Raw genomic sequence first — 115,343 nt, 5'->3', positions numbered from 1 at the left:
GACCAGTCGGGGTTGCCCAGCGTCAGATCCTCGGCCACCACGTGCGGCCACGGCACCCAGGCGCGCCAGCCGCCCTCTTCCGGCTCGCGCTGCCAGATCACTGCGAGGTTGCCGTTGATGGCGAACGCGCGGTGCAGCTCCTGCGAGACTTTGGCATTGAGCGGCGGTTTGATCCGGTTCCAATCGAAGAACACGATGATCAGCACCAGCACTGCCAGTAGCAGCACCAGGGTGGCGAAGGTCCAGCCGAGAATTTTACGAGTGCGCGTCATTGCACAAAGCTCCTGAAGACGACTGCGTGCCGACAGCGCGACGCAGTTGAAACGGCGGGCCCAAGCGGCCCTTCATGAAGTCTACGACTGATAAACAGCCCGCAGGTTTAATCGGAAGACCGCCCGAGGCGGAAAAAACCGCCGCGATTCTGACCGATCGGTCGACATGTCGTTACCGGTCCCGCACTTTTGCGAGGCGCGAGTGGGTCGAAAATACCCACTGCGGTGCAAAACCGCTGGCCTGAAAGGCCCGTTCTAGAGCCCTCCCATGGAACAATCAATTCTGTTGATTATTACCATTGCGTTTATGAACTTTTATATCGACTTATCGAGAGTAGCATTGGCTTCGTACCCAATTTATCGCCCTCCCAAGGAGCAACCCATCATGAAACGCCAACTGCTGCTCAGTCTTACCCTGTCGATGCTAGCCAGCACCGCTTTCGCCCTGCCCGCTGCCGATCAGGCGACTCCACAAGTCAAAACCAGCCACTCGGTGTTCAGCCAGACTGTCGCTGCCGACGGTTCCGACCGCACCCCACAAGGCCAGACCCTGGCTGAAGACGGTTACGACAAGACTCCACAAGGTCAGACTGTCGCTGAAAACGGTCGCAATCGCCTGGAAGAAAAAGGTCTGGTCGAAGACGGCTACGACAAAACCCCACAAGGCCAGGCTGTCGCTGAAAACGGTCGCAATCGCCTGGAAGAAAAAGGTCTGGTCGAAGACGGCTACGACAAGACCCCACAAGGCCAAGCCGTTGCCGAAGGTGGTGGTGACCGTGTCATCGAACGCAACAGCGCTGTGAGTTAAGCCCATGGCGGCCTTCGAAAAAAGCCCAATCCCCGGATTGGGCTTTTGATTTTCCGCCGTCGCCATCCGCTACCCGCCTCAACCCGCTTCACCGCATCGCCTCGCCTGACCTGATCCCCACGCTGTCGTTCGACGCCGGTAAAGCCGATTTGCTAGAGTGCGGCGCTTGTCTTGTCGAAGAACACGCCCTTGCGATGCTGCCCCGCGCCGAACAGAAACAACAGACCCGAAACGCCCTGATGGACGCTGCCCGCCATCTGATGGAGAGCGGCCGAGGATTCGGCAGCCTGAGCCTGCGCGAAGTGACGAAAACCGCCGGCATCGTGCCCACCGGGTTCTACCGGCACTTCGCCGACATGGACGAGCTGGGCCTGGTGCTGGTCAGCGAAGTTGGCCAGACCTTTCGCGAAACCATCCGCCTGGTGCGCCACAATGAATTCGTCATGGGCGGCATCATCGATGCGTCGGTGCGGATCTTCCTCGATGTGGTCAGCGCCAACCGTTCGCAGTTTCTGTTTCTCGCCCGCGAGCAGTACGGCGGCTCGCTGCCAGTGCGTCAGGCCATCGGGCGCCTGCGCGAAGGCATCAGCTCCGACCTGGCGGCCGACCTTGCCCTCATGCCCAAGCTGCAGCACCTCGATCGCGACGGCCTCAGTGTGATGGCCGACCTCATCGTCAAATCGGTGTTCGCCACCCTGCCCGACATCATCGACCCGCCCGCCGAAGCCTTGCCGGCGCATCTGACGCCCCAGGCGAAGATCACCCAGCAGCTGCGCTTCATTTTTATCGGCCTCAAGCACTGGCAGGGGCTCGGCAGTACCGAGTAATTGCCGCTCTCAACTCACAAAGAATCCTGTGGGAGCGAGCCTGCTCGCGAAAGCGGTCTTCCAGTCCATTCACAACCGACTGACTCGACCCTTTCGCGAGCAGGCTCGCTCCCACATTGCTCATGCGCTGCCGCTCAGCTTTGGTGCATGTAAAAAACTTCATGCACCAAAACCTCTCATAATCCTGCAACATTTTGAAACATCCACTACGCTCCGACAGGTATTTCCTACGCTTCGCCCGATTGGCAAGCCCCTTGCTCTAGCCTGAGCATCGTTCATTGCTGGAAGCTTTCCGATGTTGGTGATTCATCGCAGAATCGACCCTCAACCCGTCTGGGCCGCCGAGTTGCACCTGACCTTCGAAGCGCGGAGCAAAAGCCGCCTGCGCTGTTTCAGTGCCGACGGCGAAGACGTCGGCCTGTTTCTGGAGCGTGGCCAGCCGCCGCTGTTCGACGGCGAGTGCCTGCAGGCCGAGGACGGGCGCATCGTTCGCGTCTGTGCCCGCGCCGAACAACTGCTGCACGTCACCTGCGCCAACGCGTTCGAGCTGACCCGTGCCGCCTATCACCTGGGCAATCGCCACGTCGCCCTGCAAGTCGGCGATGGCTGGCTGCGTCTGCTCGATGACTATGTGCTCAAGGCCATGCTCGAACAGCTCGGCGCGCAGGTCGAAGCCATCGAGGCACCGTTCCAGCCGGAGCACGGCGCCTACGGCGGTGGCCATCATCATTCGCGGCACGGCGAGGAAGACTTCAACTACGCGCCGAAGCTGCACCAGTTCGGCGTACGCCTGTGAATCCGGCCTGGGCGCTGTTGCGCCTGGCCAGCCCGCAGCTGCCGATTGGCGGCTACAGCTATTCCCAGGGCCTGGAAATGGCCGTGGAAAACGCCCGGGTGCACGACCCCGACAGCGCCCGGCGCTGGATCAGCGATCAACTGCTGCTCAACCTCGCGCGCTTCGAGGCGCCCCTGCTGCTGGCGCACTGCCGGGCCGCTGCCGACGCAAACTGGGGCGAACTGCTGCAGATCTGCGAAGCCCACCGCGCCAGCCGCGAAACCCGCGAGCTGCATCTGGAAAGCCGGCAGATGGGCTATTCGCTGCAGCAGTTGCTCAACGGCCTGCCGGAACTCGACGCGCCAGCCAGAGACTTTCTTCAGCAATGCGCCGAACCGCATCTGGCCCTGGGCTGGGCGCTGGCCGCCCGCGCCTGGGGCATCAGCCCGCAGGACGCCCTCGCCGCCTGGCTGTGGAGCTGGCTGGAAAACCAGCTCGCCGTGCTGATGAAAACCCTGCCGCTGGGCCAGCAAGCCGCCCAGCGCCTGACCAGCGAACTGCTGCCGCTGCTGCAACAGGCCCAGCAGGACGCCAGCCGCATCCCCCCCGAACACATCGGCAGCGCCACTTTCGGCCTGTCCCTGGCGTGCATGGCCCATGAACGCCAGTACAGCCGCCTGTTCCGTTCCTGAGGTCCGTCACTTTGGAGAAGCACATGAATACACAACCCCTGCGCGTCGGTATCGGCGGCCCGGTCGGTTCCGGCAAGACCGCATTGACCCTGGCCCTGTGCCTGGCCCTGCGCGAACGCTACAACCTGGCCGTGGTGACCAACGACATCTACACCCGCGAAGACGCCGACTTCCTCGTGCGCAACGAAGCGCTGGCGCCGGAACGCATCATCGGCGTGGAAACCGGCGGCTGCCCGCACACGGCGATTCGCGAGGACGCCTCGATCAACCTCGAGGCGGTGGATCAACTGAACCGACGCTTTCCGGGGCTGGACCTGATTCTGGTGGAATCTGGCGGCGACAACCTGTCGGCGACCTTCAGCCCGGAACTGTCCGACCTGACCATCTACGTGATCGATGTCTCGGCCGGCGACAAGCTGCCACGCAAGGGCGGGCCGGGCATTTGCAAGTCCGACCTGCTGGTGATCAACAAGATCGACCTGGCGCCGCTGGTCGGCGCCTCGCTGGAGATGATGGATAGCGACACCCGGCGCATGCGCAACGGCAAGCCCTTCGTGTTCAGCAACCAGAAAACCGGTCAGGGCCTGCAAGACATCATTGCCTTCATCGAACGCCAGGGCCTGCTGACCGCCGCCTGAATTCACTTATCAACAAGGAAGCTTATCCATGACACTCAAACGCATTCTTGGCGCCGTGGCGCTGCTGCTGACCCCGGCCCTGGCCTTCGCACACCCGGGCCATGGCGACAGCGGCCTGGTGGCCGGCATCAGCCACCCGATCGGCGGCCTCGACCACTTGCTGGCGATGCTCGCCGTCGGCCTCTGGGCGGCGCAGCAGCAGGGTGCCGCACGTTGGGCGCTGCCGTGCACGTTCGTCGGCACCATGCTGATCGGCGGCATGCTCGGCTTTGAAGGGTTGCAGCTGCCGGCGCTGGAAAGCGGGATTGCCGCCTCGGTGCTGGCGCTGGGTCTGGCCGTGGCCCTGGCGGTCCGTCCGCCGCTGGTGATGGCGGTGGCGGCGACGGCGTTGTTCGCCCTGTTCCATGGCGTCGCACATGGCCTGGAACTGCCGGACATGTCGAGCCCATGGGCCTACGCCGCCGGTTTCGTGGTGGCGACCGCAGCGCTGCATGCCGCCGGTTACGGCGTGGTACGCGTGTTGCCGCAAGCGGCGGCGCCGCTGGTACGGCTGGCGGGGGCTGCTTCGGCAGTGACTGGCGCCTGGCTGCTGGCAGGCTGATTGCCATCGCCTGAACCGGCCCCATCGCTGGCAAGCCAGCTCCCACAGATCTGTAGTTGACAGCAATCCCTGTGGGTACTGGCCTGCCAGCGATGACGGCCGATCAGACACCGAGACTCTTACGGCAGTCTCTCTGCTACCATGTCGCGCAATCGCCCCAGCCGTGACGACGTCCGCCAATGCCGCCTGCTTCCCGCTCCACCGCCCTGCCCGAATTGACCGCCCTGTTCAACGATGTGCAACAGCACTTTCTGAACGTGATCGTGCCGCTCTGGCAAGGCCCGGGCTGGAACGCCGACATGGCGCTGCCCTACGAAGCCCTGGACGCCACGCACCAGCCGCTGCCACCACAACGCTATCGGGCGATGGCCTGCGCACGGCAGCTGTACCTGTTTTCCAGCCTGATCGGGGTTGTGGATAACGCCGAAGTCCGCGCTGGCGCGCTGTTCCGTTCGCTGCAGCGGCACTTCCACGACGCCGAGCACGGCGGTTGGTTCTACAGTATCGACGCGCAGGGCAAACCACTGGATCAGCGCAAGGATCTCTACACCCACGCCTTCATCCTGTTCGCCTGTGCGCATTACTGGGCCAGGTGCCGCGAGCCGCTGGTGGAATCGACACTCAACGCCGCGCTGGAAGTCATCGGCCGACGCTTCGCCACCGGCGACGGTTTGTACGAAGCGTGCCTGGAACGCGACTGGACCACCCTGCAAACCGGGCCGCTGCAAAACCCGCTGATGCACCTGGCCGAAGCGTTCCTCGCCACCCTCGCCGTGCGCACCGATGCGCCGACGCAGCAAGCGCTGGTGGAGTTATGCACAGCCATGCACCACCACTTCGTCGATCCGCAGCATGGCGTACTGATGGAGAAACCGCTGGCTGCTGTGGATAACTGGTACGAACCCGGGCATCAGTTCGAATGGTATTTCCTGCTTGAGTCTTCGGCCCTGCTGCGCGGTACAAAGCTGCACGCGGCGCTGGACCGGGCCTTCGCCTTCACCGAACAGTGCGGCGTTGCACAGCCTTCAGGTGCGGTGCGGGCGATGCTCGATCTGCAACAGGAGGGTCGGCCGAAGGATTCGACTCAGCGCATCTGGGCGCAGGCCGAATACCTGCGCGCCCTGACGCTGCGCCCGGACAGCGAAGCTGCGGTGCTGCGCCAGTTGCACGCGCTGCAACAGCACTTTCTGCATGCGGGCGGTTGGCATGAGTGCCGCGACGAACAGGGTGAGGTCAGCCGCAAGGACATGCCCTCGACGACGCCTTATCACTTGGCAACTTGCTACAGCGGGCTGGCTGAATATCTGCGCTGATTGAACGGTAGCTTTCGCGAGCAAGCCCGCTCCCACATGGGAATTTCGGCGAACACAGAATCTGTGAACAGCTCGGATCTCCGTGGGAGCGGGCTTGCTCGCGAATAGCCGTTACACAGTCTCTAGTCAATCCACTTCCTGTCGCCGGTAAAGCTGATGGTCAGCCAGCGCGCCGCATCCGGCTTGCCCAACTTCGCGGAAATCTCCTCGCGCAGCACATCCAGCTGGCCGACGCTGTGCAGCCGGTAATCCGCCGGCAACACCACATGAATCTCGATGAATCGCGCCCGCCCGTGCTTCTGCACGTAGGACACGTAATCGTCGAAACCATGCTCGACCTGCGCGGCCTCCATCACCTCGCGCACCTGCTCATCCAGCGTATCCGGGGCAATACCGAGCACGTCACGCAGCGCCGGACCGAGGATCTTGAACGCCGGCGGCAACATGGTCAGCGCCAACACGATGAGAATCAGCGGGTCGACGAACTTCGCCCATTCGCCATAGCCCTGGGACTTGAGCAGCAGCGCCGCAAGGAAACTGATCAACAGGCCCACGGACAGCATCGCGTCCACCAGCCAGCTGATGTTGTCGAACTGGATCAGGCTCGACTTGAGCTGGCGATTGCGCTGGCGCACGTAGAAGAAGTAGGCGAACTCCACGACCGTAAACAGCGCCGCATAGATGATCACCAGACCCAGCTCGATTTCACGACCGCCATTGATGATGCCGAACACGCCGTTGAGAAACGCGTAGATGGCGATCAGCAACAGGAAGCTGCCCTCGATCAGCAGCACCATCGGCTCCAGATGCCAGAAACCAAACTGGAAACGCTGGTTGCTTTGCTTGGCGATCAACTTCGCCGTGATCAGCATCAGGACTTTGATGAACGTGGCAATCAGCGAAAAAAAACCATCGAACAGGATGGACTGGGAACCCGAAACAAAACCGGTGACGATCCCGGCGATCGACACGGCGAACATCAACAGGGTTGATTGCTTGAGCAGCGACTGCTCACCTCGGTTACTCACTTTGACTCCTCGAAAAACCTTGAAAACCGCAGGGCGCGGTGGGGTTGTTGAGGGATGAGTCTACCCGATTCGGGGATTTTGCCTGTTCCGGCCCCATCGCAGGCAAGCCCGCTCCCACAGGTTTCAAGGCGATCCCAAGGCTTGGGTAAACCGATTGACTTGTGGGAGCTGGCTTGCCAGCGATTAGCCGTTACGCGGTGTCAGGCCTTGTTGCGCTCGATGGCGAAACCGGCCCAGGTCTGGCTGACCGGCATCAGTTCCAGGCTGTTGATGTTGATGTGCGCCGGGGTGTTGAGCACCCAGAAAATGGTTTCGGCGATGTCTTGCGGCTGGATCGGCTCGGCACCGGCGTAAGTCGCGTTGTAGCGTTCCTGGTCGCCGGCGAAGCGCACCAGCGAGAATTCGCTTTCGCACAGCCCGGGCTCGATGTTGCTGACGCGCACGCCGGTGCCCTGCAGGTCGCAGCGCAGGTTCAGCGAGAATTGCTTCACGAACGCCTTGGTTGCGCCATAGACGTGGCTGCCCGGGTACGGATAGTTGCCGGCGATGGAGCCCAGGTTGATGATGCCCGCGCCGCGACCATGGGCAATCAGCCGTGGCAGCAACAGGCGGGTGCTGTACATCAGGCCTTTGACGTTGGTGTCGACCATGGTGTCCCAGTCGTCGAGGTCGCACTTCGGCGCCGGATCCACACCCAGCGCCAGGCCGGCATTGTTGATCAGGCCGCGCAGCGTGGCGAACGATAGCGGCAGGTTGGCGATCGCCTCTTCCATCGCCTTGCGGTCGCGAACGTCGAGGACCAGACCGTGCACTTCGGTTTGCTTGGCCAGCTCGGCGCACAGGGCATTGAGGCGTTCTTCACGACGACCGGTCAGCACCAGTTTCCAGCCGGCCTCGGCAAAACGCCGGGCGCAGGCTTCACCAAAACCGGACGTCGCGCCGGTAATAAACAGGGTGTTGGACATCGTGTTCTCCTTGCGTCGGCCGCCGCGCGGCCAGTGAAATGGACAATCAGCAGGCAGCATGCCCGCCCGCGCATTCACGGGCAACACCCACAAGCTGTACAAAAAACATCCAACCGTGCCAACACCATGGCGGGCGTGGCCTGTAGCCATGTGCACGCACGTTATCCACAACCCCTTCCACAGTTTCCGGGGGCAACTGGAAACGTGCAAAGCCGCGCCACACAAGGCTTTGCGCCAGAAATAGAAAGTTTTTCACTTGACCCTGAAGCGGCAGATGTGCCGGAGATGGCATTGTGCACGACCGACCGGTCAGCGCGGTGATTGCGCCAGGCCAGTAATTACGGCCATCAGCGCCGTCTTTCCAGAGTTTAATCACAGACTTATCCACAGGCTTGTGCACATGGACTGGCGGCGTCGGCGCGTCCCAGAAAAGGGTTGACAATAACGTCTTGCGCTTGCGCAAAAACGCCTGATCAAAAAACCACCACACCCGCGAAAGCCACGTTCCACAAGGCCTGCAGCCACATACACCCACGTTATTCACAGCCCGCTCCACAGTAACCGGGGACAAGTCAAAACTGTGGAAAAACAGCCATTTGCAGCGTCTATATGTCGCGCTTTGACAGCTTGCGGAATTTGTTTTCCACAATTGCGCGCAACACTTGAAATCACCCATCGATTCCCTGTAGGAGCTGCCTGTTTCGCAGCATTTAAAAAGCCCCGGGACTCACGTCGCCGGGGCTGTGCATAACGCTGCAAGCATCAGTGCCCGCCCAGATAGGCGTTACGCACTTCCTCATTCACCAGCAGCTCTTTACCGGTACCGGTCAGACGGATTTCGCCGTTGACCATTACATACGCGCGGTCCGACAGCTTCAGCGCATGGTTGGCATTCTGCTCGACGAGGAAGATGGTCATGCCGGTCTTCGCCAGTTCACGCAGGGTGGCGAAGATCTGTTTCACCACGATCGGCGCCAGGCCCAGGCTTGGCTCATCGAGCAACAACAGCTTTGGTCGACTCATCAGCGCACGGGCAATGGCAAGCATCTGCTGCTCGCCGCCGGACATGGTCATCGCCCGCTGGGTGCGGCGCTCCTCGAGCCGCGGGAACAGCTCGAACATGCGCTGCATGTCTTCCTTGGCGTACTTGTCGCCAATCGGGATGGTGCCCATCAGCAGGTTTTCCTCGACGGTCATGTCAGGGAACACCCGCCGCCCTTCCGGCGACTGCGCAATGCCGTTGGAGGCGATGTAGTGCGAGGACTTGTGGGTGATGTCGACGCCCTGATAGAGAATCTGCCCGCCCGCCGCGCGCGGCTGGCCGAAGATCGACATCAGCAGGGTCGACTTGCCGGCACCGTTGGAGCCGATCAGGCTGACGGTTTCGCCTTCGTTGATCTGCAGTGACACACCTTTGAGGGCCTGGATCGGGCCGTAGAACACGTCCAGTTCCCTGAGTTCGAGGATCGGTTGACTCATACCAGCTCCTCTTCGTCGGCGCCCAGGTAGGCGGCAATCACTTTCGGGTCGTTGCGGATCGCGTCAGGGCCACCCTCGGCAATGACGATGCCGTGGTCCAGCACCACGATGTGGTCGGAAATGCTCATTACCATGCCCATGTCGTGTTCGATCAGCACCACGGTCAGATCGTGCTCGTCGCGCAGCAGCCGGATCATCGCGCTCAGCGCTTCGGTTTCCTGAGGATTGAGGCCGGCGGCCGGTTCGTCGAGGCAGATGATCTGCGGCCGCGTGCACATGGCCCGGGCGATCTCCAGGCGGCGCTGCTGGCCGTAGGACAGCTCACCGGCCAGACGGTTGGCGCAGTCCACCAGGTCGACCACTTCCAGCCAGTAGAACGCGCAGTCCAGCGCATCGCTTTCAGCCTTGCGGTAGCCCTTGGTGTTGAGGATGCCGGCCAGCATGTTGCGGTTGACCCACATGTGCTGGGCCACCAGCAGGTTTTCCAGCACCGACATTTCCTTGAACAGGCGAATGTTCTGGAACGTCCGGGCCAGGCCTGCGCGGTTCACCAGATGGGTGCCACCGAACATCTTGTAATACAGGCGGCTGAGGAAGCTTTTCGGCGATACGAAGTCGGTCGGCTTGAACGACTCGCCCAGCAGCTGGATGACGTTGGTCTGCTGGCCGCGCACGTTGAGTTCGATCTTGCCGCCGGAGGCCTTGTAGAACCCGGTCAGGCAGTTGAACACCGTGGTCTTGCCGGCGCCGTTGGGGCCGATCAGGGCGAAGATCGAGTTGCGCTTGACCTTCAGGCTGACATCGCTCAAGGCCTTGATGCCACCGAAGTGCATCATCAGTTTTTCCACCGAGAGTACGACTTCACTCATGGCGCAGTCCTCTCATAGTGAATGGCACCTTTGCGTGGAGTGACCCCGGTACGGCTGATGCGGATCAGCCCGCGAGGTCGCCAGATCATCATCAGCACCATCAGGATGCCGAACAGCAGAACCCGGTATTCGGCGAAGCCGCGCAGCAGCTCCGGAGCAACGGTCAGCACGAAAGCCGCGATCACCACACCGATGGTCGACCCCATGCCACCGAGCACGACGATGGCGAGGATCAGTGCCGACTCGAAGAACGTGAACGAGGTCGGGTTGACGAATCCCTGGTAAGTGGCGAAGAACACCCCGGCCAGGCCAGCCGTCGACGCGCCGATGGTGAATGCCGAGAGCTTGACCAGCACGTGGTTGAGGCCCATCGAGCGGCAGGCGATCTCGTCCTCGCGCAAGGCTTCCCAGGCGCGGCCGACCGGCATTTTCACCAGCCGATGCTTGATGTACAGCACGGCCAGCACGACCAGGAACAATACCGCGTAGATGAAGTAGTACTTCACGTCCGGGTTGTAGGCGATACCGAAGAACTCGTGGAACGGCACCCCGCCATCCTTCGCCCGCTTGCCGAACTCCAGGCCGAAGAAGGTCGGCAGTGGTGCCGGCATGCCGTTCGGACCGCCGGTCAGCGACAGCCAATTGTTGAGGATCAGGCGGATGATTTCACCAAAGCCCAGGGTGACGATCGCCAGGTAGTCGCCGTGCAGACGCAGCACCGGGAAACCGAGGATGCAACCGGCCAGGCCGGCGGTGATCGCCGCCAGTGGCAGCACCGTCCAGAAGCCCAGCCCGAGGTACTGGTAACCGAGCGCCAGGCCGTAGGCGCCGATGGCGTAGAACGCCACATAACCGAGGTCGAGCAGACCGGCCAGGCCGACCACGATGTTCAGCCCCAGGCCCAGCAGCACGTAGATCAGCCCGAGGATGACCACGCCCAGCAGGTAGGAGTTGGACACGAACGGCACGGCCACGGCAATCACGATCAGCAGCGGGATGATCCAGCGCAGGCGCGATTTGTGATCGGCGGGCAGCACATGCACACCGGAACCGGTGCTCTCGAATCCTTCGAGAATTTTCAGGCCCTTGGGCGTCTGCAGGAACAGGCTGAGGGCAAACCGGCCAGCCATGACGATGGCGATGATCCACGCCACGCGGGTCGGTTCGAGGTTGAAGCTGTAGCCGTCGAGCACCACGCCGACAATCGGCCCGAACACGATCAGGGCAATCAGACCGGCCAGAATCGCCTCAACCAGGCTTTTTTTCACATCGATGGATTTTTCAGTGGTTGAAGACATCGCTTACACCTTCGACACAAGAGGACGGCCCAACAGGCCCTGCGGCCGGAAGACCAGAACAAGTACGAGCAGCGAGAAGCTGAACACGTCTTTGTAGTCGGAGTTGACCAGGCCCGAGAACAGCGACTCGGAGATGCCGAGGATGATCCCGCCGAGCATCGCCCCGGGCAGTGAGCCGATGCCGCCGAGCACCGCGGCGGTGAACGCCTTGATGCCGATGACGAAGCCGGCATAGAAGTCGAACGTGCCGTAGTTCATGGTGATCAGCACGCCGGCCAGGGCCGCCATCGCTGCACCGATGATGAACACATAGGAGATCACCCGGTCGGTGTTGATCCCGAGGATCGACGCCATCTTGCGGTCTTGCTGGGTGGCACGGCACATGCGGCCGAGCTTGGTGTACTTGATCACGTAGGTCAGCAGGCCCATGCCGACGAACGCGGCGACCAGGATGAAGATCTTGGTGTAGGTCAGCTGGACGAAACCCGAACCGACGTCGATACGCCAGGCCCCGGTGAGCAGCGTTGGCACACCCTGCTGGCGGGCGCCCTGGCTGATCTGGGCGTAGTTTTGCAGGATCAGCGAGATACCGATGGCACTGATCAGCGGTGCCAGGCGGGTGGAGTTGCGCAGCGGTTTGTAGGCGATGCGTTCGATGACCCAGCCATAGACGCCGGTCACGACGATGGTGAAGACCAGTGTGCCGAGCATCAGCAGGGGGAAGGATTCAATACCGAAGTACGCCAGCAGAGCCAGACTGATTGCCGCGAGGTAAGCGGAAATCATGTAAACCTCGCCGTGGGCGAAGTTGATCATGCCGATGATGCCGTAGACCATTGTGTAGCCGATGGCGATCAGGCCGTAGACCGACCCGAGGGTCAGGCCGTTGACCAGTTGCTGCAGGAAAATACCATCCATAACGCAATCTCACGCAGTGAGAACCTGCGCACCCGGGGTGCGCGGTTCTTCTAGGAAAAATACAGATGTACGTCGGAGCAATGTCAGCCACGACCAGCCCAGTCACCCATAGCCCCTGTGGGAGCTGGCTTGCCAGCGATAGCGGCGGAACATTCAACGGATAGGTTGTTCTTCCGTGCGCCATCGCGGGCAAGCCCGCTCCCACAGGGATCTGTGGAATCAGGTGATCGCGTCAGCCCTTACTTCTGTTTTTCCAACTGGTGGTATTTGCCGTCCTTGTCCCACTGGTAAACCACGTAGTCGGAGACTTTCAGGTCGCCCTTGGCGTCCCAGGTCTTCTCGCCCATCACGGTTTTCACCGGGTTGGCTTTCAGCCATTTGGCAGCGTCTTCGCCCTTGTTCGACTTGGCGCCGTTGAAACCGGCGGCCAGCGCCTGGATCGAGGCGTAAGCGTAGAGGGTGTAGCCTTCAGGCTCGGTGCCGGCCTTGCGGAACGCGTCGACGACGGTCTTGCTTTCCGGCAGCAGGCGCGGGTCGGCGCCGAAGGTCATCAGCACGCCGTCGACGTATTGCGGGCCACCGGCGGTGGTCACCAGTTCGTCGGTGACGATGCCGTCGTCAGACATGAACTTCACGTCTTTCAGGCCTTCGGTACGCAGTTGCTTGACCAGTGGACCGGCTTCCGGGTGCAGGCCGCCGAAGTAGACCACGTCGGCACCGGCCGCACGGATCTTGGTGACCACGGCGCTGAAGTCTTTCTCGCCACGGGTCAGGCCTTCGTACAGCACCGGCTTCACGCCGCGTTTTTCCAGTTGAGCCTTGGTCGCATCGGCCAGGCCCTGACCGTAGGTGTCCTTGTCGTGCAGCACGGCGACTTTCTTGCCCTTGAGCACGTCGACGATGTAGTCGCCGGCGACGATGCCCTGCTGGTCGTCACGCCCGCACATCCGGAACATGGCGCTCAGGCCGCGCTCGGTCACCTGCGGGTTGGTGGAACCCGGGGTAATGGCGATGATCCCGGCTTCGTCGTAGATCTCCGACGCCGGGATGGTGGAAGAGGAGCAGAAGTGACCGACGACGCCGGCGACTTTCTGGTTGGTGAGGTCCTTGGCGACCGTCACGGCCTGTTTCGGTTCGCAGGCGTCATCGCCCTTGACCAGTACGATTTTCTCCCCGTTGACGCCGCCCGCCGCGTTGACGGCGTCGGCCGCCGCCTGTGCACCCTTCATGTACTGCTCGCCAAATGCCGCGTTGGCGCCCGTCATCGGACCCGCTACGCCGATTTTGATGTCAGCCTGAGCAAACGCAGAAACACCCAGCGCAGTTGCAACTGCGAGGGCCAGAAAGCCTTTCTTGTAAAACGTCTGGGACATGAGGTGGTGCTCCAAGGTTTTTTTTAGTTGGCACTGCGACTTCACTTCACTGAATGCTCAGAGCAAGGGCCGTGCCATCGGTTTTTTATTCTTCAAAAAGTCGCTGCTTTCTTGTTATTTCGACTGTTTCGTTCCCATTTTCATTGGGCGTGCAACCGTCTAAACCGCGGAAGGTAAAACCATTTATTTTTTCAGGCGCAACCCGCACGCGCCATCATTGCAACCGCGGTGCCAAACGACGTGCAACCAGCCTGTAACAGCCCGCGTCACCGAACTGCACACTGCTGGTGCGGGACTGCTACAACCCGCACCATTACAGGCTAGTCGCTGCATCGAAAAGCGCCGCTTCCGGCAACATATTTCAACACTCAGATGACGATGCGCAGGCACTGGCCCGCGTGGTACAGCGAGAACCCGGCCTCGTACAGGCAACTGCGCAAGCCCACACCGGCCAGGGGCTGCATCGGTGCAAAGGGAATCGGCAGGGCCTGAGGATTTCCGTTACACAGGTAGTCGGCGAAGGCCTTGCCGACCACCGTGCCGGTGGTCACGCCACGGCCGTTGTAACCGGTCACGGCCACCAGCCCGGGGGCCGGTTCGAACAGGCGCATCAAATGATCCGGGGTAAAGGCAATGCGCCCGGTCCAGGTGCACTCCCACTCCACCGGTTTCAGGTGGGGGAAGTAATGCTGCTGCACGCGGTCGGCCCAGGCCTTGAGAAACCAGGTCGGTTTCTGGTTGCCATTGCCCAGGCTGCCGAGCAACAGCCGACCATCCTGGTCGCGGCGAATGCTACTCAGCACCTGACGGGTGTCCCACGAGCCCTGCCCGCCCGGCAGGATCGCCTGCGCGGCGTCTTCGGTCAGTGGCACCGAGGCGACCTGATAGTAATAGCCGGGAAAGAAGTTGCGCTTGAGCTCGGTCCAGTCGCCTTCGGTGTAGGCATTGGAGGCGATCACCACCTGCTCGGCGAGCACCGCGCCCTGCTCGGTCTGCACTGACCATTGCTGGCCGACGCGCTCGAGACGCGTTACCGGCGAATGGTCGAACAACTGCCCGCCCAGCCCTCTCACCGCGTTGGCCAGCCCGGTGACATAGGCCATCGGATTGAGCGTGCCGGCGCGGCGGTCGAGCAGCGCGGCAGCGATCTTCTGCGTGCCGGTGGCTTGCTCGCAGGCCTTGCCGGTCAGCAGTTCGACAGGCGCCCCGCGGCGTTTCCATTGTTCCTCGCGACTGCGCAGATCGGCCTCGCCCTTGGCGTTGTGCGCCATGTGCAGGGTGCCTTCGCGGCGCAACTGGCAATCGATGTTGTATTTGTCCACCAGGCTGAACACCAGCGCTGGCGCCGCCCCGAGCATGCGGTTGAGCTGACTGCCGACCGCTTCGCCGAAACCGGCCTCGATCTCGTCCGGCGGAATCCACATCCCGGCGTTGACCAGCCCGACGTTGCGCCCGGAGCCACCATGCCCGGCACGATGGGCTTCGAGCACGCAGACGCTCCGGCCTTTTTCCAGCAGATGCAGCGCCGCCGACAACCCGGTGAACCCGGCGCCGATCACGCAGACATCGACTTTGACTTCGCCGCGCAGCGCGGTGTTATCCGGCCTCTGCGGCGTGAGTTTTTCCCACAGACATTCTTCGCGTAACGGCATTGCCAGACTCCAACAGAAACCTAACAAACACTGCATACCCTGTGGGAGCGAGCCTGCTACGGGCGGCGTTCCGACGAAAGCGGTGTTTCAGCCAACATCTGTGTCGACTGTCCCACTGTATTCGCGAGCAGGCTCGTTCCCACAAGGAGAGTTCTCCACCTGTCAGTCGAAGGTGATGCCCTGCGCCAGCGGCAACTCCAGCGAATAGTTCACGGTGTTGGTCTGACGGCGCATGTAGGCGCGCCATGCGTCCGAACCGGACTCGCGGCCACCGCCGGTTTCCTTCTCGCCGCCAAACGCGCCGCCAATTTCGGCACCGCTCGGGCCGATATTGACGTTGGCAATGCCACAGTCGCTGCCGACCGCCGACATGAACTGCTCGGCCTCGCGTACATCGGTGGTGAAGATGCACGACGACAGGCCTTGCGGCACCGCGTTGTTCAGGCGCAGCGCTTCCTGGAAGTCGCTGTAGCCGACGACATAAAGAATCGGCGCGAAGGTTTCGCTGCAGACCACGTCGCTCTGCTCCGGCATTTCGACAATCGCCGGCGACACGTAGTAGGCATTGGGGAACATGTCTTCCAGTTGCCGCTTGCCGCCGAACACCCGGCCGCCCTCGCTCAGCGCCTGCTCCAGGGCATCCTGCATGTTGTCGAAGCTGTGCTTGTCGATCAGCGGCCCGACCAGGTTGCCTTCCAGCGGATGGCCGATGCGCACTTTGGCGTACGCTGCTTTCAGGCGGGTAACGATTTCTACCTTCACCGACTCGTGGGCGATCAGGCGACGCAGCGTGGTGCAACGCTGGCCGGCAGTGCCGACGGCGCTGAAGAGGATGGCGCGCACGGCCATGTCGAGGTCGGCGCTCGGGCCGAGGATCATCGCGTTGTTGCCACCCAGTTCGAGAATGCTGCGGGCAAACCGCGCGGCGACTTTCGGCGCCACTTCGCGGCCCATGCGGGTACTGCCGGTGGCGCTGATCAGCGCCACACGCGGATCGTCGACCAGCGCTTCGCCGGCGTCACGCCCACCGATGATCACCTGGCAAAGGTTGGCCGGAGCATCCGTGAAGTTCTTCACCACGCGGTCGAACAGCGCCTGGCAGGCCAGTGCGGTGAGCGGCGTCTTCTCCGACGGCTTCCACACCACCGGGTTGCCGCAGACCAGCGCCAGGGTGGTGTTCCACGCCCACACCGCGACCGGAAAGTTGAAGGCACTGATCACACCAACCACGCCCAGCGGGTGCCAGGTCTCGCGCATGTGGTGGCCCGGGCGCTCGGACGCGATGGTCAAACCGTACAGCTGACGCGACAGGCCGACGGCGAAATCGCAGATATCGATCATCTCCTGCACTTCGCCGAGGCCTTCCTGGGTGATCTTGCCCGCCTCCCACGACACCAGTTCGCCGAGATCGGCCTTGTACTCGCGCAGGACTTCGCCGAACTGGCGCACCAGTTCGCCGCGACGCGGGGCCGGCACCTTGCGCCATTGGTCGAACGCATGATCGGCGCGACTGATGTGCTGCTCGACTTCGGCCGGGCCTTCCCAGTTCACGGCGGCGATGCGGCTGCCGTCGATGGGCGAATGCACCGGCACTTTGCCGTTCTGGTACAGGGCCGGGTTCACACCAAGACGATCAAGCAATGCGGCAACCATGGGTCACTCCTCAAGCGGAAAACGGAATGTGTGCGGACGCATTTTCGCGTCCGGGCAGGCCTTTAGTTGTAGCGTCAGTAGGACGAGGCAACAAACGACCTTTACGCGAGATATCATTCCGTTTATTCATGCTGCGCAGCGAAAGACAAGAAAAAGGGATCGCCCATGCTCAACAAACGCCACTTGCCGTCGATCACCGCGTTGCAGTGCTTCGAGGCCGTGACCCGGCACCTCAGTTTCACCCGCGCCGCCGAGGAGCTGAACCTGACCCAGAGCGCCGTCAGCAAGCAGGTGGCGCAGCTGGAAGAACTGTTGCAGCACTTGTTGTTCCGTCGCGTGCGACGCCGTTTGCAAATGACCCCGGCCGGCGATTTGTACCTGGTGGAAGTCCGAAAAATCCTCACCCAGGTGGAGATGTCGACCCATTACCTGCGTTCCTACGGCGGTGAAACCGAAGTCCTGCGCGTGTCCACACCTTCGACCTTCGGTGCCCGCTGGCTGGTGCCGCGCCTCAAGGGCTGGCGCCTGCGTCACCCGTCGATTCATCTGGACCTGTGCAACGAGCAGGAGGCCGACGACCTGCTGCAAGGCCGCAGCGACCTGGCGTTCTATTTCGGCCAGGGTGCGCGCCCCGGCACCGAATGCCTGAAACTGTTCGGCGAGGAACTGGTGCCGGTGTGCGCCCCCGGCAGTCTGCCCGACAGGCCTTTCACCGATCCGACCCAGCTCACCGACCTGGTGCTGCTGCAGAATGCCTCGCGGCCCCAGGCCTGGCACGACTGGTTCGACAGCCAGGGCTACCACACTGAACACAGCTACCACGGCCCACGCTTCGAGACCTTTTATATGTGCATTCGCGCCGCTCAGGTCGGCTGCGGCGTGGCGTTGCTGCCCAGATTTCTGGTGGAAGAGGAATTGGCCGACGGCAAGCTGGTCATTCCCTGGCAGCATGCAATGCCCAGTTCCGACGCCTACTACCTGGCCTACCCGGAACACGCGGCGGAGGTGCCGAAGGTGCGCGATTTCGTCAAGTGGATGCTGGAGCAGATCGACAGCCCGGCTTGAAGTTTTATCCAGTCCCTGTGGGAGCGGGCTTGCCCGCGAAGACGTCGGCAAAATCAACATTGATGTTGGACCTGCTGGCCTCTTCGCGGGCAAGCCCGCTCCCACGGGGATCTCGGCGATACAAAAATCGCTGGCACAACGCCCATTGATATGCGCCACTAGCGCCATTGATTGATGCCGCGCCGTGCGCGGCCCGCCTGGAGACCCCGTTATGAGCGAGAGTGTGTTTGCCGATCGCATCGTGCAGAACCTGCTCGACACCGACTTCTACAAACTGACGATGATGCAGGCGGTGCTGCACAACTACCCCAACGTCGAAGTCGAATGGGAGTTCCGTTGCCGCAACAGCGAGGATCTGCGCCCGTACCTGGCGGAGATTCGCTACCAGATCGAGCGCCTGGCCGAGTTGAGCCTGAGCGCCGACCAGTTGAGCTTTCTCGAGCGCATCAGCTTCCTCAAGCCGGACTTCCTGCGCTTTCTCGGCCTGTTCCGCTTCAACCTGCGCTACCTGCACACCGGGATCGAGAACGGCGAACTGTTCATCCGCCTGCGCGGGCCGTGGCTGCATGTGATCCTGTTCGAAGTGCCGCTGCTGGCGATCGTCAGCGAAGTGCGCAACCGCTATCGCTACCGTGAAACCGTGCTGGAACAGGCGCGCGAGCAGTTGTACCGCAAGTTCGACTGGCTGACCGCCAACGCCTCGGCCGAGGAGCTGTCGCAATTGCAGGTCGCCGACTTCGGCACCCGCCGGCGGTTCTCGTATCGCGTGCAGGAGGAAGTGGTCAACGTGCTCAAGCACGACTTCCCCGGACGCTTCGTCGGCACCAGCAACGTGCACCTGTCGCGTGAACTGGACATGAAACCGCTGGGCACCATGGCACACGAGTGGATCATGGCGCACCAGCAACTCGGGCCTCGCCTGATCGACAGCCAGATCGCCGCCCTCGATTGCTGGGTTCGCGAATATCGCGGCCTGCTGGGCATTGCGCTCACCGACTGCATCACCACCGATGCCTTCCTCGGCGATTTCGATCTGTTCTTCGCCAAGCTGTTCGACGGCTTGCGTCACGATTCCGGGGATCCGGTGCTGTGGGGCGAAAAATGCATCGCCCACTACCACAAGCTCGGCATCGATCCGCTGAGCAAGACCCTGGTGTTCTCCGACAGCCTGACTCTGCCCAAATCGCTGGAAATCTTCCGCGCGCTGCGTGGGCGAATCAACGTCAGCTTCGGCATCGGCACCAACCTCACCTGTGACATTCCGGGTGTCGAACCGATGAGCATCGTGCTTAAAATGACCGCCTGCAACGGCCAACCGGTGGCGAAGATCTCCGACGAGCCGGGCAAGACCCACTGCAAAGATCCGAATTTCGTCGCCTATTTGCGACACGTGTTCCAGGTTCCTGCCGTTTCCAGCCTATCTAGCAAGGAGTGAATTCATGCAAGCCGTACAGCGTGAGATTGCTGAACAGCTCAAGGTCCAGCCGCCGTTCGCCGATCAGCGAGCCCTCGAGGCCGAAGTCGCCCGGCGCATCACCTTCATCCAGGATTGCCTGACCAGTTCCGGCCTCAAGACCCTGGTGCTGGGCATCAGCGGCGGTGTCGACTCGCTGACCGCCGGCCTGCTGGCGCAGCGCGCCATGCGTGAACTGCGTGAGCGCACCGGCGACGACGCCTACAAGTTCATCGCCGTGCGCCTGCCGTACGATGTGCAGTTCGATGAACATGATGCCCAGGCCAGCGTCGATTTCATCGCCCCGGACGAGCGCCACACCGTCAATATCGGCCCGGCAGTGAAATCCCTGGCCAGCGAGGTCGCGGCGTTCGAAGGCAAGCACGCGGTGTCGGTGGATTTCGTGCTCGGCAACACCAAGGCCCGCATGCGCATGGTCGCCCAGTACACCATCGCCGGCGCCGCCCACGGCCTGGTGATCGGCACCGACCATGCGGCGGAAGCGGTGATGGGCTTCTTCACCAAGTTCGGTGACGGCGCCTGCGACCTCGCGCCGCTCAGCGGCCTGGTGAAAAACCAGGTGCGCGCGATTGCCCGCAGCTTTGGCGCGCCGGAATCGCTGGTGGAAAAGGTCCCGACCGCCGACCTCGAAGACCTCTCGCCGGGCAAGCCTGACGAAGCCTCGCACGGCGTGACCTACGCCGAGATCGACGCCTTCCTGCACGGCGAGCCGGTACGCCAGGAAGCGTTCGACATCATCGTCAACACCTACAACAAGACCCATCACAAGCGCGTCATGCCGTTTGCGCCTTGATCGGCGACGCAATGAAAAAGCCCGCTGAGGAGTGATCCTCAGCGGGCTTTTTCTTGGCCAACGCATCTGTCGCTGCGCACGCCCTCTTCGCGACAGGCTCGCTCCCACCCTGTCGCGGTTGTTCACAAAATGTGTGACCGAGACCAGACCTGTAGGAGCGAGCCTGCTCGCGAAGAACGATGACGCGGTAGGCCGAATTACTTGACGGTCACAGAGCCTTTCATCATCGAGATGTGGCCCGGGAACGAGCAGAAGAAGCCGTAATCGGTGCCAGCGGTCAGTTTCGCTACGTCGATGGTCAGCGTGTCTTTCTCGCCGGCACCGATGATCTTGGTGTGGGCGATCACGCGCTCGTCGCCGTCCTTCAGATAGTTCTTGTCGATCCCGGCCGCCAGGCCGTCGGTGGCGATCGGCTGCATGTCAGCGGTTTTGCTGATCACCAGGTTATGGCCCATGACGTTTTTCGGCAGGCTGCCGGAGTGGGTCAGTTCGATGGTGAAGGTCTTGCAGCTCTTGTCGATTTCGATGGCCTTGGTGTTGAAGGACATCTGGTCGGTGGAGTCGACGGTGGTTTTGCACTCGGCAGCCATCAATTGGCTGCTGGCCAGCGCCAGCAGGGATACCGCAACAACTTTGGAAAACATGGTGAATCTCCAAGGCAGGGTTAACAAAACACGATTGGTTGGAAGACTGCCTGAAATCTTCGCAAGTTCCTATGACTTGAGTCAAAAATTGTATACAACTTTCAGGCTATGACACTCATCGAAACAATCTACCGGCCAGATGCCCGCGCCGGCCCTATGATCGGCCCATCCCCATGAAACGGAGTGCCTGTCATGATCTTTAACGGCCTGTTGTGCAGCCTGCTTGCCGCCTATGCCTGTGGTGCCAGCGGCACCTGTGAAACACCCCAGCGCGAAGTCTAGCCCTTGGAGCGAGACCTGCCAGCCGTTACCCTGTGGGGCTGATCGACCCAGGAGGAAGGCATGTCTCTGAAATCCGTTTGTGTATTTTGCGGTGCCAACGCCGGCACCGACCCGGCGTACACCGCAGCCGCCGTCGCCCTCGGCCAGGCCCTGGCCGAGCGCCGCCTGACGCTGGTCTACGGCGGTGGCGCCGTGGGCCTGATGGGCATTGTTGCCGATGCCGCCCTGGCGGCCGGTGGCGACGTCATCGGCATCATTCCGCAGAGCCTGATGGACAAGGAGATCGGCCACAAAAGCCTGACGCGCCTGGAAGTGGTCGACGGCATGCATGCACGCAAGGCACGGATGGCCGAACTCAGCGATGCGTTCATCGCGCTGCCGGGCGGCCTCGGCACTCTGGAAGAGTTGTTCGAAGTCTGGACCTGGGGCCAGCTCGGCTATCACGGTAAACCGCTGGGCCTGCTGGAAGTGAACGGTTTCTACAGCAAACTCACGGCTTTTCTCGATCACATCGTCGGCGAAGGCTTCGTTCGCGCGCCACACCGTGACATGCTGCAAGTGAGCGAATCGCCACAGACCCTGCTCGACGCCCTTGACCGCTGGCAGCCGACCGTCACGCCAAAATGGGTCGGGCAAAAACCCGGTTAACCGCCGGGCACCGATACAGGGCAGAATACGCGCCGCTCAACCTCACCTTCGACCCCAGAGGATCGCCCATGGCTAAACCCAATTACTCCTTCGCCAAACGTCAACGAGACCTGGCCAAGGAACAGAAGAAAGAGGAAAAGCTTCAGCGCAAGAAACAGATGGCTGAAGAAGCGGCACTCAACCCTGACGGTGAAGTGGCCACTGAAGACGATGATGTTGATGCACCGAAGGATCAGGCGCCTGACGCCTGAGCTGACAGCTTGATCCGGTCGCTCTGAGAGCAGACTTGTGTGGCGCGGGCGCAGTCCGCCGCCGGGCAGCGCACCTGCTGCGCAGCCCGGCGGGGCTCTGCGACCCCGCCACACTGCTCCCCCCACACCCGCCTCACTCCACCGGCATCACCGTGACCCGCACTTCCGGATCATGGCTGCCCCCGCCCAGAATCACCCCACGCAACGGCGACACATCGGAAAAATCCCGGCCCCAGGCCAGGGTGATGTGCTCCAGTGCCGGTTGCACATTGTTGGTCGGATCGAAATCCACCCAGCCCAGCACCGGGCAGAACACCGAGACCCAGGCATGCGATGCGTCAGCGCCGATCAACCGCGGCTGCCCCGGCGGTGGCCGGGTCAGCAGGTAGCCGCTGACGTAGCGCGCCGCCAGCCCACGGGAACGCACGCAGGCCAGCATCAGATGGGCGAAGTCCTGGCAGACGCCACGGCGCCGCTCCAGCACCTCGACCAGCGGCGTCGCCACCTGGGTGGCTTCGGCATCGAAGGTGAATTCGCTGAAGATCTTTTCCATCAAGGCCTGCACGCCCAATAGCAGCGGACGGCCAGCGGGAAAGCAGCTTTCGGAAAACTCGACGAAGCTGCGTTTGAGGTGCACATAGGGCGACTGAAACCGGTAGCGGCAAGCTTCCAGCAGTTCCGAGGGCAGCGGCTGGCTGCTGTAGGTCAGTGCGTTGCGCGTCAGCTCCCAGGCCGGCGACAGGTTGAAATCCAGCAGCGGCCGCGCCAGCACTTCGACCGTCAGGCGGGCGTTGACCTGCAACTCGTCGTGGGGCCGCTCGAAGGCCAGGCGCGTCAGCGGATTGCCGAAGACGTCCTGCTCATCGCGGCGCGCGGTCGGCTGCGGACTGATCAGTAACTGCTGCGCGGTGCAGCGCTGCCAGGCGCACTCGCGTGGCCACAGATGCGCCAGTTGCTGCGCCAGGGACACCGGGCTGTCGTAGTGATAACAGGTGTCGTGGAGGATCTGGTAATGCGCGCTCATCAGACGGACACCGTGCGCTGGCTGACATCATCGACATGGGCGAAATGGCGCAGGGCCAGGCGATCCGAGACCTGACCGCTGGCGTCGGCAATCTCCTGCAGCAGATCGGCCAGGCCATCGAGCGCCGCACGCACACTGGATTCGCCGAACAGCGGATTCTCCAGGCAACCGAGGTCGAAACGCCCGAGGCGCTCCACCAGTTGCGGCAACCCGGCCTCGGGCGGTACGCCAAAATCGTCGTTCAAGCGCTTGAGCGTGCGGGTCACCAGTTTTAACTGGAACAACACCGCATGCGGGTTCTGCTCGTCCAGCAGCAACAGGTCGAGCACCGGGATCAACTGTGCCACCGCCAGATAGCGCGAACGGTAGGTGATGCTGCTGTTACCCAGCTCCAGCAGCCATTCCAGCCCGGCCTGGGCGAACGCCCCGGCGCCGCGCAGGAACCCGGCCAGACTGCTGCTGAGAAATTGCAGGCGCTCGATGCGCCGGCCGATCATCAGGAAGCGCCAGCCTTCGTCGCGGGTCATGTCGTCGAGGGCGAACCCGGACAGCGCCGCCAGCGACATCACCAGGCGGTTGAGGAAATCCAGCAACTCACCGAAGTCCGGCTCGTCGGTGTCCAGCTCCATGGCCTCGCGCTGCAGCTCGACGAGTGCCTGCCAGTTTTCCCGCGAGAGCTTGCCGCGCACCTGCGAGGCGGCCCACTGCAGGCGCTGCAGGTTGCAGCGCAGGCTGAACGACCAGTCCTCGCCCAGCAGCGCCGCGAGCAGGCGCTGCGGCAACTCGCCCTCCTCCGGCAGCAACATCAGCCGCTCGCCCAGCGCCACCGCGGCCTGCAATGCCTGCGGATCGTCGCCATCGACGTAGCGCGCGAGCATGATCCGCAGCAACCGTGCGCTGTCGTCGCATCGCTCGCAATAACGGCCGAACCAGAACAGATTCTCCACCACCCGCGACGGCAGGTAGGGGTCGCGGCGCACCAGATCGTGCACGCCGATATTGCGCTGCGCCGTCCACTGCTCACCGCTGGGTGGCCGCTCGCCCAGCACCCAGGTGTCCTTGCTCGCGCCGCCGCGCTGCATCGACACCACCTCGGCATCGGCGTCGGCGGCGACCCGGGTCAGGCCGCCCGGCAACACCCGATAGCCGTCACGACTGGCCACCGCATACATGCGCATGCCGATGGCCCGGGGGTGCAACTGACCGTCCTCGGGCTGCCAGATCGGCGCCTGGGACAACTGGGCCAGTTCTTGCGCGACATAGGCATAAGGCCGCGCCTGCATGCGCGCGGCGAGTGCCTGACGCTGCTTTTCACTCAAGTCACGGCCGAATACCGGCGCGAAGCTCTGCGAGGGAAACGCCGCTTTGATCAGCAGTTCCGGTAACTTTTCCAGGGCCTGGGCCAGCACTGGCGCCTCGCCGCACCACCAGGTGGCAATCGACGGCAGCAGCAGTTCTTCGCCGAACAGGTACTGATTGATCTTCGGCAGGAAGCCCAGCAGCCCCGGCGATTCCAGCACACCACTGCCGAGGGCGTTGGCCACCAGCACCCGGCCCTGGCGCACGGCTTCGAGCAGACCGGGGACACCGAGCGCGGAATCCGTGCGCAGCTCCAGCGGGTCGCAGAAGTCATCGTCGAGACGACGCATGATCGCGTGCACCCGGCGCAGGCCGCTGAGGGTTTTCAGGTATACGGTGGCGTCGCGCACCGTCAGGTCGCCCCCCTCCACCAGCGGGTAGCCGAGCTGCCGCGCCAGGTACAGGTGTTCGAAATAGCTTTCGTTGAAACGCCCCGGTGTCAGCAACACCACCAATGGCGCCTCCGCGTCGCTCGGTGCCTGACGCGCCAGGGTTTCCTGCAGCGTGCGGAAGAAACCGGCCAGATGCTGCACCTTCAAATCACGGTACAGCTCGGGAAAGGCGCGCGACACGATGGTGCGGTTTTCCAGGGCATAACCCGCCCCGGACGGCGCCTGGGTACGATCCGCGGTCACCCACCAGCGGCCGTCCGGAGTACGCGCCAGATCCACCGCGTACAGGTGCAGAAAGATGCCATCCGGCGGCGCCAGGCCCTGGCACGGCCAGAGAAAGTTGTTGTGGCCGAACACCAGCTCCGCCGGCAGCAGGCCCTCGCGGATCAGACGCTGCGGACCATACAGGTCGGCCAGTACGGCATTGAGCAAGCGTGCGCGCTGGGCAATCCCGGCGGCCAGTTGCGGCCATTCGTCAGCGGCGATCACATGGGGCAGCAGATCCAGCTCCCACGGACGGTCGGCGCCCTTGGGGTCGGCATAGACGTTATAGGTGACGCCGTTTTCCTGAATCTGCCGCGCCAGCAACGCCTGACGCTGCGCCAGTTGCGCCGGGGTGCTGCGCTGCAACTGGTCGAACAGTCGCTGCCAGTGCGCACGCACTGCCCCGCTGCCGTCGAGCAGTTCGTGGTAGGTGCCCGCCATCAGCGGGTAGCGGTCAAGCAGGTCAGGCATGGAAAGCTCGGCAGCCAGCAGGGAACGGTCAGACTAACGCAGGCACATGACGTGCGGATATACGAAAAATCCGCATGTCGTGCAGGACTTAGAAACGTCGCAAATCGAGCGTCATCGGCAACTCGTCGGAGATTGTCAGCGTCGGCACAGGCAGTTTCCCCGGCGTATGTCCGATGCGGAAAAACCGCGCCATGCGCCGACTCTCCGCTTCGTTGGCGTTGACGGGCAGCGTCTCGTAATTGCGCCCGCCCGGGTGCGCCACGTGGTACTGGCAGCCGCCCAGCGAGCGTTGCATCCAGGTGTCGAGCAGGTCGAACACCAGTGGCGCCTGCACCGCGATGGTCGGGTGCAGGCAATTGGCCGGCTGCCACGCCCGGAAGCGCACGCCGGCGACAAACTCGCCGACGCGCCCGGTCGGTTGCAGCGGCACGGGGATGCCGTTGCAGGTCAGCAGATAACGCTGCGCCGGCAAGCCACTGAGCTTGACCTGCAAGCGCTCCAGCGATGAGTCGACATAGCGTACGGTGCCGCCGGCCGCGCCCTCTTCGCCCAGCACATGCCAGGGTTCGAGGGCCTGACGCAGCTCCAGTTCGATGCCGTTGACCGCGTAATCGCCGACCTTGGGAAAACGGAATTCCAGGTGCGCGGCGAACCAGTCGGCGCGCAGCGGATAGCCGGCATTGTTCAACTCGACGATGACGTCGGCAAAATCCTGCTCGATGAAGTGCGGCAACAGGAAGCGGTCGTGCAGCTCGGTGCCCCAGCGCGCCAGTTTCGCCGGCGCGTAGGGCTCGCGCCAGAAGCGCGCCACCAGCGCCCGCAGCAACAATTGCTGGGCAAGGCTCATGCGTGCATGCGGCGGCATCTCGAACGCCCGCAGTTCGAGCAGGCCGAGGCGCCCGGTGGCGCCGTCCGGCGAATACAACTTGTCGATACAGAATTCGGCGCGATGGGTGTTGCCCGTGACGTCGATCAGCAGGTTGCGCAACAGCCGGTCGACCAGCCAGGGCGGGCACTCTTCGCCGGGCGCAGGCATCTGCGCGAAGGCGATTTCCAGTTCGTACAAGGCGTCGTTGCGCGCCTCGTCCACGCGCGGCGCCTGCGACGTCGGGCCGATAAACAGACCGGAAAACAGGTAGGACAGCGACGGATGGTTGTGCCAGTAGCTGATCAGGCTGCGCAGCAGATCCGGGCGGCGCAGGAACGGCGAGTCCGCCGGCGTGGCACCGCCAAGCACGAAATGGTTGCCGCCACCGGTACCGGTGTGGCGGCCGTCGATCATGAATTTCTCGGTGGTCAGGCGCGTCTGCCGCGCCTGCTCGTAAAGGAATTCGGTGCGTTCGACCAACTCGTCCCAGCTCGCCGACGGCTGTACGTTGACCTCGATCACGCCAGGGTCGGGGGTGATGCGCAAGTTGCTCAGGCGTGGATCGCTCGGCGGCTCGTAGCCCTCCAGGAGCACCGGGCAATGCAACTCCTCGGCGCTGGCTTCGATTGCCGCCACCAGTTGCAGATAATCCTCGACCCGCTCCAGCGGTGGCATGAACAGGTACAGGCGCCCCTCGCGCGCCTCGGCGCACAGCGCGGTGCGGGTCAGCCAGTCGGCCGATTCGTCGATCTTCGGGGCGCGCTCGTCGGCCGCGGCCGGCGCGTCATGGTGCTGCGCGCTGTCGGGCAGGTCGGGGAACTCCTGATTCGGATCGGTGGGATGGATAAACGGATACTCGGCCGCCTTCACCCATGGCTGCGAAGCCAGCGGCAAGCGATAGCCCAGCGGCGAATCGCCGGGCACCAGGCGGCAATGTTCGTCGCGCAGGTACCAGCGCCCGCTCTGCCACTGATCGCCCTTGGCGGTGCGCGCCAGCGGCAGCACCTGGCCGATGACCTTGTCCAGACCCTGGCTGAACACCTTGCGCAGCCGGGCGCGCTCCAGCGGTTCTTGCAGTCGCGAATCCTCGGCGCTGACGTTGCTCGGCAGCGCGCCCTCGCGCCAGAGGTAATAGAAAGTGTCCTCGTAGGCCGGAAAGACAAACCGCGCCGGCAGTTTCAGGCGCTCGGCGACGCTCGCCAGGAAGCGCCCGGCCAGCGCGCCGTCGGCGCCGTAGTCCTGCTGCTCGTCGGCGATCAGCGCATTGTTGTGCCAGATCGGCACACCGTCGCGACGCCAGTAACAGTTAAGCGACCAGCGCGGCAGTTGCTCGCCCGGATACCATTTGCCCTGACCGAAATGCACCAGGCCTTTCGGCGCGTAGTGCCTGCGCAGGCGCTGGAACAGTTCGGCCGAGAGCCGGCGTTTGTCCGGGCCCAGCGCCGCGGTGTTCCATTCGGCGCCGTCCGGATCATCGATGGAGACGAACGTCGGCTCGCCGCCCATGGTCAGGCGCACGTCGCCCGCGAGCAGATCCGCATCGATCTGCCGACCGAGGGCCTGAATCGCCAGCCATTGCTCTTCGGTGTAAGGCTTGGTGACGCGGGGCGCTTCCCAGATTCGCTCCACCGACATTTCGTGGCTGAACTGGCACGCGCACGGTTCCACCAGGCCGCTGATCGGTGCCGCCGAGGAAGGATCGGGACTACAGGCCAGCGGGATATGCCCTTCACCGGCGAACAGCCCGGACGTGGCGTCGAGGCCGATCCAGCCGGCACCGGGCAGGTACACCTCGCACCAGGCGTGCAGATCGGTGAAATCCACTTCAGTGCCGGACGGCCCGTCGAGGCTCTTCACGTCGGCGGTCAGTTGAATCAGGTAGCCGGAGACAAAACGCGCGGCCAGGCCCAGGTTGCGCAGCAGTTGCACCAATAACCACGCCGAGTCGCGACACGAGCCGGAGGCGTGTTCGAGGGTGTGCTCCGGGGTCTGCACGCCCGGCTCCATGCGGATCAGGTAATTGATGTCTTCGCTGAGGCGCTGGTTGAGCGCGACGAGGAAATCCACCGCCGGCAGCGGCGTGCGGTCGATGCCGTCCAGATAGGCCTGGAATTTCGGGGTCAGCGGCAGGGTTTCCAGATACGGCGCCAGCTCCTTGCGCTCATCGGCGGCGTAGCTGAAGGGGATGTGCTCGGCGTAGGGCTCGAGAAAGAAGTCGAACGGGTTGAACACGGCCATCTCGGCCAGCAGGTCGACCTCGATGCGCAGCTCGGTGGTTTTCTCGGGGAACACCAGCCGCGCCAGGTAGTTGCCCTGGGGGTCTTGCTGCCAGTTGATGAAGTGCTGCTCGGGCGAGACTTTTAGCGCATACGAGAGAATCCGCGTGCGGCTGTGGGCAGCCGGGCGCAACCGCACGATCTGCGGGCCGAGTTCGACAGCGCGGTCGTAGCGGTAATGCGTGACGTGATGCAATGCGACATGAATCGACACGGCGTGCCTCCTGCGAGCCTAAGCGTATTCGAAAGCGCGCAAGACTTATGCCATGCAGGGGCTCGGGCGCTTTCCCGGAATGCTTACGGCAGTACAGCACCAAAATCGAGCGATGCGGGGAAATGGTTTGCCACAGTTGCACGCAAATGTTGCGAGAGTGGCCTGATGCATGAGCGTTCCCGCGCTCTTGCGTGGAAACGCAGGCCGTGACGCTCTGCGTCACTGGACGCGGAGCGTCCCTAGAGGCATTCCCACGCAGAGCGTGGGAACGATCAAGTGAGTTCCCCTTCGCTGGCAAGCCAGCTCCCACAAGGATCCCCAGCGGCCAGAGTTTTGTGAACGATCGATAAACCTGCGGCAGCTGGCTTGCCAGCTCCCACAAAGGATCCCCAGTGGCCAGAGCTTTGTGAACGATCGATAAACCTGTGGAGCTGGCTTGCCAGCTCCCACAAAGATGCCAGTGGCCAGAGTTTTGTGGACGATCGATAAATCTGTGGGAGCTGGCTTGCCAGCGATGAGGCCAGTGACGCCAGCACGCGGCCTCCTGTGGGAGCGAGCCTGCTCGCGAAGCGGCCAGCAGCTGCAACACATTTTCCAAGGCCTGAAATGCAAAACGCCAACCCGAAGGTTGGCGTTTTTTTGTTCAGCGCGGTACAACGGGCTTGCGAGCCGGTTTCGGCCCCTTGCCTTTCGCAGCGTCCTTACGCTCTTTCGCCGCCTGCTGATTGCGGGCGAACGCGGCAGCCTTGGCCTGTTCACGCTTGTCCCACGGGTTGCCACCGTCACTGGCGCGCGGCGGCAGGCCGTTGTGCTGGGTGAGGATCTTGGTGGTCTTCTCTTTCGCCACTTTATGGCTGCCGGCAGGCGTCGAGTTCTTTCGACGCGCGCTCTGGTAGCTGTCGGTGGCCGGTTGATGCAGCGGGATCAACTGGTGCTTGCCCGGCCCGATCAGGTCGGCGCGGCCCATGCGGGTCAGCGCTTCACGCAGCATCGGCCAGCCTTTCGGGTCGTGATAACGCAGGAACGCCTTGTGCAGGCGACGCTGCTCCTCGCTCTTGACGATGGTCACGCCGTCGCTCTTGTAGGTGACCTTGCGCAGCGGGTTCTTGCCCGAGTGGTACATCGCGGTGGCGGTGGCCATCGGCGACGGGTAGAACGCCTGCACCTGGTCGGCACGGAAACCGTTGCCCTTGAGCCACAGGGCCAGGTTCATCATGTCTTCGTCGGTGGTGCCGGGGTGCGCGGCGATGAAGTACGGAATCAGGTACTGCTCCTTGCCTGCTTCCTTGGTGTACTTCTCGAACATGCGCTTGAACCGGTCATACGTACCGATCCCCGGTTTCATCATCTGGTTGAGCGGACCTTCCTCGGTGTGTTCCGGGGCGATCTTCAGGTAACCGCCGACGTGGTGGGTCACCAACTCCTTGACGTACTCCGGCGACTCGACCGCGAGGTCATAGCGCAGGCCGGAGGCGATGAGGATCTTCTTCACACCCGGCAAGGCACGGGCGCTGCGGTACAGCTGAATCAGCGACGAGTGGTCGGTGTTGAGGTTCGGGCAGATGCCCGGGAACACGCAGGACGGCTTGCGGCACGCCGATTCGATTTCCGGGCTCTTGCAGGCGATGCGGTACATGTTCGCGGTCGGGCCGCCGAGGTCGGAAATCACCCCGGTGAAGCCCGGGACCTTGTCGCGGATCTCTTCGATTTCGCGAATGATCGACTCTTCCGAGCGGTTCTGGATGATCCGCCCTTCGTGCTCGGTGATCGAGCAGAAGGTGCAGCCGCCGAAGCAGCCACGCATGATGTTCACCGAGAACCGGATCATGTCGTAGGCCGGGATCTTTTCCTTGCCATACGCCGGATGCGGGACACGGGCGTAAGGCATGCCGAATACGTAGTCCATTTCTTCAGTGGTCATCGGAATCGGCGGCGGGTTGAACCAGACGTCGACCTCACCGTGTTTCTGTACCAGCGCACGGGCGTTACCCGGGTTGGTTTCCAGGTGCAGCACGCGGTTGGCGTGGGCGTACAGGACCGGGTCGTTGCGCACCTTTTCCATCGACGGCAGGCGGATCACGGTCTTGTCACGGGTCATCTTCGGGCTGGCCAGGATCTGTACGACCTTGGCTTCCTCGGGATCATCCACCGGCCCCTTCTCTTGCTCGATGGCGCAAGCCTGGGTGTCCTGGGTGTTGACGTACGGGTTGATGATCTTGTCGATCTTGCCCGGGCGGTCGATGCGCGTGGAGTCGACTTCGTACCAGCCTTGCGGGGTGTCACGACGGATGAACGCGGTGCCGCGCACGTCGGTGATGTCTTCGATCTTGTGCCCGTAGGACAGACGCTGGGCCACTTCGACAATGGCCCGCTCGGCGTTGCCGTACAGGAGGATGTCGGCGCTGGCGTCGATCAGGATCGAGTTGCGCACGCGATCCTGCCAGTAGTCGTAGTGGGCGATACGGCGCAGCGAGGCTTCGATGCCGCCGAGCACGATCGGCACGTGCTTGTAGGCTTCCTTGCAGCGCTGGCTGTAGACCAGGCTGGCGCGGTCCGGACGCTTGCCGGCCATGCCGCCCGGGGTATATGCGTCGTCGGAGCGGATTTTCTTGTCCGCGGTGTAGCGGTTGATCATCGAGTCCATGTTGCCGGCCGCGACACCGAAGAACAGGTTCGGCTCGCCGAGCTTCATGAAGTCGTCTTTGGACTGCCAGTTCGGCTGGGCGATGATCCCGACGCGGAAGCCCTGGGACTCCAGCAGCCGGCCGATGATCGCCATGCCGAACGACGGGTGATCGACGTAGGCATCACCGGTGACGATGATGATGTCGCAGGAATCCCAGCCGAGCTGATCCATCTCCTCCCTGCTCATCGGCAGGAATGGCGCCGGTCCGAAACATTCGGCCCAGTACTTCGGATAGTCAAATAACGGCTTGGCTGCTTGCATGTCGATAACCGGTGTTGGCTTTCAGTGAATTTCGCGGGCGCGGAATATAGCACAAATTTTGACCAATTCCGACGGCTGTGGTCGGAAATTACGCCACGCCTATTCGCCAGCAGGCTCGCTGCCACACAGGAACCCATTCCACAGTGGCAGCGAGCCTGCTGGCGACGGCATCAGCGCGAACGAGGCGAAAATTATTCGTCGTCGTCGAAGTTGTAACTGCCCGGCGCGAGGTTTTCGAAGCGGGTGTATTTACCGATGAACGCCAGGCGAATAAAGCCGATCGGGCCGTTCCGCTGCTTGCCGATAATGATTTCGGCGATGCCCTTGTGCTCGGTTTCCGGGTGATACACCTCGTCCCGGTACACGAACATGATGACGTCGGCGTCCTGCTCGATCGCTCCGGATTCCCGCAGGTCGGAGTTCACCGGACGCTTGTTCGGACGCTGTTCCAGGGAGCGGTTGAGCTGCGACAGCGCCACCACCGGGCAGTTGAATTCCTTGGCCAGGGCTTTCAGGGATCGCGAGATCTCGGAAATCTCGTTGGTCCGGTTGTCACCGCTGGAGCCCGGGATCTGCATCAGCTGCAGGTAGTCGATCATGATCAGGGCAATGTCGCCGTGCTCACGCACCAGGCGCCGGGTGCGGGCGCGCATTTCCGACGGGCTGATGCCGGCGGTGTCATCGATGAACAGTTTGCGGTCGTTGAGCAGGTTGACCGCCGAGGTCAGGCGCGGCCAGTCGTCGTCTTCCAGCTGACCGGAACGCACCTTGGTCTGGTCGATACGGCCGAGCGACGACAGCATACGCATGATCAGCGATTCGCCTGGCATCTCGAGGGAGTACACCAGCACGGCCTTGTCGCTGCGCAGTACGGCGTTTTCTACCAGGTTCATGGCGAAGGTGGTCTTACCCATCGACGGACGGCCGGCGACGATGATCAGGTCGGCCGGTTGCAGGCCGCTGGTCTTCTCGTCGAGGTCGGTGTAGCCGGTGGACAGGCCGGTGATGGCGTTGTCGGTGTTGAACAAGGTGTCGATACGGTCGATGGCCTTGGTCAACAGCTCGTTGACGCCAACCGGGCCGCCGGTCTTCGGCCGCGCCTCGGCGATCTGGAAGATCTGCCGTTCGGCTTCGTCGAGGATTTCCTCGGCGGTACGGCCTTCGGGGTTGAAGGCGCTGTCGGCGATCTCGGTGCTGATGCCGATCAACTGGCGCAACGTCGCCCGCTGACGGACGATCTGCGCATAGGCCTTGATGTTGGCGACGGACGGCGTGTTTTTCGCCAGCTCGCCGAGGTAACCGAGGCCGCCGACCTGGGAAGTCTGCCCTTCCTTGTCCAGCTGCTCGGCCAGGGTCACCACGTCGATCGGCGAGTTCTGGTCGGCCAGTTTGGCGATCGCGCGGAAGATCAGGCGGTGGTCATGCCGGTAGAAATCGCCGTCGGAGACTTGATCGAGCACGCGTTCCCAGGCGTTGTTGTCCAGCATCAGCCCACCGAGCACGGCCTGTTCGGCCTCGATGGAATGCGGCGGCACCTTCAGCGCGGCGGTTTGCAGATCGTATTGCTCGGGAGCGGAGATTTCGTTCATGGCCACTTGGAGTCAGGTTTGAAAACGGGAGTACCAGAAAGACAAAGGGCACGACCTGTAAACAGGATCGTGCCCGATGTTACCGGCAAGCACCCGAGGGTGCCAGCCGACAGGTGTTGCTTAAGCTGCTACCACGACAACGCGTACGGTGGCTTCAACTTCGGCGTGCAGGTGCACAGCCACGTCGAATTCACCCACGTTGCGGATGGTGCCGTTCGGCAGACGAACTTCGCTTTTCGCCACTTCAACGCCGGAGGCGGTCAGTGCGTCAGCGATGTCGTGAGTACCGATCGAACCGAACAGCTTGCCTTCGTCGCCAGCGGTGGCAGTGATGGTCACTTCCAGCTCGGCCAGTTGGGCAGCACGGCTTTCAGCCGATGCTTTACGGTCTGCGGCAGCTTTTTCCAGCTCAGCACGACGCTCTTCGAACGCAGCCAGGTTGGCAGCGGTCGCAGCGGTAGCTTTGCCGAAAGGCAGCAGGTAGTTACGGCCGTAACCGGCCTTAACGTTTACTTTGTCGCCCAGGTTGCCCAGGTTGGCGATTTTTTCCAGAAGGATCAGTTGCATGTGGAAATCCTCTTAACTTTTAACCTTCACCGTTCGCGTTATCGATGTCTTTCGACACGTGACGACCGCGAAAATCAATCAGGCTGTCGACAATGGCCAGAACCACGAGCAACGGACCGAGCAAGTGCATGAAAGGCACGAGCGTGACGTATATCCCCACCAGCCAGAAACCGGCCAGCCGTTTCTGCGCCACCAACCCGTGAACCAGGGCCAGACCGGCGAAGAACAGCGGCACACTGCACAGCGGCCACAGAATCAAGGCATGCATCCCGAAGAACGGGGCTACGCACATGACGGCCAGCAATGACAGCGCAACGCTTTTCGGCAGTCGGATGGCGCGAAACTCGCGACCGAAACCGCCGGGGTTATACAACAGCGCCTGCCAATATCGCCCAAGAATCAGGCACAGCACGCTAAAGACCTGCAACGACACCGCCGTTGAAATGATCGACAGCGGGACCGCCAATGCCGCGAGAAACGCTTTCTGGTCCGCCGAGAATTTCTCGTAGACCTCACCCATCGCCAGCGGCAAGACTTGTTCAAACGTCTGCGCCAGCGTCGCGGTGAAGGAACTGAACACAGTCCCCAGACTCACGGCAAACAGCAATCCCACGACCACGCTGCCCAGCAGCACGCGATTCCAGGAATGGCCGGCGCGTAAAACCAGCGCCAGACTGCAGGCTCCGAGCAGCACGATCAATGCCGTCGGATCCTTCAGGAAGTGCCAGCTCACCAACGCTGACAACACTCCCAGACCCAGGACGCTCAAGGCGTCCGAACCGCGCCGCAGGAGCACAAGGCAACCTGCAGCGGCACTCAACCAGAACAACAGCGGCAATGCCGCCGATCCGGCCACAACCAGCGTGGCCTGCACACGCCCCCGCATGATGAATTCAGCTAAGGCACGCATGCATTCAATCCTTTGCTACTTGTCGACTGCCCGGTCTCAGCGGCCGTGGCTGTCGGTGTAGGCCAGCAGGGCCAGGAAGCGGGCGCGCTTGATAGCGGTGGCCAGCTGACGCTGATAACGAGCTTTGGTACCGGTGATGCGGCTTGGAACGATTTTGCCGGTCTCGGATACGTAGGCTTTCAGAGTGTTGAGATCTTTGTAATCGATCTCTTTCACGTCTTCAGCGGTGAAGCGGCAGAATTTACGACGACGGAAGAAACGTGCCATTTGATAGGCTCCTTAAAAGGTCCGTGGATTACTCGTCAGCGTTATCGCTGTTGTCGCTGTCATCACCCTCAACGCCATCAGCGTCGGAGTGCTCAGGACGGTCGCGACGCTCACGGCGCTCACTGCGGTTTTCTTCAGCCTTGAGCATCTCGGATTGGCCGGTAACGGCTTCGTCGCGACGGATGACCAGGTTACGGATCACTGCATCGTTGTAGCGGAAGTTGTCTTCCAGCTCGGCCAGGGCCTTGCCGGTGCACTCAACGTTCAGCATCACGTAGTGAGCCTTGTGAACATTGTTGATTGCGTAGGCCAGTTGACGACGGCCCCAGTCTTCCAGACGGTGGATTTTGCCGCCGTCTTCTTCGATCAGCTTGGTGTAACGCTCAACCATGCCGCCGACTTGCTCGCTCTGGTCAGGGTGGACCAGAAAGATGATTTCGTAATGACGCATGAATGCTCCTTACGGGTTGTAGCCTGCCGCTCAAAAACGGTCAGACAAGGAGTGAATGACACTTATGGACTTGCTGGCGCGGGGCACATGCGTGCCTGCCGTCACAGCAAGGGGCGCAATTGTAAAGAAGGGACTGAAGAGGTGCAAGGCAAATGGTGATTATTTGAACAGTCACCCATTCTTCGCTTTCGCACAAAACACTGTGGGAGCGGGCTGGCTCGCGAATGCGTCACATCAGGCAACATTAATGTCGACTGACACTCCGTCTTCGCGGGCAAGCCCGCTCCCACAGTTTGTTTACGTACAGCCTTATTTCTTGGCTGTTGCCTTGGCCTTGGCACCGCGTTGCCGCTGCGCTTCGAACAGGCACACACCCGTCGCCACGGAGACGTTGAGGCTGCTGACGCTACCGGCCATCGGTAGCTTGACCAGGTAATCGCAGTGCTCGCGGGTCAGGCGGCGCATGCCCTTGCCTTCGGCCCCCATGATCAGGATGGTCGGGCCGGTCAGGTCCTGGTCGTACAGGCTGACTTCCGCCTCACCCGCCGTACCGACTACCCACAGCCCGCGCTGCTGGAGCTTTTCCAGCGTGCGCGCGAGATTGGTCACGGCCACCAGCGGCAGCACTTCCGCCGCACCGCAGGCGACTTTACGCACCACCGGGGTCAGGGTCGCCGACTTGTCCTTGGGCACGATCACCGCCAGTGCGCCGGCGGCATCCGCCGAACGCAGGCAGGCGCCGAGGTTGTGCGGATCGGTGACACCGTCGAGCACCAGCAGCAGCGGCGCGCCTTCGGTACGGTCGAGCAGTTCGTCGAGCATCGCCTCGCCCCAGACCTGGCTCGGACTGACGTCCGCCACCACGCCCTGGTGCACGCCTTCAACCCAGGCGTCCATTTCGCGACGCTCGGCCTGGCCGACCTGGACACGATTTTCGTTGGCCAGTTCGATCAGGGTCTGCACCCGCGGATCGCTCCGGCCTTCGGCCAGCCAGATCTGCTTGACGCGCTTGGGATGGTGACGCAGCAACGCTTCTACCGCGTGAACGCCGTAGATTTTTTCCAACTGACTCATGACTTCGCCTTCGGTTTACGCGCCCCGCCGCTTTTGGCTGGAGCGGAACCCGCTTTCGGCGGGCCCTTGCGGTGTTTGCTCGGTTTGGCTGGCTTGCCGCCGGTCGCCTTGTCAGGCGCCGACCGTCCGGTCTTTCCCCCAGACGCCGCTTTACCACCGTTTTTCGCATCGGCCAGCAACGCTTTTTTCATTTCACGGCTTTTGCGCAGCTCGGCGTTTTTCGCCACGGCATCGCTCGGGCGATAGGCCTCGACGGCTTTTTCCTTGGCCGGACGCCGGCTGGCGGTTTTCGCCGGAGCCTTTTCTTCCGCAGCCTTGGTTGCCGCTGGCGCAGCGGTCTCGGCGCCGCGCTTTTTGCGGCCGATCGGCGCGCTGATGGTTTTTTCCGCCATCTCGAAGTCGATCTTGCGCTCATCGAGATCGACGCGCATGACCCGCACTTCAACGGTGTCGCCGAGACGGAAGCTACGCCCGGTGCGCTCGCCCGCCAGGCGGTGATGCACAGGATCGAAGTGGTAGTAGTCGCCCGGCAGCGCAGTGACGTGCACCAGGCCTTCGACGTAGATGTCGGTCAGCTCGACGAACAGACCGAAGCCGGTGACCGCGGTGATCACGCCCGGGAACGACTCGCCCACGCGATCCTTCATGAACTCGCACTTGAGCCAGTTCACCACGTCGCGCGTGGCTTCGTCGGCACGCCGCTCGCTCATCGAGCACTGCTCGCCGAGCTGTTCCAGCGCCGCCTCGTCGTACGGATAGATGCGCGCCTTCGGAATGGTCATCGCCCCGGCACGGCGAACGTGCGGAGTGTCCTGTTTCGAGTGGATCACGCTGCGGATGGCGCGGTGCGTGAGCAGGTCCGGGTAACGCCGGATCGGCGAAGTGAAGTGGGTATAGGCTTCGTAATTCAGGCCGAAGTGGCCTTCGTTCTGGGCGCTGTACACCGCCTGGCTCAGCGAGCGCAGCATCACGGTCTGGATCAGGTGGAAATCCGGACGGTCCTTGATGCTCGCCAGCAGCGCCTGGTAATCCTTCGGCGACGGACCGTCCTTGCCTTTGTGCAGGGACAGGCCGAGCTCGCCGAGGAACGCGCGGAGTTTTTCCAGACGCTCCGGTGGCGGGCCGTCGTGGACGCGGTACAGCGCAGGAATTTCGTGCTTCTTGAGGAATTCGGCAGTGGCCACGTTGGCCGCCAGCATGCATTCCTCGATCAGCTTGTGCGCATCGTTACGGGTGGTCGGACGGATTTCGGCGATCTTGCGCTCGGAACCGAAGATGATCCGGGTTTCCTGAGTTTCGAAATCGATCGCGCCACGCACGTGACGGGCCGCCAGCAACACTTTGTACAGTGCGTAGAGCTGCTTGAGGTGCGGCACGACGTCGGTGTATTCACCGCGCAGCTTGCGCCCTTCAGTGGCTTTCGGGGTTTCCAGCATCGCGCTGACCTTGTTGTAGGTCAGGCGGGCGTGGGAATGAATCACCGCTTCATAGAAGCAGTAGTCGGTCATTTCGCCGGACTTGGAGATGGTCATCTCGCAAACCATGGCCAGTCGATCGACGTGCGGGTTCAGCGAGCACAGGCCGTTGGACAGCTGCTCCGGCAGCATCGGCACCACGCGTTCGGGGAAGTACACCGAGTTGCCGCGCACCTGGGCTTCGTTGTCCAGGGCCGAGCCGATCTTCACGTAGCTGGAAACGTCGGCAATCGCCACGTACAACTTCCAGCCGCCGGAGAACAGGCGCAGCTTGCCTGGCTTGGCTTCGCAGTAGACCGCGTCGTCGAAGTCGCGGGCATCTTCGCCGTCGATGGTGACGAACGGCAGGTGGCGCAGGTCGACGCGCTTCTCTTTGTCCTTTTCCTCGACTTCCGGCTTGAGCTTGCCGGCTTCCTTGAGTACGGCTTCAGGCCAGACGTGAGGAATGTCGTAGGTGCGCAGGGCGACATCGATTTCCATGCCCGGCGCCATGTAGTTGCCGACCACTTCGATCACGTCGCCTTGCGGCTGGAAGCGCGGCGTCGGCCAGTGGGTGATTTTCACCTCGACGAACTGACCGATCTGCGCGTTGGCGTTGCGGCCCGGCGTGACCAGCACTTCCTGCTGGATCTTCGGATTGTCGGCCACGACGAAGCCGATGCCGCCTTCCTCGAAGTAGCGGCCGACGATGCTTTCGTGAGCACGCGACACCACTTCAACGATCACGCCTTCACGGCGACCGCGACGATCCAGGCCGGAAACCCGCGCCAGGGCACGGTCACCGTCGAACACCAGACGCATCTGCGCCGGGCTCATGAACAGGTCGTCGGAACCGTCGTCCGGCACCAGGAAGCCAAAACCGTCACGGTGACCGCTGATGCGGCCGAGGATCAGGTCGAGCTTGTCCACCGGCGCGTAAGTACCGCGACGGGTGTAGATCAGTTGAGCGTCGCGCTCCATGGCGCGCAGGCGGCGGCGCAGGGCTTCGATCTGGTCTTCCGTGGTCAGACCAAACTCTTCGACCAGTTGCTCGCGGGCAGCAGGCGAACCCCGATCAGCAAGGTGCTGAAGGATCAGTTCGCGGCTGGGAATAGGGTTTTCATATTTTTCCGCTTCACGAGCGGCCTCGGGATCGAGGGACTGCCAATCGGCCATTAGAGAGTTTTCACCTTGTCTATATGCGGGTTAGTTTGGCATAGGCGTGTTCAAACGGGAAATTTCCGACTCTATAAGGTCTGTCTTGCGCTCTGTATCGACACCTGGAAGCCCTTTTGCACACCGCTGGTAAAAAAAATCATTTTTTTTGCTGGCGGGGGTTTACAGTTAAAAAGTCGCTCCGTATAGTGCGCGCCATCGACGACGTGCAGACGCTGTCGAGATGCCCAGGTGGTGAAATTGGTAGACACGCCAGCTTCAGGTGCTGGTGACCTTACGGTCGTGGAAGTTCGAGTCTTCTCCTGGGCACCAATTTCGAGTTTGAGACTAGATCAGTTTCAAGACTCACACAAAACCCGCGAAAGCGGGTTTTTTGCATTCTGCGCAACGCTTTTTGCAAAGCTGATTTATTAAAATCAAATCAGGGGTTTACAGATCAAAAAGCGCTCCGTATAGTGCGCCACATCAACAGCGGCAACGCTGAAGATGATTGCCCAGATGGTGAAATTGGTAGACACGCCAGCTTCAGGTGCTGGTGACCTTACGGTCGTGGAAGTTCGAGTCTTCTTCTGGGCACCAATTCAAATTCAAGGTTACGACCTTGAATTTCACAGAAACCCGCGAAAGCGGGTTTTTGCGTTTCTGGCCTCCTGAAAACCTGCGCCCCCCCCCCCAGAAGGCCGCGATCTTCTGATCGACCTTCGGCCCGAACCTCCGGCAATTCCTGCAACGGCAACGCAATCCGCCGTATCAGAGCCAGCGACGCCCCACAAGGCGCACTTGAGAAACAATATCGTTTATCATTGTTGCAAGTTTTTGCAATGCGACAGTGAGGAACCCTGCGAATGATGTTTCGAAATACCCTGCGCCGAGGCCTGACCTTCACCCTCCTCGGCCTGGCGCTCGCCACTCCCCTCACCCAGGCTGCCGATGCGGTTTCCCTGACTCTCTACAACGGCCAGCATAAGGAAGTCGGCGACGCGATCGCCAAGGCTTTCGAAGCCAAGACCGGCATCCACGTCAACGTGCGCAAGGGCAGCAGCAACCAGCTCGCCAGCCAGATCATCGAAGAGGGCGACCGCTCCCCGGCCGACGTCATCTACACCGAGGAATCCCCACCGCTGAACAACCTCGGCGAACAAGGCCTGCTGGCCAAGGCCGATGACGCCACCCTGGCGGTTCTGCCGAAAAAATACGTCGCCGGCAACGGCACCTGGATCGGCGTCACCGCGCGGGTCCGCGTAGTGGCCTTCAACCCGAAACTGATCGATGAAAAAGACCTGCCGAAATCGGTGCTGGATTTCGCCGATCCGCAGTGGCAGGGCAAGGTCGGTTTCGTCCCTACCAGCGGCGCCTTCCAGGAACAGGCCGTGGCCATCATCAAGAAACATGGCCGTGATGCCGCCGAAGAATGGCTGACCGGCCTGCGCGCTTTCGGCAAGACCTACAGCAACAACATGGTCGCCCTCAAGGCGGTGGAAAACGGCGAAGTCGCCACCGTGCTGGTCAACAACTACTACTGGTTTGCCCTGCAACGCGAGAAAGGCAAACTGGATTCCAAACTGCATTACTTCACCGGCGGCGATGTCGGCGGGCTGATCACCGTATCCAGCGCGGCCGTACTGAAATCCAGCAAACATCCCAAAGAAGCCCAGCAATTCCTCGCCTACATGGCCAGTGAAGAGGGTCAGCGCGTGATCACCCAGACCACCGCCGAGTACCCGCTGCATAACGGCATGCAATCGGATCGCGGCCTCAAGCCGTTCAGCGAGCTGGAAGCGCCGGATGTGACCCCGGCCGACCTCGGCAACGCCGAAGAAGCGCTGGATCTGGAACGCGAAGTTGGCCTGAACTGATGACCGCCACGTTATCCGCCCCCGCCGCGCGCGGGGGTTACGTGCCACGGCGCAGGCGGCCGTCGATCTGGCTGCTGCTGCCGGTGTTGCTGCTGGTGGTGCTGAGCCTGCTGCCATTGGCCTATGTCGGTCTCAAAGCCTGGCAGGCCGGCTGGTCGCAGGCGCTGCATCTGCTGTGGCGGCCGTACGTGTTCGGCCTGCTGCGCAACACCCTGGCGCTGATGGTCGGCGTGACGGTCACCTGCGGCGTGATCGGCCTGTCGCTGGCCTGGCTGCTGGAACGCAGCAATCTGCCCGGGCGGCGCCTATGGGGCGTGATCCTGTGCCTGCCGTTCGCGGTACCGGCATTTGTCAGCAGTTTCACCTGGGTCTCGTTGAGCGCGCAGTTCGAAGGCCTCGGCGGGGCGATCCTGGTGATGAGCCTGTCGAAGTACCCGCTGATCTTCCTGCCGGTGGCGGCTACCCTGCGCAACCTCGATCCATCCCTTGAAGAGTCGGCGCGCACCCTCGGGCAGAATCGCTGGGGGGTGTTTTTCCGCGTCACCCTGCCCTTGCTCTGGCCGTCATTGCTGGCCGGTTCGCTGCTGATCGCCCTGCACATGCTGGTGGAGTTCGGCGCGCTGTCGATCATCGGCCTGCAAACCTTTACCACCGCGATCTATCAGCAGTTCGAACTGGAGTTCAGCAACGCCAACGCCGCGATGCTCTCAGCGGTGTTGCTGGCGCTGTGCCTGTTACTGCTGTGGCTGGAACTGCGCGTGCGTGGCAAGGGCCGCCACGTGCGTACGGGCCAGGGCGCCGCGCGCCGGGCAGAACAAGTGCGTCTGGGCCCATGGGCCGTGGTCGGTCAGGTGTATTGCCTGCTGCTGGCGATCGTCGGTAGCGGGATTCCGCTGGGCATGCTGGCGTACTGGCTCGCCGTCGGCTCGTCGGCAGCATTCCCGGTGGCGGCGATCACCGAGGCCTTGCTGTCGTCACTGGCCCTGTCGCTGGGTGGCGCGGCGCTGTGCCTGGTACTGGCGGTGCCGGTGGGATTGCTGGTGGTGCGCTACAAGGGCCGACTGGCGATCTGGGCCGAGCGTCTGCCCTATCTGCTGCACGCTCTGCCGGGACTGGTGATCGCGCTGACCCTGGTGTATTTCGCCCTGCATTACGTGCCGGTGCTGTACCAGACCTCGACGCTGCTGCTGATCGCCTATGCCCTGCTGTTCCTGCCGCTGGCGCAGGCACCGATCCGCACCGCACTGAACAAGGCCGCGCCGCAACTGGAAGAAGCCGCGCGAACGCTCGGCGCCTCGTCGTTCACGGCGTTCTGCCGGGTGACCCTGCCGATCATCTTCCCGGCATTGGGTGCGGCGTTCGCGCTGGTGTTTCTCGATGCGATGAAGGAATTGACGGCGACGTTGCTGCTGAGTCCGACCGGGCTCAATACGCTGGCGACGGAAGTGTGGGCGCATACCGCGAATGTCGAGTTTGCGGCGGCGGCGCCTTATGCGGCGTTGTTGATTCTGGTGTCCGGACTACCGGTTTATTTGCTGACGACGCGGATGTATCTGAGCCGCTGATAGCGCTTTCGCGAGCAGGCTCGCTCCCACACTTTGACCGAGAACGCGATCCAATGTGGGAGCGAGCCTGCTCGCGAAGAGGCCCGCCCAGACAACCTCAAGCCCTGAACTGGCCCAGACTGGCCTTCAACTGCGCCGCCAGACCATCCAGCACCTTGCCACTGGCCGTGGTTTCCACCACCGCCTGAGCGGCTTTCTCGGCCTGGGCATGAATGGTTTCGACCCGCCCGCGCACCGCCTGCGCGCCTTGCGCCTGATGCGCCGCGGCCTGCGTCGCCAGACCAATCGCCGCATGCACCTGCTCGACCGACGCCTGTACCGACTGCTGCAGCCGAGCGCTGTCGCGCAATACCAGCAAGCCTTCGCTGGCCTGGCGCCCTGCCTGGCCGATGGCCTCGACCGCCTCACGGGCGCCCTGCTGCAGGGCGACGATGTGCGCCTGGATGTCGCCAGTTGAGCTCTGGGTCTTGCTCGCCAGCGCTCGCACTTCGTCGGCGACCACGGCAAACCCGCGACCGGTCTCGCCAGCACGCGCCGCTTCGATGGCCGCGTTGAGCGCCAACAGGTTGGTCTGTTCGGCGATGCCGTGAATCACGGTCAGCACCACTTCGATCTGCTCGCTCTGTTGCGCCAGCCGCTCGATGACCTTCGCCCCGGTGTCGACCTGCCCCGCCAGCGCCTCGATCAGGCTGCCGACCTTGGCCGACGTGCGGGTGTTTTCGTCGGTGGCCTGGCGAATATCGACGACCTGCTTCAAGGCGGCCTGCATGGCCTGGCTTTCCGACTGCGCTTCGTCGGCCATTTGCGACAACGCACGCAGACTTTCCGCGACTTCATCACGCTGCATCCCGGCCGCCGCATCGGCACCGGCATTGCGCAAGGTCATGGCGCCGATTTCCACGCCGGTACGCTGGGCCACATCGCCCGCCTCGCGCACGATCGGCTGCAGCTTGTCGACAAAGCGGTTGACCGCCGAGGCCATGTCGCCGATTTCGTCCTGGCTGTTGATCTGCACGCGTTTGGTCAGATCACCTTCGCCCGCCGCCAGATCATCCATCGCCGCGTTGAGCATTTTCAGGCGATTGACCACCCGATGCCCGAGCACCACCGCCAACAACAGCAGTACGCCGCAACCGACCAGCGCCAGGCCCATGCCGATGCGCCAGCGCAACGTCGCGGCAGCGTCCTGAACGGTGCTGGTGGTGTTGGCTTTCATCTCGGCAGCGGTGGCTTGCGCCGACTGCAGGCGCGCCTGCATCGCGGCGGCACTGTCCGCTGCGGCGCCCTTGAGGCTGTCGCCGACCAGTTGGTCGCTGCTGGCGATCAGCGCCGAGAAGCGCCGGTCGAGAGCCGCCAGATCGGTTTCCACCGACGCGGTGGAGACGCCCATCAGGACCTTGCCGATTTCCACGCCGTTGGGGTTGATCGACGCTTCGAGGTAATACACCGACGGATCGTTCTTCGCCGCGTCCAGCACCTTGTCCAGCGCGCGCTCACCCTGGCCTTTGTCCAGCAAGGCCTTGTTGATCGGATTTTCGCGGTTGAGGTAGCGGGTCAGGTGCTGGCCGGTGGCGTCGTCATACACCACGAACAGCACGTTGGGATTGCGCTGGGCGCGTCGGGCGAACTCGGACAGGGTCGGTACGTCGCTGTCCCACATGGCGCGCGGCGCAACGGAAGCGAGCAACTGGGCCATGTCGTTGGCCGAGTCCTTGAGGTCTTTTTCCAGGGTGGCGCGCAGCTGGGCCTGCTCGTCCTTCAGGCGAGAGGACAGGCCGGCAGTCAACCGTTGACGGGTACTGGCGGACAACGCGTCGAGGCTCGACGTGACTTCCCGCCCCGCCTGCTCCAGCTCCCCGGAAAGCTTCTGGCTGTCAGCGCCCAGGCGGCTGCCGAGGTCGGCTTCCAGCGCCGTGACGGTGCTCCGTGTCAGGGCGACAGCCACCAGCACTTGCACCAAAAGGGCGATACCAAGGGTAACGAACACGGGCCGCAACAAACGGCTTTGTAACAGTGAGAGAACGGCCGACACTGTGAATCCCTCTACTTCTGACGCCATTAATTTGATGGCACTCTTGTAGACAGAATTACAGCAAAGGTCATGCCGTCCAACAGGCATAAACGACAAAGGCCCCGATTAAGGGGCCTTTGCTTTTTACATCAACGACTTATCAAGCGAACGGATGGCGCAGAACGATGGTTTCGTTGCGATCCGGGCCCGTCGAAATAATGTCGATCGGCGCGCCGATCAACTCTTCAACGCGCTTGATGTAGGCACGAGCGTTCGCTGGCAGCTCTTCCAGGGTTTTCGCACCCACGGTCGATTCGCTCCAGCCCGGCACTTCTTCGTACACCGGCTGCAGGCCTACGTAGCTGTCAGCGTCGGTCGGCGCCACGGCGTTGCCCTGTGCATCCTTGTAGCCGGTGCAGATGTTGATGGTTTCCAGGCCGTCGAGGACGTCCAGCTTGGTCAGGCAGATGCCCGAGATGCTGTTCACATCGATTGCGCGACGCAGGATAACGGCGTCGAACCAGCCGCAACGACGGGCACGGCCAGTGGTCGCGCCGAACTCGTGACCTTGCTTGGCCAGGTGCGCGCCGACTTCGTCGAACAGCTCGGTCGGGAATGGACCCGAACCGACGCGAGTGGTGTACGCCTTGGTGATGCCCAGGATGTAGTCGAGGAACATCGGGCCAACGCCCGAACCGGTCGCCACGCCACCAGCGGTGGTGTTGGAGCTGGTCACGTACGGATAGGTACCGTGGTCGATGTCGAGCAACGAACCCTGGGCGCCTTCGAACATGATGTCCTTGCCGGCGCGACGCAGGTCGTGCAGCTCGGCAGTGACGTCCAGCATCAGCGGCTTGAGCAGCTCGGCGTATTCCTTGCACTCGGCCAGGGTCTTTTCGAACTCGATGGCAGGCTCTTTGTAGTAACCCACCAGCATGAAGTTGTGGTAGTCCACCAGTTCACGCAGCTTGTCTTCGAAGCGCGGCATGTTGAGCAGATCGCCAACGCGCAGGCCACGACGGGCCACCTTGTCTTCGTAAGCCGGGCCGATGCCGCGACCGGTCGTACCGATCTTCAGCTCGCCACGGGCTTTTTCACGGGCCTGGTCCAGCGCCACGTGGAAGGACAGGATCAGCGGGCAGGACGGGCTGATACGCAGGCGCTCGCGCACCGGTACGCCTTTCTCTTCCAGCTTGGTGATCTCACGCAGCAGGGCGTCAGGTGCAACCACCACGCCGTTGCCGATCAGGCACTGCACGCCTTCGCGCAGCACGCCCGACGGGATCAGGTGCAAGACGGTTTTCTCGCCGTCGATCACCAGGGTGTGGCCAGCGTTGTGGCCACCTTGGTAGCGCACTACGGCGGCAGCATGTTCGGTCAGCAGATCAACGATCTTGCCTTTGCCCTCATCACCCCATTGGGTGCCCAGGACTACGACATTCTTACCCATAACACTTGTCCTCATTCGCGCAAACTTGGTGCCGGCGATGGCCGGCAGGAAAACTCAAGAGGCCAGTGGCGATACTTGCCAAAGCCCGTTCTGCTGAATCAATTGCCGGTCGCAGTCCGCTTCACGGGCGGCGGCCAAAGGCTGCCCAGGCAGAGCCTGGACGACACGCTGACCCTCACTGCGCAACTGGCAAACCTGCTGCCAGAGTGCCGCATCCGTACTGTCAGGCATCCAGATACCGCCAGACGGTAGCTCGATCTCAGCACGCCCCAGGGTCACCAGGGTTTTCAAATCGGTGGAGAAGCCGGTGGCCGGACGGGCGCGACCGAAGTCGGCGCCGATGTCGTCGTAGCGACCGCCCTGGGCGATGGACTGGCCAACGCCGGGAACGAACACCGCGAACACCACACCGGTGTGGTAGTGATAACCGCGCAGCTCGCCGAGGTCGAAATACAGTGGCAACTGCGGGAAACGCACCGACAGCCGCTCGGCGATCGCCAGCAGATCTTCCAGGGCCGCCAGCACCGGTGCCGGCGCATTGGCCAGGCGCTCGCGGGCGGCGCTCAGCACTTCACGGCCGCCACACAGGTCGACCAGCGCGCGCAGCATCCCGGACAGATCGGCCGGCAGGCCTTCGGTCAAGGTAATGACCTCGTCGATCGCCTTGCGTTGCAGAGCATCGAACAGCTGTTGCTCGACTTCGCCCGACAGACCGGCCGCCTGGGCCAGGCCGCGGTAGATACCTACATGGCCGAGATCCATGTGCACGTCCGGCACATCGGCCAGTTGCAGCATGGCCAGCATCAGGCTGATGACTTCGACGTCACTGCTCGGGCTGGCGTCGCCGTACAACTCGGCGCCCAACTGGATCGGGCTGCGCGATGACGACAGCGCTCGCGGCTGGGCGTGCAGCACGCTGCCGGCGTAGCACAGACGGCTCGGGCCTTCGCGGCGCAGGGTATGCGCATCGATGCGCGCCACCTGCGGCGTGATGTCGGCACGGAACCCCATCTGCCGGCCCGACTGCGGGTCGATGACCTTGAAGGTACGCAGATCCAGGTCCTGGCCCGCGCCGGTCAGCAGGGATTCCAGGTACTCGATATGGGGAGTCACGACGAACTCGTAACCCCAGCTCTGGAACAGATCCAACACCTGACGACGCGCGACTTCAATGCGCGCCGCTTCCGGTGGCAGTACTTCTTCGATGCCATCTGGCAGCAGCCAGCGGTCTACCGTTGCCATTACGCCATTCCCCTTTGATCCGGGCGGCCAGCCCGAGGGCGAGCCTTGAGTGAAGCAGAAAATGACCGGGGCGTTCAAAACGCACGCGCATGAACGACGCGGCGAAAGGCCTGTTACCGGCTTCGCCCATCACTTTCCTCGAAAAACGCTCGGGCCATTCAACCCGATGTCTGCAACAAAAAACAGCAATCAAACATGCAGACGCAAAAAAGCCGGGAATTTCCCGGCTGCCGCATCATACACACGTTTTCCCAAAGGATCACCCCGCCCGAGGCTTTAGCCGCCAGGCGGAGTGATTCAGGTCAACGTCGTATCAAGGCTTGGCTTTTTCCAGGTAACGGAAGAAGTCACTGCTTGGGTCGAGGACCATGACGTCGGATTTGTTCGCGAAGCTTTCACGGTAGGCGCGCAGGCTACGGTAGAAGCCGTAGAACTCCTGATCCTGGCCGTAGGCCTTGGAGTAGATCGCAGCGGCCTGGGCGTCGCCATCACCGCGAACCTCTTCCGATTCCCGATAGGCTTCGGCCAGCAACACGCGGCGTTGACGATCGGCGTCGGCACGGATGCCTTCGGCCAGTTCGTTACCCTTGGCGCGGTGCTCGCGAGCTTCACGCTCACGCTCGGTACTCATCCGCTCGAATACGCTGCGGTTGACTTCCTTCGGCAGGTCGATGGCCTTGACCCGGACATCGACCACTTCGATACCCAGCTCCTTCTCCGCCATCTTGTTCAGCGACGCGGTGATATCGGCCATCAGCGCATCGCGCTCACCGGAGACCACTTCGTGCAGGGTGCGTTTACCGAACTGGTCACGCAGGCCCGATTCAAGACGACGGGACAGGCGCTCGTCGGCGATCTGCTTGAGACCGGAAGTCGCGGTGTAGAAGCGCTCGGCATCCTTGACCCGCCACTTGGCGTAGGCATCGACCATCACGGCTTTCTTTTCCAGGGTCAGGAAGCGTTGCGTCGGTGCATCCAGCGTCATCAGGCGTGCGTCGAATTTGCGTACCTGGTTGACGTAAGGCACTTTCACATGCAGACCCGGCTGGACATCCGCCTGGACCACGCGACCGAATTGCAGCAACACCGCACGCTCGGTCTGAGCGACGATGTAGAAGCAGTTCCAGGCAGCGATCGCCACGACAACGCCGACAATAAGGGCGATCAGCGATTTATTGCTCATCAGCGACTCTCCCTGGTACGTGCCTGCTGTTGCTGCAGATCGGCTGCGGCACGCGCACTTGCTTCATTGCTGGTGGTGGTTGCACTGCCGCTCGCCGGAGCGTTGGTGTTGCGACCACTTTCGACCATCTTGTCCAGCGGCAGGTAGAGCAGGTTGCTCTGGCCGTTCTTGTTGCCGGTCACGAGGACCTTGCTGGTATTGCTGAAGACTTCCTGCATGGTGTCCAGGTACAGACGCTCACGAGTGACCTCAGGGGCCTTGCGATACTCGGCGACCAACTTGGTGAAGCGGTCGGCCTCACCCTTGGCACGCGAGATCGTTTCGTCACGGTAGCCGTTGGCATCCTCGAGGATGCGCTGGGCCTGACCACGGGCTTCCGGCACCACGCCGTTGGCGTAGGTTTCCGCCTGGTTGCGTGAACGCTGTTCGTCTTCCCGGGCACGAATCACGTCGTCGAAGGCTTCCTGCACTTCGCGCGGTGCGGCTGCGCTCTGTACGTTGACCTGGGTAACGGTGATACCGGTGCGATAGGTATCGAGGAAACGTTGCAGACGCTCCTTGATTTCGCTGGCCATCAGCTCACGGCCTTCGGTCAGCACCTGGTCCATCGCGGTGGAACCCACCACGTGGCGCAGGGCGCTGTCGGTCGCATGCTGGAGGCTGATTTCCGGCTGGTCGACGTTCAGCACGAAGTCCTGCAGGTTGCTGATCTTGTACTGCACGGTCAGTGGCACTTCGACGATGTTCTCGTCTTCGGTCAGCATCTGGCCCTGCTTGGTATAGGCACGCTCGCGCGTGACGTTTTCCATGTACTTCTTGTCGATCGGCGGGAAATAGATGTTCAGGCCCGGGCCGACGGTCTCGTAGTACTTGCCGAAGCGCAGCACCACGGCCTGCTCCTGCTCGTCCACGACATACACCGCGCTGTACAGCCACACGGCCGCGAGCACGACAAGGCCGATGCCGAGCAGGCCGCCGAAGCCACCGCTCTTGCCCGAGCCACCACCGTCATCACCACGTTTCTTACCACCACCGAACAACCCGTTCAGGCTTTCCTGCAGCTTTCGGAAGGCCTCGTCGAGATCCGGCGGCCCCTTGCGGTCGCCGTTATTGCGACGCTTGCCACCCCAAGGATCCTGATTGTTCGAGTTGCCACCCGGCTCATTCCAAGCCATAGCGCTCTCCATCTGATAAAGCAAAGACGCACCCACGGCGCGCCGACCAATGCTACAGAATGCCTGCCGTTGCGGCACAACCGCTTCTTCAGGCTTTTATTGCAAAGTGTGTTGCTCGATGAACTCCGTCGGCACAACGCCTTCACGACTGACCAGTCGATTGAGCTCCGAACGTGGCAATCGAACGGCCAGCAGGCTGACACCTTCTTCGTCGTATTCTTCTTTCTGTACCGCACCCAGTTCGAAGAACTGGGCTCGCAGGCGCGCAAAACGCTGCGGCAGGCGCAGGGTACCGACAAACAAATCACTGCCGAGCAACTCGGCAATGGCTTGTTCGAGCAATTCCAGTCCGGTGCCATCACGCGCCGAAAGCCAGACCCGTTGAGGCCTGCCGTTTTCGTCGCGCTGGATTTGTGGCTCAACGCCTTCAAGCAAATCGAGTTTGTTATAGACCTCGAGGATCGGCAAGTCCTGGGCACCAATCTCGCCCAGCACGACCATCACCTGCTCGATCTGCAACATGCGATCCGGCTCGGCCGCGTCGATCACGTGCAACAACAGGTCGGAGTTGCTCGACTCTTCGAGCGTAGACCGGAATGCCTCGACCAGCTTGTGCGGCAGATGGCGAATGAAACCCACGGTGTCGGCCAGGACAATCGGCCCCAGGTCGTCCAGTTCGAGACGGCGCAGGGTCGGGTCGAGCGTGGCGAACAACTGGTCAGCCGCGTACACGTCGGACTTGGTGATGTTATTGAAGAGCGTGGATTTGCCGGCATTGGTATAGCCCACCAGAGACACGGTAGGGATATCCGCACGCGAGCGGCCGCGGCGCGACTGTTCGCGCTGACTGCGCACTTTTTCCAGGCGTCCCTTGATCTGGCGCAGGCGCACCCGCAGCAGACGCCGGTCGGTCTCGAGCTGGGTTTCACCCGGGCCACGCATGCCGATACCGCCACCCTGACGCTCAAGGTGAGTCCAGCCGCGAACCAGGCGGGTGCTCATGTGGTCAAGCTGGGCCAGTTCAACCTGGAGCTTGCCTTCATGGGTACGGGCGCGTTGGGCGAAAATATCGAGAATCAGACCGGTACGGTCGATCACGCGACACTCGAAGACCCGTTCGAGGTTACGTTCCTGACTGGGCGTGAGGACGTGATTGAAGATCACCAGATCGGCTTCTTCGGCGTGGACCAGATCGCGCAGTTCCTCGACCTTGCCGCTGCCAATCAGGAATTTGGCGGTTGGCCGATGACGCGGCACGTTAAAAAACGCAACGGTCTCGGCGCCTGCCGAATTAGCCAGCTCCTGAAACTCCTGCGGATCTTCGCGCGCCTCAGGGTCCTGTCCATCCAAGTGAACGAGGATGACTCGCTCACCACCACCGTGGCGCTCAAAGAACAAAGGAGACTCCTATCAGGCGTTACCTGGCTCAGCGTCACCTGCTTCGGATTCGGTTGCGCTAGGCAGACGAATTGGACGAACCGGCACGACTGTAGAGATAGCGTGTTTGTAGACCATCTGGCTGACGGTGTTTTTCAGCAGGATAACGAACTGGTCGAACGATTCGATCGTGCCTTGCAGTTTGATCCCGTTCACCAGGTAGATGGAAACCCCCACTTTCTCTTTACGTAAAGTATTCAAGTAAGGGTCTTGTAGCGAATGCCCTTTTGACATGTGCCGCACTCCTTTAAGGATTCAATATAAAAAATAGGTAATCAGATGGCTTTTGCCGCCACACCCCCAAGGATAGACGGCAATTGCAAGGACTCAGCTCAATATGGAGATGGTCCCAAGGTATTTCAAGGCGCGTGGCAGATTGTCGCAATCCAGACTGTCGAGCCAGTGTAAATCTTCCCAGCTGCGCAGCCAGGTGAACTGACGCTTGGCCAACTGGCGCGTGGCAATGATGCCGCGCTCCTGCATTTCGGCCAGCGTAAGCTTGCCATCCAGGTAATCCCAGACTTGGCGGTAGCCTACCGCACGTATAGACGGCAACCCGGCATGCAGGTCACTTCTTTTACGCAGGGCTACGACCTCGTCGATGAATCCCTGTTCCAACATATTTGTGAATCTTTGTTTAATGCGCTCGTGCAATACCTGGCGATTTGCCGGGGCAATGGCCAAGTTCGCGACAGTATAGGGCAATTGTTGCTGTCCCGATGCGGCTGCTGCAGTACTTTGCACAGATTGTTTCAAGCGTAGTGCAGTCATGCTCTGACCACTGACCCGGTAAACTTCCAGCGCACGACTCAAGCGTTGCGGATCGTTCGGATGAATCCGCGCCGCCGACTCCGGATCGATCACCGCCAACTGTTCGTGCAGGGCTTGCCAGCCAAGGCGTGCAGCCTCTTCCTCGATCTGCGCGCGCACGGCGGGATCGGCCGCCGGCATATCGGCCAGACCTTCGAGCAAAGCCTTGTAATAGAGCATCGTGCCGCCCACTAGCAGCGGAATTTTTCCGCGCGCGGTGATCTCGGCCATGGCCTGCAGGGCGTCACGGCGGAAATCGGCCGCGGAATAGGCTTCGGCCGGATCGAGAATATCGATCAGGCGATGAGGACATTCGGCCAGCAGTTCTCTGGAAGGCTTGGCAGTGCCGATGTCCATGCCGCGGTAGACCAACGCCGAATCGACGCTGATCAGCTCGCACGGCAGCACCTTGGTCAGCTCGATGGCCAGATCGGTCTTGCCCGCAGCGGTCGGGCCCATCAGGAAAATCGCTGGAGGGTGCTGGTTCATCAACGACCGCGCAGGAACAGTTTGTCCAGATCGTCCAGGCCCAGCTGGGTCCAGGTCGGTCGGCCATGGTTGCATTGACCGCTGCGCTCGGTGTTTTCCATGTCACGCAGCAGGCCGTTCATTTCCGGCAGGGCCAGGCGGCGATTGGCACGGATCGCGCCGTGGCAGGCCATGGTGCCGAGCAATTCATTGAGATGCGCCTGGATACGGTCACTGGTGCCGTACTCCATCAGGTCCGCCAGTACGTCAGCCACCAGGCGATTGGCTTCAGCCTGCTTGAGCAGGGCCGGAATCTGCCGGATCGCCAGGGTTTCCTGGCCCAGGCGCTGCAATTCGAAGCCCAGGCGCTGAAACCACGCCGCATGCTCCTCGGCGCAGTCGGCCTCGCGCTGACTGACCGCCAGCGACTCGGGCACCAGCAATGGCTGGCCGCTCAGGCCTTCGCTGGCCATGGCGATCTTCAGGCGCTCGTACATGATCCGCTCGTGGGCGGCATGCATGTCCACCAGCACCAGGCCATGGGCATTTTCGGAAAGGATGTAGATGCCCTTGAGCTGCGCCAATGCGTAGCCGAGCGGCGGGATATCGCCCTGGCCGGCTGGCAATGCGCTGGCATTGGCTTCTGGCAACGGCGCGAAGAACTCGCGGTAGGCCGCTTGCGCCTCGGCGGCCGGCACGGCGGACTGCGGGCGCGGCGTGTACTGATACTGATAGGCGCCGCCGGCGCTGCCGCCCGCAGCAGTATTGAACGCCGGTTGCGCCTGCGGCTGTTCGAGCAAGGCGTTGGCCGCCAGGCGCATTTCGCCCTGCGGGCCGAACTCGCCGGCCTCGAGGCCGGTCGGCCGGACAATGGCAGTAGCCACAGGCGCAGCCAGCTGGTCTTCCGGCCGCACATCGCCCAGCGCCCGGTGCAGCGTGCCATAGAGGAAGTCATGCACCATGCGCCCATCACGGAAACGCACTTCGTGTTTGGTCGGGTGCACGTTGACGTCCACCGCCGCCGGATCGACTTCGAAAAACAGCGCGAACGTCGGATGCCGGCCGTTGAACAGCACGTCGCGGTAAGCCTGGCGCACCGCGTGGGCCACCAGTTTGTCGCGCACCGCACGGCCGTTGACGAAGAAATACTGCAGGTCGGCCTGGCTGCGGTTGAACGTCGGCAGACCGACCCAACCCCACAGATGCAGGCCGTTACGCTCGATCTCGATCGGCAGCGCCTGCTCGAGGAAGCCCGAGCCGCAAATCGCCGCCACCCGCCGGGCGCGGGCCGCATCGTCATGGGCTTCGTGCAGGCTGAGAATGGTCTTGCCGTTGTGGCGCAGATGGAAAGCCACGTCGAAGCGCGCCAGCGCCAGACGCTTGATCACTTCCTGCAGGTGATCGAATTCGGTTTTTTCGGTCTTGAGGAATTTGCGCCGGGCCGGGGTGTTGAAGAACAGGTCGCGCACTTCCACCGATGTACCGACCGGATGCGCCGCCGGCTGAACCCGCGGCGCCATGTCGCGGCCTTCGGTCTCGACCTGCCAGGCCTGATCGGCATCACGGGTGCGCGAGGTCAGCGTCAGCCGCGCGACGGAGCTGATCGACGCCAGGGCCTCACCGCGAAAGCCCAGGCTCATCACCTGCTCGAGGTCTTCCAGATTGCGGATCTTGCTGGTGGCGTGACGGGCCAGGGCCAGCGGCAGGTCATCGGCGGAAATGCCGCTGCCATCGTCGCGCACCCGCAGCAGCTTGACGCCGCCCTGCTCGACATCGACGTCGATACGTCTGGCACCGGAGTCGAGGCTGTTTTCCAGCAATTCCTTGATCACCGAGGCGGGGCGTTCGACCACCTCGCCGGCGGCGATCTGGTTCGCCAGCCGTGGGCTGAGCAGCTCGATGCGCGCCGCGTTGAGTACCTGATTCATTCTTTCGACGCCAGTTCGGTGCCAGGAATGGTCAAGTGCTGACCGACCTTCAGTTCGTCGCTGCTGAGGTTGTTGGCGCTGCGCAGGGTCGCGGGGGACACCTGATAGCGCACGGCGATCATCGCCAGGGTTTCCCCCGGGCTGACGCGGTGATCACGCGGGCCCTGGGCGATCTTGCCCGAGTCACGCAGCCAGGCGATGTAGGTGCCCGGTGGCGGGTTCTGCTGGAAGAACTGGCGTACGCCGCTGCTGATCGAGCGGGCCAGCGCCTGCTGGTGGCTCGACGCCGACAGTTTCGAGGCTTCGTTGGCGTTGGAGATGAAGCCGGTTTCCACCAGGATCGACGGGATGTCCGGCGACTTCAGCACCATGAACCCGGCCTGTTCCACGCGCTGTTTGTGCAGCGGCGTGACCCGGCCGATGTTGGTCAGGACTTTCTGCCCGACGTTGAGGCTGGAGGTCAGCGAGGCGGTCATCGACAGGTCGAGCAGCACGCCGGCGAGCATGCGGTCCTTGTCGTCGAGGCTGACGTTGCCGGCCCCCCCGATCAGGTCGGAACGGTTTTCGCTGTCGGCCAGCCAACGCGCGGTCTCGGACGTCGCGCCACGGTCGGACAGGGCGAACACCGACGCACCGAACGCGGCCGCCGAAGGCGCGGCGTCGGCGTGGATCGAGACGAACAGGTCGGCGCCCTTCTTGCGGGCGATTTCGGTACGCCCGCGCAACGGAATGAAGTAGTCGCCGGTACGGGTCAGTTCGGCGCGGAAGCCTTTCATGCCGTTGACCTGCCGTTGCAGTTCGCGGGCGATCTGCAGTACCACGTCTTTTTCGCGCTGGCCACGGGAACCGGAGGCGCCCGGGTCTTCACCGCCGTGCCCGGCGTCGATCACCACGATGATGTCGCGCTTGCCGGCCGGGGCCGGCGGCAATTTGATTGCCGGCTCCGACGGGGTCACCGGCACGGCCGGCACGGTCGCGACCGACGGGGTCGGCGCTGGCGGTGGTGCGGCATCCGACGGGTTGTCGAACAGGTCGACCACCAGGCGGTTGCCATACTGCGCGTTCGGCGCCAGCGAGAAGCTTTTCGGGGTGACGGCTTTTTTCAGATCGATGACCACCCGCAGGTCGCTCGGCGTGCGCTGCGCCGAGCGCATCGCGGTAATCGGCGTGTTCGCGGTCTGCACGTTCAACGGCGCACCGAGGGTGGCCCCGTTGATATCGATCACCAGCCGATCCGGCGCGGTCAGGGTGAACACGCTGTGCTGCACCGGCCCGGTCAGGTCGAACACCAGGCGGGTGTTGTCCGGCGCCCGCCACAGGCGCACGCTGTTGACCTTCGTCTCGGCCACAGCGTTGACGGTTACTGCCATCAACATCAGTCCAGCGGCAGCCACCAACGCGCGAAAGCGCATACCTAACCCCATCATTTAATTGGATTCCAATGCCAAAGCGGCACACCAGGCCTCGCCACGCGAGCCCTGGGACAAAATATTCAGCGAACGCCCGCTGTCTTGCGGGCTAATGGTAATGGTCAGGTCCGGCTTTGGCAAAAAGCCTGCACCCTTCTGGGGCCATTCGATCAGGCACAGGGCGTCGTCTTCGAAATAGTCGCGAATGCCGAGAAACTCCAGTTCCTCCGGATCGACCAGGCGATACAGGTCGAAATGGAAGGCACGGACATCGCCGATTTCGTAGGGCTCGACCAGGGTGAAGGTCGGACTTTTCACCGCGCCGACATGACCCAGGCCGCGAATGATGCCTCGCGACAGGGTGGTCTTGCCCATGCCCAGGTTGCCTTCGAGAAAGATCAGGCCATGGCCCTGGGTAACGCGGGCGATCCGTGCGCCAAAGTCGCTCATGGCCTGTTCATCGGCCAGGTACAGGGTTACTTCAGACACGGTGCTTGCTCCTCCAACAACTGACGAATGGCTGGAATCAGATCACTGGCCGCCAGCCCACGGCCGAATTTACCTTGTTGCGCCCCGGCATTGGCGTGCAGCCACACCGCCAGGCAGGCCGCGGCGAAGGCGTCCATGCCCTGGGCCCGCAGCGCGCCGACCAGCCCGGCCAGCACATCGCCGAGCCCGGCCGTGGCCATGGCCGGATGGCCCTGATGACACACGGCCAGACGCCCATCGGCAGCGGCGATCAGGCTGCCCGAACCCTTGAGCACCACCACCGCCGCATATTTTTTGCTCAACGCCAGCGCAGCCGCGGGACGATCGGCCTGCACCTGCGCCGTGCTGATCCCGAGCAATCGCGCCGCTTCGCCCGGATGCGGCGTGATCACGCTGTCCACCGGCAGCTTGACCGCACCGGCCGCCAACAGGTTCAAGGCATCGGCGTCCCATACCTGCGGCAATGGCGCGTTGGCGGCGGCCGACAACAGCGCCCGGCCCCAGCTGGCCTGGCCCAGACCCGGGCCGACCACCAGCACGGACACCTTGTCCAGCAGGCCCATCAGCTGATTGGCCGAGGACGTGCCCAGCACCATCGTTTCCGGTAAGCGCCCGAGTGCTGCGGGCACATGTTCCGGGCGCGTCGCCAGCGACACCATGCCCGCACCGCTGCGCAAGGCGCTTTCGCTGCTGAGCAGGATGGCCCCGCCAAAGCCGTGATCGCCACCCATCAGCAGCACATGGCCGAATCGACCTTTGTGCGCGGTGGGCGCTCGCGGTGTCAGCCGCGGCAGATTACTCACGTTGAGACGGTGCGCGGCGGCAGGCATGCCACTGAAGGTTTCGGCAGCGGCGTGCAGATCGTTGAACACCACGGCGCCAACGTGATCCGCCGCATCGCCGGTGAACAGGCCGAGTTTCAGGCCGATAAATGTCACGGTGAGGTCGGCATGGACCGCCGCGCCCAGCACTCGCCCGGTATCGGCGCACAACCCGGAAGGAATATCCACGGCGGCCACCGGCAGGCCGCTGGCATTTATCGCCGCGATCGCTGCCGCGCAGGGTTCGCGTACGTCGCCGCTCAGACCCGTGCCGAGCAAGGCATCAAGGACGATCCCGTGCAGTTCGGCCGCTGCGCTCCAGCCTTGCACGGGCACTCCGGCGGCCACGGCTTCGGCATGCGCGAGGGCGGCATCGCCCTGCAGACGCTGCGGCTCGCCGACGGCCAGCACCCGCACCGACCAGCCGGCCCGCCGTGCCAGCGCGGCAACCAGATAACCATCGCCGGCGTTGTTGCCGTGCCCGGCCACCACGGTCATGGCAGTCGCCGCCGGCCATTGCCGCACCAGTGCACGCCAGGTCGCACGGGCCGCCCGCTGCATCAATTCGAAGCCCGGCGTGCCGGCGGCGATCAGCCGCGCGTCGAGCGTCCGCACCTGCGCGGCGCGGTACAGCGCGTCGGGTAATTCATCTTTAGTCTGCGGCATGCGTCTTCGGGCTCCGATGTCTGGCAGAATTATACGCACCTCAGCTCCGGTTTCTCTCGCCTCATGTCCGCCATCACCACAGACCTGCCCGCCCTCGCCCAATCGATCAAGGACTGGGGCCGCGAGCTGGGCTTCCAGCAAGTCGGCATCAGCGGCCTGGACCTGGCCGAGCACGAGCAGCATCTGCAGCGCTGGCTCGAGGCCGGCTACCACGGCGAAATGGACTACATGGGCGCCCATGGCAGCAAACGCTCGCACCCCGAAGAGCTGGTGCCAGGCACGCTGCGCGTGGTGTCGCTGCGCATGGACTACCTGCCGGGCGACACGCACATGGCGCAAATGCTCGCCCAACCGGAGAAAGCCTACGTCTCGCGTTATGCCTTGGGCCGCGATTACCACAAATTGATCCGTAAACGCGTACAACAATTGGCCGACCGGATTCAGGCAGAGATCGGCCCGTTCGGTTTTCGCGCCTTCGTCGACAGCGCCCCGGTGCTGGAAAAAGCCATCGCCGAGCAGGCCGGCCTGGGCTGGATCGGCAAGAACACCCTGGTACTGAACCGCAAGGCCGGCAGCTATTTCTTCTTGAGCGAACTGTTCGTCGACCTGCCGCTGCCGGTGGACGAACCGCACAGCAGCGAACATTGCGGACGTTGCACGGCGTGTCTGGACATCTGCCCGACCAACGCTTTCGTCGGTCCGTATGTGCTGGACGCCCGGCGCTGCATTTCCTACCTGACCATCGAACTGAAAAACGCCATCCCCGAAGACCTGCGCCCGCTGATCGGCAACCGCGTGTTCGGCTGCGACGACTGTCAGATCGTCTGTCCGTGGAACCGATTCGCCCGGCCGTCCGGGGAAAGCGACTTCAAGCCCCGGCACAACCTCGACAACGCCGAACTGGCCGAGCTGTTCCTGTGGGACGAGGACACGTTTCTGCGCAGCACCGAAGGCTCGCCGCTGCGCCGTGCCGGTTACGAGCGCTGGCTGCGCAATCTGGCGGTCGGCCTGGGTAACGCGCCGTCGAGCATTCCGGTGCTGGAAGCCTTGAAGGCACGCCGCGACTATCCGTCAGAACTGGTGCGTGAACATGTCGAGTGGGCGCTGAAACAACACGGTCAACCCTAGGCGCTGCCACAGGGGATCGCTTCAGGGCTGGTCGTTGTAGACGAACTTGGGCATTTCCCAGTGGAAGCGGATCGCCAGCAGGCGCAGCAGAAAACCGCCGAACAGGGTAATGAGGATCGCCTGCTCGCTCGGCACATTCAGGTACAGGCAGAGCATGTAGCACCACGCAGCGGCAAACGAGACGCTGGCGTACAGTTCACGGCGGAAGATCAGCGGGATGTCGTTGCAGAAAATGTCCCGGAGGATGCCGCCGAAGACCCCGGTGATCACGCCGCTGACCGAAGCCACCAGCATGCCGTGGCCCATTTCCAGCGCGGTCATGCAGCCGATCAGGGTGAAGGCCACCAGGCCGACCGCATCGAGCACCAGAAACAGCGAGCGCAGATGACGCATCCAGCGCGCAGTGAACACGGTGAGCATGGCTGCCGCGGACGTCAGCACCAGGTATTCCGGGTGTTTGACCCAGGTCAGCGGGTAATGCCCGAGCAGCACGTCGCGCACCGATCCGCCGCCCAGCGCCGTGACGCAGGCGATCAGCACCACGCCGAACCAATCCATGCCGCGTCGGCCCGCAGAGAGGGCGCCGGTCATGGCTTCGGCGGTAATGGCAATCAGGTAGAGCATCAGCAGCATGGTGGCGGTCCTGGCAGCAAGGCGCGCAGTCTAGCCATTTCGCAGCCGCACCAGAAGAGGGCGCGAACACCGCGATCTCCTGTAGCCGCTGCCGCGGCGGCGATCGTTTGAGCGTGATTGGGAAAACCCGGATCAAAAGATCGCTGCCTGCGGCAGTGCCTTGCAGGGGCAGCCTCAGAACTTGATGAAATGCTTGCGGTAGTGCTGCAGCTCGGCGATGGACTCGCGGATGTCGTCCAGGGCCAGGTGGGTGCTGCCCTTCTTGAAGCTGTCGCGCACGTCCGGCGCCCAGCGCGCGGCCAGTTCCTTGAGCGTGGAGACGTCGAGGTTGCGGTAGTGGAAGTAGCTTTCCAGCGCTTTCATGTGGGTATAAAGGAAGCGACGGTCCTGGCAGATGCTGTTGCCGCAGATCGGCGACTTGCCCTTCGGCACCCACTGTTCCAGGAAGGCGATGGTTTGCGCTTCGGCTTCGGCCATGCTCACACGGCTGTCCCGCACGCGCTGGGTCAGTCCGGAGTTGCCGTGGGTGCGGGTGTTCCACTCGTCCATGCGCGCGAGCACTTCGTCGCTGTGGTGAATGGCGATCACCGGACCTTCGGCCAGCGTGTTGAGGTCACTGTCGGTGACGATAGTGGCCATTTCGATGATGACGTCGTTTTCCGGATCCAGACCGGTCATTTCCAGGTCGATCCAGATCAGGTTCTGCGGGTTTTGCATATTTCGGCTCCTAGGCAATGCTGCGCAGTTTAGCCTAGGCCGGTAGCCGGGCGTGCTAAACTCGCGGCCGTTTTACCTAATCGCAGTATTCTTCAGACGGAACACCCATGGCCAAACGCCAACTCAATCGTCGTCAAAACTGGCGCATCGAAAAGATTCAGGGCGAGCGCGCCGCCCGCGCCGCCAAACGCGAGTCCTCGGCCGTCGAGGCCCTCGAGGGCGGCGACCTCGGCCCGGAACAGCACGGCCTGGTGATCGCCCACTTCGGTGTGCAGGTCGAGGTCGAGGCGGTTGACGGCGAACTGGCCGGCCAGGTATTCCGCTGCCACCTGCGCGCCAACCTGCCGGCGCTGGTGACCGGTGATCGGGTGGTCTGGCGCGCCGGCAACCAGGGCATCGGCGTGATCGTCGCGCAACTGCCGCGCAGCACCGAGCTGTGCCGTCCCGACAGCCGCGGCCAGCTCAAGCCCGTGGCAGCCAACGTCGACATGATCGTCATCGTCTTCGCCCCGCTGCCCGAGCCGCACGCCAACCTGATCGACCGCTACCTGGTGGCGGCCGAACACGCCGGCATCCGCCCGTTGCTGCTGCTGAACAAATTCGACCTGATCGACGAGCACAACGCCCCGGCACTCAATGCGCTGCTGGCGGTGTACCGCACCCTGGGCTATCCGGTGCTGGAAGTGTCGGCGCACCACGGCAATGGCATGGAACAGCTGCAACAGCAGCTCGATGGACGCATCAGCGTGTTCGTCGGCCAGTCCGGTGTCGGCAAGTCGTCGCTGGTCAACAGCCTGCTGCCGGAGGTCGAGACGCGTGTCGGGCCGCTGTCGGAACTGTCCGGCCAGGGCACCCACACCACGACCACCGCACGCCTGTTCCACTTCCCCGGCGGCGGTGAGCTGATCGACTCCCCGGGCATCCGCGAATTCGGCCTCGGCCACGTCAGTCGCGCCGACGTCGAAGCCGGGTTCATCGAGTTCGACGACCTGCTCGGCACCTGCCGCTTTCGCGACTGCAAGCACGATCGCGAACCGGGTTGCGCCCTGCTCAAGGCTCTGGAAGATGGCCGCGTGCAGCAACAACGGATGAACAGCTATCGCTCGATCATCGCCAGCCTGCCGGAAAACGGTTACTGACGCTGAATTCACCGGGCACAAAAAAGCCGCGAGATGATCGCGGCTTTTTTGTGCCTCACTGTTTCGGCGCGGGCGCGGGCGCAGCAGGCGTTGCCGGAGCCGGCGCGGGTGCCGCGCCGGCGGGCTCGGCCGGTTTCGGCAGCGGGTCGTCGAACAGGTTCAGGCGTTCGCGCAACTCGTGCGGTGCCACTGGCTGCTGATCGGCCGGCAGCGCGTTCGGGTCGACCGGTGGCGCCGTGGCGGCACCGTTCTGCCCATCCGCCGGTTTCGCCGCATCGGCACCCTGCGCGCCTTCGATGGCGGCCTGGGCCTTCTTCGTCAGCACCACGATGTCGATCCGCCGGTTGACCGGGTTGAACGGGTTTTCCTTGTCGAACAGCGCCGACGAGGCATAACCCACCACCCGCGCCACCTGCGACTCCGGATAGCTGCCGGCCACCAGCGCCCGCCGGGCCGCGTTGGCACGGTTGGCGGAAAGCTCCCAGTTGCCGTAGTCGCCGCTGCCGGTGTAAGGCTTGGCGTCAGTGTGGCCGCTGATGCTGATCTTGTTCGGCACCGCTTTGATGGTGTCGGCCATGGCCAGCAGGATGTCTTCGAAGTACGGCTTCAGACGCGCCGAACCCGAGTCGAACATCGGCCGGTTCTCGGCATCCATGATCTGGATGCGCAAGCCGTTCGGGGTGATCTCGAAAAGGATCTGATCCTTGAACTTCTGCAGCTGCGGGTTCTCGTCGACCTTGTTCTGCAGTTCCTGCAGCAGCAGTTCCAGGCGCTCCTTCTCGACCTGCTCGGCCATGCCTTCGACCTGCTCGGTGTCGACCGTGACCTTGTCCGGCTGCGGCTGCGACTTGACCTCGGGGTTGAGGGTATTTTCCGGCGCCAGGGTCGGCGTGCCGCCCAGGTCGATGATGTACGGCGTGCCGCTCTCGGAGAACCCGACCGGGTCCTTGAAGTACCCGGCGATGGCGATCTTCTGTTCCGGCGTCGCGGTGGACAGCAGCCACAGCACCAGGAAGAACGCCATCATCGCCGTGGCGAAGTCGGCGAAGGCGATCTTCCACGCCCCGCCGTGATGCCCGCCGGCGATGCGCTTGACGCGCTTGATGATTATCGGCTGGTTATTTTCCATGACTTAGCGACCGCGAACGGCTTGTTCCAGCTCGGCGAAGCTTGGACGGTGAGCCGGGTACAGCACCTTGCGCCCGAATTCCACGGCCAGCGACGGCGGCATGCCGGAGGCCGAGGCCACCAGCGAAGCCTTGATGGCTTCATAGACGTTGAGTTCTTCCTTGGCATCGTGGGCCAGGGAATGTGCCAGCGGGCCGAAGAAACCGTATGCCGCGAGAATACCGAAGAAGGTACCGACCAGCGCCGCACCCACGTGCAGACCGATGGACTTCTGATCGCCTTCACCCAGCGAGGCCATGGTCACCACGATACCCAGTACCGCCGCAACGATACCGAAACCCGGCATGGCGTCGGCAATGCCGTTCACCGCGTGGGACGGATGCTCGAGGTCTTCCTTGAGGCTGTACAGCTCCATGTCGAACAGGCCTTCGAGCTCGTGCGGCGCCATGTTGCCGGACGACATGATGCGCAGGTAATCGCAGATGAACGCGGTCATGCGTTCGTCCTTGAGCACGGCCGGGTACTTGGCGAAGATCGGGCTCGCGGCGGCGTCTTCGATGTCGCCTTCGATGGCCATCATGCCTTCGCGGCGGCTCTTGTTGAGGATCTCGTAGATCAGGCCGAGCACTTCCAGATAGAACGTGTGGCTGAAGCGCGAACTGAACATGCCCAAGGACTTCTTGAGCACGTGCATGGTCATGTAACCGGGGTTGGCCTGAAGGAAAGCGCCGAGGGCTGCACCACCGATGATCATTACCTCGAAAGGCTGGATCAGGGCGGCAATCTTGCCGTGGGAGAGCACGTATCCGCCGAGCACGCTCGCGAATACGACGATGATGCCGATAATTTTAGCCATAGGTAGAAAGTACTTATTTAAGTCGGGTTCAAGGTCATATTCGGAAGTTAAAAAATCTCTTCTTCTACTTATCGGCAAAACTGCGCCAGACTATAGCCAGTTCAGGCGAAAAGCCAATTTAGCCCATGCCGGGCGCGTCTACAGTCAGTGAAGATCTCGTCCAGACATGGCTAATGAAACGAACGTCCCACACGCAAAACCGACCACGCTCGAGGGCTGGGTCAAGCTGCTCGATGGCGTGCGCCTGCCCGTGCCGCAAGAGGCTCACGACAAGGTTTGCCGGGCCATCCGCGACAACCGCAGCGCGCTGCGCGATATCGCCGATCTGATGCAGGACAGCCCGGCGCTGGCCTTGAGCATCATCCGTGAGGCCAATCGTCACACCCACGGCACCATGGCTGCACCGGCGGAAAATCTCGAGGTGGCGATCAATCGCCTGGGCCTGGGGCGCACCGAGGAATTGCTCGCACGCCTGCCTGCCCTGCCCAACGCGCAGATCCCCCAGGCCCTGCGCCAGTTGCAGATGATCAGCCAGCACGCCACGCAACAGGCCAACGGTTTTTTCGCCAGTCGCCTGGCGCGGCTGTGGCAGGACATTCATTGGGGCAGCCTGCTGTTTCTGTCACCGCTGTGGCCGCTGGCCCTGACCTTTCCCAAACTCCTCGAAGAGTGGGAGCTGCGGGTGATCCACAAGGGCGAATCGGCTCGCGTGGTCGAGAAGCAATTGTTTGGCGTGCGCCTGCTGAACATCGGCGAGGCGCTGGTCGAGGCATGGCGCCTGCCGATCTGGGTGCAGCAGGGCTATAAGTTGCTGCTCGGCGAGCAGCGCGAACTGGTCAAGGTGCTGCGTATCGCCCGCGACAGCGAACACCCGCTGCGTCAGCAGAATCGCCTCGACGATGATCCGACCCTGCGCCGCTGGCTCAACCAGCCGGCCAACACCGTGCTGCTGGCCAACGGCCTGGCGCTGTCGGCGCAGCAGGCCTGGGACAGTCCGCACAGCCAGCGCTGGCAATACCTCACCAGCCTGTACCTGCAGATCTCGATGGACGAGGTGCAACAACAATTGCACCAGCAGGCCGCCAACAGCGCGCGCCAGCATGGCATGCCCGATTTGTGGCACCCGGCGATCGCACTGCTCTGGCCGTGGGGCACCCGCCGCCTGCCCGCCGGTCTGTTGCCCGCCGCCGCGCCGAGTGCCGAAGACCTGGCCAAGTGGCGCCGGCAATGCGCCGAGCTGCTGGCCGAGCCGAGCCGCTTCACCAATGCCATGCACCTGACCATCGCCGCCCGCGATGCGCTGGTCGCCAGCGGCATGCGCCGGGTGCTGCTGCTGATGGCCGACCGCACCCAGAGCAATCTGCGCGTGCACCAGACCGCCGGTCTGCCGAAGGAAGCCGCCGCGCTGAACTTCGTGGTCAGTCAGAGCAACGTCCTGCAACGTTTGCTCGCGCAGCAGGCGCAGGTGCGCATCACCCCGGACAACAACGCGCAGTTTTCCGCCCTGCTGCCGCCGGCGCTGCGCACGCTGTTTCGCGGCGAACACCTGTTTCTGCGCTCGCTGGTGAACAACGGCCGGGTGATCATGATCGTGGTCGCCGACCAGGGCGGCGGACCGTTCGCCGACATCACCGTGCAGGCCTTCGGCAAAACCGCGCAGTGCATCGAGAAAGCGCTGCACAGCTTTAGCCAGCGCCGCCAATGACAGCTACAATCCTTCCCCTTTGTGCTCTGGAGACCTCACATGTCTGATTTCTCTGGCCTGGCGCTGGTGATCGAGCCGAGCGAACTGCTGCCGCGCCTCGACGCCCGCGATCTGATTCTGGTGGATCTGACCAGTGCCGCCCGTTATGCCGAGGGTCATATTCCCGGCGCACGCTTCGTCGATCCGAAGCGCACCCAGCTGGGCCAGGCGCCGGCACCAGGCCTGCTGCCGAGCAAGGAAAAACTCGAAGAGCTGTTCGGTGAGCTGGGGCATCGCCAGGATGCGGTCTACGTGGTCTATGACGACGAAGGCGGCGGCTGGGCCGGGCGCTTCATCTGGCTGCTCGACGTGATCGGCCATGACAAGTACCACTATCTCGACGGCGGTCTGCCGGCATGGCTGGCGGAAGGCTCGCCGATGTCGATCCAGATTCCTCCGGCAGTCGGCGGCCCGGTGGCCCTGATCCTGCACGAGGAACCGACCGCCACCCGTGAGTACCTGCAAAGCCGCCTCGGCGCTGCCGATCTGGCGATCTGGGACGCGCGCGGGCCACTGGAATATTCCGGCGAGAAAGTCCTGGCCGCCAAGGGTGGACACATCCCCGGCGCGATCAATTTCGAATGGACGGCGGGCATGGACCCGGCGCGCCACCTGCGCATTCGTCGCGACATGCCGCAGATCCTCGAACAACTGGGCATCACGCCCGACAAGGAAATCATTACCCACTGCCAGACCCACCACCGGTCCGGCTTCACTTATCTGGTGGCCAAGGCCCTCGGTTATCCGCGGGTCAAGGGCTACGCCGGTTCCTGGGGCGAATGGGGCAATCACCCCGACACGCCCGTCGAGCTTCAAGGTTTTTAAGGACAGTCAATGAAAGAGCGTTTGTTTATCCTCAGCCAGTACCTGCTGCCTCATCACTTGCTGTCGCGCCTGGCCGGCTGCGTCGCCGAGTGCCGCGTGCGCTGGTTCAAGAATGCGTTCACCACGTGGTTCGCCAAGCGTTACCAGGTGGACATGTCCCAGGCCCTGGTTGAAGACGTCACGGCCTACGAGCACTTCAACGCCTTCTTCACCCGCGCCCTGAAAGACGGCGCGCGCCCGCTGGACCCGACGCCGGGCGCGATCCTCAGCCCGGCCGACGGTGCAGTCAGCCAGCTCGGCCCGATCGAGCACGGGCGGATCTTCCAGGCCAAGGGCCACAGCTTCAGCGTGCTCGAACTGCTCGGTGGCGATGCAGCCAACGCCGCGCCGTTCATGGGCGGCGACTTCGCCACCATCTACCTGTCGCCGAAGGACTACCACCGCGTGCACATGCCGCTGGCCGGCACCCTGCGCGAAATGGTCTACATCCCGGGGCGGATCTTCTCGGTCAACCAGACCACCGCGGAAAACGTGCCGGAACTGTTCGCCCGCAACGAGCGCGTGGCGTGCATCTTCGACACCGAGCGCGGGCCGATGGCCGTGGTGCTGGTGGGCGCGATGATCGTCGCGTCGATTGAAACCGTGTGGGCCGGGCTGGTCACACCGCCGAAGCGCGAGCTGAAGACCTTCCGTTACGACGAAGCCGCCCGTGCGCCGATTCATCTGGAAAAAGGTGCGGAACTGGGACGCTTCAAGCTGGGTTCGACCGCGATCGTGCTGTTCGGGCCGGAGCAGGTGAAATGGGTTGCAGAACTGGCGGCAGGTTCGCCGGTGCAGATGGGCCAGGCCCTGGCCCTGCCGACCGCCTGAGTCGGCTGATCCGCCCTTGCGCACGTCTGCGCAAGGGCGGACACGACCTGGGTGGCGCCGTTACTCTATCTGCCCACGGAAGCCGATCGGCCCTTCGTTGGCATAGGTATTGGTGCCACTGAGGTTTTTCCCTCCGTCATTGGAAGTGACGCTCAGCGCGACAACGTTCTGGTTGTCCCGACCGCCGATGACCCAGTTGCCGCCTTCATGCCATGGGGCGCTGCTGCCACCCCACTGGTTTTCGACCTTGTACTGGTTCTGGCCGGTGCGCTGGGCCTTGAAGCCAATGGGGCCTTCGCCGGCGTAGGTCATGGTGCCGGTGAAGCTTTTGCCGCCATCGCTCGACTTGATGTCGATAGCGACGACATTCTGGTTGTCCCGCGCGCCCAGCACCCAGGTTCCACCCGGATGCCAGGGTGCCGAACTGCCGCCCCATTGATTCGCCACTGCATATTTAGACATGAACCTCATCTCCTTGAAGTTTCGGGAGACCTGCCCGAGGTTGACGGCAGGCCGTGCAACCGTGCGTTTCCGATCGCACGCCTGAGAGCCTAGTAGGGCCTGCCGAATGGCAACAGGCCAGTAGACCAACGGTAAAAAAGCCTGACGCAGAGCGGCGAAACAGACCACAGCTGCTACAGTTTTTGGCATTGCCCTATTCGCCGCCGGAGCTGGTCACGGCATGAGTGAGCCACAATCCCAACCGCTACTGCGCGCCCCGACACCGACACAACCGCGCCTGTCGTTCTGCGAAGCCAACCCACGCGACCTCAAGCGCTGGATCGCCAACCTGCCCAAAGCCAATATCGGCGAGACCGCCCGGCAGCTGTATCAGGGCCTGGGTGAACTCAATCAGTTGCTGACGCCCAGCGACAATCGCCTGCATCTGCTGGAGCTGCTACGCCCCGAGGTGTACTTCGTCTGCCAGCATCTGCAGCGGCATTTCCTGCACCAGGCGATCGTGCTCGACGAGCGCTCGCGCAAAATCGTCAACCTGTGCCAGGCCCTGCAAAGCCAGTTGGCCATCGGCTACAAACAGATCGTCCTGCGCATTGCGCCCAAATACAGCAAAGAGCGCGCGACGCTGCTCGCACACGCCTTGCAACGGGCCGCGCATGCGCTCAAGAGTCAGCTGCTGCGCGCCACGCAGCTGTACAGTCCGGCGCCGGAGCACCTGTGGTTCGAACTGCATCAGCTGTACCGCACGGCCTGCCAGTTGCAGCTGCAACAGCGCATGGTGCGTGACGAGCTGGCCAGCCTGACCGGCGAACTGAGCGTCGAACAGACCTACCTGGCCACACTGCTGCTGGGCAGTGCCCGTTGCAATCAGCTGCGGCAGAACCAGATCGCCCGGCTCGCGGAAGCCCTCGAACCGTGGAGCGCGTGGCTGAAACTGCGCCCCGGCGCCGCGGCCGAGGGTTTGTTCGCGATCTCCCCGCAGCTCGACGTCGGCCCGCGCTACCGCAGCATGTTCCGCAGCGAGCAACAGGCCGGGCTGCTCGGTTTCGATCCACAGCCACTGGTGGCCGCCATCGAAGCCCAGCTGCTGCACCGTGAAGGCACGACGCCGCTGCCGGTTCCGCCCGGCCTGAGCCTGGACACCCTGCAGCACCTGCACGCAACCTGGGGCCAGGCTGCCGAGCGCAGTTTCCAGCGCACCGTCGGCCAGGGCAGCCTGACCCTGTGCGTCGGCATGAGCGCCCTGCACTTCTACCTCGGCGGCGAGCGCTCGTTCAGCGACATGCTCAAGCACCCCGGGATGCGCACGGCGAACTTCCGCAGCGCCGTGACCCAGGGTGAAAAGGACAGTTGGAGCCAGGCTTTCGACGCCGCCCCGCAGAGCAAGAACGACGAGTTGTTGCCCTACGAGGAAATCAGCTACGAACCGCTGATCGATGACAACGATAGCGCCGACCAGCCGCCCCACTATCCAACCTACACCTTGCCGGTGATCAACCACAGTCCCGGCGGCTACTGCCTGGCCTGGCCGAAAGAAGTGCCTGCCGAGTTACAGGCCGGGGAAATGCTCGGCATCCACGACGCGACCAGCCTGGGCTGGAGCATTGCCGTGGTGCGCTGGCTGCGGCAGGAACGTGGCGGTGGCACGCAGATGGGCATCGAACTGGTGGCGCCGCATGCGCAGCCGTGCGGGCTGCAGCTGGTGCGCTCGCGGGACGATCACAGTCACTACCTGCGCGGTTTGCTGCTGCCGGAAATCAGCGCCATCGACCTGCCGGCCACCCTGCTCGCGCCGCGCCTGCCGTTTCAGGAAGGCAGCAAAGTGCTGATCAACACTCAGGGCGAAGAACACCGCGCCGGACTGGATCGGCGGGTGGCGAGTACACACAGCTTCAATCAGTTCGCCTATCGCTCGCTGGAGGCCGCACCGAATGGCGCGAGCGAGGAAGATTTCGATTCGTTGTGGAAATCACTTTAGGCGCTCGGCGATACATGGGGGGTGCAGCCTTGGCGAGCAGGCTCGCTGCCACCTTGGATCTGTGGCGTTCACACATCACCTGCGGGAGCGAGCCTGCTCGCCAAGGGGTGCGCTGAGGTTAGCGAGACCTCAGAGCTGCCCGTCGCGGTCGCGGAAGCCGAGCAGATACAGCACACCGTCCAGCCCCAGTGTCGAAATTGCCTGCTTGGCCGACTGCTTGACCAGTGGCTTGGCGCGGAACGCCACGCCCAACCCGGCAATGGCCAGCATCGGCAGGTCATTGGCGCCATCGCCGACGGCGATGGTCTGCTCCAGACGCAAACCTTCCTTGTGTGCCAGTTCCTTGAGCAGATCCGCCTTGCGCTGCGCGTCGACAATCGGCTCGACCGCCACGCCGGTGCACTTGCCGTCGACCACTTCCAGCTCGTTGGCGAACACGTAGTCGATGCCGAGTCTGGCCTGCAACTGTTTGGCGAAGTAGGTGAAGCCGCCGGAGAGGATTGCGGTCTTGTAGCCCAGACGCTTGAGTTCGGCGAACAGGGTTTCCGCACCTTCGGTCAGGCGCAGCGAGGCGCCGATCGAGTCCAGCACGCTGACGTCCAGGCCTTTGAGCAGGGCCAGGCGCTCCTTGAAACTGGCGCGGAAGTCCAGCTCGCCGGCCATCGCCCGCTCGGTGATTGCCGAAACCTGGTCACCCACGCCCGCCGCCTTGGCCAGTTCGTCGATGACTTCGGCTTCGATCAGGGTCGAGTCCATGTCGAACACCGCCAGGCGCCGGTTGCGGCGGAACAGCGAATCTTCCTGGAAAGCGATGTCGACGTTCAGTTCCTGGGCGACGCTGAGGAATTCCGCGCGCAAGGCCTGCGGATCGGCCGCTTCGCCACGCACGGAAAACTCGATGCAGCCCTTGCCCTTGTCGGCCGGGGTGTCCAGCGGCATGCGACCCGACAGACGGTCGATATGGTCGATGTTCAGGCCATATTTGGCGGTGATCGCGCTCACGGCTTGCAACTGGCCGGCGGTCACCTTGCGCGTCAGCAGGGTAACGATGTGACGTTTCTTGCCCTGATTGCCCACCCACTGCTGGTAGTCCTCTTCGGACACCGGGGTGAAACGCACCTGCTGCTCCAGCTCATAGCCCTTGAACAGGATGTCCTTGAGCACCGACTGGCCCTGCTCGGTGTCGGGAATCTCGACCAGGATGCCGAACGACAGGGTGTCGTGGATCACCGCCTGACCGATGTCGAGGATGTTCACACCACCCTGGGCCAGGACGCCGGTAATGGCCGCAGTCAGACCCGGACGATCCGGCCCGGTGATGTTTATCAGGACGATTTCGCGCAACGCGCACCCCCGCAACTGGAAAAAAACCGCATTCTACCCACTTTCAGTGACCATCGGGCACCGTGAGCGCTTTGCCGGTCTAGGGCCTGTCGCTATACTGCGCGTCAACTTCACGGACAAAAGAGCCGAGCTCAGTGAACCGGCCCACGCCAGTTAAAACCGATAACTTCTTCCTGCTGATCTTCCGGGCACTGCGCCACCGCCGTGTACCGATTGCATTGCGCATTGCCAGCCATAACGTGATCCTGGTCGCCCTGGCCCTGGTGATCTATGCCTGCGTGATGGGCCTGCAGTTCAAGCAGGCCATGCACGAGCAGGCCGATGCGCTGGGCGAAAGCCTGACCACGCAGACCGCCACCTCCGCCACCGAGCTGCTGGTGTCCAACGACATCCTCAGCCTCAACGTGCTGCTCAACAACCTGACCAAGAACAAACTGGTGGCGCACGCCGCCATCTACAGCGTGGACAACCGCATCCTCGCCGAGTCCGGTCAGCGCCCCAAGCACAGCCTGCTGGGCGAAGCCGAGGGCATGTACGAGAGCAAGATCACCTTCCAGGACGTGACCGCCGGGCAACTGCGCATCAGCCTGGACATGGACCAGTTCCAGCAGCCGATGACCATCAGCCTGCAGAGCATGGGCATTCTCAGTGCGATTCTGCTGGCGTTGTCGCTGGCGCTGAGCCTGCGCCTGGGCCGGCACATCTCCACGCCGCTGCTGCAACTGCGGGTGTGGCTGCGGCGGATCGACGAGTACACGCCGGGCATCGAGCGCCAGGACGAAATCGGCGATCTGGCGCGCCAGCTGCACGCCAACTACGCCCCGGAGCCGACCGTGCCCGAGCCTGAGCCGGAACCCGAGTTCGAGGATGACGACGTCGAGCCGGAGTTCGAGGTGCGCAACCTGCGCGACCCGAGCTTCGACGAGACCCGGCCTCTGGCCGCGCAGAAACCGGCACCACGCCACGTGGTCAGCACCGTCGAAGACGATGATGACGAAGAAGATCCGTTCGCCGACCTGCGCGACGAAGCGTTGACCGCGAGCGCACCACCGGCGGTGCGCCAGCCTACCCCGAGCGTGCCACAGCACACGGCGGTGCTGGCGGTGCAGCTGGGCTCCCAGGAGCAACTGCGACGTCTGCCGCGGGCACGCCTGGAAGAGCTGCTGGAACGCTATCGCGATTGCCTCGACCAGGCGGCCTCGCTGTATCAGGGCGAGATCGAAACGCTCAACGATGGCAGCACGCTGATGCTGTTCCACACCGAAGACAGCGGCGACGACTATCTGACCAATGCAATCTGCTGCGGTGAGCTGCTGCGCGCGCTGGGCCACCAGTTGCAGATCGAAGTCGCTGACAGCGGCATCACCCTGCAACTGCAGCTGGGCCTGACCCTGGGCGATGAACTGTTCGGTCTGAGCCAGATCGACCTGCTGCTGACCGACTCGGCGCAGGACGCCCTGGCCCTGTCGCAACACAGCCGCAACCTGCTGCTGGTGGAGCGCAAGATCAGCGACGACGCGTTGATCCGCCAGCGTGCGCGGATCCGCCCGATTGCCAGCCCTGAGGGCGCCTGCTGCGTCGAGCGCTTGATGGAGCCGTATCCATCGATGCTCGAACGACAACTGGCGCGGATGCATGAGCGTCGGGCCTAAGCTGTAGGCCAGAAGCATGAAAGCCCGCAGACAAGCGATTGTCTGCGGGCTTTTTTGTTGCCTGTGCCAGCCCCTTCGCGAGCAGGCTCGCTCCCACACTTGATCAGCGACACCCACATCCCTTGTGGGAGCGAGCCTGCTCGCGAAGAGGCCAGCGCACACCCTGCCACCTCGCAACGTATCCCCCCTCCCCGTGGGAGCGAGCCTGCTCGCGAAGGCGTCAGCACTGACACCCGGATCCCACTCCCCAGACACGACAAAGCCCGCACTCGGCGGGCTTCGGTTTTGACTCAACGCATGATCAGAAGCGGAACACTTCCATATCGGTGCGAATCGGCGATGCCATCGGAATCTTCGGCTGCTTCTCGGCTTCCGCCGCCGGTGCGGCCGGTTTCGGTGCGGCCTTGCGTGGTGCCTCGGCCACCGGTGGCTGGTTGGCCAGTGGCTTGAGCGCGACCGACAGCTGTTCGGCCAGACGCTGCAGCAATACGCCCTGCGCCTGTACCTGGGCAGCCGTGGAGCCGGCATGCTGCTCCTGCAGATGAACGATGCGGTTATCCCGCACCTTGCCGCGACGGTCGATCAACCGCCATTGCGCATCGAGGATCGCCGGTTGCTTCGCGCCGGAGTCCAGGCGGGTGATGGTCAGCAACACCTGCACATCCGGGGTGAAGCCCAGGGTGGCCGGCGCCAGTACTACGCGCTGGCTGTCCAGATGGCCAGCAACCTGACGCAGCAGCAACTGGTCGATGTCCGACGAAAGGCTGCCAGCCCAACGACCATCGGTCGCTGCCTGCAGGCTGCCATCCGGTTGCCGTTGCAGCAAAGTCTCGCGTTGCAGGTAGTCGGCCACGACGACCGGACCCAGTAAAACCGCCATGCCTGCGCTTTGCGCAGGCTGAGCCGGACTGCCGCTGTCCAGCTGATACAGCGACACCGGCTGGTGTACGCTGCAACCCGCCAGGCCCAAAACGCCGGCGAGCAGGAAAATAAGGGGGCGCAGAGCAGTCATCATCCCGTCCAGGTGGCCGCCACAAGGCTGACCACAGTGAAAATACTCAATAAATATGAAGAACGCTCGGCCACGCCGGCGCTTGGAAAGGCCATATCATCCGTGAATATGCCTTCCGACTCCAGCGCCAAAGCGTCGATCTACGCGTTAAATCGTAGATCGAGCCCTCTAGGGTGCCGTTCTTGCCAATTTTTCCCGCCGCGCCGGGCTTTCGGGTTATTCCCGAAAGCAGGCCAGGGCCTGCTTCAAGGCAACAACGTGGCACAGGAAATCGGCGAGAACGCCGTCCTCGCCTAATTGAGGTTTTCGACGAGCAGCGCATCGACCCGCTGGAAGCCCCGCGGCAGTTTATTGCCACGCCGCCCCCGTTCACCCTTGTAGTGTTCGAGGTCGTCGGCCTTCAGTGACAGGGTCCGTTTTCCGGCCTGCAGCACCAGGGTGGCGCCTTCCGGAAGCACGGCGATGTCCGTGACATATTCTTCGCGACTGGCCACGCGCTCACCGGAAATCCCGATGATCTTGTTGCCCTTGCCCTTACCCAATTGTGGCAGATCGCTGATCTTGAAGATCAGCAGGCGACCTTCGGTCGTCACCGACGCCAGCCAGTTCTGCTCGCGGTCGGCCACCGGCCGCGGCGCGATGACCTTGGCGTTGTTCGGCAGGCTCAACAGGGCCTTACCGGCCTTGTTCTTGGCCTGCAGGTCCTCACCCTTGACCACAAAACCGTAACCGGCGTCGGAGGCGATCACGTACAACGCATCATCCTCCGGCATCAGCACGCACTCGAACGTCGCCCCCGGCGGTGGCGTCAGGCGGCCGGTCAATGGCTCGCCCTGGCCGCGGGCCGATGGCAGGGTGTGTGCGGCCACCGAGTAACTGCGGCCGGTGGAATCGATGAACACCGCAAACTGGTTGGAGCGCCCCGCCGCCGAGGTCTTGAAGCCGTCGCCAGCCTTGTACGACAGGCCGGTAGCGTCGATGTCGTGGCCCTTGGCGGAGCGGATCCAGCCTTTTTCCGACAGGACCACGGTGACTTTCTCGTTCGGCAGCAGATCGTGTTCGGTCAGCGCCTTGGCTTCGGCGCGCTCGACGATTGGCGAGCGGCGGTCGTCGCCATAGGTTTCGGCGTCTTTGAGCAGCTCGCTGCGCACCAGCTTCTTCAGCTTGGCTTCGCTGCTCAGCAGGGCCTGCAGCTTGGCCTGTTCCTTGAGCAGTTCGTCCTGCTCGTCGCGCAGCTTCATTTCTTCCAGGCGTGCCAACTGCCGCAGACGGGTGTCGAGGATGTAGTCGGCCTGGATTTCGCTGAGGGCGAAGCGCTCGATCAGCTTGGCTTTGGGGTGCTCCTCGGTACGGATGATGTGGATCACTTCATCCAGGTTGAGGTAAGCGATCAGCAAACCGTCCAACAGGTGCAGGCGGCGCTCGACCTTGTCGAGACGGAATTGCAGGCGGCGACGCACGGTCAGCACGCGGAATTCCAGCCACTCGACCAGCAGCGCACGGAGGTTTTTCAGTTGCGGCTTGCCGTCCAGACCGATGATGTTGACGTTGACCCGGTAGGTCGACTCCAGCTCGGTGCTGGCGAACAGGTGCTGCATCAACGCTTCGTGATCGACGCGGCTGTTGACCGGGATGATCACGATGCGGCACGGGTTTTCGTGGTCGGATTCGTCACGCAGGTCGGCGATCTGCGGCGCTTTCGACGGCTTGGCCTGCATCAGCGCGGCGATCTGCTCCAGCACCTTGGCCCCGGAGACCTGATGCGGCAGCGCGGTGACGATGATGTCGCCATCCTCGACGTGGTACACGGCGCGCATGCGCACCGAGCCCTTGCCGGTTTCGTACATTTTCAGCAGGTCGGCGCGCGGCGTGATGATTTCCGCTTCGGTCGGGTAGTCCGGGCCCTGAATGTGTTCGCAGAGCTGTTCGACCGTGGCTTTCGGCTCGTCGAGCAGGCGCACGCACGCGGTGGCGACTTCGCGCAGGTTGTGCGGCGGCACATCGGTGGCCATGCCGACGGCGATACCGGTGGTGCCGTTGAGCAGGATGTTCGGCAAACGTGCCGGCAACACCAGCGGCTCCTGCAGGGTGCCGTCGAAGTTAGGGCCCCAGTCAGCGGTGCCCTGGCCGAGCTCGCTGAGCAGCACTTCGGAATAACGCGACAGGCGCGCTTCGGTGTAACGCATGGCGGCGAAGGACTTCGGATCGTCCGGCGCACCCCAGTTGCCCTGGCCGTCGACCAGCGTGTAGCGATAGCTGAACGGCTGCGCCATCAGCACCATCGCTTCGTAGCAAGCCGAGTCGCCGTGCGGGTGGAACTTGCCGAGCACGTCACCGACGGTACGCGCCGATTTCTTGTGCTTGGAATCGGCGTCCAGGCCCAACTCGCTCATGGCGTAGACGATACGCCGCTGTACCGGCTTCAGGCCGTCGCCGATATGCGGCAGGGCACGGTCCATGATCACGTACATGGAGTAGTTGAGGTAGGCATTTTCGGTGAAGTCAGCCAGCGAGCGGCGTTCTACACCGTCCAGGCTGAGATCAAGGGAGTCGCTCATGCGGGCCTCATCGGTTCGTTGTCTGGCGCAGCAGCATGGTGCCACCGCGCTGGGTAAATTCAAGTTTGTTCAGGGCGCTCATGCCGAGCAGCACCTGGTCGCCATGCAGCCCCGGCGCCACCAGTGCGCGGACGTCGCGCAGCACGATGTCGCCCAGTTGCAGGCGGTCGATTCTGGTCCGGTAGCCCTGGCTCAGGCCGTTGGCCGTGCTCAGGGTCACACCGAAGCCTTCTTCCAGTTTCAAGCGTTTGGCCAGATCCGCCGGGATCGACACATCGGTGGCGCCGGTGTCGAGCATGAACTCCACCGGCTCGCCGTTGATCTGGCCGCTGGCGACAAAATGCCCTTGGGCGTTGCCGGCCAGTTTCACTTCGATCACGCCGCCATGCTGCTCGGACGTGACCACTACGTTCGGATTCTGCTGACGCGCTTCCCACTGGCCGAAAAACCGCGTGGCCAGAAACAACCCCGCGCACCAGGCCAGAATCATCAGCACCCGACCGGCACGCTTGCCCGGTGGCTGCTGGCTCACGGCTTGGCGCTCCAGCCACCTTCCGGCGCAGCGAAGCGCCAGACGACCGGGCGCACCTCACCGTCGGCGCGGGGGCCGAAATTGTTGTCGACGCCGACCCACGCGCCCTCTGCGTCAACGATCAGTGCCTCTTCCAGCCCGAAGTTCTGCGAGTAACGGCGATTGGCCTGCAACAGCTCGGCGGCGTACGACCAGCAACGTTCGACCTTGGCGGTCTGCGCATCGCGCCGACAAATCTGGAAGGCGTTGCGTTCGAGGGTAAACAATTTGCCGTTGAACAACGAAAGGTCGGAAAAGTCGCGATCGACCGCTTTGGCATTGGGGAACTGCGGCGGTTGCATCTCCTTGCCGCCCTCGCTGAGCAGCACGCAACGACCGTCGCAATCCCACACCGTCTGCTGACGCTTGATCAGCAGCAAGCCACGGTTTTGCCGTTCGGCGGCCAGCCATATCTGATCGCCCGCCGGGTTGATCGCCAGACCTTCGAAGATCGCATTGAAATGCAGGAGCATGCCACTGGCCCGCGCTTCGCGAACCATCATCGGCGAGATCTTCAGCCAGTTGACCGGGCCGCTGACGGGCACCTGCAAGACCGCCGCGTGGCCCTCGCTGACAATGTAGCGATTGCCGGCGCTGTCGCAGCTGATGCCTTCGAAATCCAGGTCGCCACCGCGTACGAACGACGCGGCCCAATTGCGCGAGCGCAATCCCCACGGCAAACCGGTTTCCGGCACCTGGGGTACGTCGATGTGCAAGGCTTCGGCCTGCCAGACCTGATCGGCGGTATTGAGCCGATAGATCTGATCGTCATCGCGATCCGACACCGTCCACAACTCGCTGCCACACAGGGCCAGCCCCGACAGGTTACCGCCGCGCATGCCGGCGACCGGGTGTTCGGAGAGCACGCGCAATTCCTGCAACGGCTCCGCCGACACGCTCATCGCACTCAGCAGTAACGCACCCGCCAGGGCCCAGCCAAAGCGCATCAGGCCAGCACCTCGGCCAGGTTGCCCTTGGATTCGAGCCAGGTCTTGCGGTCACCGGCACGTTTCTTCGCCAGCAGCATGTCCATCATTTCCGAGGTTTCGGCGAAATCGTCGCCCAGCGTCAGTTGCACCAGGCGCCGGGTGTTCGGGTCCATGGTGGTTTCACGCAGCTGTGGCGGGTTCATTTCACCCAGGCCCTTGAATCGGGTGACCTGTGGCTTGCCGCGCTTCTTCTCGGCCACCAGACGGTCGAGAATGCCGTCGCGCTCGGCCTCGTCGAGGGCGTAGTAGATCTCCTTGCCGAGGTCGATGCGGTACAGCGGCGGCATGGCGACGTAGACGTGACCTGCATCCACCAGCGGGCGGAAATGCTGGACGAACAGCGCACACAGCAGCGTGGCAATGTGCAGGCCGTCGGAGTCGGCGTCGGCGAGGATGCAGATCTTGCCGTAGCGCAGCTGGCTCATGTCCGCAGCGCCCGGGTCGACCCCGATGGCCACGGCGATGTTGTGCACTTCCTGACTGGCCAGCACTTCGCTGCCATCGACTTCCCAGGTGTTGAGGATCTTGCCGCGCAACGGCAGGATCGCCTGGAACTCCTTGTCCCGCGCCTGCTTGGCCGAGCCGCCGGCGGAATCACCTTCGACCAGGAACAGTTCGGATCGCATCGGGTCCTGCCCGGCGCAGTCGGCCAGTTTGCCCGGCAGTGCCGGACCCTGGGTGACGCGTTTGCGCTCGACTTTCTTGCTCGCCTTGAGGCGACGGCCGGCGTTGTTGATCGCCAGTTCGGCCAGGGCCAGACCGGTTTCCGGGTTGGCGTTGAGCCACAGGCTGAAGGCGTCCTTGACCACACCGGAAACGAATGCCGCCGCTTCACGGGACGACAGGCGCTCCTTGGTCTGGCCGGAGAATTGCGGTTCCTGCATCTTCATCGACAGAACGAAGGCGATCCGCTCCCAGACGTCTTCCGGCGCCAGCTTCACGCCGCGCGGCAGCAGGCTGCGGAATTCGCAGAACTCGCGCATCGCATCGAGCAGGCCCTGGCGCAGACCATTGACGTGAGTACCGCCCTGCGCGGTCGGGATCAGGTTGACGTAGCTTTCCTGCACCGCGTCGCCGCCTTCGGGCAGCCACAGCAGCGCCCAGTCGACCGCTTCCTTGTTGCCGGCGAGGCTGCCGCAGAACGGCTCGTCCGGCAGCCGCTCGAACTCGCTGACCGCGTCGACCAGGTAGGAACGCAGGCCGTCTTCGTAATGCCACTCGACTTTTTCGCCGGTGCCTTTGTCTTCGAAGCTGACCAGCAGCCCCGGGCACAGCACAGCCTTGGCCTTGAGCACGTGCTTGAGGCGGCTGATGGAGAATTTCGGCGAATCGAAGTATTTCGGGTCCGGGGCGAAGTACACGCTGGTACCGGTGTTGCGCTTGCCGACGGTGCCGACGATCTCCAGTTCGGAGGCCTTGAAGCCGTCCTTGAAGGTCATCTGGTATTCGTTGCCGTCACGCTTGACGCGTACCCGGACTTCGGTCGACAAGGCGTTGACCACGGAAATACCCACCCCGTGCAGACCGCCGGAGAACTGGTAGTTCTTGTTGGAAAACTTGCCGCCCGCGTGGAGCTTGGTGAGGATCAGCTCGACGCCCGACACGCCCTCTTCCGGGTGGATGTCGACCGGCATGCCACGGCCATCGTCGCAGACTTCCAGCGAGTGGTCGGCGTGCAGGATGACCTGCACCGACTTGGCGTGGCCGGCCAGGGCTTCGTCGACGCTGTTGTCGATGACTTCCTGGGCGAGGTGGTTCGGCCGACTGGTGTCGGTGTACATGCCCGGGCGTTTGCGCACCGGGTCGAGGCCCGAGAGGACTTCGATGGCGTCTGCGTTATAGGAGCTAGCGCTGGGAGTGGCCATAGGGTCTCGTCGTCAGTGATTCAATGAAAAAGGGGCAAGCGTTCACAGTGCGGTGAAATCGATTGCCTGATACAAATCGGCGCCAATGCCGGCAAAACTCAACAACGCCGGCAATTGCCCGGCAAAGCCCTGGAAACCATGGTCGCCGCCGGCCTGGATGCGCAAGGCGCAGGCCCGGTAATACTGCTGGGCATGGCGATAATCCAGGGTTTCATCGCCGGTCTGCAACCACACCTGATAACGCTGCGGGTCCAGGGGCGCCGGCACTTCCAGTTCGGCCAGCGCCGTCACGTGGTCGTGGGTCAGTTCCCAGGTCTCGTCGGTATACAGGTTTTTCTGCGTGCCCAGATAACCGTCGAACATCCGGTGCGGGCTGACGGCCGGGTTCACCAGCAGGGCCTTGAGGCCATGGCGCTCGGCGAGGTGAGTCGCATAGTAGCCGCCGAGCGAGCTTCCCACCAGCAACGGCCGGCCGAGTTCGGCGATTGCCTGCTCGAGCTGACCGATGGCCTCGCGCGAATGGTGATGCAGGGCCGGCACGCGCAGCTGCTCGCTCAAACCCAGGCGCTCCATCACCGCGACCAGCTGGCAGGCCTTTTGCGAGGCCGGGGCGCTGTTGAAACCGTGGATATAGAGGATCGAACCGGACATGTGAGCTCCCTGGGTGTCGGCGAAAGATAGCGGAGTTTACAGGGAGTCAGGCAGATCGTGGGTGTTTGTGCGGACGCCCCCGCGAGCAGGCTCGCGCCCACAGAAATACGCCTCCCAATGTGGGAGCGAGCCTGTTCGCGAAGGTCCCACCTCGATATTCAGTAACCGTTGGAACCGTAATCGACCGTGAAGTCGAACCCGGTGACACGCTCGACGCCGGTTTCGAGGCGACCATCCGGCAACAGCCGCAACCAGCGATACCCCGGCGCCTGCTCGCCGACCTTGAAGTCGGTGCTGCCCGGCTCGAACTGAATGCAGGTCGACGGCGAGGCCATCAGCCGCACGCCATTGCGTTCGCGGTCGATTTCCTGATGCACATGCCCCCACAGCACGGCACGGGCCTGGGGAAAGCGGTCCAGCACGTCGAAAAACGCTTCGGGATTGCGCAGGCCGATCGGCTCCATCCAGGCGCAGCCGATCGACACCGGATGATGGTGGAAGCACACCAGGTGATGGCGCTGCGGCGCCTCGCTCAACGAACGCGCGAGCAATTGCAGTTGCTCATCCTGTAAATAGCCCGGCACCGAGCCCGGCACCGCCGAATCGAGCAGCGTCACCCGCCAGTTGCCGATGTCCACCACCGGTTCCAGCAGCGCACTCTGCACGGCCGCTTCGGCCATGACCTGGGGTTCGTCGTGGTTGCCGGGAATCCAGCGCGCCGGCGCCTGGATCTGTCGCGTCAGATCGCGAAACAGCTGATACGACTGCAGCGTGCCGTCCTGGGAAATATCGCCCGTCGCCAGCAGCAGATCGATCTGCGGCTGCTGCTCCAGGGCCAACTCAATGACCTTTTGCAGGCTGTCGCGGGTGTTCATGCCCAGCAGCGTGCCATCCGCCTCGGCGAACAAATGGCTGTCGGACAATTGCACCAGCAGCGCGGCGTCGGCAGTGGTCAGCGTCGATACGCTCGGCAAGGCGTTCTCCCAGAGCTGGATCAGGGGATCGGATAGGTGGCGCAATTATGCTGGGGGATCGGGCAAAGAGGAAACCGCTGAACCGGACGCAGTTCACAACTTGCGCCGGTCAGCGCACCGCCGCGTACTCGTGGCCGCAGGCCAGACAGTGGCTCAGCCACTCCCCCAGGAACAGATTGAGCTGGGCCTTTTCGTCCGGCTGGTGCATGGCCGCGTTCGGGTAAGGATAGATGCCGCGAAAGCGTCGTGCATGTTCGGCGCTGATCACTTCGGCCATGCGCGCGTCGTGATAGACCTGCACTTCCAGCTGCGGCACCGGCAGCCACGGCAGGCTGTGTTCCTGGCGCACCTGCAGGGTGGTGGTGTACGGGCAGGTCTGCAGCACTTCGAGGGCCAGCACGCCGAGCATCTGCTCGCCCTGGGTCACGGCGATGCGCCGCGCCTCGGGATCGTTGCGCATGTCCGGCAGCAGTCGCATCAGGCGCGCGTAGTTGGCCTCGCAGGCGGCTTGCAGCCCCGCAAGGTCAACCCGATAACGATCGCGCAGCTTGTTTACGACCATAACCCCCTCACTTCGGCGCGATTGAGCGCCAGCCATTGCAAGGCGATGATGCTCGCCGCGTTGGCAATCCGTCCGTCGCGTACGGCCTGCAGGGCATCTTCAAAGGCCCAGACCGTGACGCGGATATCCTCGGCCTCTTCCTCCAGCCCGTGCAGGCCACCAACGCCTTCGGTGCTGCAACGTCCCAGGAACAGATGCACGAATTCGTTGCTGCCGCCCGGCGACGGAAAGTATTTGGTCATCGGCCACAGGGCCTGGATGTCCAGCCCAGCTTCCTCCTGCGCCTCGCGGTGAGCAACTTCTTCCGGCACTTCGGCCTTGTCGATCAGACCGGCGACCAGTTCCACCAGCCACGGGTTGTCGGTCTTGCCCATGGCACCGACGCGAAACTGCTCGAGCAGCACCACTTCATCGCGCTGCGGATCGTAAGGCAGCAGGCACACGGCATCGTGACGCACGAAGACTTCGCGGTTGATCTCGCGGCTCATGCCGCCGGCGAACAGTTCATGGCGCAGGTGCAGACGGTCGAGCTTGTAGAAGCCCTCGTAGCAGCGCTCGCGCTTTACAACGTCGACGGTGGCCGGAGTGGCGTTGGCAAAATCTGTCATGAGCATCCTCTCTTACTGCAGATCCAATCCGAGGTTGCTTTTTGTGACCGGCAATCTCGACTTCGCGCCATCCTAACGCGCCCGTGCCGTTTGATGCAGCCCCTTTACCGTCAGCGGGATGGACGGTGACGGCGAAACCCACTCTAATTAGCTTAGTGGCGAACTGACCGCTTCGTTGACAGTCGAAGCGGTAACTTTTTGCCTTCCCCTGCTTCAGAAAGGACGCCCATGTCGCTTTTCAAAATTGCCTCCGTGGCCGCCATCGCCCTGACCCTGGGTGCCTGCGCCAGCCTGTTCCAGCCCAACTACCGTGCGCCGCTGGAAACCACCCGCGACGCTTCGGAAACCCTCAAGCCCGGCTGCAGCAATCCGGACTGTCCGCTGGTGAATATCGATACCCTGCGCTTCCCGGCAGAGCCGGCGCTGGACGGCATCATCGAAAAACGCCTGCTGCAGATGACCCGCACCGAAACGAACGCGCCGGTGGCGCCGACGCTGGCCGCCTACCGCGAGCAGTTCCTGCGCGATGCCGGCCCGCGCAACAGCAGCTACCTGCAGGCAAAAGTACGCGAGCAGCATGACGGACTGGTGATCATCGAGCTGTCGAGTTACCTCGACACCGGCGGTGCCCATGGCACCCCGGGGCGCGGTTTCATCAACTATTCGCGGCAGCAGCACAAGGTGCTGAACCTGGCGGACATGTTGCTGCCAGGTCAGGAAGAGGCGTTCTGGAAGGCGGCGCAAGTGGCGCACAACAGCTGGCTGATCAGCACCAAGCTCGATCAGGAAGCCGAGTTCGTGAAGAGCTGGCCGTTCGTCAAAACCGCGAACGTGGCGCTGACCTACGGCGCCGTGGTGCTCAAGTACGACGTGAGCACCATCGCGCCTTACGCGTTGGGTCACGTCGAACTGAAAATCCCTTACCCGCGCCTGAACGGCATCCTCAAGCCCGAGCTGTTTCCCGGCCGTAACTGAAGGCCCGGCCCAGCACCAGCTGCAACAGCCCTGCCAGCACCAGCGCCGGCAGGGTCGCACCGACGTCCGGATACAGGTTGGCCAGCAAGTGATAGGTGCTGATGCCACCCAGCCAGGCCAGCAGCGCCGGCCAGCGCAAGGCGGCTGACGCGACCTGGGCACGGCGCTTGCGCAGGATGAAGTGATCGACCAGCACCACGCCGAACAGCGGTGCGAACACCGAGCCGATCAGCAGCAGGAAGTTCTGGTACTGCGCCAGTGGCGCCAGCAGCGCGATCAGGGTGCAGATCACGCCGATGGCCAAGGCCAGGTGCTCGACTTTCAGGCGCAACAGAATCCCGCTGGACACCGCAGCCGAGTGAATGTCGGCGAAGGCGTTTTCCGACTCGTCGAGCAGAATCAGCAGCAGCGGAATTCCCAGCCCGGCACCGGCCAGTGCCAGCAGCAGCGCATTGACTTCACCGCTCGGCGCGAAGGCCAGGGTGTAGGCCACGCCGAGGCTCATCAGCCAGAAATTACCGATGAAGAACCCGATGGCGGTGCCGCCGAACACGTTCTTCGCGCGCTTGCCGAAGCGCGAGTAGTCGGCGATCAACGGCAGCCAGGACAGCGGCATGGCGATGGCAATGTCAAAACCCACGGCGAACGGCATCGAACCGTCCCCGCTGCGCGCCCACAGCGCGGCCAGATCGGCCTTGGCGAACAGGTTCCAGGTCAGCCACAGGCACGCCGCCAGAATCAGCCAGATGCCCCATTTGCGCAGGATCCTGCGGACGAATGTCAGCGGCCCGCTGACCGCGAGCAAGGTCGCCAGAGCACCGAAGCACAGCGTCCACAGCATCGGGCTGGCCCACAGCGAACCGTCGCTGAATGCACGGCTGCCGAGCAGGCTGGCGGCGTCGCGCATGACGATGATTTCGAACGAGCCCCACCCGATCAGTTGCAGCAGGTTGAGCAGCGCCGGCAGGCTCGCGCCTTGGCGGCCGAGGCTGAGTTTCAGTGCGGCCATCGAGGACAGGCCGGTGTCGCTGCCGATCACGCCGACCGCGGCCAGCAGCAGGACGCCGACCAGCGTGCCGAGGAAAATCGCCAGCAATGAGCCCGACAGGCCCAGCCCCGGCGCCAGCAGCGCACCGGTCTGCAACACCATCAGGCCGACACCGAGGGAGAACCACAGGGAAAACAGGTCGCGACCGCCGAATACACGCTTGTCGGCGGGCACGGCGAGGTCGGGGGAATACGTGCTGAGTTGAATGCTCAAGGGTGTTATCTCAAAAAGGAGCAGAGAAAAAACTGCAGGCTGCGAGCTACAAGTCAGAAGCAGTACGCGGACTGCTTCTGATCTTGCAGCTTGTAGCTTGCAGCTCGGGGCTAGACTTTCTTGTACAGCTGACTGCCTTCCTTCTTGAACCGCTCGGCCTGTTCCGCCAGGCCCTGGGCGACGTCCACGTCGACCGCGTCGATGCGCTGGTTGGCCGCGTATTCGCGGACTTCCTGGGTGATCTTCATCGAGCAGAACTTCGGCCCGCACATCGAGCAGAAGTGCGCGACCTTGGCCGAGTCCTTGGGCAGGGTTTCGTCGTGATAGGAGCGCGCGGTGTCCGGATCCAGACCGAGGTTGAACTGGTCTTCCCAGCGGAATTCGAACCGCGCCTTGCTCAACGCGTTGTCGCGGATCTGCGCACCCGGGTGGCCCTTGGCAAGGTCCGCCGCGTGGGCAGCGATCTTGTAGGTGATGATCCCGGTCTTCACGTCATCCTTGTTCGGCAGGCCCAAGTGTTCCTTCGGCGTCACGTAGCAGAGCATCGCGCAGCCGAACCAGCCGATCATCGCCGCACCGATACCGGAGGTGATGTGGTCGTAGCCCGGCGCAATGTCGGTGGTCAGCGGGCCGAGGGTGTAGAACGGCGCCTCGTCGCAGCACTCCAGCTGCTTGTCCATGTTCTCCTTGATGAGCTGCATCGGCACGTGGCCCGGGCCTTCGATCATGCACTGCACGTCGTGCTTCCAGGCGATCTTGGTCAGCTCGCCGAGGGTCTCCAGCTCACCGAACTGCGCCTCGTCGTTGGCGTCGGCAATCGAGCCCGGACGCAGGCCATCGCCCAGCGAGAAGCTGACGTCGTAGGCCTTCATGATTTCGCAGATTTCATCGAAATGGGTGTAGAGGAAGTTCTCTTTGTGGTGCGCCAGGCACCACTTGGCCATGATCGAACCGCCCCGGGACACGATGCCGGTCACGCGTTTGGCGGTCAGCGGCACGTAGCGCAGCAGCACGCCGGCGTGGATGGTGAAATAGTCGACGCCCTGCTCCGCCTGCTCGATCAGCGTGTCGCGGAACAGCTCCCAGGTCAGGTCTTCGGCGACGCCGTTGACCTTCTCCAGCGCCTGGTAGATCGGCACGGTACCGATCGGCACCGGCGAGTTGCGGATGATCCACTCGCGGGTTTCGTGAATGTGCTTGCCGGTGGACAGGTCCATCACCGTGTCCGAACCCCAGCGGATGCCCCAGGTCAGTTTCGCCACTTCTTCCTCGATGGACGAACCGAGGGCGCTGTTGCCGATGTTGCCGTTGATCTTCACCAGGAAGTTACGGCCGATGATCATCGGTTCCAGTTCGACGTGGTTGATGTTGGCCGGAATGATCGCGCGGCCACGGGCGATTTCTTCGCGGACGAACTCAGGGGTGATTTCTTTCGGAATGCTCGCGCCGAAACTGTGGCCGGCGTGCTGCTGGCTCAACAGGCCGGCAGCGCGGGCCTCCTGCAGCTTCATGTTTTCGCGGATGGCGACGTATTCCATCTCGGCGGTGATGATGCCTTTGCGCGCGTAGTGCATCTGGCTGACGTTGGCCCCGGCCTTGGCGCGGCGCGGGTTGTTGACGTGGGCAAAACGCAGCTTGGTCAGCTCCGGATCGGCCAGGCGCTGCTGACCGAAATTCGAACTCAGGCCCGGCAGGCGCTCCGTGTCGCCACGGTCGTCGATCCACGCCGAACGCACATCACCCAGGCCTTTGCGCACGTCGATCACCACGTTCGGATCGGTGTACGGGCCCGAGGTGTCGTAGACGGTGACCGGCGCATTGATTTCGCCGCCAAAGTCGGTCGGCGTCACATCGAGGGTGATTTCCCGCATCGGCACGCGGATGTCCGGGCGCGAGCCCTGAACGTAGACTTTTTGCGAACGGGTGAACGGCTGCACCGACTGTTCATCGACCTTGGCCGAGTCACTCAGGTTGATCGCGTTTTTTGCTTTTGTCGTCATCACGGGCTCTCCAGACAGCATCCAGGCATGGATTGTCGGGGCAGAACCTGAAAGGCACGGACGCACCAGGACCGGTGCTGTGCATCGTCGTCGAGCGTTCGATTGTCGAACAATTTCCCGGACGAAGCACAAGAGGACTCGCCGGGTGACGAGAAATCTTGTTCCCTACGCAGGCGCTAACCTGATCAGGTTCAACGGGATCCGAAATTATTCGATCTCAGCCTCATAGCAAGGCACCCCGACAAGAACCCGGCCAGTCTAGACACAACCGGCAGAGAACGCCAACACCGCGGCAAACACCATGATGAATGGCGCAATTGCGGCGCCTTGCAGGATTGTTGCCGATCTCATGCGCAACTACACTCGCTGTGCCCCGCCGCGCCTTGACGCTACGGGGACCGCGCCGTACCTTTGGCGCCCGGATTACTTCCATAATATTCACCCTAGGGATCGCCTCATGCTGCGCAAACTTTCACTGGCTGTTGCCGTGTCTTGTGCGTCCAACGCCATGGTCTGGGCAGCGGAAGCGCCGCTGTCGACCAAGACCGATCTGGTCAGCGTCTATCAGGAAGCGGTCGACAACAACGCCGACCTGGCCGCCGCCCGCGCCCAGTACGGTGCGCAGAAAGAAGTGGTGCCACAGGCCCGCGCCGGGCTGCTGCCAAACCTGTCCGGCGGCGCCGAAGTCGCCGACGTGCGAACCAGCATCGACCAGCCTTCGGCCATCGCCAACCGCAGTGCGCATTCCTATCAGGCGACCCTGGCCCAGCCCCTGTTCCGCGCCGATCGCTGGTTCCAGTTCCAGGCCGCCAAGGACGTCAACGAGCAGGCCGCGCTGCAACTTTCCGCCACCGAGCAGAACCTGATCCTGCAGAGCGCCGAAAGCTATTTCAATGTGCTGCGCAGCCAGGACAACCTGGCCTCGACCAAAGCCGAAGAAGCCGCGTTCAAGCGCCAGCTCGACCAGTCCAACGAGCGTTTCGACGTCGGCCTTTCGGACAAGACCGACGTGCTGCAATCCCAGGCCAGCTACGACACCGCGCGGGCCAACCGGATCGTTGCCCAGCGGCAGGTCGATGACGCCTTCGAGGCACTCATCACCCTGACCAACCGCCAGTACAACTCGATCCAGGGCATCGTGCATACGCTGCCGATCCTGCCGCCCGCGCCGAACGACGCCAAGGCGTGGGTCGACACCGCCGCCAAACAGAACCTCAACCTGTTGGCCAGCAATTACGCGGTCAGCTCCGCCGAACAGACCCTCAAGCAGCGCAAGGCCGGCCACCTGCCGACCCTCGATGCGGTGGCCAAGTACGAAAAGGGTGACAACGACGCCCTCGGCTTCGCCAACCCGAATGCCTTCGGCACGCCGTACCGTGGCAATGTCGAACAGAGCACCCTCGGCTTGCAGTTGAACATCCCGATCTACAGCGGCGGCCTGACCAGTTCGCAGGTGCGCGAGTCCTACTCGCGGCTTGACCAGTCCGAGCAGCAGCGCGAGAGCCTGCGCCGGCAAGTGGTGGAAAACACCCGCAACCTGCATCGCGCGGTGAACACCGATGTCGAGCAGGTGCAGGCGCGCCGGCAGTCGATCATCTCCAACCAGAGCGCGGTGGAAGCCACGGAAATCGGTTATCAGGTGGGTACGCGCAACATCGTCGACGTGCTCGACGCCCAGCGTCAGCTGTACACCTCGGTGCGCAACTACAACAACACCCGCTACGACTACATCCTCGACAACCTGCGCCTGAAGCAGGCCGCCGGCACGTTGAACCCGGGCGACCTGCAGGATCTGGCGCGCTATCTGAAAGCCGACTACAACCCGGACAAGGACTTCCTGCCACCGGATCTGGCCAAGGCTGCCGAAGCGCAGCTCAAGGCGCGACCTTAAGCATCAATGCAAAAAGATCGCCGTCCGCGGCAGCGCCGATAGGGAAACGTCATCCACCTGTAGGCGTGCTGCGGGCGGCGATCTTTTTTTGCGCCGGTTACTTGATCAGGCGGCCCAGGCCATCCAGCAAACGCTGCAACGCGCCCTGATTGCGGCGCATTACCGCCAGCCCGGCCTCGGCCATGCGCTGCGCATCCCGAGGCAGCTCGAACAGGCGCTGCACTTCCACCGCCAGGCCTTCGGCATCATCCACTTCAGCCAGTGCGCCGGCTTCACGCAACTGCGCGGCGATGTCGAGGAAGTTGAACAGGTGCGGGCCGCTGATCACCGGTTTTGCCAGCGCCGCCGGCTCCAGCAAGTTGTGCCCGCCATTCGCCACCAGGCTGCCACCGACGAAGGCGCTGTCCGCCAACGCGTAGAGAAACAGCAACTCGCCCATGGTGTCGCCGAGCAGCACCGAGGTGTCTGCCGCGACGTTGGCCGCCGTGGAACGACGCACCGTGGCGAAGCCTTCGCGCTGGCACAGTTCGAACACCGCGTTGAAGCGCTCGGGATGGCGCGGCACCAGAATCAGCAGTGCATTCGGGTAGTTCGCCAGCAGGCGCCGATGGGCGCTGAGCACGACCTCGTCTTCGCCCTCATGGGTGCTCGCGGCGATCCACACCGGACGTTCCAGGGCCTGCCATTGCCCGCGCAGCGCATGGGCGCGTTGCAGCAATTGCGCGTCGATGGTCAGGTCGAACTTGATCGAACCGGTGACCTCGACCGTCTCCGGCCGCGCACCGAGATCGCGGAAGCGCTGGGCTTCGGCTTCGGTCTGTATCGCGAAAAAACTCATTTCGGCGAGCATCGGCGCGGTCAGTTTGCTGAAGCGGCCATAACCTCTGGCGGAACGCTCGGACAGTCGGCCGTTGGCCAGCGCAACGGGAATCCCGCGCTTGGCGCACTGGTGAATGTGGTTGGGCCACAGCTCGGTTTCCATGATCACCGCCAGTTTCGGCTGAGCGCGATCAAGGAAACGCGCTGCTGCGCACGGCAAGTCATACGGCAGATAACAATGCTGGATGCGCGGCTCATTGGCGAACAACGCTTGAATCCGCTCCGAACCGGTCGGAGTCATGCACGTCACGGTGATCGGCAGCTGTGGATAACGTTGCAGCAAGGCGCGGATCATCGGCGCCGCTGCGATGCTTTCGCCCACGGAAACCGCATGCACCCAGATACCGCCGGGCTGCAGCGCCGGCATGCCACAGGCGAAGCGTTCGCCAATGCGCCTGGCATACGCCGGCGCCTTGCGCGCACGCAGCCATAGCCGAATCGCCACCAATGGCAGCCCCAGGTAAAACAGCGCGGTGTAGAGAGTTCTATTCATGGCGGCGGAGTTTATCGACTTTTGTCGCCAATCGCCCGCAAGTGCACGGCAAATCGCTCGGCCAGCCAGCGCGCCGCCGGGCCGAGCGGCTCGTCGCGGCGCCAGACCAGCTCCACCACCAGCGCCGGCGGGGTCCATTCGCAGTCGAGTTCGACCATCAGCCCCTGGTACGCCGAATACTGCACCACGTGCCGTGGCAACCAGGCCCAGCCGAGATCGCGCACCAGCCACTCGGCCATCACGTAGAAACTGTCCGCGCGCCACACCTGTGGGCTGGCCGGCTCGTTACCGGGATAGACGCTGGTCTGGGTCGACATCAACAGTTGGCGGTGCTGCGCCAGTTGCCGACAGTCGACATAGGACTGCGCCGCCAACGGATGATTGATACCGCACACCGTGACCATCTCCACGCGGCCCAGCACCCGGCGCTCCAGCGCTTCGGGAATTTCGTCGTGATAGAACAGCAGACCGAGATCGGCGCGCCGCTCCACCAGTTTACGGGCGACCTCGCCCTGCGCGGCGCTGGTCAGTTGCACTTCGAGGCTGGGGAATTGCTCGGCGAGGGCAGCAAAGCTTTCCACCAGGGCCTGATACGGCATGGCTTCGTCCTGAGCCACGCGCAACTGCGCTTCCTGGCCGCGCACCATGGCCATCGCCCGGCCGTTGAGGCGCTCGCACTGGCGCAGCACTTCCCGCGCCTCTTCCAGCAACGCCTGCCCCGCTTCGGTGAGACTCGGCTGGCGTCCGCTGCTACGCTCAAACAGGCTCACGCCGAGGTCATCCTCGAGCAGGGCAACCGCGCTGCTGACCGCCGATTGCGCCTTGCGCTGCTGGCGCGCCACGGCAGAAAACGAGCGCTGCTCGGCGACACTGACGAACAGCCGCAGTTGCTCCAGATTCCATTGCACGTTCATGGCAACCCATCATCAAAACAGATAGGTAATGACTTTACCCCATCTGGGCAACCTCTAGAATGCCGACTTCAGAAAGCCACGTTCCATATGAGGATTCCAATCATGACCGCCTACGCCTACCTGGCCATTGCCATCTGCGCCGAAGTGATCGCCACCGTTTCGATGAAAGCGGTCAAGGGCTTGAGCACGCCGCTGCCGCTGCTGCTGGTCATCGTCGGCTACGGGATCGCGTTCTGGATGCTGACCCTGGTGGTGCGCAGCGTACCGGTGGGTGTGGCCTACGCGGTGTGGGCCGGCATGGGCATCGTCATGGTCAGCGTCGCGGCGCTGTTCATCTATGGGCAGAAGCTGGACATTCCGGCGATGCTGGGGATGGCGTTGATCGTGCTCGGCGTGGTGGTGATCCAACTCTTTTCCAAAACCGCCGGCCACTGAGCACCAGCCTCGCCTCCTGTGGGAGCGAGCCTGCTCGCGAAGGGGGCATGTCAGTCGACATAGTTATTGCCTGATAAAACCCAGTCGCGAGCAGGCTCGCTCCCACAAGGTCAGCGGCATTGCTGTTGATCATCGACAAATCGCCTGTTCCCCGAGTCTGTATACTGCGCCCTCGTCTTGAACACTGAGGTCGCTGCATGCCATCCGTTATTTCCACCGACGTGCTGATTGTCGGCGCTGGTGTCGCCGGCCTCTGGCTGAACGCGCGCCTGCGCCGCCAGGGTTTTTCTACCGTGCTGGTGGAAAACGCCAGCCTCGGTGGCGGGCAGAGCGTGAAGTCCCAGGGGATCATCCACGGCGGTGCCAAGTACGCCTTGCACGGTGCACTGACGGGCGCCTCGGAAGCCATCGCCGACATGCCGCGACGCTGGCGTGAAGCCCTGGCCGGCACTGGCGAGCTGGATCTGTCCGGCGTACGCCTGTTGTCCGAGGCTCACTACCTGTGGTCGCCGGGCACCCTGGCCGGCAACCTCACCAGTTTCTTCGCCAGCAAGGCCGTGCGCGGCCGGGTCGACCAGGTCAAGGGCGATCAATTGCCGCCAGCGCTGCAAGACAAGCGCTTCAAGGGCAAGGTCTATCGCCTCGCCGAACTGGTGATCGACGTACCGAGCCTGATCCAGCGTCTGGCCGAGCTGGCCGGTGACGGCCTGCTCGCCGGGCAGACCATCGAGCCGCTGCTGGAAGCGGGTGTGCTGGTCGGCCTGAAAATCGACGGCCGCGAGATTCGTGCGCAACGCATCGTGCTCAGCGCAGGTGCCGGTACCGCACAGTTGCTGGAAGAGCTGGGCCTGAGCCAACCGGCGATGCAACGCCGTCCGCTGCACATGATCATCGCCAAGGGCCCGGGCCTGAAACCGCTGTACGCTCACTGCCTGGGCGGCGGCAGCAAACCGCGCATCACCGTGACCACTCACCCGGCCGCCGACGGTCAGTGGGTCTGGTACATGGGCGGCGACATCGCCGAAAGCGAAGGCGTGAACCGCACGCCGGCCGAGCAGATTGCCACCGCGCAGAAAGAAATCGCGCAGTTGTTGCCGTGGATCGACCTCGGCAGCACGCAGTGGGCGACCTTGCGGGTCGACCGCGCTGAACCGCTGCAGACCGGGCTGACCCGCCCGGACAACGCCTTCCTCGCCGAACAGGGTCGCCTGCTGGTGGGCTGGCCGACGAAACTGGCGCTGGCGCCGGACTTCGCCGACCGGGTCATCGCCGCGCTGGAGCGCGACGGCATTCAGCCGCACGCCGCCGAGCCACTGCCGACGCTGCCGAAACCACCGATGGCCGTGCCGGCCTGGGAGCAACTGTTGCCATGAGCGTAGCGACCCTGCACGAACTGCATCGTCCACTGGGCAGCACCGGCCTGCGGGTGTCCCCGCTGGGCCTGGGCACGGTCAAGCTCGGCCGCGACCAGGGGGTGAAGTACCCCAACGGTTTTCAGATCCCCGACGATGACGCAGCCCGCCTGCTGCTCAACCAGGCAAAAGGGCTGGGCATCAACCTGATCGACACCGCACCGGCCTATGGCCGCAGCGAAGAACGTCTCGGCCCGCTGCTGCGCGGCCAGCGCCAGGACTGGGTGATTGTCAGCAAGGTCGGCGAGGAATTCGCCGACGGCCTGTCACGCCACGATTTCAGCGCGGCGCACACCCGTTTGTCGGTGGAACGCAGCCTGCAACGTCTGGAAACGGATTTTATCGACCTGGTGTTGGTGCATTCCGACGGCAACGACATGGCCATCCTCGAGCACGAAGAGGTTTACGCGACACTCGCCGCGCTCAAGGCCGAGGGCAAGATTCGCGGCTTCGGCTTCTCCGGCAAAACGGTCGAGGGCGGATTGAAAGCACTGGAGCAAGGCGACTGCGCGATGGTCACCTACAATCTGAACGAACAAAGCGAGAAGCCGGTCATTGACTATGCTGCTGCCCACGGCAAAGCCATTCTGGTGAAAAAAGCCCTGGCCAGCGGTCACGTGTGCCTGAGTCCCGGCGTGGACCCGGTGCGCGCCAGCTTCGAGCTGCTGTTTGCCCAGCCCGGCGTAGCCAGTGCTATTGTCGGCACGATCAATCCGCTGCACCTCGCCCACAACGTTGCGACCGTCGCCCAGGTCCTGCGTGGTCACTGACGCCGCCCCGCGGCCTTAAGCAGGAGCCGACATGCCGCGTACGCTCATCAGAAAGAACCCGAGCAACTTCAAGACCCTGCCGCTGTTCGTCGAGGCCACGCCCGAGGGCCTGACCTACCAGAGCGTCGGCATGCCGCTGAACTTCGCCCAGACCCTGCAGCGGCGCAAGCCGGTCGCGGTGGCGGATGCCGAGCGCTTCGCCCTGGAGCTGGCCAACCTCGGCGTCTCGGTGCGCCTGACCTTGCACTGGCAGAATCGCGATTACTGGGTGCTGGTGCGCCAGCGTCGACAGGATCGTGGCGATGTGGTGCTCAAGCTGATTTCCGGTTACGTGCCGGCCCACGAGCTGAACATTCCGCTGCACACGGCGATCCAGGAGATTGCCGAAGAATGCCTGCTGGAAACCCCGGAAGGCTGGCTCGGCGGGCGCTTCAACGACACCTGGCTGCCGGCGCCCTACGCCACGGCGCTGCATTATCGCGAGGCCCTGCCCTTTCGCCTGACGCCGCTGTCGGGCTCGGCGCGGCCGGTGCGCTGCGCCAATCTGCAATTGCTGGAGCGCCCCCGGGCGTACGTGCATTTGCCGACCGCGTCGCTGCAATTGATCTACGACCTGCGCCTGGACGTGCCCAAGGAAGCCAAGAACCTGAGCCTGTTCCATGTCGATGAACGGCTCGAGGGCGATCAACTGGTGGCGCGGCTCGACCGCAAGCGCCCGGACCTGTACCTGATGCCATTGCAGGACGGCCAGCCGCTGGCCGAGCTGTACACGTTGAAAAAGGGCCATTTATACCCGGCCGGCACCCGTGGCCTGTACCTGGCGGAGAGCTTTGCCAAACAGGATGGCTGGCTGGTGCGCGATGAGCGGATTCGCTGGAAGGACTGGCTGCGCCAGCAGGGCCTGACCGCGCCGGAGAAGGCCACCGGGTTGTCACGCTTGCGTGGCAAGGCCAAGCAACTGCTGAAGAAGATCGTGCCGCGCAAGGCGGCCCGGCCCTGATCGTTCCCACGTCGAACCGTCTGCGTGGGAATGCAGCCGCGGACGCTCTGCGGCTCGGAAGCGGACGCCGAGCGTCCATGCAGGCACTCCCACGCGGACGGTTCGACGCCTCGACGTGGGAGTAAGCAGGTCACTCGGACTTGCGGATTTTTTCCACGATCGCCGTCGTCGAGCTGTTTTCCACCAGCCCCAGCACTTTCACCGTGCCGCCGTAGGCCTTGACGATATCGGCGCCGACCACCTGGTCGATGCCGTAGTCGCCGCCCTTGACCAGCACGTCCGGCTTGACCTCGCGCAGGAGGTTTTCCGGGGTGCCTTCCGGGAAGCTGATGACCCAGTCCACCGCGCCAAGGCCGGCGAGTACCGCCATGCGCCGGTCGACGCTGTTGATCGGCCGGCCCGGACCTTTCAGGCGGCTGACCGAGGCGTCGTCGTTGATCGCCACGATCAGACGGTCGCCCTGGGCGCGCGCCTGCTCGAGGTAGGTCACGTGGCCAGCATGGAGAATGTCGAAACAGCCATTGGTGAAGACAATGCGCTCGTTGTGCGCGCGAGCATCGGCGACCGCCAGTACCAGTTGCTCGAGCCCCAGCACGCCACGTTCCGAGCCCTCTTCGCGCTGGATCGCCCGGCGCAGTTCCGGCGCGCTGATCGCGGCGGTACCGAGCTTGCCGACCACGATCCCGGCGGCCAGATTGGCCAGTGCCACCGCGTGTGGCAGTTCCTCGCCGGCAGCGATCGCCGCGGCCAGGGTGGAAATCACTGTATCGCCGGCACCGGTCACGTCGAACACTTCACGGGCCCGGGCCGGCAGGTGCAGCGCCGGATGCTCCGGACGCAGCAGGGTCATGCCGTGCTCGCCACGGGTGACCAGCAGCGCGCCGAGCTCGAGGTCGTGCATCAGCGCCGCGCCCTTGCTCACCAGCTCATGCTCATCGGCGCAGCCACCGACAATGGCTTCGAACTCGCTGAGGTTCGGGGTGATCAGGCTGGCGCCACGGTAGATCGAGAAATCCTTGCCCTTGGGATCGGCCAGCACCGGAATGTTGCGGGCACGGGCCGCCTGGATCAGCACCTGGTGGTTTTTCAGCGCGCCCTTGCCGTAGTCGGACAGCACCAGCACCTTGATGCCTTCGAGCAGGTCATCGACCTGCGAGGCCAGGGCCAGGGCATCGGTGGCGAACGGTTCTTCGAAATCGATACGCAGCAATTGCTGGTGCCGGCTCATGACCCGCAGCTTGACGATGGTCGGCTGGTGCGCAATGCGCTGGAACAAGGCACGTACGCCGGCGCCCTTGAGGCTGTTGCTCAGGCTGTCGGCGGCCTCGTCGTCACCGGTCACACCGACCAGGGACGCCGGCGCACCCAGCGCGGCAATGTTCAAGGCAACGTTGGCGGCACCGCCCGGACGATCTTCGATTTGCTCGACTTTAACGACAGGAACCGGCGCCTCAGGGGAAATCCGTGAGGTACCACCATGCCAGTAACGGTCGAGCATGACATCGCCGACCACCAAGACAGGGGCTTGATCGAATCGCGGCATGGACAACTTCATGGAGCAACCCACATACAAAATGAACAGGGGCGCGATATTAACACAGGGTTGGCGCCGGCTAGCGCAGCGGCTGCAACAGGATGAAACAGCAGGTTTTTTTGCTCATTTTTTGAGCAGCAACGCCGCCAGCCGATGACAGGCCTGCGCCAGATCCACCTCGTCGGTATCAATCCGGCACTCGGCGGCCAGCGGCGCTTCGTATGGACTGTCGATGCCAGTGAAATCCTTGATCCGCCCTTCTCGCGCGGCGCGATACAACCCTTTGGGATCGCGTCGGGCACACACCTGCAGCGTCGTGCTGACGTGTACTTCAAGGAAGTCACCCGCGGCGAACAGCTGGCGGGCCGCCTCGCGCTCCGCGCGAAACGGTGAAATCGCCGCGACGATCACGATCAACCCGGCGTCGACCATCAGCCGCGCCACTTCGGCCATGCGCCGAATGTTCTCGCGCCGGCAACCGTCGCCCATGCCCAGGTCGCGGCACAAGCCGTTGCGCACGTTGTCGCCATCGAGCAGGAAGGTGTGCCGGCCGAATTGATGCAGATGCAGCTCCAGGGCATTGGCCAGGGTCGACTTGCCCGCCCCGGACAGCCCGGTCAGCCACAGGCAGCGCGGATGCTGCGCCTTGAGCGCGGCGCGGGCCTCACCAGAGAGCGCCAAGGCATAGGGGCGGATCGCCGACGCCTGCGGTGCCAGGGACAGCGCTTCATTCATAACCCAGCAGCTCGTAGTCACGTTGATAGACCCGGCGCACCAGACGCCGGGTGCGCACCGAACAGAACTCCCGCGCCGGTGACGGCCGCCGCTGGCGGGAGCCGTTGACGTGAGGCAGCGGCGCCAGCACGCCGAGGTGCTCGCAGACCAGCTGGAAGTCACGCTCCAGGTGCTCCTGATAGCCGATGAAATCCAGCGCCAGACGTCCCAGCGAATCGGTGAGAAAGTCGGTTTGCGCAGCAAAGTGCAATTGCCGCGCGATGGTTTCGCTGTGCAGCCAACGGCCGACAAAATCGTCGAAGTCGCGGTAATGCCTGACCAGTTGCTGCGCGGCATGATCACGCGCGCTCAACGCGTTGCCGCGCAGGAACGCATAGGCCGAGTAGGCCCGCTCCAGCGGATCACGCACGAAGGCGAATTTATAGGCGGCGGCGAACTGCTGGGGAAACTGCTCTTCGTACCAGTACAACGGCAGATGGCCTGGTCGCCAGCCGTTGAACATCGCCGTGCAGACACTGCTGCCCGCACACTTGGGCACATGGATGAACAGGCAGGAGCGCTGCGCGAAAGCCTCGGGGTAGGTGCGGTTGGCCGACAGCGACTTGTTGACCACCTGGCGATCGACCACCGACAGGCGCCCGAGCAGAAAGGCGCGCTGCGGCTTGGGCAGCAGTTTCCACAGATAGCGTTGCAACATGAAAGTACCCGCGCGACGGGGATGGCCCCCTCGATGGAAGTCAGAGTTCGTTCAGGAACCTTAACAAGCGCGGTGCCGGGTTTTATGCCGGTTTGGTCAAGAAGCGTAAATGTCTGGATACAAACGCCGGTGGGGGCGAGCCTGCTCGCAATGGCGGTTGCACATGCGACATGGATGTCGTCTGTTGCAGCGCTTTCGCGAGCAGGCTCGCCCCCACAGGGCAAGGCCTGGGATCAGGCGATGTCTTCGGCCGGCGCGTCCAGGCCCATGGCGTTGAGACGGGCGTAGTAGCCGTTCTGCGCCAGCAGCTCGTCGTGGGTGCCGCGTTCGACGATGCGGCCCTGATCCATGACCAGAATCAGGTCGGCTTTCTCGATGGTCGACAGACGGTGGGCGATCACCAGCGTGGTGCGGCCCTTCATCACTTGATCCAGCGCAGCCTGGATGTGACGCTCGGATTCGGTGTCGAGAGCCGAGGTGGCCTCGTCGAGAATCAGCAGCGGCGCGTTCTTCAGCAGTGCACGGGCGATCGCCAGGCGCTGGCGCTGGCCGCCGGAGAGCAGCACGCCGTTTTCGCCGACCTGGGTGTCGAGGCCCTGGGGCAGCTGCGCAATGAAGTCCATCGCGTAGGCGTCACGCGCCGCTTTCTCGATGTCTTCACGCGGCGCGCCAGCCAGGTCGCCGTAGGCGATGTTGTTGGCCACGGTGTCGCTGAACAGGGTGACGTGCTGGGTCACCTGGGCAATGTGCCGGCGCAGGTTGAGCAGCCTGTACTGCTCGACTTCCACGCCATCGATGAGGATTTCGCCCTTGTCGTGGTGATAGAAGCGCGGGATCAGGTTGGCCAGGGTCGACTTGCCGCTGCCCGAGCGGCCCACCAGCGCGACCATCTGCCCCGGTTCGACGCAGAAGCTGATGTCATCGAGCACCTGACGTTCAGTGCCCGGGTAGGTGAAGCTCAGGTTGCGCACGTCGAGACGTCCGCTGACCGAATCGCGCTCGACGGTGCCGCTGTCGACTTCCGGCTCGACGTCCAGCTGCTCGAAAATGCTTTCGGCACCGGCCACGCCTTTCTGGATGGTCGAACTGACTTCGGACAACTGGCGAATCGGCTTGGGCAGCAGGCCGGCCAGGGTGATGTAGGCAACCATGTCGCCCGCCGAGGCATCGCCGCGCAGGAACAGCACGAGGAACATCAGCACCGCCATGGCGCTGTAGATCACCAGCTGCAGCAGCGGCGTGTAGATCGCACCGGTGCGGGTCATGCGCAGTTGCTTGTCGGTGTTGCCCTGGCTGGCCTCGAGGAAGCGCCGCTGTTCGTAGGCCTCGCCGCCGAAGCTGCGCACCACGCGATAGCCCTGGATGGTTTCCGAGGCGACGTGGGTGACATCGCCCATGGCCAGTTGGATCTTCTTGCTCTGCTTGCGGAATTTCTTGCTCGCGGTGCGCACCATCACGGCGATCAGCGGCAGGATCGCCACCATCACCAGGGTCAGCTTCCAGTTCATGAACAGCAGCGAGGCAAACAGGAAGATCACCGTCATGCCTTCACGGATTACGACCTTGATCGCATCTGTTGCCGCCCCCGTGACCATGGTCACGTTGAAGGTGATACGCGAAATCAGGTGACCGGAGTTATGCTTGTCGAAGTAGCGGTTCGGCAGCACCAGCAGGTTGTTGAACAACTGCACCCGCAGGTCGTGCACCAGGCCCAGGGAAACCTTGGCCAGGAAGTAGTTGCCCAGGTAAGAGCCCAGGCCCTGCCAGGCGGCGATCAGGATAATCAGCAGCGGCACCGCCTGCAGCAGTTGCAGGTCGCGCAGGTAGGGTACGCTCGGGAACAGCACCGCTTCCGGATTGGACAGGCCGTCGACGAAGTATTTGAGGATGTAACCGAGCATCGGCTGGGTCGAGGCAAAAATCAGGAAACCGACGATGCTGATCAGGAACAGACTGATATACGGCCGGACGTAGCCGAGCAGGCGGAAGTAGATTTTCAAGCTCGAAGGGCTTGCGGCGGGACTGGAGTCGGTCATATCACGCGGAAGTCGATAAAAAGGACGCTGACTTTAGCACAGCTTGTTCGGGGTTCTGGCAATCGGCGAAAGGCTGTTATTGTTAGTGATCTTTTTCAGCATCAAATAGCCATCATCCGAATGGTCGATCAACTTCAGGATTGAATCTCACAGCATGCAATTTCGCGGCTTCAGCAATACGTCCAATCGAGTTTTCGATTTCATCAGCCTGTGGATTCTTCCCGCCGGCTATTTCCTGCTCTTGTGCGCGCTGTTCTTTCTGCCGGGCCGCAGCCTCCATCACAAGCTGTTCTACGGTCTGTTCAGCATCCCGACACTGATCGCCCTGTGCCTGCGTCCGCGCGAGCTCAAGGAACTGATACGCGAACCGATCTTCGTCGGCGTGCTGCTGTTTGTTGCCTGGGCCTTGCTGAGTCTCTGCTGGGGCCCTGGCGACGAGCCGATCGGCGGCATGTTCAAGCCGCCGCTGCATACCCTGCTGCTGTTTGCCGGATGTTATCTGCTGGTGCGTTATCGCAGTGACATCCTGCAACCCTTGCTGTTCGGCGCCGCCCTGGTCGCGCTGGTGGCCACCAGCTGTTTTCTGTTCAAGTTCGCCCGCACTTATGAACCCGGCGCGCGCCTGATCGGCGGCGGTGCCTTCGACAACCCGTTGCTCAGTTCGCACCTGTTCGGCTTCTTCTGCGCCTACTGGCTGAGCGTGACCATGACCTGCAAGCGCCGGCAGATGATGTGGCTGAGCGTGCCGGCGATGGCAATCATGTTCACCGCGGTGATCGGCACCGGCTCGCGGACCCCGCTGGTGGCACTCACCATGGCGGCCCTGTGGCTGAGTTTCATCTGCTGGAACCGGCGTTCGCTGGGGCTGCTGGCGGCGCTGGCACTGAGCGGCATCGCGGTGATCACCGTGTTTTCGCAGATGATCATCGAGCGCGGCGATTCCTATCGCCTGGAAATCTGGCAACTGGCCCTGCACAAGATCGCCGACCACCCATGGCTGGGGCATGGCTACAACGCCAGCCTGGCGATCGATCCGGGGGTTGGCTACAACTTCCAGGAACCCCACAGCTTTGTCCTCGGCGTGCTGTATTACGTGGGCATCTTCGGCCTGCTGCCGTGGCTGTTCTTTCTCGCCTGGGGCTTGTTGAGCAGCTGGCGCCAGCGCGTGCAGCCGTTGCTGATCATTGCCTCGACCTGGCTGGTGTTCGGCATCGGTGCCGGCCTGACCGAAGGCGGCGGCATCATCTCGCGGCCGAAGGAACACTGGTTCCTGCTGTGGATTCCGCTGGCCCTGATCGCCGCCCTGAGCATCAACCAGCGTGCCCGGCGCCTGTTGTCGCAGCCGGTGCAAACCTTGACGACGGCGGATCTGCAACGACTCGGCAGCGATGCCCAGGTCATCGAAGAGGACGGTCTCGGGCCCAAGGTGCTGCGCCTGACGGATGGCACATTCCTCAAGCTGTTCCGCCGCCGCCGCTGGTACACCTCGGGCAGCTTCAATCCGTACTCCGAGCGTTTTGCGGTCAATAGCGAACAGCTGCGCCAGATGGGCATCCCGACCCCGCAAGTACTGAATCTGTATCGTCTCAGCGACGGCAGCAGCGCCGTGCATTACGCGCCGCTGGCGGGGCACACCCTGCGCCAGGTCTTGCAGGGCATCACCGCACCGGCGGTACGCCAGGCGCTGGTGGAGCGCTTTGGCAAATTCATGGCCCAGTTGCATGAACAAGGGGTGTATTTCCGTTCGCTGCACCTGGGCAACGTGCTGGTGCTGGAGGATGGCGAATTCGGCCTGATCGACCTGGCCGACCTGCGGATCTACCCGTCGGCACTCAATCTGTCATTGCGCCAGCGTAATCTGCGCCACATGCAACGCTACACTGTCGACAAGCGCTGGTTGTTCGAAGAGCACCTCGACGCGTTGCTCCAGGGGTACGCCGTAACGGCGTCGAAATCCGCCGTGGATAATCTGCACAGGCAAGTGCTGGCCGGCAACACTGCGGCCCAGGTTCACTGATGAACGCTACCCATCCCATTCTCGCGCTGATCGCGTACGTACTGGCCATCGTCACCGCCGCGCTGTTGTTGCGCGCGGTGCCGAAGATCGCCAGGCACCTGCAACATTCCGGCGAAAGCCGCTATGCCAGTATCGATGGCCTGCGGGGCTATCTGGCGTTCGGTGTTTTCGTGCACCACTCGGTCATCACCTGGATCTTCCTGCGCACGGGCGTGATCGCATTCCCGCCGAGCAATTTCTATTCGATGCTCGGCCAGGGCAGCGTGGCGCTGTTCTTCATGATTACCGGCTTCCTGTTCTGGAACCGGGTATTGACTCAGGGTCGCCAGCACGACTGGCTGGCCTTTGGCGTTTCGCGGGTGTTCCGCCTGTATCCGTTGTACCTGCCGCTGATGCTGACGGTCTTCGTCACGGTGTTCTACCTGCAGGACTGGCAACTGAAGGAGCCCGGCATCGAGCTGTTCAAGCAGATTCTGGCCTGGCTGACCTTCGACCGCCCCGACATCAATCAATATCCACAGACCGGCATGCTGATCTCCAACGTCACCTGGACGCTGGCCTACGAAGTGTTTTTCTACCTGGCGTTGCCGCTGGCCGCGACCGTGTTCATCTTCCGTGGCAACTGGCGTCAGGTGGTGCTGTGCCTGATCGGGATCTACGCGCTGTACCAGCTGGTCGGCTGGGAACACTCGCTGAAGAAGCACTTCCTGGCGAGTTTTCTCGGTGGGATCGCTGCGGCGTATTGGGTTCGTCGACCACAACTGGTGGCCTGGAGCCGCAAGCCACTGGCCGGGGTGATTGCCATCGCCGCGCTGGCGATCGCCTTCACGGCCTTCGACCGGGCGTTCAAGACGGCACCGCTGGTGCTGCTGTCGCTGTTCTTCGTCATCGTGGCATCCGGCAACCCGCTGTTCGGCGCCCTGAAGCCACGCAGCATCCGCTGGCTCGGCGAAATCAGTTACAGCACCTACCTGCTGCACGGGTTCGTGCTCTGGCTGCTGGTGCAGCGCCTGCCGCTGGTGCTTCATCTGGATGCTCGGGATGAATGGGTCTATCTGCCACTGGTGGCCGTGTGCACCTGCCTGCTGATCCTGATCAGCAGCCTGACATTCCTCTACATCGAGCAACCGGGCATGAACGCCGGCCGAAAGGTCACGCAATGGCTGCGCCAGCGGCACAAAGGCAACAAGCCCCTGGCCGAAAAAGTCGCTCGCTGAAGGCGAGCGACGCCAGTCTCAGTCTTTTTCCAAGGGTGAGAACAGCAGGCGCCCCAGACCACGCCAGGTCTTCTTGTTCCACGCCTTGAACGGAATCTGCGCCAGCAGCTCGCGGGCCAGCTTGCGGTCGCGGTTGGCGGTCTTGAGGAACATCGAATTGAGCGCCTTGTAGCGCACCTCGTCGTACAGCGGATGATCGCTGAACAGCGCGTAGGTGCGCAGGATGTTGTCGATCATGAAGCGGTGATTCTTGTAGGAGTTGGTGGCGTGCTTGCGATAGCGCGCCATCACTACGCTCAGGCCATCGATGAAGTAACCGGCGTGCGTCACCTTCAGCTCGATGGCCAGGTCCTCGAGACGAATCTGCGGATCGAAGCCACCGACCTTTTCCAGCGCTTCGCGGCGGATCATCAGGGTCGGCGCCGGCGGATAAGGCTTGCGCTCGAGGAACATGTCATCGAAATCGATGCGGCGGAACGGTACATCGCGGCGCTGGCGCTTTTCCGGATAGAGATTGCCCTCGGCATCGATCAGCTCGATGTTGCCGGCACAGATGCCGACCTCGGGCTTGCCTTCCATGTAGGCAACCTGGGTGGCGATACGCTCGGGCAGCATGATGTCGTCGGAACCGAACGGTACGATCAGGCTGCCCTTGGCACGGGCGATCGCGCCGTTGAGCGTATGGGTCAGGCCCTGGTTCTGCTGCACCCGGAAATCGAAGCCGTACTGCGCCTGCAAGGCATTGATGCGCGCAACGCTGTCGTCCTTGGAGCCGTCGTCGACCACCAGCAACTCAATGTTTTTGTAGGTCTGGTTGAGGACGCTGAGAATGCTTTCTTCAATGTACGGGCCGTGGTTGTACGACGCGATGATGACCGTGACGATGGGTTGCGCGTCGCTCATGGCTGTTCCTTGCGAGCCTGTTCCAGGCCGGATTCGATCAGGTTCAGGTATTCCTGACGGAACACCTCGATGTCGTGTTGCTGCTGCAGATAACGGTAGGCCTGCTCGCCCTTGGCCTTGAGCTCGTCATCCGACAGCGCGAGGTAGGTGTCCAGTGCCGCGACCAGGCTCGGCACATCCTTGGGGATGACGCTCAAGCCACCGGCGCCTTCGATCAGCGGCAGCATGGCCGGCACGTTCGAGGCGATCACCGGCAGATGGCCGCTCATGCCCTCGAGCAGCGCCAGGCCCAGGCCCTCGGCCAGCGACGGCATGGTCCAGATATCGAACGCGCGGACATATTGCAGGGCGTTTTCCTTGAAGCCCAGCAGGTGCGCGCGGCCGGTGAGGCCCAGTTGCTCGATCTCGGCCGCCAGCGGCGCCTGCAAACGACCGGCGCCGATGATTGCCAGTTGCGTGTGCGGGTACTTGTCCTTCAACGCGGCGAAGGCCTGCAACAGATAGGTGTGGCCCTTGACCGACACGAGCCGGCCCAGCGCACCGATCAGGCGCACGTTAGGATCGATCCCGAGCAGTTCCCGCGCGCGCTCGCGACTGTGCTGCAAGCCCTCGGCCTGCTCGATGTCGATGGCGTTGGTGATCGCCCAGGTGTTGGCGTCGGTAAAGCCGCAGTTGCAATCGAGCAGGTATTGCTTGACCGCCGGCGACACCCCGACGAAACGCCAGTGCCGATCGATCAGGCGCTGGGTCTGGCGGCGCCGGTAGAAGCGGTCGTACTCGCCGAAACCGTGGGAAATGCCGATGCACAGCGGCACCTTCAACCAGCGATTAAGGGTGAGCATCATATTCACCGGTTTGAAGCGGTTGCAGATCACCACGTCGAACTTTTCCCGGCGGCAGAACTTGTACAGCTGCCACATGGCGCGCAGACGCATGCCCTTGAGGGACTTGTCGGAAAACTCGAAGTACACCGAGCGGTCAGCCCGGCTCACCGGTTCTCCCGGCCCGGGCTTGCCGCGCAGGAACGCGGCAGTCACTTCATAGCGATCGGATGGCAGCGCCTTGACGATCTGCTCGGCAAGGTCGGCAAAGTCATGGGCTTTGACGTTGTAGTCCGGTTGCAGCTGCAGAACCTTTGACCGTTGACTCATAACTCTCCCCGGTGCGCGCCTGACTCACCCTGCTTCAACAGCCAGAGCAATTCCTGGCGCCTGACCGCTTTTCGAAAAAACTCGTTTTCCCCGTAGACCGAGGCATTGCGACCTGCCAGCAGGCGCTGGATCAGCCGACGCAGCCGCCGCTTGAACGGCGCGGGCGGCTGCAGGTCATGCATCATGCCCAGCGCCATGGCCTTGTCGCGTTGCTGCGCGATGGACAGCGGCAGGCACAGTGGCTGCATCGGCACGGCTGCATCAAATGCCGGCGGCAGCGCGATACCGGCGCCGGTGTCGCCCATCGGCCAGCGATCGTTGTCATGCAGATGGTTGGCGTAGCCGAGCAGCGTCGGCTGTAAGTCGAGGCCGTTCAGGGCCTCCAGCACGGCCTGCTGGGCGCAGATATGGTCGGGATGCGGGTCGAGGCTCGGATGCGGCAGCACGATGACGTCCGGACGTGCCCGCAGCAGGATCTCGCGCAGATCGGCCAGCAGGTTGTTCCAGGTCGGCGCGCCGTCGGCATCGCCGGGTAGGGTGAACGGGTTCAACTGGCGAAACAGGCGGGTGTCGCTGAGGTCAGCTTCGCGCGAGCCCACCGCCTGATTCGGCGCGGCCTGCATCGCGGCCAGTTGCAGGCAGAAGTAACCGAGCTGCACACAACGCTCCTGCGCCACTCCCGCCCAGCGCGGTACGGCGAGGCTGTCCCAGGCACGCAGGCGGCCCTTCAGACGCGCCGCATCGACCCTGCTCATGCCCATCTGCTGATAATGTTCGGCTTCGATCTCGCCGGCCGTCAGGGTGACGATCCAGGCTTCGTCAGCCTGGCTGTACAAACCGTAGGCAGCCAATTCGGCATCGTCGGCGTGGGGGGCGATGACCATCACCCGCTGACGGCGATAATCCGGCTGCTCCAGCGCCCACAACAGCGGCTCGCCGGAGACCCGGCAGAAGCGCCCGCGCAAGCGCAGCTGGCCCTGCGCCAGGGTTTGCGCCTGACCGCTGAGATTGAGGTAGCGCAGGCCGTTGACGCCGCGCTCGAAGGTCTGCGTGTCAGGGTGGCTGCCGCCGGCCAGCTCGACGCGCGGGTCGAGGAACCGCCCCAGCCAGGTACTTTTGACCCGCACCGCGAGAATCAGCGTGGCGTCGTCGACCAGCATCACGCCCTCGTCCAGACGCAACTGCTCACCGCTCAAATGCACTTTGGGCTGCGGCGTGAATGGCGGAAAACTGTATTGGTAATCGTCTTTCGGCGAGTAGAACAGGTGGTCGGCGAACCAGGCCTCGTGGGCGATCCAGCCAACCAGCGCGAGGACCATCGGCAGCCACCAGGCCACCAGCACGCCGAGGGCGATCAGGACGATCAGCGCGATCAGCAGGCCAATGCGCTTGTTGCGCCGGTGACGCTTGAGCAGTTGCTGTTTGCGGCTCATGGGCGGACTCATACGGTGAACACCGGCACAGGATTGCACCAGCGATCCTTGTATTCACGGTCGGCGCGACCGAAGGAAAAGCGCAGCGGCTTGTTCAGCGCCCGGGCATGCTCCCAGGCACTTTGTGTATTGAGGAAGCTCAGTACGCTGCCGGGGCTGAATTCACGGGTCTCGGGATCGACGCCACCGTTGATGTACTCGACGCTGATCCACTGCGGCGCTTCGACGCGGTACACCAGTTGAATGGCGATCGGCGCATCGTTGAGGAAGATCACCGAGCCGATCAGCAGTTCGCGCAACAGCTCGATGACCTCGGCCATGCGCACCGCGCCCGTGGCGGGGAAGCCCCAGCGGCGCTGGAACAGGTCGCAGTAGATCGCCGCCAGCTCGGCGCTGCTGAACTCGGCGACCGGACGCACCACACCGCCCGCCTCTTCCAGCAGGCGCAGTTCGCGGCGCTGGTTGTAGCGAAACTTCTTCGACAGTTCTTCCGGGGTGCGGGCCATGGCCAGTTGCTCGGTCTGCAACTTGAGGCCGCTGAAGCGGTTTTCGTTGAGCGCCGACAGATAGCGTGCGCGATGGCGCAACGGCGCCTGGGTGTCAGCGGCGGCCGGCAGGATCAGCTCGGCATTGCCGAGGTCGAACAGGCCTTTTTTGCCACTGCGCTTGAGCACGTCCTTGGACAAGGCCAGGTCGCGGCCCCAGGTCGCGATGGCGGCGTTGACTTCGCCCTGTTGCTCCCAGGCCAGGTACCGCACCGGGATGCCGGCCAGATTCGCCAGGCGCTCGACCACCAGGGGGTGCGTCGCCACGCTGCCGCCAAAACGCTGCCAGGCCTGGGCATAGGTCGAGGCGTCGACGGGCGACCAGCCACGTTCGCGCCAGCCTTGAAATCGGTTGAGCATCAGCCCCTCGGTGCCAGATCGATGACTTGCGGCAAATGCCAGAAGGTGTCGCGTACCGCCCGGTCGGAGAAACGCTCGCGCAGGCGCTCGAGCATCAGCTCGGCGCACTGGTGACGCTGCTGTTCGTCCATGCCGGCCAGGCGCTGCAGGCCCTGGGCCAGATGCTCGGCATCGCCCAGCGGGAACAGGATCCCCACGCCTTCGACCACTTCCTTGGCCCCGCCACAGGCCGTGGCGAGCAGCGGCACGCCAGCGGCCATGGCCTCCAGCAGCACCATGCCGAACGGCTCGTGATCGGAGCTGAGGGCGAATACATCGAAGGCGCGGAAGTAATTGCGCGCGTCCGGCACCTGGCCGAGAAACAGCACCCGGTCACCGATGCCCAATTCACGGGCCAGTTCCTTGAGGTCCTGCTCCAGCCGCCCCTTGCCGAGAATCACCAGCTGGCTGTTGCCCGGAAGACCCGGCAGCGCCGCGGCAAAGCCGTGCAGCAGGGTGGCCTGATCCTTGTCCGGGTGCAGGCGACCGACGTTACCGACGATGAACGCATCCGCCGCCAGACCCAGGGTCTCGCGCGCTTCGCGGGCAGACACCTGGCTGCTCTGCAGCGCGCTGACGTCGATGCGGTTGTACAGGGTCTGGATACGCTGCGCCGGCCATTTCGGCAGGCAGCGGCGCATGTCGTCGCGTACCGCGTCGGACACCCCGAGCAGGCTCAGGCGCTTGCGGAAAATCTGTGCGAACAGCTTGCGCGAACCGCGCTTGTAATCGTCAAACGCGTGGTGCACGCCAATCACCGGCAGCGAGGTGCCGAGCAAGGCGATGTAGATCGGCTTGAAGCGATGGGCGATGCAGAAACTGAAATTGCGTGAAGCGGCGATCTTGCGCAGATCGCCGATGGCGCCCAGCTTCAGGCCACGAATGGCCTTGGAGCTGTATTCCATGAACAACACTTCGTCGGAAGCGCAGGCGGCGGCCACCTCGCTGTCGGCGACCCCGGTCAGAAAGACCGTGGTCACCCGATAACCGGTGCCCGCGAACAGGCTGGCGTACTGCCGCGCGCAGTCCAGGAACGGCCCGTCATAGCCGTGGCAGAACTGCAGCACATGGCGTTCAGCCGAGCGTGTCATAAGCGTTTGCGCCCTCTTTGACCACCAGGATGTCTTCCATGATCAGGTACTGCAGATCCGAGCCGAAGAACATGTTCAGGGCATCGGTCGGCGAGCAGATCATCGGCTCGCCACGGCGGTTCAGCGAGGTGTTCAGCGACACGCCGTTGCCGGTGAGGTTTTCCAGCGCCTTCATCATGTCGTAGTAGCGCGGGTTGTATTCGCGCTTGAGCACCTGGGCCCGCGACGTGCCGTCTTCGTGGACGACTTCCGGCACGCGGGTCTTCCATTCTTCGGCGACTTCGAAGGTGAAGGTCATGAACGGCGCCGGGTGATCGATCTTGATCATCTGTGGCGCCACGGTGTCGAGCATCGACGGGCAGAAAGGCCTCCAGCGCTCGCGGAACTTGATCTGATGGTTGATGCGGTCAGCCACACCGGCCACGCTCGGGCAACCGATGATCGAGCGGCCACCCAGTGCGCGCGGACCGAACTCCATGCGCCCCTGGAACCAGGCCACCGGGTTGCCGTCGACCATGATCCTGGCGATCTGCTCCGGCATGTTGTCGAGCTTGCGCCAGGTCGGCTTGTTCTCGTGGCGGGCACAGGCGGCGATCACGTCTTCGTTGCTGTACGACGGGCCGAGGTAGACGTGTTCCATCTTCTCGACCGGCACGCCACGGGCGTGGGATACATAGGCCGCGGCACCGACCGCGGTACCGGCATCGCCGGACGCAGGCTGGACGAACAGTTCCTTGATGTCGTCGCGGGCGATGATCTTCTGGTTGAGCTTGACGTTCAGTGCGCAGCCACCGGCGAAGGCCAGCTTGCCGGTTTCCTTGAGCACGTCGCCCAGGTAGTGGTCGATCATCTGCAACGCCAGTTTCTCGAACAGCGCTTGCATGCTCGCGGCGTAGTGGATGTACGGTTCGTCGGCGATGTCGCCTTCGCGTTTCGGGCCGAGCCATTCGATCAGCTTCGGCGAGAAGTAGAAGCCCTTGCCCTTCTCTTTATAGCGGCGCAGGCCGATGACGTTGGCGTAGTCGGTGTTGATCACCAGTTCGCCATTCTCGAACGAGGCCAGGCGCGAGAAATCGTACTTGCTGGCGTCGCCGTACGGCGCCATGCCCATGACCTTGAATTCGCCGTCGAGCATCTCGAAACCGAGGAACTCGGTGATCGCGCCGTACAGGCCGCCGAGGGAGTCCGGATCGAAGAATTCCTTGATCTTGTGGATCTTGCCGTTTTCGCCATAACCGAAGAAGGTCGTGGCGTATTCGCCCTTGCCATCGATACCGAGGATCGCGGTTTTCTCTTTGAAACCCGAGCAGTGGTAGGCGCTGGACGCGTGCGCCAGGTGGTGTTCGACCGGTTCGATCTTGATTTTCTTCGGATCGAAGCCCAGCTGCTCCAGGCACCAGACGATCTTGTTGCGATAGCGCTTGTAGCGACGGTTGCCCATCAGGATCGCGTCGAGGGCGCGGTCCGGGGCGTACCAGTAACGCTTGGCGTAATGCCAGCGAGCCTTGCCGAACAGGCTGATCGGGGCGAACGGAATCGCCACCACATCAACGTCGGACGGCTTGATGCCGGCCTGTTCCAGGCAGAACTTCGCCGATTCGTAGGGCATGCGGTTCTTTGCATGTTTATCGCGCACGAAGCGCTCTTCTTCAGCCGCCGCGACCAGCTTGCCGTCGATGTACAAGGCTGCGGAAGGATCATGGCTAAGGGCGCCGGACAGGCCAAGAATCGTCAATGCCACAGGGGTCTAGCCTCTTTAGTCTGCATGCAGGCGCAGTGCGCCTCGAAAAATGATGTGCCCTCGCAACGGGCGAGAGACAGCTAAAGGGCGGGATTATAGCGTAAACGTGGCGGGAATGACCCTGTGCGTATTGCCCCATGTCGCTCACCCCGGCGAAGCCTTGCCCAGCGGCCTATCCACGACTTGTCCGCCAGTAGATGCCGATATTGCCTTCCATGACCTGGCGATAGATCGTGTAAGGCAGGACCACGGTGTCCAGCACCCCGGACAACGGCAGGTCCACCAGGACGAAGGGCAGCAGGATGCCGGTGGGGTCCGGAGGGGCGTGCAGCGCGCAGAAATCGTAGGCCACGCCGCTGTAGACCCGCGGCAGGCTCTGGCAATAAGTCTTCAGTTTTCTCAGGTCGCGGGCGACGTCCGCTTCGTCCTGCAACACCGTGACGGCACTGCCGCAGCCGGTCAGCAGCCACAGGACAACACCGATTGTCAGCGCCATTTTGATGCTCATGATTTGCCCTCCGGGAACGTCCGGGCAAACTAGCATCGGGGCTGATGGCGGCACAGTTCACGGCTTCTGTAGAAGCTGTAGGACAAATCAGAGGAGCTTGTCCCCTATTGCCCGGTGCAAGATGGGCGGGGTAATTCAACAGGCGCAACGCCCCTGGATAGAGGCGTGCGGCCCATTCACGAGGCGTGGGAAAGGTCTTTGGGCAGACGCTGATCAATGACCTGGTACAGCGCGCTGCCTTCAGGCCAGTTGCGCATGAAACGCGCGCGATCACGGGCATAGGCCGGGGCGAAGCTGCCCAGGGAGCCGTGCTGGCACATCGAGTCGAGATCGATCAGCGCCCAGCGATCGTCCTGCCAGAACAGGTTGTGGCCCTTGAAATCGCCATGACTGATGCGCTCGGCAATCAACCGCGCAAACAACTGCTCCAGCGCCTGCAACTCGGCTTCCGGCGCGGCGCCACTGTCCACGTAAGGCGCAAAGCGCTCGATGATGTCCGGCCCCGGCAGGTACTCGGTGACCAGGTACGCCCGGCTGCGCAGCCAGAAAAACCGCGTCTCCAGCAGCGCAAGCGGCTTCGGCGTGGCGATGCCGAGAAACGCCAGGCGATTGCCTTCACGCCACGAATGCCAGGCCCGGCTCGGCCGCCAGAAACGTTTGAGCCAATGGGCGAAACCCTTGATGTTGTAGCGCTTGATCACCAGCGCCCGCCCGGCCACGTCGACCTTGCCGACGCTCGCCGCGCCGCCGGTCTTGTACAAGTGGCCCTGGTCGAGCAAGGCATCGGCCTGCGCCAGCACCGGCAGCATGGCCGGCTCTTCCTCGCGGCGAATGGCGCGCAGGCCGAATGCCCCGCGCTTGACGCTGAACAGCGTGCACTCACGGCCGACCTTGAGCAGGTAATCCTTCAACCGCCAGGCCCGCACCTTGTCGATCTGCTTCTGCAAGGCTTCCAGTGGCAACGCGTGCTCGCTGTTGGCCAACAGGTAATACACCAGCAACTCTTCGGTGAACGGCTCCAGCGCCTTGGGCAACTGGGCGAAAAACACCCCGAGGTTTTCCAGCACTTTCTGTCGCGACAGTGGCTGCCCGGCGTTTTCCGCACGAATGCCGGCGCCGTCGATCAGGTACAACCGACCGCCATGCCGCAGCAGATTGTCCAGGTGCAGGTCTTCCTGCCACAGGCCCTTGCCGTGCAGCCGGGCGATCGCCTCCAGGGCCTCGGCCAGCACCGCCGACTGTTCGTCGGCCAGCACCGGCAACGATTCGACCTGTTGCCAGGCATCGCCCAGGCTTTGCGCGCCCTCGAGAAACTCGAACAGCAACCAGCCACCCTCGCCGTCCCGCAGGCCGTCGGCCAGCAGCAATGGCGTGGTCATGCCCTGTGCGGCGAGCAATCTGACACCGTCCAGCTCCCGCTGAAAATGCCGTGCCGCCTTGCTGCCGACCAACAACTTGGCCAGCACCGGGCGCCCGCGCCACACGCCGGCACCGACGTAGCGCTGCCCCGGCAGCACCCGCAGCAGGCTGAGCAGTTGCAGATCGGCGGGCCCCGCCGCATCCGCCAGGGAAATCGTCAGCGGCAGGCTCGGCGAGCGACCGGCGCTTGTCAGTTGCGACAACTGCATCAACGCGTCTCCTTGTGACTGCGCCGGGCGGTCAGGCGCGTGACCCAACTGTCGACCAGCGAACTGCTGGCAGGCTGGTCGAGATAGGCCGCGAGCAACTCGCGCAACTGCGCCTCGCTCCACTCGGGCGCACGACGCAGCAAGGGCTCCAGATCCTTGACCCGATCGCGCTGACCGAACAACAGCGGCCGGGTTTTCTCCAGGTCGATCAACTGCGCGCGATAAGCCTCGCCGTCGGCCTGCAGAAAAATATGTTTCGGATAAAAACAGCCATGCACCTGACGCACGCCGTGCAGGTGCCGCGCCAGTTGCCCGCAGGCGTTGAGGATCGCCGATTGCTGCGCGGCGCTCAGGCTCGACCAGCGCTGCAGCAGCGAATCGAGATCATCCCAGCCATCCAGCGCGCGGGTCAGCAGCACCGCACGGACCTCGCCGGCCACCTTGCGCTGACCGAAAAACGCCGCCTGCAGCGCCGGAATACCGAGCTTGCCGTAGCGGCTGATATTGCGGAATTCGCGGGCGAACGTCGGCTCGCCGAAGGGCGCGTGCAGGGTGCGGGTCAGGTAGTTGCTCTGGCGCTTGAGGTAGTAGCCGCGGCCTTCCAGCTCGAGGCGGAACACGCTGCTCCAGCCACTGCCATCCGTGTTCGGTTCGTCCACGGCTTCGAGCTGTTTGGCCCACAGCGCGTCGAAAGTGCCGAGGCCATGGCGCTCCAGCAGCGCACGGTCTTCAGCGGCGAGAAAATCAGTCATTCGCGTCCCTCGAAAAATCTCACCACGTGGCGAATCCGTTTCTTGTCGGCGGCATTCAGCCGATCACGTCCGCGGTATTGCAGGTAAAAGCGCAGGCGCTGGGTATTCGACAGGTGATACTTGGCCACCTTGTCGAGACAGGCCAGATCCTTGGTGATCCGGTACTTGAGCCAGAAGCCGCGCCAGAAATCGCCGTTCGGGCAGTCGATCAGGAACAGCTGCGCCTGATCGTCGATCAGCAGGTTGCGCCACTTCAGGTCGTTATGGGTGAAGCGGTGGTCGTGCATGGTCCGGGTATAACCGGCCAGTTGCCGGCTGATGCCATCGACCCACAGGCGATCCTTGAGTTTCGGATCGTTGCGTTCGGCCAGCGCCGAGAGGTCTTCGGTGCGCGGCAGTTCGCGGGTAATCATCGCCCCACGGGCATAGGCCGCGCCACGGCGTTCCAGACCCCAGGCCACCACTTCGGCGGTGGGGATGCCCCACTTGGCAAAGCGCTTGAGGTTCTGCCACTCCATCTTCACCCGTGGCTTGCCCAGGTAGCGGCGCAAGCCTTTACCGGCGCCGACGTAGCGTTTGACGTAGTAATTCACGCCGTTGCGCTGCACGCGGATGACTTCGGACAGCGGATCGCGGGTCAGACGTTCGCCCTGCAGGGCAAACACCGCTTCGAGGCTGCCGAAATCTTCGCTCAGTTCGCTGTACTGCGGTTCCAGAGTCCAACCCGCCATCAGAGCGCATCCCCGTAGCGCTGCTTGCGCGCGTAGAGCTTGTTGGCCTTGCCTTCCAGCCAGCTCAGCAGCGGCGCTTCTTCGGCGAGGATCTGACGCAGCGGCTGCTGGAAATAGCCTTTGAGGAAACGCAGTTTGTCGCGACGGGTCAGGCCGATGTCCAGCGCCGAGAAATACAGCGCGGCCAGGTCCTTGTTGCGCCAGCGTTGCGTAATCTTTGCGCGGGTCTGCGCGCGGTGCAGGTCGATCACCGACAACTTGAAATCTTCCGGCGTCACCGGTTTGTCGGTGTGCAGGAGGAAATGGCAGATGTAGCAGTCCCGGTGGTTGACCCCGGCGCGGTGCATCATGCCGGTCATCCGCGCGACTTCGGCGATCAGCGCGCGCTTGAGTTTCGGCTGTGGCGGGTTCTTGACCCAGTCGATGCTGAAATCTTCGAGGCTGATGGTCGGCGCCAGCTCTTCGGTGACGATGAACGAGTGCTGATCGGCCGGGTTGCTGCCCTTCTCGCCATAAGCCACGGCGGTCATGGTCGGCACGCCGACTTCCTGCAGACGCTGGATCGCCTGCCACTCCTGACCCGCGCCGAGCACCGGCAGCTTGGCGGTGAGCAGGTTCTTGAAGATCTCGCCCCAGCCGATGCCCCGGTGGATCTTGACGAAAAATCCGTTGCCGTCGACTTCCGTGCGCAGAGTCCGGCGAGCTTCCAGCTCGCGGTAAACCTCGCCCTGCAAGCCTTCGACTTCGGCGAACGGATCGCGTCCGGCCCAAAGGCTTTTGAACGGTTCAGCCAGCATCAACTTCATTTAAGCGTGCTCCGCCAGAATCACATCGGCCGCGTGCTGCGGCATGCTGTAGAGGTCGGCCGACTCGGCGAAGGCCAGACCATTGCGGCTCCAGGCCGCCCGTGCAGCGCTGTCGCTCAACATGTCACGCAGGTATTGCGTGAGCTGCGCCTGATCGAACGGTTCGTCCAGCACCCGCCCGGCATCCGCCTCGGCAATGTAATGGGCGTAACCGCAGACCGCGCTGACCAACACCGGCAGCCCGGCAACCAGCGCTTCGAGCAGCACCGTACCGGTGTTTTCGTTGTACGCCGGGTGGATCAACAGATCGGCGCCGAGCAGGAAACGCGGGATATCGCTGCGGCCCTTGAGGAACGTCACGTTATCGCCCAGGCCCAAAGTGGCACTCTGCATCTGGAACAACTTGGGGTCATCCTGGCCGATTACAAACAGCCGGGTGCGTTTCTTCAGGTCGGCGGGCAGCGCGGCCAGCGCTTTCAGGCTGCGATCGACACCCTTGGTCTTGAATCCGGAGCCGATCTGCACCAGCAGCAGTTCGTCGTCCTTGAGGTCGAACTCGGCACGGAAACCGGCCCGGATCTCATCGGCATCCGCCGGGCGCCGCCGGTCCTGGGCAATGCCCGGTGGCAGCAGGTGAAAACGCTCCAGCGGGGTGTCGTAATGCTTGATGAACAGCGGCTGCTGCACCTCGGAAATCATCAGCACCTGGGTTTTCGCCTCTTTGGCGAACACCGCGCGCTCGTATTCGGCGAAGTGCCGGTAGCGACCCCAGCGGCGGTACAGCGAATGCCGCAGGTTCTGCGCCTTGTCTTCGAAGCAGCCGTCGGCGGCGTAGTAGACGTCCAGCCCGGGCATTTTGTTGAAGCCGATCAGGCGATCCACCGGGCGCCTGGCCAGGTCCGCTTCCATCCACGCCGTGAGTTTTTCATTGCGCCGGTGATTGAAGAACGCCTTGACCGGCGCCACCAGCACTTCGAAACCGGGCGGCACGTCGC

At 63.2% G+C, this 115,343-nt stretch carries 99 protein-coding genes, 2 tRNA genes and 1 riboswitch (2 of these 102 running past the window's edge); of the genes, 31 read left to right on the top strand and 70 right to left on the bottom strand.

From position 1 onward, the window contains the following. Nucleotides 1–272: the 5' portion of an AsmA family protein gene (locus QRN70_RS21285; RefSeq protein WP_285419863.1), read on the bottom strand. It extends 1,804 nt beyond the left edge of the window; only the first 272 of its 2,076 coding nucleotides appear in the window; it begins with the start codon at nt 270–272; its stop codon lies off the left edge, out of view. A gap of 385 nt (nt 273–657) precedes the next feature. On the opposite strand from QRN70_RS21285, the gene QRN70_RS21280 reads away from it, so the two are divergent. The 7 genes from QRN70_RS21280 (at nt 658) to QRN70_RS21250 (ending at nt 5,926) form a co-directional block, all read left to right on the top strand. Next, nucleotides 658–1,080, top strand: a complete 423-nt coding sequence (locus QRN70_RS21280; protein WP_285419862.1) for a hypothetical protein — start codon at nt 658–660, stop codon at nt 1,078–1,080. Nucleotides 1,081–1,274: 194 nt separating this feature from the next. Continuing rightward, nucleotides 1,275–1,907, top strand: a complete 633-nt coding sequence (locus QRN70_RS21275; protein ID WP_285419861.1) for a TetR family transcriptional regulator — start codon at nt 1,275–1,277, stop codon at nt 1,905–1,907. A 295-nt stretch (nt 1,908–2,202) separates the two neighbouring features. Beyond that, nucleotides 2,203–2,703, top strand: coding sequence for an urease accessory protein UreE (gene ureE / locus QRN70_RS21270; protein WP_285419860.1), 501 nt, complete (start codon nt 2,203–2,205; stop codon nt 2,701–2,703). Then, nucleotides 2,700–3,374, top strand: a complete 675-nt coding sequence (locus QRN70_RS21265) for an urease accessory protein UreF (protein ID WP_285419859.1) — start codon at nt 2,700–2,702, stop codon at nt 3,372–3,374. Before ureE ends, QRN70_RS21265 begins: the two co-directional genes overlap by 4 nt. A gap of 23 nt (nt 3,375–3,397) precedes the next feature. Further along, a complete protein-coding gene (gene ureG / locus QRN70_RS21260) occupies nt 3,398–4,012 on the top strand; it encodes an urease accessory protein UreG (RefSeq protein WP_285419858.1) in 615 nt (204 codons plus the stop codon). A gap of 28 nt (nt 4,013–4,040) precedes the next feature. After that, complete coding sequence (locus QRN70_RS21255) at nt 4,041–4,613, top strand: HupE/UreJ family protein (RefSeq protein WP_285419857.1); 573 nt, start codon at nt 4,041–4,043, stop codon at nt 4,611–4,613. Nucleotides 4,614–4,792: 179 nt separating this feature from the next. Continuing rightward, complete coding sequence (locus tag QRN70_RS21250; protein ID WP_285419856.1) at nt 4,793–5,926, top strand: AGE family epimerase/isomerase; 1,134 nt, start codon at nt 4,793–4,795, stop codon at nt 5,924–5,926. Nucleotides 5,927–6,048: 122 nt separating this feature from the next. On the opposite strand, the gene QRN70_RS21245 is transcribed toward QRN70_RS21250, so the two are convergent. From QRN70_RS21245 to amaB, 10 genes are all read right to left on the bottom strand, one after another. Next, entirely contained in the window at nt 6,049–6,954 is a 906-nt protein-coding gene (locus QRN70_RS21245) for a cation diffusion facilitator family transporter (protein ID WP_285419855.1), read from the bottom strand. Nucleotides 6,955–7,154: 200 nt separating this feature from the next. Continuing rightward, complete coding sequence (locus QRN70_RS21240; RefSeq protein ID WP_285419854.1) at nt 7,155–7,919, bottom strand: SDR family oxidoreductase; 765 nt, start codon at nt 7,917–7,919, stop codon at nt 7,155–7,157. Nucleotides 7,920–7,965: 46 nt separating this feature from the next. Next, complete coding sequence (locus tag QRN70_RS21235) at nt 7,966–8,463, bottom strand: hypothetical protein (RefSeq protein WP_285419853.1); 498 nt, start codon at nt 8,461–8,463, stop codon at nt 7,966–7,968. Between the two features lie 218 nt (nt 8,464–8,681). Further along, the gene (locus tag QRN70_RS21230) at nt 8,682–9,398 is read right to left on the bottom strand and encodes an ABC transporter ATP-binding protein (RefSeq protein WP_285419852.1); all 717 of its coding nucleotides are present in this window, start codon (nt 9,396–9,398) and stop codon (nt 8,682–8,684) included. Then, complete coding sequence (locus QRN70_RS21225) at nt 9,395–10,267, bottom strand: ABC transporter ATP-binding protein (protein ID WP_285419851.1); 873 nt, start codon at nt 10,265–10,267, stop codon at nt 9,395–9,397. The genes QRN70_RS21230 and QRN70_RS21225 overlap by 4 nt, the downstream gene beginning before the upstream one ends. Further along, nucleotides 10,264–11,565 (bottom strand): high-affinity branched-chain amino acid ABC transporter permease LivM, encoded by a 1,302-nt coding sequence (livM, locus tag QRN70_RS21220; RefSeq protein WP_285419850.1) that lies wholly within the window; start codon nt 11,563–11,565, stop codon nt 10,264–10,266. The genes QRN70_RS21225 and livM overlap by 4 nt, the downstream gene beginning before the upstream one ends. 3 nt (nt 11,566–11,568) lie before the next feature. Beyond that, nucleotides 11,569–12,483 (bottom strand): ABC transporter permease subunit, encoded by a 915-nt coding sequence (locus tag QRN70_RS21215; protein ID WP_007950661.1) that lies wholly within the window; start codon nt 12,481–12,483, stop codon nt 11,569–11,571. A gap of 239 nt (nt 12,484–12,722) precedes the next feature. Continuing rightward, nucleotides 12,723–13,856, bottom strand: a complete 1,134-nt coding sequence (locus tag QRN70_RS21210; RefSeq protein WP_285419849.1) for an ABC transporter substrate-binding protein — start codon at nt 13,854–13,856, stop codon at nt 12,723–12,725. A gap of 368 nt (nt 13,857–14,224) precedes the next feature. Next, nucleotides 14,225–15,508: an L-pipecolate oxidase gene (gene amaA / locus QRN70_RS21205; RefSeq protein ID WP_285419848.1), complete on the bottom strand. Its 1,284-nt coding sequence runs from the start codon at nt 15,506–15,508 to the stop codon at nt 14,225–14,227. Between the two features lie 162 nt (nt 15,509–15,670). Next, the gene (gene amaB, locus QRN70_RS21200) at nt 15,671–17,161 is read right to left on the bottom strand and encodes an L-piperidine-6-carboxylate dehydrogenase (protein ID WP_285419847.1); all 1,491 of its coding nucleotides are present in this window, start codon (nt 17,159–17,161) and stop codon (nt 15,671–15,673) included. A gap of 165 nt (nt 17,162–17,326) precedes the next feature. On the opposite strand from amaB, the gene QRN70_RS21195 reads away from it, so the two are divergent. From QRN70_RS21195 to nadE, 3 genes are all read left to right on the top strand, one after another. After that, on the top strand, nt 17,327–18,226 hold the full coding sequence (locus QRN70_RS21195) for a LysR family transcriptional regulator (RefSeq protein WP_285419846.1): 900 nt from the start codon (nt 17,327–17,329) through the stop codon (nt 18,224–18,226). A gap of 211 nt (nt 18,227–18,437) precedes the next feature. Continuing rightward, nucleotides 18,438–19,661, top strand: a complete 1,224-nt coding sequence (gene pncB, locus QRN70_RS21190) for a nicotinate phosphoribosyltransferase (protein ID WP_285419845.1) — start codon at nt 18,438–18,440, stop codon at nt 19,659–19,661. A gap of 4 nt (nt 19,662–19,665) precedes the next feature. Further along, nucleotides 19,666–20,493, top strand: a complete 828-nt coding sequence (gene nadE, locus QRN70_RS21185; RefSeq protein ID WP_285419844.1) for an NAD(+) synthase — start codon at nt 19,666–19,668, stop codon at nt 20,491–20,493. Nucleotides 20,494–20,690: 197 nt separating this feature from the next. On the opposite strand, the gene azu is transcribed toward nadE, so the two are convergent. Next, the gene (azu, locus tag QRN70_RS21180; RefSeq protein WP_285419843.1) at nt 20,691–21,137 is read right to left on the bottom strand and encodes an azurin; all 447 of its coding nucleotides are present in this window, start codon (nt 21,135–21,137) and stop codon (nt 20,691–20,693) included. Between the two features lie 342 nt (nt 21,138–21,479). Between azu and QRN70_RS21175 the strand changes: the two genes are divergently transcribed. Then, nucleotides 21,480–22,067, top strand: coding sequence for a cytokinin riboside 5'-monophosphate phosphoribohydrolase (locus QRN70_RS21175; protein WP_285419842.1), 588 nt, complete (start codon nt 21,480–21,482; stop codon nt 22,065–22,067). Nucleotides 22,068–22,135: 68 nt separating this feature from the next. Then, nucleotides 22,136–22,318 (top strand): hypothetical protein, encoded by a 183-nt coding sequence (locus QRN70_RS21170; RefSeq protein WP_285419841.1) that lies wholly within the window; start codon nt 22,136–22,138, stop codon nt 22,316–22,318. A gap of 133 nt (nt 22,319–22,451) precedes the next feature. On the opposite strand, the gene QRN70_RS21165 is transcribed toward QRN70_RS21170, so the two are convergent. The 11 genes from QRN70_RS21165 to rnr form a co-directional block, all read right to left on the bottom strand. Continuing rightward, on the bottom strand, nt 22,452–23,342 hold the full coding sequence (locus tag QRN70_RS21165) for a transglutaminase family protein (protein ID WP_285419840.1): 891 nt from the start codon (nt 23,340–23,342) through the stop codon (nt 22,452–22,454). Then, a complete protein-coding gene (locus QRN70_RS21160; RefSeq protein WP_285419839.1) occupies nt 23,342–25,828 on the bottom strand; it encodes a circularly permuted type 2 ATP-grasp protein in 2,487 nt (828 codons plus the stop codon). Before QRN70_RS21160 ends, QRN70_RS21165 begins: the two co-directional genes overlap by 1 nt. Nucleotides 25,829–25,916: 88 nt before the next feature. Next, nucleotides 25,917–29,186, bottom strand: a complete 3,270-nt coding sequence (locus QRN70_RS21155) for a transglutaminase family protein (RefSeq protein ID WP_285419838.1) — start codon at nt 29,184–29,186, stop codon at nt 25,917–25,919. A gap of 643 nt (nt 29,187–29,829) precedes the next feature. Further along, nucleotides 29,830–32,133 (bottom strand): YgiQ family radical SAM protein, encoded by a 2,304-nt coding sequence (locus tag QRN70_RS21150; RefSeq protein ID WP_285419837.1) that lies wholly within the window; start codon nt 32,131–32,133, stop codon nt 29,830–29,832. A gap of 191 nt (nt 32,134–32,324) precedes the next feature. Beyond that, a complete protein-coding gene (dnaB, locus tag QRN70_RS21145; protein ID WP_285419836.1) occupies nt 32,325–33,722 on the bottom strand; it encodes a replicative DNA helicase in 1,398 nt (465 codons plus the stop codon). A 120-nt stretch (nt 33,723–33,842) separates the two neighbouring features. Then, on the bottom strand, nt 33,843–34,289 hold the full coding sequence (rplI, locus tag QRN70_RS21140) for a 50S ribosomal protein L9 (RefSeq protein WP_003186385.1): 447 nt from the start codon (nt 34,287–34,289) through the stop codon (nt 33,843–33,845). Nucleotides 34,290–34,308: 19 nt separating this feature from the next. Beyond that, on the bottom strand, nt 34,309–35,199 hold the full coding sequence (locus QRN70_RS21135) for a YybS family protein (protein ID WP_285419835.1): 891 nt from the start codon (nt 35,197–35,199) through the stop codon (nt 34,309–34,311). A 36-nt stretch (nt 35,200–35,235) separates the two neighbouring features. Beyond that, nucleotides 35,236–35,466, bottom strand: a complete 231-nt coding sequence (rpsR, locus tag QRN70_RS21130; protein WP_002551829.1) for a 30S ribosomal protein S18 — start codon at nt 35,464–35,466, stop codon at nt 35,236–35,238. 28 nt (nt 35,467–35,494) lie between these two features. Next, nucleotides 35,495–35,917: a 30S ribosomal protein S6 gene (rpsF, locus tag QRN70_RS21125; protein ID WP_003221133.1), complete on the bottom strand. Its 423-nt coding sequence runs from the start codon at nt 35,915–35,917 to the stop codon at nt 35,495–35,497. 309 nt (nt 35,918–36,226) lie between these two features. After that, a complete protein-coding gene (gene rlmB / locus QRN70_RS21120) occupies nt 36,227–36,991 on the bottom strand; it encodes a 23S rRNA (guanosine(2251)-2'-O)-methyltransferase RlmB (RefSeq protein ID WP_285419834.1) in 765 nt (254 codons plus the stop codon). After that, a complete protein-coding gene (gene rnr / locus QRN70_RS21115; RefSeq protein ID WP_285419833.1) occupies nt 36,988–39,621 on the bottom strand; it encodes a ribonuclease R in 2,634 nt (877 codons plus the stop codon). The genes rlmB and rnr overlap by 4 nt, the downstream gene beginning before the upstream one ends. Nucleotides 39,622–39,846: 225 nt before the next feature. Between rnr and QRN70_RS21110 the strand changes: the two genes are divergently transcribed. From QRN70_RS21110 to QRN70_RS21095, 4 genes are all read left to right on the top strand, one after another. Then, a tRNA-Leu gene (locus QRN70_RS21110) sits at nt 39,847–39,933 on the top strand. A 180-nt stretch (nt 39,934–40,113) separates the two neighbouring features. Further along, nucleotides 40,114–40,200 (top strand) — tRNA-Leu (locus tag QRN70_RS21105). A gap of 266 nt (nt 40,201–40,466) precedes the next feature. Beyond that, nucleotides 40,467–41,477, top strand: coding sequence for an extracellular solute-binding protein (locus QRN70_RS21100; protein WP_285419832.1), 1,011 nt, complete (start codon nt 40,467–40,469; stop codon nt 41,475–41,477). Then, the gene (locus QRN70_RS21095) at nt 41,477–43,042 is read left to right on the top strand and encodes an ABC transporter permease (protein ID WP_285419831.1); all 1,566 of its coding nucleotides are present in this window, start codon (nt 41,477–41,479) and stop codon (nt 43,040–43,042) included. The genes QRN70_RS21100 and QRN70_RS21095 overlap by 1 nt, the downstream gene beginning before the upstream one ends. A gap of 97 nt (nt 43,043–43,139) precedes the next feature. Here QRN70_RS21095 and QRN70_RS21090 read toward each other — a convergent pair whose 3' ends face one another. The 12 genes from QRN70_RS21090 to QRN70_RS21035 form a co-directional block, all read right to left on the bottom strand. Then, nucleotides 43,140–45,074 (bottom strand): methyl-accepting chemotaxis protein, encoded by a 1,935-nt coding sequence (locus QRN70_RS21090; RefSeq protein WP_285419830.1) that lies wholly within the window; start codon nt 45,072–45,074, stop codon nt 43,140–43,142. 139 nt (nt 45,075–45,213) lie between these two features. Beyond that, complete coding sequence (locus tag QRN70_RS21085; protein WP_011332187.1) at nt 45,214–46,503, bottom strand: adenylosuccinate synthase; 1,290 nt, start codon at nt 46,501–46,503, stop codon at nt 45,214–45,216. A gap of 54 nt (nt 46,504–46,557) precedes the next feature. Beyond that, on the bottom strand, nt 46,558–47,745 hold the full coding sequence (locus tag QRN70_RS21080) for an ATP phosphoribosyltransferase regulatory subunit (RefSeq protein WP_285419829.1): 1,188 nt from the start codon (nt 47,743–47,745) through the stop codon (nt 46,558–46,560). 313 nt (nt 47,746–48,058) lie between these two features. Then, nucleotides 48,059–48,928, bottom strand: coding sequence for a protease modulator HflC (hflC, locus tag QRN70_RS21075; protein WP_027617533.1), 870 nt, complete (start codon nt 48,926–48,928; stop codon nt 48,059–48,061). Next, entirely contained in the window at nt 48,928–50,103 is a 1,176-nt protein-coding gene (gene hflK, locus QRN70_RS21070) for an FtsH protease activity modulator HflK (protein WP_285419828.1), read from the bottom strand. Before hflK ends, hflC begins: the two co-directional genes overlap by 1 nt. Nucleotides 50,104–50,199: 96 nt before the next feature. Beyond that, nucleotides 50,200–51,501, bottom strand: coding sequence for a ribosome rescue GTPase HflX (hflX, locus tag QRN70_RS21065; protein WP_285419827.1), 1,302 nt, complete (start codon nt 51,499–51,501; stop codon nt 50,200–50,202). Between the two features lie 12 nt (nt 51,502–51,513). After that, the gene (gene hfq / locus QRN70_RS21060) at nt 51,514–51,774 is read right to left on the bottom strand and encodes an RNA chaperone Hfq (RefSeq protein WP_007902656.1); all 261 of its coding nucleotides are present in this window, start codon (nt 51,772–51,774) and stop codon (nt 51,514–51,516) included. Nucleotides 51,775–51,867: 93 nt separating this feature from the next. Next, nucleotides 51,868–52,839 (bottom strand): tRNA (adenosine(37)-N6)-dimethylallyltransferase MiaA, encoded by a 972-nt coding sequence (gene miaA / locus QRN70_RS21055; RefSeq protein WP_285419826.1) that lies wholly within the window; start codon nt 52,837–52,839, stop codon nt 51,868–51,870. Beyond that, nucleotides 52,839–54,746, bottom strand: coding sequence for a DNA mismatch repair endonuclease MutL (gene mutL / locus QRN70_RS21050; RefSeq protein WP_285419825.1), 1,908 nt, complete (start codon nt 54,744–54,746; stop codon nt 52,839–52,841). The genes miaA and mutL overlap by 1 nt, the downstream gene beginning before the upstream one ends. Beyond that, nucleotides 54,743–56,122, bottom strand: coding sequence for an N-acetylmuramoyl-L-alanine amidase (locus QRN70_RS21045; RefSeq protein WP_502941652.1), 1,380 nt, complete (start codon nt 56,120–56,122; stop codon nt 54,743–54,745). Before QRN70_RS21045 ends, mutL begins: the two co-directional genes overlap by 4 nt. 51 nt (nt 56,123–56,173) lie before the next feature. After that, the gene (tsaE, locus tag QRN70_RS21040) at nt 56,174–56,644 is read right to left on the bottom strand and encodes a tRNA (adenosine(37)-N6)-threonylcarbamoyltransferase complex ATPase subunit type 1 TsaE (protein ID WP_285419823.1); all 471 of its coding nucleotides are present in this window, start codon (nt 56,642–56,644) and stop codon (nt 56,174–56,176) included. Beyond that, entirely contained in the window at nt 56,632–58,131 is a 1,500-nt protein-coding gene (locus tag QRN70_RS21035; RefSeq protein ID WP_285419822.1) for an NAD(P)H-hydrate dehydratase, read from the bottom strand. The genes tsaE and QRN70_RS21035 overlap by 13 nt, the downstream gene beginning before the upstream one ends. A gap of 63 nt (nt 58,132–58,194) precedes the next feature. Between QRN70_RS21035 and queG the strand changes: the two genes are divergently transcribed. Continuing rightward, a complete protein-coding gene (gene queG, locus QRN70_RS21030) occupies nt 58,195–59,259 on the top strand; it encodes a tRNA epoxyqueuosine(34) reductase QueG (RefSeq protein WP_285419821.1) in 1,065 nt (354 codons plus the stop codon). Between the two features lie 21 nt (nt 59,260–59,280). On the opposite strand, the gene QRN70_RS21025 is transcribed toward queG, so the two are convergent. After that, complete coding sequence (locus QRN70_RS21025; protein WP_064585699.1) at nt 59,281–59,892, bottom strand: trimeric intracellular cation channel family protein; 612 nt, start codon at nt 59,890–59,892, stop codon at nt 59,281–59,283. A gap of 174 nt (nt 59,893–60,066) precedes the next feature. Then, entirely contained in the window at nt 60,067–60,609 is a 543-nt protein-coding gene (gene orn / locus QRN70_RS21020) for an oligoribonuclease (RefSeq protein WP_285419820.1), read from the bottom strand. Nucleotides 60,610–60,716: 107 nt separating this feature from the next. On the opposite strand from orn, the gene rsgA reads away from it, so the two are divergent. After that, on the top strand, nt 60,717–61,748 hold the full coding sequence (rsgA, locus tag QRN70_RS21015; RefSeq protein WP_285419819.1) for a small ribosomal subunit biogenesis GTPase RsgA: 1,032 nt from the start codon (nt 60,717–60,719) through the stop codon (nt 61,746–61,748). A gap of 55 nt (nt 61,749–61,803) precedes the next feature. Here rsgA and motB read toward each other — a convergent pair whose 3' ends face one another. Together motB and motA are read right to left on the bottom strand one after the other, a co-directional pair. Further along, on the bottom strand, nt 61,804–62,877 hold the full coding sequence (motB, locus tag QRN70_RS21010) for a flagellar motor protein MotB (RefSeq protein ID WP_285419818.1): 1,074 nt from the start codon (nt 62,875–62,877) through the stop codon (nt 61,804–61,806). Nucleotides 62,878–62,880: 3 nt separating this feature from the next. Then, nucleotides 62,881–63,732, bottom strand: a complete 852-nt coding sequence (gene motA, locus QRN70_RS21005; RefSeq protein ID WP_169428596.1) for a flagellar motor stator protein MotA — start codon at nt 63,730–63,732, stop codon at nt 62,881–62,883. A 166-nt stretch (nt 63,733–63,898) separates the two neighbouring features. Here motA and QRN70_RS21000 point away from each other — a divergent pair, with 166 nt between their 5' ends. Genes QRN70_RS21000 through asd form a run of 3 tightly spaced genes read left to right on the top strand, consistent with a single transcriptional unit; the run spans nt 63,899 to nt 67,171 of the window. Further along, nucleotides 63,899–65,437, top strand: coding sequence for an HDOD domain-containing protein (locus QRN70_RS21000; RefSeq protein ID WP_285419817.1), 1,539 nt, complete (start codon nt 63,899–63,901; stop codon nt 65,435–65,437). A 39-nt stretch (nt 65,438–65,476) separates the two neighbouring features. Continuing rightward, complete coding sequence (gene rhdA, locus QRN70_RS20995; protein WP_285419816.1) at nt 65,477–66,301, top strand: thiosulfate sulfurtransferase; 825 nt, start codon at nt 65,477–65,479, stop codon at nt 66,299–66,301. A gap of 9 nt (nt 66,302–66,310) precedes the next feature. Further along, entirely contained in the window at nt 66,311–67,171 is an 861-nt protein-coding gene (asd, locus tag QRN70_RS20990; RefSeq protein ID WP_285419815.1) for an archaetidylserine decarboxylase, read from the top strand. Nucleotides 67,172–67,231: 60 nt separating this feature from the next. On the opposite strand, the gene QRN70_RS20985 is transcribed toward asd, so the two are convergent. Then, complete coding sequence (locus tag QRN70_RS20985; RefSeq protein ID WP_285419814.1) at nt 67,232–67,633, bottom strand: lectin OAA family protein; 402 nt, start codon at nt 67,631–67,633, stop codon at nt 67,232–67,234. A gap of 220 nt (nt 67,634–67,853) precedes the next feature. Between QRN70_RS20985 and QRN70_RS20980 the strand changes: the two genes are divergently transcribed. Next, nucleotides 67,854–69,608, top strand: coding sequence for a cyclic-di-GMP receptor FimW-related protein (locus QRN70_RS20980; protein ID WP_285419813.1), 1,755 nt, complete (start codon nt 67,854–67,856; stop codon nt 69,606–69,608). Between the two features lie 129 nt (nt 69,609–69,737). Here QRN70_RS20980 and serB read toward each other — a convergent pair whose 3' ends face one another. Then, the gene (gene serB, locus QRN70_RS20975; RefSeq protein WP_285419812.1) at nt 69,738–70,952 is read right to left on the bottom strand and encodes a phosphoserine phosphatase SerB; all 1,215 of its coding nucleotides are present in this window, start codon (nt 70,950–70,952) and stop codon (nt 69,738–69,740) included. Between the two features lie 134 nt (nt 70,953–71,086). Here serB and QRN70_RS20970 point away from each other — a divergent pair, with 134 nt between their 5' ends. Further along, complete coding sequence (locus QRN70_RS20970) at nt 71,087–72,604, top strand: AhpA/YtjB family protein (RefSeq protein ID WP_285419811.1); 1,518 nt, start codon at nt 71,087–71,089, stop codon at nt 72,602–72,604. A gap of 301 nt (nt 72,605–72,905) precedes the next feature. Here the strand turns inward: QRN70_RS20970 and QRN70_RS20965 are convergent, their stop codons facing one another. The 9 genes from QRN70_RS20965 to QRN70_RS20925 all read right to left on the bottom strand — a co-directional run bounded on the left by QRN70_RS20965 (nt 72,906) and on the right by QRN70_RS20925 (nt 82,394). Next, nucleotides 72,906–73,616 (bottom strand): PqiC family protein, encoded by a 711-nt coding sequence (locus QRN70_RS20965; RefSeq protein ID WP_285419810.1) that lies wholly within the window; start codon nt 73,614–73,616, stop codon nt 72,906–72,908. Nucleotides 73,617–73,909: 293 nt separating this feature from the next. Beyond that, on the bottom strand, nt 73,910–76,174 hold the full coding sequence (gene parC, locus QRN70_RS20960; RefSeq protein WP_285419809.1) for a DNA topoisomerase IV subunit A: 2,265 nt from the start codon (nt 76,172–76,174) through the stop codon (nt 73,910–73,912). Between the two features lie 7 nt (nt 76,175–76,181). Further along, nucleotides 76,182–76,706 carry a retropepsin-like aspartic protease family protein gene (locus tag QRN70_RS20955; protein WP_285419808.1) on the bottom strand — a complete coding sequence of 175 codons (525 nt, stop codon included), beginning with the start codon at nt 76,704–76,706 and terminating at the stop codon, nt 76,182–76,184. Continuing rightward, nucleotides 76,703–77,692, bottom strand: a complete 990-nt coding sequence (locus QRN70_RS20950) for an esterase-like activity of phytase family protein (RefSeq protein WP_285419807.1) — start codon at nt 77,690–77,692, stop codon at nt 76,703–76,705. Before QRN70_RS20950 ends, QRN70_RS20955 begins: the two co-directional genes overlap by 4 nt. Continuing rightward, complete coding sequence (parE, locus tag QRN70_RS20945; protein ID WP_285419806.1) at nt 77,692–79,599, bottom strand: DNA topoisomerase IV subunit B; 1,908 nt, start codon at nt 79,597–79,599, stop codon at nt 77,692–77,694. Before parE ends, QRN70_RS20950 begins: the two co-directional genes overlap by 1 nt. A 42-nt stretch (nt 79,600–79,641) precedes the next feature. After that, on the bottom strand, nt 79,642–80,250 hold the full coding sequence (locus QRN70_RS20940) for a YqiA/YcfP family alpha/beta fold hydrolase (protein WP_285419805.1): 609 nt from the start codon (nt 80,248–80,250) through the stop codon (nt 79,642–79,644). A 158-nt stretch (nt 80,251–80,408) separates the two neighbouring features. Continuing rightward, nucleotides 80,409–81,224, bottom strand: coding sequence for a 3',5'-cyclic-AMP phosphodiesterase (gene cpdA, locus QRN70_RS20935; RefSeq protein WP_285419804.1), 816 nt, complete (start codon nt 81,222–81,224; stop codon nt 80,409–80,411). 109 nt (nt 81,225–81,333) lie between these two features. Then, a complete protein-coding gene (locus QRN70_RS20930) occupies nt 81,334–81,786 on the bottom strand; it encodes a DUF1249 domain-containing protein (RefSeq protein WP_285419803.1) in 453 nt (150 codons plus the stop codon). Further along, entirely contained in the window at nt 81,777–82,394 is a 618-nt protein-coding gene (locus tag QRN70_RS20925; protein WP_285419802.1) for an NUDIX domain-containing protein, read from the bottom strand. Before QRN70_RS20925 ends, QRN70_RS20930 begins: the two co-directional genes overlap by 10 nt. A gap of 228 nt (nt 82,395–82,622) precedes the next feature. Between QRN70_RS20925 and QRN70_RS20920 the strand changes: the two genes are divergently transcribed. Further along, a complete protein-coding gene (locus tag QRN70_RS20920) occupies nt 82,623–83,369 on the top strand; it encodes an RsiV family protein (protein WP_285419801.1) in 747 nt (248 codons plus the stop codon). On the opposite strand, the gene cytX is transcribed toward QRN70_RS20920, so the two are convergent. Together cytX and thiC are read right to left on the bottom strand one after the other, a co-directional pair. Beyond that, nucleotides 83,338–84,630 (bottom strand): putative hydroxymethylpyrimidine transporter CytX, encoded by a 1,293-nt coding sequence (gene cytX, locus QRN70_RS20915; RefSeq protein WP_285419800.1) that lies wholly within the window; start codon nt 84,628–84,630, stop codon nt 83,338–83,340. The genes QRN70_RS20920 and cytX overlap by 32 nt on opposite strands. Nucleotides 84,631–84,740: 110 nt before the next feature. Then, complete coding sequence (gene thiC, locus QRN70_RS20910; RefSeq protein WP_285419799.1) at nt 84,741–86,630, bottom strand: phosphomethylpyrimidine synthase ThiC; 1,890 nt, start codon at nt 86,628–86,630, stop codon at nt 84,741–84,743. A 145-nt stretch (nt 86,631–86,775) separates the two neighbouring features. Further along, nucleotides 86,776–86,881, bottom strand: a riboswitch (TPP riboswitch). Between the two features lie 206 nt (nt 86,882–87,087). On the opposite strand from thiC, the gene QRN70_RS20905 reads away from it, so the two are divergent. Next, on the top strand, nt 87,088–88,521 hold the full coding sequence (locus tag QRN70_RS20905) for a TolC family outer membrane protein (RefSeq protein WP_285419798.1): 1,434 nt from the start codon (nt 87,088–87,090) through the stop codon (nt 88,519–88,521). Nucleotides 88,522–88,618: 97 nt separating this feature from the next. On the opposite strand, the gene waaA is transcribed toward QRN70_RS20905, so the two are convergent. Together waaA and QRN70_RS20895 are read right to left on the bottom strand one after the other, a co-directional pair. Beyond that, the gene (gene waaA, locus QRN70_RS20900) at nt 88,619–89,893 is read right to left on the bottom strand and encodes a lipid IV(A) 3-deoxy-D-manno-octulosonic acid transferase (protein ID WP_285419797.1); all 1,275 of its coding nucleotides are present in this window, start codon (nt 89,891–89,893) and stop codon (nt 88,619–88,621) included. Between the two features lie 11 nt (nt 89,894–89,904). After that, complete coding sequence (locus QRN70_RS20895; protein ID WP_285419796.1) at nt 89,905–90,807, bottom strand: LysR family transcriptional regulator; 903 nt, start codon at nt 90,805–90,807, stop codon at nt 89,905–89,907. A 102-nt stretch (nt 90,808–90,909) separates the two neighbouring features. Here QRN70_RS20895 and QRN70_RS20890 point away from each other — a divergent pair, with 102 nt between their 5' ends. From QRN70_RS20890 to QRN70_RS20875, 4 genes are all read left to right on the top strand, one after another. Then, nucleotides 90,910–91,242, top strand: coding sequence for a DMT family transporter (locus QRN70_RS20890; protein WP_285419795.1), 333 nt, complete (start codon nt 90,910–90,912; stop codon nt 91,240–91,242). 197 nt (nt 91,243–91,439) lie between these two features. Continuing rightward, nucleotides 91,440–92,615 carry an NAD(P)/FAD-dependent oxidoreductase gene (locus tag QRN70_RS20885; RefSeq protein ID WP_285419794.1) on the top strand — a complete coding sequence of 392 codons (1,176 nt, stop codon included), beginning with the start codon at nt 91,440–91,442 and terminating at the stop codon, nt 92,613–92,615. Further along, nucleotides 92,612–93,424, top strand: coding sequence for an aldo/keto reductase (locus tag QRN70_RS20880; RefSeq protein WP_285419793.1), 813 nt, complete (start codon nt 92,612–92,614; stop codon nt 93,422–93,424). Before QRN70_RS20885 ends, QRN70_RS20880 begins: the two co-directional genes overlap by 4 nt. A 31-nt stretch (nt 93,425–93,455) precedes the next feature. Then, nucleotides 93,456–94,424 carry a metal ABC transporter ATPase gene (locus QRN70_RS20875; RefSeq protein WP_285419792.1) on the top strand — a complete coding sequence of 323 codons (969 nt, stop codon included), beginning with the start codon at nt 93,456–93,458 and terminating at the stop codon, nt 94,422–94,424. A 130-nt stretch (nt 94,425–94,554) separates the two neighbouring features. Here QRN70_RS20875 and hldE read toward each other — a convergent pair whose 3' ends face one another. The 4 genes from hldE to msbA form a co-directional block, all read right to left on the bottom strand. Continuing rightward, nucleotides 94,555–95,979, bottom strand: a complete 1,425-nt coding sequence (gene hldE, locus QRN70_RS20870) for a bifunctional D-glycero-beta-D-manno-heptose-7-phosphate kinase/D-glycero-beta-D-manno-heptose 1-phosphate adenylyltransferase HldE (RefSeq protein ID WP_285419791.1) — start codon at nt 95,977–95,979, stop codon at nt 94,555–94,557. Nucleotides 95,980–96,081: 102 nt separating this feature from the next. Further along, entirely contained in the window at nt 96,082–96,693 is a 612-nt protein-coding gene (gene cysC, locus QRN70_RS20865; RefSeq protein WP_285419790.1) for an adenylyl-sulfate kinase, read from the bottom strand. After that, entirely contained in the window at nt 96,686–97,390 is a 705-nt protein-coding gene (locus tag QRN70_RS20860; protein ID WP_285419789.1) for a sulfotransferase family 2 domain-containing protein, read from the bottom strand. The genes cysC and QRN70_RS20860 overlap by 8 nt, the downstream gene beginning before the upstream one ends. A gap of 233 nt (nt 97,391–97,623) precedes the next feature. Beyond that, entirely contained in the window at nt 97,624–99,426 is a 1,803-nt protein-coding gene (msbA, locus tag QRN70_RS20855) for a lipid A export permease/ATP-binding protein MsbA (RefSeq protein ID WP_285419788.1), read from the bottom strand. A 154-nt stretch (nt 99,427–99,580) separates the two neighbouring features. On the opposite strand from msbA, the gene QRN70_RS20850 reads away from it, so the two are divergent. Both QRN70_RS20850 and QRN70_RS20845 read left to right on the top strand, forming a co-directional pair. Then, the gene (locus QRN70_RS20850; protein WP_285419787.1) at nt 99,581–101,443 is read left to right on the top strand and encodes a bifunctional O-antigen ligase/aminoglycoside phosphotransferase family protein; all 1,863 of its coding nucleotides are present in this window, start codon (nt 99,581–99,583) and stop codon (nt 101,441–101,443) included. Then, nucleotides 101,443–102,660 carry an acyltransferase family protein gene (locus tag QRN70_RS20845; RefSeq protein WP_285419786.1) on the top strand — a complete coding sequence of 406 codons (1,218 nt, stop codon included), beginning with the start codon at nt 101,443–101,445 and terminating at the stop codon, nt 102,658–102,660. Before QRN70_RS20850 ends, QRN70_RS20845 begins: the two co-directional genes overlap by 1 nt. Nucleotides 102,661–102,678: 18 nt before the next feature. Here QRN70_RS20845 and QRN70_RS20840 read toward each other — a convergent pair whose 3' ends face one another. The 12 genes from QRN70_RS20840 to QRN70_RS20785 form a co-directional block, all read right to left on the bottom strand. Then, complete coding sequence (locus tag QRN70_RS20840) at nt 102,679–103,563, bottom strand: glycosyltransferase (RefSeq protein WP_285419785.1); 885 nt, start codon at nt 103,561–103,563, stop codon at nt 102,679–102,681. Beyond that, complete coding sequence (locus tag QRN70_RS20835; RefSeq protein WP_285419784.1) at nt 103,560–104,714, bottom strand: glycosyltransferase family 4 protein; 1,155 nt, start codon at nt 104,712–104,714, stop codon at nt 103,560–103,562. Before QRN70_RS20835 ends, QRN70_RS20840 begins: the two co-directional genes overlap by 4 nt. Then, nucleotides 104,711–106,147 carry a PIG-L deacetylase family protein gene (locus tag QRN70_RS20830; protein ID WP_285419783.1) on the bottom strand — a complete coding sequence of 479 codons (1,437 nt, stop codon included), beginning with the start codon at nt 106,145–106,147 and terminating at the stop codon, nt 104,711–104,713. The genes QRN70_RS20835 and QRN70_RS20830 overlap by 4 nt, the downstream gene beginning before the upstream one ends. Nucleotides 106,148–106,155: 8 nt before the next feature. Continuing rightward, a complete protein-coding gene (locus tag QRN70_RS20825; RefSeq protein ID WP_285419782.1) occupies nt 106,156–107,052 on the bottom strand; it encodes an antimicrobial resistance protein Mig-14 in 897 nt (298 codons plus the stop codon). Then, nucleotides 107,052–108,182: a glycosyltransferase gene (locus tag QRN70_RS20820; protein WP_285419781.1), complete on the bottom strand. Its 1,131-nt coding sequence runs from the start codon at nt 108,180–108,182 to the stop codon at nt 107,052–107,054. Before QRN70_RS20820 ends, QRN70_RS20825 begins: the two co-directional genes overlap by 1 nt. Next, nucleotides 108,166–109,923, bottom strand: coding sequence for a carbamoyltransferase family protein (locus QRN70_RS20815; protein WP_285419780.1), 1,758 nt, complete (start codon nt 109,921–109,923; stop codon nt 108,166–108,168). Before QRN70_RS20815 ends, QRN70_RS20820 begins: the two co-directional genes overlap by 17 nt. A 172-nt stretch (nt 109,924–110,095) precedes the next feature. Further along, nucleotides 110,096–110,431 (bottom strand): YceK/YidQ family lipoprotein, encoded by a 336-nt coding sequence (locus QRN70_RS20810; RefSeq protein WP_285419779.1) that lies wholly within the window; start codon nt 110,429–110,431, stop codon nt 110,096–110,098. Nucleotides 110,432–110,607: 176 nt separating this feature from the next. After that, nucleotides 110,608–112,059 carry a lipopolysaccharide kinase InaA family protein gene (locus QRN70_RS20805; protein ID WP_285419778.1) on the bottom strand — a complete coding sequence of 484 codons (1,452 nt, stop codon included), beginning with the start codon at nt 112,057–112,059 and terminating at the stop codon, nt 110,608–110,610. Then, nucleotides 112,059–112,811: a lipopolysaccharide kinase InaA family protein gene (locus tag QRN70_RS20800; RefSeq protein WP_285419777.1), complete on the bottom strand. Its 753-nt coding sequence runs from the start codon at nt 112,809–112,811 to the stop codon at nt 112,059–112,061. The genes QRN70_RS20805 and QRN70_RS20800 overlap by 1 nt, the downstream gene beginning before the upstream one ends. Next, nucleotides 112,808–113,542 (bottom strand): lipopolysaccharide kinase InaA family protein, encoded by a 735-nt coding sequence (locus tag QRN70_RS20795; protein ID WP_041065844.1) that lies wholly within the window; start codon nt 113,540–113,542, stop codon nt 112,808–112,810. Before QRN70_RS20795 ends, QRN70_RS20800 begins: the two co-directional genes overlap by 4 nt. Continuing rightward, entirely contained in the window at nt 113,542–114,348 is an 807-nt protein-coding gene (gene rfaP / locus QRN70_RS20790; RefSeq protein ID WP_285419776.1) for a lipopolysaccharide core heptose(I) kinase RfaP, read from the bottom strand. Before rfaP ends, QRN70_RS20795 begins: the two co-directional genes overlap by 1 nt. Beyond that, on the bottom strand, nt 114,349–115,343 hold the 3' portion of the coding sequence (locus tag QRN70_RS20785; protein WP_285419775.1) for a glycosyltransferase family 4 protein. 127 nt of this gene lie beyond the right edge of the window; the window shows 995 of its 1,122 coding nt (coding positions 128–1,122); the start codon falls outside the window, past its right edge; its stop codon occupies nt 114,349–114,351.

The sequence above is a fragment of the Pseudomonas sp. efr-133-TYG-5 genome (assembly GCF_030209175.1).
Lineage (GTDB): Bacteria > Pseudomonadota > Gammaproteobacteria > Pseudomonadales > Pseudomonadaceae > Aquipseudomonas.
This window is presented reverse-complemented; position numbering and strand designations above follow the sequence as displayed.

Bases quoted from the DNA above. Each gene is read 5' to 3' on its own strand.
- QRN70_RS20940 (WP_285419805.1), bottom strand. From the start codon at position 80,250: ATGTCCGGTTCGATCCTCTATATCCACGGTTTCAACAGCGCCCCGGCC.
- parE (WP_285419806.1), bottom strand. From the start codon at position 79,599: ATGGCCACTCCCAGCGCTAGCTCCTATAACGCAGACGCCATCGAAGTC.
- QRN70_RS20820 (WP_285419781.1), bottom strand. From the start codon at position 108,182: ATGACACGCTCGGCTGAACGCCATGTGCTGCAGTTCTGCCACGGCTAT.
- ureG (WP_285419858.1), top strand. From the start codon at position 3,398: ATGAATACACAACCCCTGCGCGTCGGTATCGGCGGCCCGGTCGGTTCC.
- QRN70_RS21095 (WP_285419831.1), top strand. From the start codon at position 41,477: ATGACCGCCACGTTATCCGCCCCCGCCGCGCGCGGGGGTTACGTGCCA.
- QRN70_RS21100 (WP_285419832.1), top strand. From the start codon at position 40,467: ATGATGTTTCGAAATACCCTGCGCCGAGGCCTGACCTTCACCCTCCTC.
- QRN70_RS21195 (WP_285419846.1), top strand. From the start codon at position 17,327: ATGCTCAACAAACGCCACTTGCCGTCGATCACCGCGTTGCAGTGCTTC.
- hflC (WP_027617533.1), bottom strand. From the start codon at position 48,928: ATGAGCAATAAATCGCTGATCGCCCTTATTGTCGGCGTTGTCGTGGCG.
- rplI (WP_003186385.1), bottom strand. From the start codon at position 34,289: ATGCAACTGATCCTTCTGGAAAAAATCGCCAACCTGGGCAACCTGGGC.
- motA (WP_169428596.1), bottom strand. From the start codon at position 63,732: ATGGCTAAAATTATCGGCATCATCGTCGTATTCGCGAGCGTGCTCGGC.
- QRN70_RS20925 (WP_285419802.1), bottom strand. From the start codon at position 82,394: ATGACAGATTTTGCCAACGCCACTCCGGCCACCGTCGACGTTGTAAAG.
- QRN70_RS21165 (WP_285419840.1), bottom strand. From the start codon at position 23,342: ATGAGCGCGCATTACCAGATCCTCCACGACACCTGTTATCACTACGAC.
- QRN70_RS20850 (WP_285419787.1), top strand. From the start codon at position 99,581: ATGCAATTTCGCGGCTTCAGCAATACGTCCAATCGAGTTTTCGATTTC.
- pncB (WP_285419845.1), top strand. From the start codon at position 18,438: ATGAGCGAGAGTGTGTTTGCCGATCGCATCGTGCAGAACCTGCTCGAC.
- azu (WP_285419843.1), bottom strand. From the start codon at position 21,137: ATGTTTTCCAAAGTTGTTGCGGTATCCCTGCTGGCGCTGGCCAGCAGC.
- msbA (WP_285419788.1), bottom strand. From the start codon at position 99,426: ATGACCGACTCCAGTCCCGCCGCAAGCCCTTCGAGCTTGAAAATCTAC.
- QRN70_RS20920 (WP_285419801.1), top strand. From the start codon at position 82,623: ATGTCGCTTTTCAAAATTGCCTCCGTGGCCGCCATCGCCCTGACCCTG.
- QRN70_RS20930 (WP_285419803.1), bottom strand. From the start codon at position 81,786: ATGGTCGTAAACAAGCTGCGCGATCGTTATCGGGTTGACCTTGCGGGG.
- QRN70_RS21230 (WP_285419852.1), bottom strand. From the start codon at position 9,398: ATGAGTCAACCGATCCTCGAACTCAGGGAACTGGACGTGTTCTACGGC.
- rlmB (WP_285419834.1), bottom strand. From the start codon at position 36,991: ATGAGTCAGTTGGAAAAAATCTACGGCGTTCACGCGGTAGAAGCGTTG.
- QRN70_RS21150 (WP_285419837.1), bottom strand. From the start codon at position 32,133: ATGCAAGCAGCCAAGCCGTTATTTGACTATCCGAAGTACTGGGCCGAA.
- rpsF (WP_003221133.1), bottom strand. From the start codon at position 35,917: ATGCGTCATTACGAAATCATCTTTCTGGTCCACCCTGACCAGAGCGAG.
- QRN70_RS21210 (WP_285419849.1), bottom strand. From the start codon at position 13,856: ATGTCCCAGACGTTTTACAAGAAAGGCTTTCTGGCCCTCGCAGTTGCA.
- QRN70_RS20880 (WP_285419793.1), top strand. From the start codon at position 92,612: ATGAGCGTAGCGACCCTGCACGAACTGCATCGTCCACTGGGCAGCACC.
- QRN70_RS21240 (WP_285419854.1), bottom strand. From the start codon at position 7,919: ATGTCCAACACCCTGTTTATTACCGGCGCGACGTCCGGTTTTGGTGAA.
- livM (WP_285419850.1), bottom strand. From the start codon at position 11,565: ATGTCTTCAACCACTGAAAAATCCATCGATGTGAAAAAAAGCCTGGTT.
- QRN70_RS20895 (WP_285419796.1), bottom strand. From the start codon at position 90,807: ATGAACGTGCAATGGAATCTGGAGCAACTGCGGCTGTTCGTCAGTGTC.
- QRN70_RS20875 (WP_285419792.1), top strand. From the start codon at position 93,456: ATGCCGCGTACGCTCATCAGAAAGAACCCGAGCAACTTCAAGACCCTG.
- QRN70_RS21170 (WP_285419841.1), top strand. From the start codon at position 22,136: ATGGCTAAACCCAATTACTCCTTCGCCAAACGTCAACGAGACCTGGCC.
- QRN70_RS20830 (WP_285419783.1), bottom strand. From the start codon at position 106,147: ATGAGCCGCAAACAGCAACTGCTCAAGCGTCACCGGCGCAACAAGCGC.
- hldE (WP_285419791.1), bottom strand. From the start codon at position 95,979: ATGAAGTTGTCCATGCCGCGATTCGATCAAGCCCCTGTCTTGGTGGTC.
- QRN70_RS20825 (WP_285419782.1), bottom strand. From the start codon at position 107,052: ATGCTCAACCGATTTCAAGGCTGGCGCGAACGTGGCTGGTCGCCCGTC.
- QRN70_RS20795 (WP_041065844.1), bottom strand. From the start codon at position 113,542: ATGGCGGGTTGGACTCTGGAACCGCAGTACAGCGAACTGAGCGAAGAT.
- QRN70_RS20800 (WP_285419777.1), bottom strand. From the start codon at position 112,811: ATGACTGATTTTCTCGCCGCTGAAGACCGTGCGCTGCTGGAGCGCCAT.
- waaA (WP_285419797.1), bottom strand. From the start codon at position 89,893: ATGAATAGAACTCTCTACACCGCGCTGTTTTACCTGGGGCTGCCATTG.
- QRN70_RS21280 (WP_285419862.1), top strand. From the start codon at position 658: ATGAAACGCCAACTGCTGCTCAGTCTTACCCTGTCGATGCTAGCCAGC.
- parC (WP_285419809.1), bottom strand. From the start codon at position 76,174: ATGAGCGACTCCCTTGATCTCAGCCTGGACGGTGTAGAACGCCGCTCG.
- orn (WP_285419820.1), bottom strand. From the start codon at position 60,609: ATGCAAAACCCGCAGAACCTGATCTGGATCGACCTGGAAATGACCGGT.
- ureE (WP_285419860.1), top strand. From the start codon at position 2,203: ATGTTGGTGATTCATCGCAGAATCGACCCTCAACCCGTCTGGGCCGCC.
- QRN70_RS21000 (WP_285419817.1), top strand. From the start codon at position 63,899: ATGGCTAATGAAACGAACGTCCCACACGCAAAACCGACCACGCTCGAG.
- rfaP (WP_285419776.1), bottom strand. From the start codon at position 114,348: ATGAAGTTGATGCTGGCTGAACCGTTCAAAAGCCTTTGGGCCGGACGC.
- QRN70_RS21225 (WP_285419851.1), bottom strand. From the start codon at position 10,267: ATGAGTGAAGTCGTACTCTCGGTGGAAAAACTGATGATGCACTTCGGT.
- QRN70_RS21250 (WP_285419856.1), top strand. From the start codon at position 4,793: ATGCCGCCTGCTTCCCGCTCCACCGCCCTGCCCGAATTGACCGCCCTG.
- QRN70_RS21175 (WP_285419842.1), top strand. From the start codon at position 21,480: ATGTCTCTGAAATCCGTTTGTGTATTTTGCGGTGCCAACGCCGGCACC.
- QRN70_RS21135 (WP_285419835.1), bottom strand. From the start codon at position 35,199: ATGCGTGCCTTAGCTGAATTCATCATGCGGGGGCGTGTGCAGGCCACG.
- QRN70_RS21275 (WP_285419861.1), top strand. From the start codon at position 1,275: ATGCTGCCCCGCGCCGAACAGAAACAACAGACCCGAAACGCCCTGATG.
- QRN70_RS21085 (WP_011332187.1), bottom strand. From the start codon at position 46,503: ATGGGTAAGAATGTCGTAGTCCTGGGCACCCAATGGGGTGATGAGGGC.
- QRN70_RS21080 (WP_285419829.1), bottom strand. From the start codon at position 47,745: ATGGCAACGGTAGACCGCTGGCTGCTGCCAGATGGCATCGAAGAAGTA.
- rnr (WP_285419833.1), bottom strand. From the start codon at position 39,621: ATGGCCGATTGGCAGTCCCTCGATCCCGAGGCCGCTCGTGAAGCGGAA.
- QRN70_RS21045 (WP_502941652.1), bottom strand. From the start codon at position 56,122: ATGTTGATGGCAGTAACCGTCAACGCTGTGGCCGAGACGAAGGTCAAC.
- QRN70_RS20860 (WP_285419789.1), bottom strand. From the start codon at position 97,390: ATGTTGCAACGCTATCTGTGGAAACTGCTGCCCAAGCCGCAGCGCGCC.
- rpsR (WP_002551829.1), bottom strand. From the start codon at position 35,466: ATGGCACGTTTCTTCCGTCGTCGTAAATTCTGCCGCTTCACCGCTGAA.
- QRN70_RS21255 (WP_285419857.1), top strand. From the start codon at position 4,041: ATGACACTCAAACGCATTCTTGGCGCCGTGGCGCTGCTGCTGACCCCG.
- amaB (WP_285419847.1), bottom strand. From the start codon at position 17,161: ATGGTTGCCGCATTGCTTGATCGTCTTGGTGTGAACCCGGCCCTGTAC.
- QRN70_RS20905 (WP_285419798.1), top strand. From the start codon at position 87,088: ATGCTGCGCAAACTTTCACTGGCTGTTGCCGTGTCTTGTGCGTCCAAC.
- thiC (WP_285419799.1), bottom strand. From the start codon at position 86,630: ATGACGACAAAAGCAAAAAACGCGATCAACCTGAGTGACTCGGCCAAG.
- QRN70_RS20805 (WP_285419778.1), bottom strand. From the start codon at position 112,059: ATGCAGTTGTCGCAACTGACAAGCGCCGGTCGCTCGCCGAGCCTGCCG.
- QRN70_RS20985 (WP_285419814.1), bottom strand. From the start codon at position 67,633: ATGTCTAAATATGCAGTGGCGAATCAATGGGGCGGCAGTTCGGCACCC.
- hfq (WP_007902656.1), bottom strand. From the start codon at position 51,774: ATGTCAAAAGGGCATTCGCTACAAGACCCTTACTTGAATACTTTACGT.
- QRN70_RS21160 (WP_285419839.1), bottom strand. From the start codon at position 25,828: ATGCCTGACCTGCTTGACCGCTACCCGCTGATGGCGGGCACCTACCAC.
- motB (WP_285419818.1), bottom strand. From the start codon at position 62,877: ATGGAAAATAACCAGCCGATAATCATCAAGCGCGTCAAGCGCATCGCC.
- QRN70_RS21035 (WP_285419822.1), bottom strand. From the start codon at position 58,131: ATGCCGCAGACTAAAGATGAATTACCCGACGCGCTGTACCGCGCCGCG.
- QRN70_RS20835 (WP_285419784.1), bottom strand. From the start codon at position 104,714: ATGAGTCAACGGTCAAAGGTTCTGCAGCTGCAACCGGACTACAACGTC.
- QRN70_RS21215 (WP_007950661.1), bottom strand. From the start codon at position 12,483: ATGGATGGTATTTTCCTGCAGCAACTGGTCAACGGCCTGACCCTCGGG.
- QRN70_RS20810 (WP_285419779.1), bottom strand. From the start codon at position 110,431: ATGAGCATCAAAATGGCGCTGACAATCGGTGTTGTCCTGTGGCTGCTG.
- cysC (WP_285419790.1), bottom strand. From the start codon at position 96,693: ATGAATGAAGCGCTGTCCCTGGCACCGCAGGCGTCGGCGATCCGCCCC.
- queG (WP_285419821.1), top strand. From the start codon at position 58,195: ATGTCCGCCATCACCACAGACCTGCCCGCCCTCGCCCAATCGATCAAG.
- QRN70_RS20840 (WP_285419785.1), bottom strand. From the start codon at position 103,563: ATGAGCGACGCGCAACCCATCGTCACGGTCATCATCGCGTCGTACAAC.
- QRN70_RS20885 (WP_285419794.1), top strand. From the start codon at position 91,440: ATGCCATCCGTTATTTCCACCGACGTGCTGATTGTCGGCGCTGGTGTC.
- dnaB (WP_285419836.1), bottom strand. From the start codon at position 33,722: ATGAACGAAATCTCCGCTCCCGAGCAATACGATCTGCAAACCGCCGCG.
- nadE (WP_285419844.1), top strand. From the start codon at position 19,666: ATGCAAGCCGTACAGCGTGAGATTGCTGAACAGCTCAAGGTCCAGCCG.
- QRN70_RS20980 (WP_285419813.1), top strand. From the start codon at position 67,854: ATGAGTGAGCCACAATCCCAACCGCTACTGCGCGCCCCGACACCGACA.
- rhdA (WP_285419816.1), top strand. From the start codon at position 65,477: ATGTCTGATTTCTCTGGCCTGGCGCTGGTGATCGAGCCGAGCGAACTG.
- miaA (WP_285419826.1), bottom strand. From the start codon at position 52,839: ATGAACCAGCACCCTCCAGCGATTTTCCTGATGGGCCCGACCGCTGCG.
- QRN70_RS20965 (WP_285419810.1), bottom strand. From the start codon at position 73,616: ATGACTGCTCTGCGCCCCCTTATTTTCCTGCTCGCCGGCGTTTTGGGC.
- QRN70_RS20950 (WP_285419807.1), bottom strand. From the start codon at position 77,692: ATGCGCTTTGGCTGGGCCCTGGCGGGTGCGTTACTGCTGAGTGCGATG.
- asd (WP_285419815.1), top strand. From the start codon at position 66,311: ATGAAAGAGCGTTTGTTTATCCTCAGCCAGTACCTGCTGCCTCATCAC.
- hflK (WP_285419828.1), bottom strand. From the start codon at position 50,103: ATGGCTTGGAATGAGCCGGGTGGCAACTCGAACAATCAGGATCCTTGG.
- QRN70_RS21025 (WP_064585699.1), bottom strand. From the start codon at position 59,892: ATGCTGCTGATGCTCTACCTGATTGCCATTACCGCCGAAGCCATGACC.
- amaA (WP_285419848.1), bottom strand. From the start codon at position 15,508: ATGCCGTTACGCGAAGAATGTCTGTGGGAAAAACTCACGCCGCAGAGG.
- mutL (WP_285419825.1), bottom strand. From the start codon at position 54,746: ATGAATCAGGTACTCAACGCGGCGCGCATCGAGCTGCTCAGCCCACGG.
- rsgA (WP_285419819.1), top strand. From the start codon at position 60,717: ATGGCCAAACGCCAACTCAATCGTCGTCAAAACTGGCGCATCGAAAAG.
- QRN70_RS20845 (WP_285419786.1), top strand. From the start codon at position 101,443: ATGAACGCTACCCATCCCATTCTCGCGCTGATCGCGTACGTACTGGCC.
- QRN70_RS20890 (WP_285419795.1), top strand. From the start codon at position 90,910: ATGACCGCCTACGCCTACCTGGCCATTGCCATCTGCGCCGAAGTGATC.